The organism is Brevibacillus sp. JB24b (assembly GCF_051713385.1).
GTDB classification, from domain to species: domain Bacteria; phylum Bacillota; class Bacilli; order Brevibacillales; family Brevibacillaceae; genus Brevibacillus_B; species Brevibacillus_B laterosporus.
This window is the reverse complement of sequence record NZ_JBNVQV010000001.1, coordinates 3,357,645-3,472,987: the sequence shown is the minus strand read 5'-3', so window position 1 is coordinate 3,472,987 and position 115,343 is coordinate 3,357,645. Positions and strand designations below refer to the sequence as shown.

The window sequence follows — 115,343 nt, the reverse complement described above, 5'->3', positions numbered from 1 at the left end:
CTTTATCCTCTTTCTTTTTATCTTCTACATCATGTATTCCATTTGCCGCATGAGTAATATAGGAAAACGCTGGAGAAGTGGCTGTTAAAGCCAACAGCATCGTAGTTGTACTCAGGACTTTCAGCATTTTATTTCTGTGTTGCATCTAAATTCCTCCTTACAGGTAGTAAATCCTAGAAGATAGTAGGGTCTAAATAGACAGCGAAAAATAGATCATCGTCTGTCCGTGTACTCGACAGTAGAAGAAAAACAACCCTCTTTTTTAGTACATCTAATATGTGATTACTATGTAAAAGAGGGCTGTTTTTGACATCTATGGTATAGAGAGAGGTTAATTTATCAACTACATGTTCATTTCATTGTACATACGTTGACTGACAACTTAATTTTTTTTAACTTGTTCTAATTCCCACTTTTGATTATCAGTGCCTTTATAATTACTTACCTGAATGTTGGACCCGTTTGAAGTACCTGAACCATCTACATCTAACACTTTAGTAGGATCTTTCTTGTTTTTTAATTTATAGAAACCATTACCTAGCGATTCAGGAATCCAAAAATGTTCTTCTTTCCCTTCAAACGGTGTAGCAAATACATTGGTTGAATTCTGATAAGCATTCCAAGCCATAATTTTATTGTTATCTTCTAAATTTCGAATCACATACGCTTGATGAGTGTCATTATATTCTAATTTCCATTTTTGATTACTGCCATTGTGATTTTCATACAACGTGATATTATTATCGCTTCTATTCCAATCAACGAGATTGTTATTTTTTAATGCTGTTTTTATTTGATAGGTACCATCCTCAATTACTCTGCTGGGTTCTAACACACCATTTTTATTAAAATAATACTTTTTCCCATCTATAGTTTGCCATCCTGTTTGCATTTCACCAAATCTATAGTAATACTTTTCTCCATCTATTGTTTCCCAATCAGATACTTCAACATCAACTGTAGGTTCATCCTTCTTCGGTGAAATTAGTATATTCATGCGAGCATGTAATTGGACGTCATAGATATTTTCTATTTCCATGTCTTTTAATTGTTTTTCAATATTTGCAGCTGTTTCTTCATCAAACACCAATTTAAAATTATCTATACTCGTATTTTTGTAAGATAGTGTTCCGTTCTTGTCTTCAAATTCAAAAGCTAATTTGAGCGCTTCTCCTAATGTAACATCTGGTTTCGTTTGTTCGATCATGTCATCAGGATCAACGGCAGCTATTCGTCTTTCTATTTCTGAATCGTCTGGTGTTTTTAAGATCAATCGAGCAGTTGTTTCCTCAATTTGAGGGATGATATGACTCCACTGCTTATCTTTATCTACCTCAACTAATTTTGTTTTAGGATCGATTACACCTACATAACCGGAAACTTGGTCTGTTTCCAATCGCATTTGTTTTGTCTGCTCCAGAATATCAAGTTGATCCTTGTTGATTGTGATGGGACTAGACCCAAAATCGTCTTTTGTTTGTAGGGAAATGGCTGCTTGATCTTTACTTGGATAAAAACGGTCTGGTAACACTACATTTGCTAACTGGTTTTCTTTTGCTTTTATCGTTGCAATGGTATCGTTTTTACCTAGTACGAGAGAAGTAGTAGGTGCTACTTCATAGATAGGGGCCGTACCATTATTAACATATCGGATATTCGCGTTGAAATAGGCAGCTTCTCCTGCATTTAAGCCTATGCTCTTGGACCAGTTCCTTCCCAAACTCTCAGAACTCGAATGATCGATGGTTACTGTCTGTGAATTGCTATCGCTAAAATTAGTGGATACACTTCCACCAAAGTCAAGTAAGGAAATCTTAAGTTCAGCTCCAACAGATACTTCTGTTGAATGAGTATTGCTTGTGGAGGTACTTCCACTGATTGTGTTACTTGCATTTCCACCATTTTCCATAGTTTCATTTCTATTTTTCGAAATAATGAATTTATCCATATGGACCTGTAAATTAGGATACGCAGCAAGTAACGGATGTCTCACTTTTACCTTCTTATCAATGATTCCTGATACTTTCGCGAAATCGCTATATGGATCAGAAGCTGTGCTCCATTTAGAAGGTGAGGATGTATATTTTGTTAACGGTTCTCCAAATTTCGTTACTTTTTTTCCATGGACTTTTTCAATCCACGGCATTAGAATAAGCTTTTTATTCTTGACATCCAAGGTATATCCTTCGATTTCTAATGAATCAGGGATGCCGTCACCATCAGTATCTTCAACTCCGTCATCAGAAGTTGCTGAAATACTTCTTTTTTTTCTACTGGATTCATTCTCGGGTTGATTTTTTATATCAGGTAGAAGTAAATTTCCCTCTGGAATGATTTCTTCCTTTCCTGCAGGAGTTATCCATTTTAGCTGTAAGCCAAATTCGTTAGCTGTAGGGGATTCTGGCTTATAGGTTATTTTTACTTTATATAGCTTCCCTTTTTCTAGGTAGATTTTTTGCGTAGAGGAGGATTGATCGATGACTTGTTGATCATCTATCCATAATATGGTGTGGTCATTATCTGACGTGGAGAAAGTGTATTCACCTGATTTTCCTGCTTTTACAAATCCTGTCCACATAGCAGATTGAAATTGTTTTAATTCATCAGGTAACATATCATCGATTTGATCGTTATCAACGGATAGATCACCAGACTCTGAATTCGAAATCAGAGCGGTTTCTTTTAACTCCTTATCAGTAAAGTAGTAGCCTAATAAGCCTTTAAAGTTAGCGTCTTGGTCGTTGATTACTTCTTTCTCGCTTGAAGCCGCATGTGATAGTTCTGGATAGGTGACGAATTGACCGAGGAGTGCGGTTGCTAGTAAACACGTATACATTTTAGGTAATTTCATGTTGTTTCCTCTCTTTTCTATAGAATATTTGATTCATATTTTTTCAAGACCAAGTATACATTCGCATGGTTGAAGCCTTTGAAATGATACCTAGCCAAGTGCACAAAACGTTTATAATTCAAATAAACCTCCCTTAAGTAATAACAAAATGTCACGTTGGGATATTTTGTTATAATTTTTATAAAAACATTTTATCATTTGGTTTTCTTTGAATTGAATAGCGAAAAGCATCTTTGTCAAAGTTACTTTTCGCTGTTAAAAAATTACGAGAGATAGATAATTTTGAAAATTATTTCCTGAATGTGGGGAATGTAAGGAGTTAGTGCGTCCATCAAGGCATGGTGAACTGAAGGTTATTACGAAGACAAGAGCGTTTACTGAATCTGAAAGGAATAAGAAAAAGCCCCTTCATGTAAAAAGGGGACTGATAACTGATATCCGAATCCTGTAGGGGATGTAGTGTAGTGAAAATTAATCTGTAATATAAATAGAGAAAATCAACGAATTCTTCATAACGATCACCGCTAGACAAGGCTACTCCAACTATGAATTGAAATGATGAGCTAATAGGAAACATGTCGAAATTGGTAGATGGCTGGGACCAGTGGACATGCACCTGAAAATAAATAGATAAGTAGAGTCCCAGCTCTTACTGGCACTTTTCTTTTCCCTTATATGCATATTTAGTTTGGAATGGAGGGACCCACTATATTTATAAAAATAGCTATTTATAACTTATCGTTAAATGAAGTACGACCTGTTCATCCTGTAGGTTTGCGTAAATATGTTTTTCACTCGCTGTAAATTGAATCGAATCATATTTGTTAAGAGTATAGGAAGATTCTCCAATCGTTAATTGAACTTCTCCTGACATTACGGTAGCAATCTCAATCGTTCCAGGATGATGGGATTCAGGCTCATATTTACAATGGGGTTGTAGGAAACCACGATACATCTCAATTCCTCCCCTTGTATCACTAAACAAAGGTTCAAGAATCCATTCCTGACCCTCTTCCGAAATTTGTGGCCCTTGTCCGGCACGTAAAATATTAATTTCATTTTCCGGTTTTAAAAGTGTCATCAATGGTACGGAAAGGCCATTCGAAATTTTCCACAGCATCCCTAGCGTTGGATTCGTTTCGCCACGTTCAATGTTTCCAAGTGTAAGTTTGCTGACTCCTGTCTTTGCCGCCAACTCCTCTAAGCTTAATTTCTGCTCCTTTCTGAGCTCTCGAAGTGTTGTTCCTACAAATTGAATCAGTTTCTTTGTTTCATTTTGAGTAGAACTCATCTTTTATTACACCCTTTTAATATTTAGTTTACTTTTTTCTCGTTTTTATATATTATACTATATCGTGCTGAGAGGGGATTTATCATAATTAGTAATTTATAAACGTTTTTTGGTTGAATCAGTATAATATAATATACTTTACAATTAATATCATTAAGTATAGTATATTATTTTGTGAGAGTCAAAAAAGAGGTGAATAAATATGAGAGCAGTATTAGTTGGGATATTATCCTCCTTGTTTTTTTCGGCTACATTTATCATAAATCGGGCCATGAACCTTGGAGGTACTAGTTGGGCTTGGACGGCATCTTTACGGTTTATTTTAGCCCTTCCATTTCTTTTTCTTATCGTATTGTTTAGGAAAAACCTTGGAAATTTGATTCGTGAAATGGCGAAACATCCATTCCAATGGCTATTATGGGGAACAGCTGGTGGTGTAGGATTTTATTCATTATTAAGTTTCGCAGCTATTTATGGTCCATCTTGGTTAACATCAGGTACGTGGCAAGTCACGATTTTAGCGGGTGCATTACTTTCACCGTTATTCTTTGTAACGCTTCAAACAGATATGGGATTGACGAGAGTACGGCAATCGATTCCTTTTAAAAGCTTACGTTTCTCTGTCATCATTTTAATTGGTGTGATCTTCATGCAGGTGAATCAAGCAGGGCATATAAGTGCTCAAGCATTTTTGTTAGGTTTTATACCAGTTGTAATTGGTGCCTTTTTATATCCTTTGGGTAACCGCAAAATGATGGAGTTGTGTCAAGGGAGAATCGATACCTTCCAGCGTACATTAGGTATGGCTATTAGTAGTTTGCCGGTTGCGATCATATTAGGTATTTATGGGACGGCTACGGTAGGGTTACCGACTGGATCACAATTTGTTCAAGCGTTATTGCTAGCTTTATTCTCTGGGGTGATTGCAAGTATTCTTTTCTTCTTAGCAACGGATATGGCTAAAAATAATATGGGCTTGCTTGCAGCAGTTGAATCAACACAATCGGGAGCGATGATTTTTACCGTTCTTGGTGAAGTAATCTTGTTAAATGGATCATTCCCGAGGGGTCTATCATTACTTGGAATGATTGTCGTAATAATCGGAATGATTCTAACCAGTTTAGCAAATGGTAAACAAAAAAAACTAGTAAAGAAAAAAGCTTCGTAGGGAGAAGAAGCCATTCGAATAAAGTGATAGGCTCAATTCCGATAGTAATCAGCCTTAAACGATTTAGGTGCTCCTATCTACTTCTAAAGGTATGAACCCTCTGTCTATTTTTACAAGACAGAGGGTTTAATGTTTATAACAATATGGTTATAAGACTTTGAATGCATTCATTACCATATAGGAATAATCATTAATCAGGTTGAAAGTTTCCTTTAAGACAAAAAGTTGCATTAGGTTAAAAAAATATTTACAAATGAAACTAGGTGGTCGTATTATATACATATACACACGCGATCGGTGTACTTTTTTTTACATATATTTTTTCCTTAAGGAAACATAATTTCCTTAATGCAATTTGGTAGGAGGAAGAAACATGAATGCTCGAGTCGAAGAAGCAAAAGACAATAGCGGCTGGTTACAGAGAAGTTCCAATGTAAGCTTAGAAGAAGTTAATAATTCCGTTCGCATTCCTAGTAAAGCAGGGTTCTGGCGCAAATTTTTGGCTTTTGCTGGTCCTGGTTCGTTGGTAGCGGTTGGCTATGTAGATCCAGGAAACTGGGCAACGTCGATTGCCGGTGGAGCACGGTTTGGTTACACATTGCTGTCTGTTATTTTAATTTCCAACTTAATCGCCATCTTACTACAATCTTTGGCAGCTAAGCTGGGGATCGTCACTGGTCGGGATTTAGCGCAAGCTACGCGTGATTCGGTAGGTAAAAAAACGGCTTTTGTTCTTTGGATTTTAACGGAACTTGCCATTATCGCAACCGATTTGGCAGAGGTAATTGGCTCCGCGATTGCTCTAAATTTGTTGTTTGGTATCCCGCTTTTAGTGGGGATTGTCATTACGACTCTGGATGTTTTGCTGTTATTAATGCTACAGAAAAAGGGTTTCAGGATTATTGAATCGATCATAATTGTGTTAATGACAACGATCTTTGGTGTATTCGCCTTTGAATTGATCGTTTCAAAGCCGGAAGTATCAGCATTATTCTACGGTTATATTCCAAAGGTTGAAATTGTTACCAATCCAGAAATGCTGTTTGTTTCACTTGGGATTTTAGGAGCAACCGTGATGCCACATAATTTGTATTTACATTCGTCCATCGTTCAAACACGACAATATAAACGGAACCGAGAAGGACGCAAAGAGGCACTTAAGTTTTCGATGCTCGATTCAACCGTTTCCCTTTCCGTTGCTTTCCTAATTAATTCCGCCATTCTAATTCTCGGGGCGGCAGCTTTTCACGGAACTGGACTGGACGTATCTGAAATTGAAGGGGCCTATGAGCTCTTGAGTCCAACTGTTGGCGTTGGTATTGCGAGTACATTATTTGCGGTTGCATTGCTCGCTTCCGGTCAAAATTCAACAATAACAGGAACCATAACTGGACAAATTGTTATGGAAGGTTTTATCCAGTTACGCATTTCACCTTGGCTACGCCGTATCATTACACGACTAATTGCTGTCGTCCCTGCGTTTATCGTAACCTGGATAGCTGGTTCAAGAGGAGCAGGCGATTTACTATTATGGAGTCAAGTCGTACTAAGCTTGCAACTTCCATTTGCAGTTATTCCTCTCGTGTTGTTTACAAGCGATAAAAGAAAAATGGGCGAGTTTGTGAATCGTACGTGGGTAAAATGGTTAGCTTGGCTGTCTACTGGCGTTATATTAGCTTTAAATGTATTCTTGGTTGCATATATTATCATTACTGGCCACGAATTAGGATGATAAATAAGACATCAATGCTCTAAACGAAAGCTGTTAATACCTGAATGAAATAAGTGATTTTGTATGTTAGAGACCTTCATTTTTGGAGGTCTTTTTTTATACGTAGCTCAACCAAAGCATAAATGTGACTATGCTCTGAGCTGGTGAACTAACAAGCTATGCTCATAACAAATTCCTGAGGTCTATCATGTTAGATCATCCCCGAAATTTGGACGGTCTGGAATTGACAGTGGATGGATAAAAAAACCACTAAGTGGATGGTTACACCAAAATTAGTAAATGATAGCATTTGTGTTGCAAGAACGATTCAAACTAATTTGAAAAGGTAATAAACAAAAAACAAGAGGAGGAATTACGATGAAGAAATATCCTAAATTTTGTGCAGCGGCAGTTCAAGCAGCGCCCGTATATTTAGATTTAGATGCAACGGTTGAGAAATCTTGCAAATTAATTGATGAAGCTGCTTCTAATGGTGCGAAGCTAGTTGCATTTCCAGAAGCATTTCTTCCAGGCTACCCTTGGTTTGCGTTTATTGGACATCCAGAATATACGAGAAAATTCTATCATGAGCTATATAAAAATGCAGTTGAAATCCCAAGCTTGGCGATTCAAAAGATAAGTGAAGCAGCTAGAAGAAATCAAACGTACGTTTGTATTTCTTGCAGTGAAAAGGATGGGGGTTCTTTATATCTAGCACAATTATGGTTTAATCCGAACGGAGATTTAATTGGAAAACATAGAAAGATGAGGGCATCGGTTGCTGAAAGGTTGATCTGGGGCGATGGAAGTGGAAGCTTAATGCCTGTCTTTGAAACAGAGATTGGGAATTTGGGTGGACTGATGTGCTGGGAGCATCAAGTACCATTAGATCTTCTTGCAATGAATTCACAGAATGAACAAGTTCACGTAGCTTCTTGGCCTGGATATTTTGATGATGAAATTTCAAGTAGATATTATGCGATCTCCACCCAAACCTTTGTATTGATGACTTCATCCATTTATTCTGAAGAGATGAAAGATATGATTTGCTTAACTCCAGAACAAAGAGAGTATTTTGATACGTTTAAGAGCGGGCATACTTGCATTTATGGACCAGATGGAGAGCCAATTAGTGAAATGATACCAGCAGAAACTGAAGGAATTGCCTATGCAGAGATCGATATCGAAAAAATTATAGATTTTAAATACTATATTGATCCAGCAGGGCACTACTCTAACCAAAGCCTAAGTATGAATTTTAATCAAAATCCTACCCCTGTTGTGAGAAAGTTTGGAGAGAGAAAAAACGAGATGATTTCCTATGAAGAAATCAATTTATTGGTAGGTAGTGAGCGGTAGACTCTGAAAATAGGCTATACTTGGGTACAGGAGTAGCAGAGTAGTCAATTTATATTGTCAGCTTTGTTGATAGGCACCCATTAGATATTGGAATAGTGATTTGAAGCTGAATAAGCAATGATAAGAAAGCGGCTCCTACTTGAGCCGCTTTTTCCTTTTTCATACATGATGTATTCGTTTTTTCGTTCTTTGTTATAGCCTTTAAATTAAAATAATATGCTGGAAATTCGATTTAAGAAAAATTTTATTTTCACCCTACTTTTTATTTAAACAGTTTTCTCTATCCTACATAGACAAGATTGAGGAGGAAGCTGAAAATGAAGAGATGGTTTCTATTACTTTTTATACTTTTGCTACTGGGCTATACAACTCCGAAATATACCAAAGCAATCGAGCCCAAAAAGAGATTTCTGAAGAAAATAACCTAACAATAAAAATCTCTAGAGATCAAGTTCACCAAGGTAATCTATTATTAGTCAATAAGGAAATCCCCGTTCATGAAGAAGGTGTAAAATCTGATGTGGTCAATCTCTCAGAACATAAGGAACTGGTAAAAGGATATAAATTATTTAACGAAAATATTTATTTATCAAAGAGTGTGGCCCAACTATTTATGGATCTGGTAAGTGACGCCAAAAAGGATAACGTCCGAAATTTTATTATTAATAGTGGTTTTCGAAACAGTGATGAACAGAATAAGCTTTATGAAAAATTAGGCTCTGACTTATGCATTGCCCGATGGATATAGTTTTTTTAATAAACCCTGCATCTATGGCAATACCAATGATAGCAGATAGTGTACTTTTCGTTGCAGATGCCACATAATGCGTATCACCAAAACCATTAAAATATCTTTCATAAGCAATATATCCTTTTTTTCACAACAACTATACTATTTACATTGTAGTAATCGGATTTTAGAATAAGTTTACCCTAGAAGCTTTTTGGATTCTATTTTCAAAGTTGCTGGGTCTGCATCTTGCCATGATTATGTCTCCTTTTATAACAATAATTACTTCATTCTCAAATTATCATATTATAAAAAAACGTCAAAATTTTTAAAATTAACATCTGAATTCTTTTAATGTTTTATTCCATTAAATGGTCCTTTAGTGGAGTAACACGAATGGAGTTTTACAACGTCTAAAGCAAAAAAGAAAAATTCTGTTTATATCAAAACAGGATTTTAATCAAACTTTATTACAACTTATCAATCTTTTTTATAAATTATCAAACTTCGTTTTAAATCCACAAATATCAGGTTGATAATGCTCCATTTGAATACATATACCACAATCACGCTTCCTTTCCAGAGTAATAGTATTAGCATGTCTAAATTTTATAGATTTATTGCAATAGTTCTAAAGTTTTGCATCAGAACTATAAAAAGCACGTCACTCCTTCTCATTAATAAAAAATAGTGACGTGTTTTTTACTTTATCAATTTAAGTATTTTTAAACGCATACTCATCAATATAACTGTATAAATAGTTATTTAGCTTATAACCAAAAATAGAACATAAGTTTCATTATTTTTTGTTATAGGGGGAGATAATTTTTTTTATGTAATTCAAATCTTTTTGGATTGTTTTACTTGAAATTTGAATTATAGGTATTTGGACATTTGCAATTTGGTAATTTGTAATAATGAAATCGTATTCACAACTGAAATTAGGTCGTATTTGAAGATTTAAAGTGTCTCCTAATTCACTATTCAATTTATAATAGATAAAATTCTTCAAAGATGCTGGTCCAGACAACAATAATAAACATTTTTTTGTATAACTCGAATGGAGAATAAATAAAATATTATATATTAAATAGTATATCTCATCATCCGTCAATCTATTTTCATTTGATTGTTTATCCCAAGAGGATATAAGAGGATATATTATATTATACCCCTCTAAAAACTCTTGATGTACAGTTTCAAATTCACTCCAAAAGTCTCCTAGTGAAAAATTATGTTCTTTACAAGTATAAATTAAATATAATCTAAAATATATTTCATATTTTAAGCTTTCTTTTATTTTAAAACTTATATTTATTTCATCTGAAATTATATTAAATAAAGAAAGAATCTTTTCGTAAATTTTTTTCTTTGTTTTATTATAATAATTGGTAATATTAATTTTTTCTTCGATATTCCCATCCGAAATTAAAAAAAAAGTGTTTTTAAAAAAATTCAATTCACCTTCAGATAAATTGATATCGAAATAACATTTTAATTCCGATATAATTGATTCTATACATTTAATCTTATTAGTAGAGAATGTGTGTTTGAAGTTAAGATTTTCAGGGATAACATTCTTATTTATAATTCTATTTATAGACACATTAATAATTATTGTTAATAAATTATAGTCTATTTCAACATCATAAACTCTAGTAATATATTCAATTTTTTGTAGTAAATCGGGATTTAAAGTGAAAGTTTTTTTGTACTTTTGTATATTGTAAAAAAACATTATATAGAAATGTCGTATTTTTAATTCTGGTCCAACTAATTGAAGAGGTCTAAAATTAAAATCCAGCCCAAATTGATTAAGTATTTCTTGGAAGCCTTTTAAAAATTTCTTTAATGTTAATTTGTCTACATATAGTAATTGGGACCACTTTTCTAAAGAATAATATTTATGATTAAATATCTCAACTATTATCTTATAAAGCTCACTACTTAATAAGTAAGGTGCTACAATCTTAGAAAAATCATCTGATAATTCTCTTTCCAAAAGGTACCCTTTAGATTGAACACTTTTTAGGTCCCAATTTTCAGGGAGGGTTAGTTTTAATTGAGAGATATCATTTATAATAGTTCTACTTGTACATTGTAAATTTTGTGATAATATTTTTGAAGACATTATTTCATTGCCATCAATTAAGGCTTGTAAAATATGGAGTTTTCGTATTGTTGATTTATCTTGTATTAAGTGAGTAATAAATTTGTCCATTGTATTTCTCCTCCTAAATCATCAAGTACTTACCACTTGAATTACGCTTAATAATAGCATTTAGAATATGTTCTGTTAGCTTCCAGCCCGACTTTAGTTCTTTTGTTTCTATTATCTATTATAGAAATATTCACATTGATATGATTTGTTGTACAGGATTGAACTTTGTTTTCTTTTGACTTGAATCGTAGAATCTCATTTTGTTTCTTGAATAGGCGTGAAAACTCAAACATTATATTTTAATCCTTTTATTTTTTCTTTATAAGTATGCTTCTAAATAGCTAGGGAACGACTACAATCAATTTTTAGAAATTAAGACTCGATTTTATTGAATTCAATAGATGTGAAAATTAGACGACTTAATGAAATAAAAATGTTAGTGCTTCGTAAATTTGCATGTAAGACGCGTTCTAAAAGTCCTAAGTGAACATCTAAAGCTCTTGAGATCTCGATTGGAAATTTTGGTAAATTCAATTCGAAACTCCGAACATCAATTTTTCTACTTAATTGTTGCAATACGCGTTACTAGCTTTGCCACCATGTCCTGGGTCGATAAAAATTTTGATTATTCCTATCCTCCTTAAATTTAATAAATAATTTTTTAGACAAATAGAAGATCACTTAAATATTTTATAAAAAAGCATACACATTTTCACCGATCGGTGAAAATGTGTATGCTTTTTTACGAAAAATTACAGATATACTTCGTTTATAAACGAAAGGAGGAAATATTCATGATAAAATCCTGAAAATGAAAAAAAGCAGGGGATATCTGATTTAAGTATTTTTAAATGCTTATAGTCTGGAACTAGGTCAAGTATAAAACCTGGTCATAAAAAACTCAAAGGGGGTGGAAGTGGAACAAACAAATAATGTATAAATTTTTCGAATATTAAAAATGTAATTAAAGAGAATTATTGTTAATTCGTTCAAAAATATTAAATATGGATTAGATATTCTTAAATTTAATAGTTGTAAACAATTCATTAATTTTTAAGGTGTAATTGTATGTTATTTTCTGGTTTTTTTCTATAGAAAATAATTTTATAAATGAAAAGAATGGAGGAACGCTTGTTTATGGTATCTAAAAAGTTACAATTAATTACAAAAACTTTAGTGTTTAGTACAGTTTTATCTATACCGTTATTGAACAATAGTGAGATAAAAGCGGAACAATTAAATATGAATTCTCAAATTAAATATCCTAACTTCCAAAATATAAATATCGCTGATAAGCCAGTAGATTTTAAAGAGGATAAAGAAAAAGCACGAGAATGGGGAAAAGAAAAGGAAAAAGAGTGGAAACTAACTGCTACTGAAAAAGGAAAAATAAATGATTTTTTAGATGATAAAGATGGATTAAAAACAAAATATAAAGAAATTAATTTTTCTAAGAACTTTGAATATGAAACAGAGTTAAAAGAGCTTGAAAAAATTAATACCATGCTAGATAAAGCAAATCTAACAAATTCAATTGTCACGTATAAAAATGTTGAGCCTACAACAATAGGATTCAATCAATCTTTGATTGAAGGGAATCAAATTAATGCCGAAGCTCAACAAAAGTTCAAGGAACAATTTTTAGGACAGGATATTAAATTTGATAGTTATTTGGATATGCGCTTAACTGAACAAAATGTTTCCAGTAAAGAAAGGGTTATTTTAAAAGTTACAGTACCTAGTGGGAAAGGTTCTACTCCCACAAAAGCAGGTGTTGTTTTAAATAATAATGAATACAAGATGTTGATTGATAATGGATATGTACTACATGTAGAAAACATAACGAAAGTTGTAAAAAAAGGACAGGAATGTTTACAAGTTGAAGGAACGTTAAAAAAGAGCTTGGACTTTAAAAATGATAGTGACGGTAAGGGAGATTCCTGGGGAAAGAAAAATTACAAGGAATGGTCTGATACTTTAACAACTGATCAAAGAAAAGACTTAAATGATTATGGTGCGCGAGGTTATACCGAAATAAATAAATATTTACGTGAAGGTGGTACCGGAAATACAGAGTTGGAGGAAAAAATTAAAAATATTTCTGACGCACTAGAAAAGAATCCTATCCCTGAAAACATTACTGTTTATAGATATTGCGGAATGGCGGAATTTGGTTATCCGATTAAACCTGAGGCTCCTTCCGTACAAGATTTTGAAGAGAGATTTTTGGATACTATTAAGGAAGAAAAAGGATATATGAGTACGAGCTTATCCAGTGATGCGACTTCTTTTGGTGCAAGAAAAATTATATTAAGATTGCAAGTACCAAAAGGAAGTTCAGGAGCATATGTAGCTGGTTTAGATGGATTTAAACCCGCAGAGAAGGAGATTCTCATTGATAAGGGAAGCAAGTATCGTATTGATAAAGTAACAGAAGTGGTTGTGAAAGGTACTAGAAAACTTGTGGTCGATGCTACATTATTAACAAAATAAGGAGATGACATACATGAAAAAAAAGTTAGTTAGTGTTGTAACCTGTGCGTTATTAGCCCCAATGTTTTTGAATGGAAATGTAAATCCTGTTTATGCAGACAATCAAACAAATCAGCTTTCTACAGCGCAGGAAAACCAAGAAAAAGAGGTAGATCGAAAAGGATTACTAGGCTATTATTTTAAAGGAAAAGAGTTTAATCATCTTACTTTGTTCGCACCAACACGTGATAATACCCTTATTTATGATCAACAAACAGTAGATTCCTTATTGGATAAAAAACAACAAGAATATCAATCTATTCGATGGATTGGTTTGATTCAAAGTAAAGAAACGGGTGATTTCACATTTAACTTATCAGATGATAAAAATGCAATTATAGAAATAGATGGAAAAACCATTTCGCATAAAGGACAGAACAAACAAGTTGTTCACTTAGAAAAAGGAAAGTTAGTCCCGATAAAAATTGAGTATCAATCAGATCAAATAGTAAATAGGGATAGTAAAATCTTTAAAGAGTTTAAATTATTCAAAGTAGATAGTCAGCAACAATCTCACCAAGTTCAACTAGATGAATTAAGAAACCCTGAGTTTAATAAAAAAGAAACACAACAATTCTTAGAAAAAGCATCAAAAACAAATCTTTTTACACAGAACATGAAAAGAGATGATGATGCTACGGATACAGATGGAGATTCTATTCCTGACCTATGGGAAGAAAATGGGTATACCATCCAAAATAAAGTAGCTGTTAAGTGGGATGATTCATTCGCCGCTAAAGGGTATACAAAATTTGTTTCTAATCCATTTGATAGTCATACAGTTGGAGATCCCTATACTGATTATGAAAAAGCAGCAAGAGATTTAGACTTGGCCAATGCAAAAGAAACATTTAACCCATTAGTAGCTGCTTTTCCAAGTGTGAATGTGAATTTGGAAAAAGTAATATTATCCCCAAATGAGGATTTATCTAACAGTGTAGAATCTCATTCGTCTACAAATTGGTCTTATACCAATACAGAAGGAGCTTCTATCGAAGCTGGGAGTGGTCCATTGGGTATTTCTTATGGAGTGAGTGCTAATTATCAACACTCTGAAACAGTTGCAAAAGAATGGGGAACATCTACAGGAAATACTTCGCAATTTAATACAGCTTCAGCAGGGTATCTCAATGCCAATGTTCGATACAATAATGTGGGAACAGGTGCGATTTATGAGGTGAAACCTACAACAGGTTTTGTGTTAGATAACGATACTGTAGCAACAATTACCGCAAAATCGAATTCGACAGCTTTAAGTATATCTCCAGGAGAAAATTATCCGAAAAAAGGACAAAATGGGATTGCAATTAATACAATGGATGATTTTAATTCCCATCCGATTACATTAAATAAACAACAATTAGATCAAATATTTAATAATAAACCTCTTATGTTAGAAACAAATCAGGCAGATGGTGTTTATAAAATAAAAGATACAAGCGGTAATATTGTGACTGGTGGAGAATGGAACGGTGTTATCCAACAAATTCAAGCAAAAACAGCCTCTATTATCGTTGATACGGGAGAAGGTGTTTCAGAAAAGCGTGTCGCAGCAAAAGATTATGATAATCCTGAGGATAAAACACCTTCTTTGTCTTTAAAAGAGGCACTTAAACTTGGATATCCAGAAGAAATTAAAGAAAAAGATGGATTGTTGTACTATAATGACAAACCAATTTACGAATCTAGTGTTATGACTTATCTAGATGAGAATACAGCAAAAGAAGTAAAAGAACAATTAAATGATATCACTGGAAAATTTAAAGATGTGAAGCAGTTATTTGATGTGAAACTTACACCTAAAATGAATTTTACTATCAAGTTAGCTACGCTATATGATGGAGCTGAAGATGGGTCATCTCCTACTGATGTAGGTATCAGTAGTCCTTTAGGGGAATGGGCATTTAAACCAGATATAAATAATGTTGAAGGGGGGAATACTGGAAAAAGACAATACCAATTAAGTAAAAATAAAGATGGTTATTACTATGGTATGTTAGCTCTATCACCAGAGGTATCAAACAAGTTGAAAAAAAATTATCAATACTATATCAGTATGTCTATAAAAGCAGATGCTGTTGTGGAACCTACAGTAACAGTTATGGATAATTTAAATTGTATAGTAGATAAAAAATTAAAATTAAGTAGTAACGGTTATCAAAGATTTGATATTTTAGTAGATAATTCTGAATCCCATCCAATAAATGTGATGTTAATCGATTTAGGTGTAAGCAGCCAAGATTATAACAATTATAGTAAGAATATATACATTGATGATATAACAATTACAGAGGTTTCAGCTATGAAAGTGAAAAATTAGTTTCTATAATTAACAGTAATCAAAAAACATTCATAAATAGTTCATGTTAATTTATAAGAAGAGGGATAAGTAAGTGATATAAAGATCAATGTGGTACATGAATTGTGTTCAAGTACAATAAACAATTATTACATTTCAGGTGTTTTGGTATTGATTATAATGCCAAAACACCTTTTTATGAAAATAGATTTTTCTTTAAGGCTCTTTTTACACATCCGTTAACTTAAGAATGAATTTGCAATTTTGATAAAGGTTTGTAATATCTTATTTTATGGACATACCTTTGTATGAACATTTTTTCCTTATATAGTATTCACAAAATATTTCCTTGCAAAGAGGGAAACAATATCAGTTGTGTGTGACATGATTCTTACGAAAGAAACTAATTAATACAATTACTAAACTTTTAGCAAATTTTATTATTCGAGTTTATTACATAATTATGAGTAAAATAAGGATATCAAATGAATTGTTAGATATTCCTGTTGTTTACACCTTAATCTAATTTCAAAAGAAATACTATTGTTCTAAACAGTTAGGTTTAAAATAAGAGGATCAACATGTGAATAGGAAGTATAAAGTGAACAATGTGAAACTTTATAGAAGATGTAAGGGTTGCTCTAATAATCAATATTAATTAAGAGTATCCTTAAGCATCTAAGGAATTATTTTGTTCAAACGTTACTTGAAATAGTAACGAAAAACATATGCAAGGAGATGTTAATGTGACACTCATTACATTACAAATATTGGTTATAGCTATTTTTGCTGGGATAGTAGGCTCGATTCTTGGGCTTGGTGGCGGAATTATTATTACACCAGCACTGACACTTCTTTTTGGTGTAGATATTAATCATGCAATTGGGGCGAGTATTATTTCTGTTATCGCAACTTCAAGTGGCTCTGCAATAGCCTATTGAAATCTTCGGATATATATCCCCTCGAAGAAAATACACACTTGCGCTCGCAGCAGTTACTCCCATCATAAAGTTACTCGTTGCACTTGACACTTTTAAAGGAAGTTTCATAAATACATCCATCGCCATTACCTTAAAACTCCCACTTCCAATGCCTAACAGTCCCGAAATTACACCTGCTCCATACATAACACTAAACCCACCATATACATTATCGACATGATAAGAGATGTTTTTTCCCAAAGCTTTATCATAATATTGACCATGAAGCTTTAACTTTGTAGCTAGCGGATGTTTAGGAACACTTACTGGTTTCTTGTTTCACTTTCTTTAACATGGCTATTGCAGAGTAAAGCAAAAGTAAGCCAAAAATAATATATAAATAATCAGGCGCAATAATGCCTCCAATAAAAGCTCCTGGCGGTGTTTTAGAAATACATTTCCAAATGGGAATCGCAGGAGTATGGATTTCATGATCTGTTCGTAAAAGCCATCTTTTTTGTCCTACAAATTTAGAAGTTTGCTACAGTACAAATAACTACAGATGCTGGTATCCTTAGTGTACAGGATACCAGCATCTGTATGCTCAAACAGTGCTTAACATACAAAATCTGCATTTCGATGGTAGTTCTACGTGTATAAATAAACACATCTTTGGAAAAGAAAGGGATGAAGTACGATGTAGGAGGCAGAAATGAAGAAGTCGTTGTTATTGGTGTCGATCCTTACAGTAGTATTGGTTGCAATTGTTGGAATCATGAAAGTAACCAATAGAATTGATCAAAAAGGTGTCTTTCAAGGTGAAGCAGTTACAAAAAGCCTCTCGGGAATCTCTCAAAAACAAGGTCTTAATTGGGAGTCTGTCAAGAGAGTTTTTAACAAGGGGTCAATTCAAAACGATGTTTTTAAAGTAACGTTTCCACGTTCCGATTTACAGGTAAAAGTAGGAAGTGTTCAAATTGATCCAAACCTTGCTTTAACATCTTATTTGGCATTTAAACAAGTTGATAACCATGCTATGATGATGGGCGATCTTGTTCTCCTTGAAAAAGAAGTCAAGCCTGTCGAGACAAAGTTAGCTGAGCTTGGAATTGAAGTTACTGCTTTACACAACCATATCATCGAAGAAAATCCAAAAATCATGTATTTACATGTTGCTGGCCACGGTGATCCAGTTATTCTGGCTGAAAAGATGAAGGATGTTCTTACCGTAACAGGCACTCCACTAACCGCTACACCTCCTGAGAAATCTCCGTCAACTTTTAACTGGTCTAAAGTTGAGGACATTATAGGGTGGAAAGGTGAACAAAGAGGCAAGGTGTTTCAATTCTCGATACCAAGACCAGAAGAAATTACGGAAAAAGGTGTAGGTATTCTACCTGCTATGGGTATCGGGATGCCCATTAACTTTCAAGTGATTGGTGACAAAGCTGCAGCAACTGGCGATTTCGTTTTGTTTTCAAACGAGGTGAATCCGGTTATCCGTGAATTAACGAAAAATGGGATTACCGTAACAGCTATACATAATCACATGTTGGATGAATCTCCTCGATTATTCTTCCTGCATTTCTGGGCAGTGGATGACCCCGAACAGTTAGCTTATGGTCTACGTGCGGCACTAAATCAAACCACGGTAGGAATACAAATAAAGTAGCCATAACGGGAATAGCCGGTTTCCTTACCGAATAGGATACCGGCATTTTTTCGGTCAAACAGGGCTTAACGTACAAAATCCGCATTTTGTTGGCGGATGGAGGAGGAATGTTTAAAACTCCAAAACTATTAAGTTTGTTTTGTTTACCTTACCAAATAATAAACTTGGAAAATCACTCGATAGGAAAATGAGCTATAGAACAGTAGGTGTTTTTGAATTTGTCTATAAGACTGGAGTTACTAAATGAATAGTTAGAAAAGTATTCTTTGAATATTGATTTTTTCTTCCTAAAAATACCACATTTTTATGTGTGACAATATTTTTAATAACTTTTGAAAAAGCCTGTTAAATAGGACTTTATTAATTGTCAATATATTGTTATTCAATATAAATTTAAGATTTTTGTAAAAAAAAAGAAAAAAGTTCTTGATAATATTTCTTAATGTAACTATAATGATTACAACAGGAGGTGAACAATTTAGAAGAAAGTGTTTAAAAGCAATTTTAATAATTTTCATAGTTTTTACATTTTAACAAAAACCTAAGGGAGGAATTATGATGTTTAAAAAAATTCTTTTAGCTGGTGTATTGGGAGTTGCAGGATTGACAGGAGCAAGCTTCACAGGTTTAGAAGCAACAAAAGTAAGTGCGGCGAGTGTCCAGGATCAAGATGTTTTTAAATATTATTCTTTAAGCTCTTATGAAGTTACTCCAAAAGAATCCTTCTATCTGAAAAAAGGTGAGGAGCTTAGCGTTACAGTAACGAATTCAGGCTATCCGATCACTTACACAGTCTATGATGCCGATAATAAGGTCATAGGTACATATGATACGTACGCAAAATATGGCCGTATCTTTAAAGCTACAAAAGATGGAAATATCTCTGTTCAATTTCAAGCAGGTGTAAATTCTTCCTTTACAAAAAAAATGAGCTTTACGGCTAAATTTTCTCTTTATAAATTTGCTGAATAAGATCTACACTTTGTAGATACCATATTTATTCAGAAGCTAGTGAGCGAATAAAAGTCGCCTGGTAGTGGTAAACAGGTCCTTCTCAACAGAAGGACCTGTTTATGTTTATGTAAGAAACGAGTTCAGTGCAGTTGGCGGCTGTAACAACTCTCTTTTCCTTGTCTAAGACTCAGCCTAACATATGGATTGCTATTTCATTACGTAAGAAAAATTTTCCCCCTATTCCTTGAGGATTCGGCAACACGAACAGCTTCCTGTACTTCAAATAGATCGTAATGAGCGTAAGGCATCATGAGCGCCAGTTTTTGTTCCATAAGTAATGCTAGTAATAAAGAAAAAGTGTCCTGCCAAGCTTGTACAGATACCTGCTGATTCCAATGTCGTAGATGAAACAATTTAATATTTACCTTTGATCTACGCGAAATTTCTCCCCAATGAACAGGCACCCCTGATAATAGTCCAATCGTTACTAAAGTACCATTTGGACGAACACAAAAAGCTAGGTCTGAGCCAGCTACCCCCCCTACAGAATCAATAGCAGCAGTTGCTCCACGTCCATTTGTCAATTCCATAACAGTATGATGCAATACGGTGTCAGAGGTATTAATTACAGAGGAGGCACCGAGTTGAAGAAGTTCTTCTGTATATGTATTGCTTCTTGTGACAGCAATCAGCCGAAAACCAAGAATGGTAGATAATTGGCAAAAGATACGTCCAATAGAAGAACCACAAGCATTGACGAGAAGGATATCGTCATCTTTTAATCGTAATATTTCTGTGCAAATAACCCATGCTGTTATGGGATTGATATATAGCTGGGCAGCGATGTAATCTTCCATGGAAGTAGGTATGGAGATTGCTAATTCGGCTGGTGCTGTAATATAATCCTGCCAGGTACCTTCACCTCTTAAAGGAAGAACACGTTTGCCAAGCAGCTCTTGAGGAACAAAAGGACCTACTTCCTCAACAATTCCAACCCCTTCATACCCGGGAATGGTAGGCAATGAAATACGATGAGAGTATGCACCTCTAATGGGGATTAAGTCAGATGGATTTATGGGACGAGCGACCATACGAACAAGAATTTCTCCATTCATAGGAGGCTGAATTTGTTTATCTTCAACTTGTAATACATCCTGCGGGCTACCAAATCCATGGTATCTAATACAAGTGGCTATCAAAATCTACGTCTCCTTCCTTTTTTATCTCTAGGTTATTTTATAATATCTGTAGCTATAATGAAGGTAGTGAATTTATCTTGAGCATTTTTGTATGGGTTTGTTTTTATTTCTAAGCTACTCTCTACATCGTTTGTTATTCATAGAAATGCAAAAGTCGTAGTAGAATTTCCTTTATTTATTTTGAATTTTTTGTAATAATGCAGAAACATGCTTGCAATGTCATCAATATTATGAATAATAGTATATAACTTAAAAGGATTCCTGTCTGCTAGTCGACTTTGTGTGATTAGCTTATATCTAGTCTAGAAAGCAATCTTTTTATTCGTTAATGGGAAGAGGGCGGTTTCAGTTCAATGAACCCGTTTTATTTTTGGATCAACTATAGTAGTTAGAGTAATAACTTCTATAGATAGAATGGAGAAAAAATTATGAATATAAGGGCTTTTATTCAAATGTTCATTGCGATGACGATTTTTGGATCAGTTGGTTTTTTTTCTGTGTTAACTGGTCTCCCTGCTTTAGAATTAGTTTTTATTAGATGCATTTGTGCGACAGTTTTCCTTGGTTTTATATGGGTTGTTACAGGAACGTATAAAAAAGAACAATGGGGCAAAAAAGAACTGATTAGAGTTAGCTTCTGTGGAATAGCAAACCTGTTAAATTGGATATTCTTATTTAAATCCTTTGAATTGATTTCGATTACAGTAGCGATCTCTCTCTATCATCTTGCCCCGATGATTGTCTTACTTGTAGGTAGCTTTATTTTTAGAGAAAAATTAACAACTCTATCAGTTCTAGCTATATCGGTTTGCTTTGTAGGAACGATTTTCATTATTGGAGTTCATAGCGATCTCTCAAATGCTTCGTTTCAAATGACTGGATTTTTGTACGCTATTCTAGCTGCCCTTTTTTATGCATTAACGATGATTTTAGGGAAAAGTTTGCAACAAATAAGTGTCTATGCCACCACGTTTATTCAAACTGCCCTAGGTGCTATATGCTTGCTTCCCTTTATTCATTATCATGCATTTTTAGATTTAACTACGCTGAATTGGGCATATGCAATCATTACTGGTATTATCCACACTGGTGTTGTTTACCTTCTGTTTTTCGATAGTGTACGAAAGCTATCGACCAGAACGATTTCAGGAATGGTATTTTTAGATCCAGCCGTCGCAATTTTATTAGATGTGGTCATTATTGGATTTCGACCAAGTATCATTCAAACAGTGGGTATCCTATTCATTTTTATTGGAATGCTTTATACATTAAAAAAACCAAAACAAGAAAATACGGTGAATTATACGTAACTAAAATTCACCACTACTATTGATAAGTCATTGGAACATAGGTAAAATGAGGAAAATATTTTAGAAAGGAGAGGGGGATATGAATTCTTATGAGTTGCAAGTAAAAGAATATCTACATTCAAAGAATGCTGATGCCCAGCACTTTATTTTAGGTCAATCTTGTCACACGGTTGAAGAGGCGGCAAAAGCTGTGAATGTTCCTGTTAACGAGTTGGTTAAAAATATTTGTATGGTTGATGAAGTTGGAAGATTAATTGTTGCCGTGGTAAAAGGTGAAGATAGAGCTAGTACATCACGAGTAAGTAAAGCACTCAATATTGAAAGACCTCGTTTGGCCAATGAAAAAGAAGTGTTAGAAGGAACTGGTTATCCAGCTGGTGGTGTGCCTTCTTTTGGGTTTGAGGCCATTTTTTTAGTAGATCCTAGAGTAACAGAATTGGAGTATGTATATACGGGAGGAGGCTCGCCTAATTCTCTAGTAAAAATAAAGGTAGAAGATTTATTGAGATTAAATAGAGGAAAAATTGTTCGTGTAAGAAAATAAAAGATACAATATGGTGATGAGTAAGGCTGTTTAGCATACAGCAAATTCTCTATGAAGTAAGGAGTATAGAAATGAAAATAGAGCTTGTGAAAGTATCTATGCATCAAAAGATGGTTTTACGGCATCTGTTAGAGCTATATCAATACGATTTTAGTGAATTTGATTATGCTGATGTAAATGAGCATGGCTTGTATGATTATAAATTTTTGGATCATTATTGGACAGAACCAGATCGGATTCCCTTTTTTATAAAAGTAGACGAGAGATATGCTGGATTTGTATTACTACGAAAGCTAAAGAATCAAGACATAGAGTATTACTCAATGGCAGAGTTTTTTATCATGAGAAAATATCGTATGCATGGGATCGGTAAAGAAGTGGCATTTCGCTTATTCCATCAATTCCAGGGAGAATGGGAAATTTCTGAGATCGAGCAAAATATTTCGGCACAGAAATTCTGGCGCGCATTAATTTCTGAATACACAAATAATAATTATCAAGAATTGAGAAGAGAGGATTGGGATGGTCCCATTCAAAAATTCTCGTCAATAGGTATTCAAAAAAGAGGAGGAGAATGAAAGATAATCTAGCATCTAAAATGGTGCTTATTTTATTGAAACTTATCATTCTCCTACAAACAGTCTTAGTAAGTACAGCGGATGTAAGTGGTGATTGTTGATAAGTATAGGATTTATTAAAGTCTAGTGAATAGTCACGTTACCTGAAATAGTGACAGGATTAATACCAGAGTTTTGTAGAAGAACAATCCAATGTGAATTTCGTGGCACAGTTACGGTAGATCCTTTTGGATAAATTTTTTCAGCTCCATACCGATTTGCATTCAGTAGGTACCACCCCAGCGTATCTACATGCTTGTCAAATGTAACAGTTACGGTACCACCTTTAGCTAGGAAAAAAGGTCCTGTGACCCCAGCTTCTCCATATCCTCTATCCCATTCCTTTACTGTTAATGCAAATGGAATAGAAAATTGACTGTAAGCATTACTACTCATACTTACTTGAGTTGTACTATGCTTTTCTTGAGCAGCATAACTAGTCGAGGACAGTAAGAAAACAACAGGTATTGCCAATAAAGAATAGAAGAAACGTATACCAAACAAGAAAAGGAAAACTTGTAAACAAAAATGAAACGTAGGAGAGCATTGATACGTACATATAGAAAACGGGTAAGATGCAACAAAGAGGGGGTTTAAACATGGATGTTTTATTGTGGTTGATCGTTATTCTCTTATTCGGTCTTAGTATCGCCGGCATCTTCTTGCCAGTGTTACCTGATACCGTTTTATTATGGGGCGGTTTCTTATTGTATCAGTTTGCGATTGCCGATCCGGGGGCAGGACTGCCGGTTTCCTTCTGGTGGGGAATGGGAATTTTGAGTGTGATGTTATATGGTGCTGACTTAATGACCAATATGTATTTTGTTAAAAAGTATGGCGGATCAAAGGCATCAGCAATTGGCTCAATATTAGGTATTATCATTGGTGTATTTACGTTTCCGCCATTTGGTATGATTATTCTTCCATTTGTATTTGTATTATTAATTGAAATGCTGATGCAAAAACAACCGGCTGAACGAGCTTTTAAGATAGCTATAGGAAGCCTCATTGGATTCTTCAGTAGTGCTATTGTGAAAATCTTTATTCAACTAATCATGATTATCTGGTTCTTTATTGTAGCTTTGTAAAAATTTTTTGTGGATAATCAAATCAGGTATTGAATTTTTGATCTAATGAACAAAACCGAGATTGTCAATTATTTTCTCTATGATCAACTGGAGAGAAAAGCGGCAATCTTGGTTTATTTTTTGTTCTTGAACAGGATTGGTCTTAATGGTAGAGTTTTGGTGCTCTTTTGAGAGTATGCCAACCTTACTTTTTCCGATAATGATTGTGAGTCGGAGAAAACAGATTTTCACGCGCATATCTTACAAGGGAAAAATAATCCACATGATCATGTCCATGTAACACCCGATTATGGTGAGTAATCATCTGTTCGGCAGGTAAACTGGTTGAATCTGTTGTAGAATGTCCGTCTCCAACTAGTGTTACATCAAAGCCATATATAGTAGCCGTTCTGACGGCTGTGTCAATACAGAGTTCTGTTTCAGCCCATCATGATTAGATGCTGTATCTGGTGATCTATGAATGCTCGAATGGATTTCAAAGCCCGTTCCATTCCCCTTAGCAACATCTTTATCTCTACTAAAGATGACGTAATAATCTGAATTAACTGCTTGTTGTATGACAGCATTAATCGAAAGTAATAGAAACGGTTGCTAGCTAAAAGGTTCAGAACGAAAAAACTCTTGGTGAGTATGATCTTTACCAAGAGTTTTTTCGTTCAAGCACGTTAGAAGTCAGCAAGTAAATTAAAATTCAATGTACTAGTGGAAAAGGCGGTAAACGCCAATCACTTTACCTAGAATTGTAACGCTATCTAAAATGATTGGTTCAAGCTGAGAGTTTTCTGGCTGAAGACGGAAGTGCGTTTTCTCTTTAAAGAAACGCTTAACAGTTGCTTCATCCTCTTCTGTCATCGCTACCACGATATCACCGTTATTGGCTACATTTTGTTGGCGAACAATTACGTAGTCGCCATCTAAAATGCCTGCCTCAATCATACTCTCTCCCATAACGCGCAACATGAAAACATTGTCAGACGTAACGATGTTTTCTGGCAATGGAAAATATTCTTCCACTTGTTCAATAGCTGCAATAGGCTGACCTGCCGTTACCTTACCAACCATTGGAACACGAACAATGGAGCTTTCATAATCATCCTGTATACGAGTTTCGTCCAATAGTTCAATAGCACGTGGCTTAGTAGGATCGCGGCGGATTAAGCCCTTTTTTTCAAGTCGTGCAAGATGACCGTGAACAGTGGAACTGGAAGCTAGTCCTACCGCTTCACCGATTTCTCGGACAGACGGGGGATAACCTTTATCTTTTACTTCCTTACGAATAAAATCAATGATCGCTTGTTGGCGATTGGAGAGTTTGGACATTTCGAACACCTCATTCTCTCGATCCAGATATTTTCTACATTATACCATGAGAATTTGCGTTCGACAAACATTAGTTCGATTTTGCCTACTTGACAGGAATGTTTGTTCGCATTATGATTATGCTATCGAAATGAGAACAAACGTTTGCGAGGGTGATGATAATGATGGTACAATCTAGCAATTGTCAGAATCTATACAAAGATAAAACAAGAACAACGACGAATAAGGACACGTTGGTACACTATAGAAGAGGGATAACACGCGGGCAGGCTATAGTAACGATACTGCTCATCATAATAGTATCCTTTGCAGCAGGCAGTATGATTTTTGGAAAAGAAAAAGTGGCTATTGCAGCTCCCAATACACAGCAAGAAGCTCTTGTCATTACCATTCAGCCAGGTGATACGCTGTGGAGTATTGCGGAAGCATATCAGCAGGAATCCGGGTTATCAGTTAGGGAACTAAAGGAAGAGATCATGATACGAAATCAATTAGATAGCCCAATGATTTATGCAGGAAATAATCTCGTTATTCCAGCATACCGGTAGGCTTTAAACCATAATTTATATCTCCTCTCTTTGGTCTTGTGTTATAATAAAGAGAAGTTAGTTGAGGAGGTATCACCATTGGTTACTGATGCAGAGGTAAAACGTATTAATGAATTAGCCAAGAAATCGAAGGGTGTTGGCTTAACTCCAGAAGAAAAAGCGGAGCAACAAGTTCTTCGTCAAAAATACATTGATGCTATGAAGGCTTCCTTGAAATCTAGTTTAGACTCGATCCGTTATGTAGAGGATGAGGAACCTAAGCATAAGCACTAGTCTATGTGATTTCTTTAAATAATCCACGTAGGAATAGTGCCGTTGATTAGGGTTACTTACAATTACAAGCAAATAAGAGGCGATGGAGTTCGCCCGAAGCGCCGTTAGGCTAATGACTCCTACCAGTAATATTGCTGGTAGGAGTTTGTTTGTATATGTGTCAGAAATAGATGATAGAGGAGGGAGTGCATGTCATTTTTTATTGTTGGACTATCAGGAATGATGGGGGCTGTATCTCGATATTTACTAGGAGCATGGACATCGGGCTGGTGGGGGCTTTCATTTCCTTTAGGAACGCTAGTAATTAATTTCATAGGCTGCATTGGATTAGGCATTCTCAATCAATATATCCTAACTCGAAATCAACTGCCTTCCTGGTTTACCGTAGGAGTAGGAACAGGGTTTATTGGCTCTTTTACTACCTTTTCGACTTTTAGTGTAGAGACGCTAACTCTTTGGCATCAGCATCAATATATGCTAGCGATTTGTTATGTGTTGGCCAGTCTATGGGGAGGGTTATTAATGGCATGGCTTGGTTCTTTGATAGGTACTCGATTAGCACAGAGAGGGAGCGAGACTGATGCTATTGAATAGTATAGGAGTAGCATTAGGCGGGTGTCTGGGAGCAGTGGCTCGCTATGGAATCAGTCTGCTGATAAATCGGCGTTATCAAGGAATGTTTCCATTGGCAACCTGCTGTATCAATATTCTTGGATGTTTTTTATTAGGTATAATAACAAGCTCTTCATTGGCCCCATTTTTTGTGGTAATGGCAGGAACAGGTTTTATGGGAGCTTTCACTACCTTTTCGACATATAAATGGGAAAGCTACTCTTTATTCACCAAAAAACGTTACCAGATAGGAATCATATACTTACTTATCAGTTATTCCTTGGGAATTTCATCTGCCGCACTGGGGATGTTTCTCGGAGTACATTTGTGATTTCTAAGATTGTCCTTGGATTTGTTATTTTGTTTTGATAAGATAAATATTCGTTTGATGAAAAGGAGGTTAGACATGTGACCATTCATCATCCTGCATATAAGGAAGAACAAGACCGGCTGGATAAAACGGTACATACCATTGAAAAGGAGATTGGACAGCTCCGAGAAGATCTGCGAGAGGCAACGGATGATTATGTTAAACAAGTAGTCAATTCTTCGAAAGCAAGGGATCTCTTTCATTTGGAAAGCTCCGTGAAAAAGCCCTACTTTGGTCGAGTGGATTTCATGAAGGAAGAAACGTATGAAATGGATTCCGTATACATCGGAAAACGTGGGATCGTAGAACGCGACACAATGGATAGTGTTGTAGTAGATTGGCGTGCACCTATTGCCAGTCTTTATTACAGTGGGGAGAACAAGGATGCTTTTTACCGAACACTTCAGGGAATTGTACGTGGAGAAGTAAAGCTAAAACGTAATTTTGCTATAGAAGATGCTCGGATTACAGGAATATATGATGGAGCTTTAAAAGAAAAAATTCATCGCGAGATTGGGGCGCCAGAGGATTTTCTTGAAGAAGGCTATATAGACGAATTTTTAGCTTCTAGTCTGAATCAAAATAACGATAGTCGATTAAAAGATATCGTTGCTACAATTCAAACGGAACAGAATGATATCATTCGTGCTGAAAAAGATCGGGCTATTGTAGTACAAGGAGTAGCAGGAAGCGGAAAGACTACGATTGCATTACACCGATTGTCCTATTTGATTTATAATTACCAGCATTTGATCGCTTCCAAGAAATTTATGGTATTTGCGCCAAATAAGCTGTTTTTAACATATATCTCTGATGTATTACCCGAATTAGGCGTGGAGGATGTGCAGCAAGCAACTTTCACCGAGTGGGCAGCCAAACAGGTAAAGGTGCTTTTGCCAAAAGGATGGCGAATTGTTGATCCGAGCAAACCATTGCTACTTTTCTTTGAAGACGATACAAGCAAGCAGATGGAGCAACGTAAAGCGTGGAATCGGATGTCATTTAAGGGTTCTATTCACTGTCATAATATGTTAGATCGGTATATGAATTATTTGCTACATGAACTAATAACCTATAAGGATTTGCGATTTATTTATAATAAGACAAAGCATGTGTTTGAAATGAAAAAAGCAGATATTCGCCAGTTGTTTATTGATGAATTTGCTCATTTACCATATCAACGGAGAAGAGAAGCTTTAGCTAAGCATGTGAAACAACAGATGACGCAACAATTATTTACTCATTTGAGGGAAGCAAAAATTGATCTGGATAAGCCTAGCTTATTGCGTTTTGAGAAAAAAATAGATGAATTACTTGCTTTGTATTTAGGTAAGTGGCCAAGTATAGATGTGTTTAGTGTGTATGCGCAACTATTGCAAGATTGGGAGCTGATACGCAAGCTTACCAGTGAAGAAATTCCGGATGAAGTGCTGCAAGATGTTGTGGAGACTTCAAAATCATTAATAGAGGAAGAACGTATAGAAGCAGAAGATCTTGCTCCTATTTTATATCTTCGTCATCTGCTGGAAGGAAGCGGGAAGGAAGCACCTTTTGATCATACGGTGATTGATGAAGCTCAGGATTTGAGTTATGTAGAGATTTTAGTGCTTTCTTTACACACAAAAAATGAGTCAATGACTATCGTAGGGGATTTGGCTCAAGGTATTCATGCCTACCGTGGATTAGATAGCTGGCAGCCAGTTTTACGAAATATCTTCAAAAAGAAAACAGACTTTTATACATTAGAGCAGAGCTATCGTTCGACTATTGAAATTATGAATTGGTCCAATGTTGTTCTAGAGGGCACTCACTTACCGGAAATTACAGAGGCCAAGCCAGTGTTGCGTCATGGTGAGGAACCGCTATTCTTACGGGCCAAAAGCCTAAGCAACATGCTAGAGGATATTAAAAAACGAGTCGAAAAGTTTCTAGATGTTGGTCATCAAACGGTGGCGATTGTAACCAAAACCATACATGAGAGTAAAAAAATTGCCAAGGCATTAAAAGAAAAAGGTCTTGAGCTACATCATTTGGGTGTAAAAGATAAGGAATTTCCCGGTGGAGTAACGGTTCTTCCTGCTTATCTGACGAAAGGGTTGCAATTTGATGTAGTAATTGTCCTACACGTAGATAATGAACATTACAGGAACAATGTGATGGATGCCAAGCTACTTTATGTAACAATGTCTCGTCCTGTACATCAACTTCTACTATATATTCAAGGGGAAGCTAAGGTGACACCATGGCTAGAGGCAAAAGCAAATGCTATACAAGAAATATGAAATGAAAAATAATGCAAGGTAATACTAAAAAATCATGAAAGCTTCCCAGAATGAACGATTGTTTGAGTACGATCAGTTCAGGTAAAGCAATCATGGTTTTTGCTTTGGTTGTATATGCTTATACTTTTGAAATGATCACTTGTTCTACTACTTCAATGTTTGGATTGAGTGACTGGATAATGGTGCAATTAGAAGGTATTAAGCGCAAAGCCTTTTCCAGCTTCTCCTGTACAAGGTCAGAACCTGCAATGGTATAAACCAAGCTTACCTTCGTCAAAGGATTAGGAGCATCCTCACTTTGCACGGCATCAATTTGGAGGGTTAGCGAATCGTACGAAATACGTTGTTTTTCTAAGATGCGGGTGAAGACGATTTGGCTACAGCCAGCAATTGCAGAAACTAGCAAATCAATTGGTTTAAAGCCACTCTGACGATCACTAGAGATGGTCAAATTCTCAAAGGGGAGTGTTGTTTGCAAGGTTTGATTAATCTGAGTGAATTGCATGATCCTTCCTCCTGTTTAAAAAAATAGAGCAACCACGAAGAAGAGTGTTCTTCGTGGCTGCTTTTGAATGCAAATAATATGTAGAGTTTGAGATACAAACAAATCAACCAGGGGAAAAGAAATTAGTGATCTCCTGTGTTGCCCTTGCTTGGATTGGTTACTACAAAGCCTTCCTCTGGAACATACAGATAATCTATTACGACTCCATCTAGTAAATCCTCGGAAGTTTGCAGAAGGACATCAATGTCTTTATCAGTAGATACAACGGTATCTTTCTCTGAAGGTTTGTCCAAAGTCATACCATAATGAGCGTGAGTACCATGTTTGTGCGTGATATATACGCGAAGCTTTAAATCTTTATCTGTTTCCTGAGCCATGATTTCATTGATTTTTTTTGCGGCATTGCGAGTAATTTTTGCTTTCATCATCGAAGACTCCTTACCTTGTTAGGATGTGTTCATCATAACAAAATTACCTTCTATGTGGCAAACCTCTTACGCACTTTTGCGTGAACATCTTGAATGGAATGAATCGGTGGCATGTTCCAATGAAGGAAGGTAAGAACAAAAACCAGACTCAGATATGGATATTGGGCTGCCAATAGTGTACATGGCAACCCATGCTAGCTATTCTTAATAAAATGCTCCAGGCCAATCGTACCATCCAAGCGAAGATAAATAAGCATCTGTGAATGCATCTTCTTCACGAGGAGGATAGGACAGTTCGTGCTCATCTACAAATAACAATTCACTCGGCTCTGCATGACGATGTGGATCATAATTCATGGAGAAAAGCCCCCCCTTCACAGTACATAGTCTGTCCCATTTTAAGAGGAAATACGATTTTAAAATTTTTTTAAAAAGGTATTGAATATCAAAAAGGTTCATGATATACTCAATTTTGTTGTGAAGCAAATAATGATTTGCTATTTGAAATGCCGGTGTAGCTCAATTGGTAGAGCACCTGACTTGTAATCAGGGGGTTGTGGGTTCAAGTCCTATCGCCGGCACCATTTTAATGGGGAGATAGTGAAGTGGCTAAACACGGCAGACTGTAAATCTGCTCCCTCCGGGTTCGGCGGTTCGAATCCGTCTCTCCCCACCATACTTGTTACTAGAGCACCTTGACTGTTAGTCACGGTGCTTTTTTATGTATTAGCTAGAATTCGTATTTTTATTACGAGATGAATTTGCTTCGGACAAAATTATCTTATGACATGTTGATTGTCCGTATGTTATCCTATTCATTGAGATGGATGGTATGGCAGGAGTAAACATAGTAGGGAGAAATTGTGTACGCTAGCCGAAATCTGAAATTACCAAAAAAGTAAAAAAGAAACATTTTCACTTTTTTTATTGAAGAAAAACTAAATATTGTCTTGTCGGAATTGTGTATTCTATTCCTATTTCGTCCATTTGTAGAATGTAAGAAGAACCTATTTTATGGGTATTGCGGTAAAGTAAAAGGAGAGTCCTATTTTAATAAAATATAGTGACTGGTAGTTCTTTTTCGTGCGATTAAATGGAAGCTCTGTTTGTCATACTAGAAGAGAGGAATATATGAAACTGGGGTGGTTTACGTGATTTCACAACAAGATATTATGAAGGTGCAGCAACAAATGAACCGGGAAGTAAGTAAGCTGGTCAATATTGTATTAGTAGACAGTCAACAAGTAGCTGGTGAAATTTCGGAAGCGACTGATGATGAGATTCGTTTGTCTGATGGGCGAACCTACAGGTATGAAACGATCCGTGAAATTAATGGTCTATAAAAATGAAAGCGGTAACATTTAGCTGAATCAGAGCCAAAAACATTTTATAGGAAGCCGTGATGATCTATCGCCATGTATTTCTCAAGATAGGAAAAGGGGGCTAGAACACCCCCTATAGTAGTTTATAGACCTGAAATTGGGAAGAAATATTTTAATGCATCAGGTAGAACACGTTGCCAAAAGCCCCAAACATGGTCACCGTGATCTTCGATGTAGGCGATACGTGCTTGCTTTCGATCTAAAACAGACTTCATTCGTTGGTTATAGTCTAAGAAATCGTAAATACCTGTGCTGGTTTCTACTTGTAACTCTTCCAAGCCCACAATCATCCACATGTGCATCCAGGATAGGTCAGTTGTTTTTTCTGCTTCATCAATAGAGGCATCAAAGAATGCACCTGATAAAGAGATGATTTTGTGGAATAGATGAGGGTAATCAAGGGCCAAATGGAACGAAACAGTACCACCAAGAGAGTCACCGGCTAGAATACGGCTATCAGGGTCTTGGCGGATTGGATATTTGTCCTCAATATAAGGGACAAGCTCCTCTGCGAAGAAGCGTTTGTACCCAGGGTTTCTTTCCCCAACATGTGAGTATTCACTGGTGCGTTTGCTTCGCTCATTTGAGACGCCGACAATAATCATAGGCTCCATGCCTTCTTCAAGAATAAGGCGATTAGCGATTGTAGCGATTCGACCCATCGTAAAGAACTCATTTCCATCCTGACAATAGATGACCGGGTAGGAGAGCATGTCGTTGAAGCCCGGAGGTAAATACACTTTTACTTGACGTGGTGCATCTAGGTACTTGCTGGTAAGTTCTTCTTTGATGATGGTTCGTTTTAGGATGTCTGACATCGAATGGAAACCTCCCGACAATTATTCTATTGATTTTACAAATTGTAATTAAGGACTTGCAAAAAAATGATACAGAACTTATCATTGATAATAACAGGAACAAGTAAACCCCTGTAATGACTATATTATAACACAAAAAACAGAGTCATGAACTGAAATATAACAGTTAAAATAACTTTTATATGGTTCGCATATACAGGGCTTTTTGTATCTTCAGTAAGAATGTAATTTTACTCCAAACAAAACTCCGTTAATGAGGTGAGCTAAATGACTGTATCTACTGCTGTAGAACATATCGGTCACAATGAGCCGTTGCAAATTCTGGCTCCGGATGGAACTGTTGTTAATCCTGAAATGATGCCTAAGCTTTCTGATGAAGAGCTTCGTGAGATTATGCGTCGCATGGTTTTCACTCGCGTTTGGGATCAACGTGCAATCAGTTTGCAACGTCAAGGTCGTCTTGGCTTCGTAGCTCCAGTGTCTGGACAAGAAGCTACCATGGTTGGTTCTGAATTTGCTTTGAGCAAAGAAGACTTTATCCTACCAAGCTACCGTGACCTTCCACAAATGGTATGGCATGGTGTTCCTATGTACCAAGTATTCTTGTGGTCCCGTGGTCATATCGAAGGTGGACGTTACCCTGAGGGCGTAAACGTATTGATGCCACAAATTATCATTGCAGCACAATGTACACAAGCTACTGGTGTAGCAATGGGCTTTAAGCTTCGTGGAGAAAAGAAAGTAGCAATCAACTACTTCGGTGACGGCGCTACTTCTCAAGGTGATTTCTATGAAGCAATGAACTATGCTGGTGTATACAACCTGCCAGTTATCTTCTTTAACCAAAACAATGGTTATGCAATCTCCTTGCCGTTTGCTAAGCAAACAAAATCCGAAAACATCGCTGTCAAATCTGTAGCAGCTGGTATTTCTAGTGCTCGTATTGATGGTATGGACGTTCTTGCAGTTGTAAAAGCAACACAAGTTGCAAGAGAGCGCGGTATTAACGGTGGAGGAGCTACATTGATCGAAGCTCTTACATACCGTTTCGGTCCTCACTCCATGTCTGGTGATGATCCAACTCGTTACCGTACTGGGGAAGAGCAATCCGAATGGGAACAAAAAGATCCATTAATTCGTTTCCGTAAGTTCCTAGAAGCAAAAGGACTATGGAGCGAGCAGGATGAAGAGGCAGTAATCGAAGAGGCAAAAGCCCATGTTGCTGAGCAAATCAAGAAAGCTGACGAAACAGCAAAAATGAAAGTTTCTGAGCTTATTGATGTGATGTTCGAGACTTTGCCTCCACACCTAGAAGAACAAAAAGCAGAATATCTGGCAAAGGAGTCGAAGTAAGCCATGGCAAATTTGACAATGATTCAAGCCATTACAGATGCGATGCGTATTGAATTGGCACGCGACCCTCAAGTTCTTGTATTTGGGGAAGACGTGGGTAATAATGGCGGTGTATTCCGTGCAACAGAAAATCTGCAAAAAGAGTTTGGCGAAGATCGCGTATTTGATACACCTCTAGCTGAATCTGGATTTGGTGGATTGGCAGTAGGTCTTGGTGTCAACGGATTCCGTCCAGTTGTTGAGATTCAATTCTTTGGTTTCGTTTTTGAAACAATTGATGCGATCGTAACTCAAGCTGCTCGTATGCGTTACCGTTCTGGTGGAAAATTCACTAGCCCAATCGTATTCCGCTCTCCATTTGGTGGCGGCGTAAAAACCCCTGAGTTGCATTCTGACTCACTAGAAGGTATCTTCCTTCAAACACCAGGTGTGAAAGTAGTAATCCCATCTAATCCTTACGATGCAAAAGGTCTATTGATCTCCGCGATTCGCGATAACGATCCGGTAATCTTCCTTGAGCATATGAAACTATATCGTTCCTTCCGTCAAGAAGTACCAGAAGGCGAATATACAATTCCATTGGGTAAAGCAAACATCGTTCGTGAGGGTACAGATGTAACGATCATCACTTACGGTGCAATGGTTCAAACAAGCATGAAAGCTGCGGAAGAATTAGAAAAACAAGGTAAAAGCGTTGAAGTTATCGATTTGCGCACCCTTTCTCCATTAGATATGGAAACAATCCTTGCTTCCGTACAAAAAACAAATCGTGCAATCGTTGTGCAAGAAGCACAACGCACTGCCGGTGTCGCTGCTGAAATCATCGCGCAAATCAACGAAAAAGCTATCTTACATCTAGAAGCGCCTGTTCTTCGTATCGCACCTCCAGATTCCGTGTTCCCGTTTGCACAAGCAGAAGATGCTTGGCTACCTGATGTAAAAGGTGTTATTGACGGCGTGAACCGTGTATTGGAGTTCTAAGATTCGTATAATCAATGGCGGAAAGTAAGCTTTCCGCCTTCTTTCTCGAAATCGATAGGAGGGAATTATAGTGGCACGATTTGAATTTAAACTGCCAGAAACCGGTGAAGGTATCCACGAAGGCGAAATTGCAAAATGGCATATTGCTGTAGGAGATACAATTGAAGAGGATCAAGTTATCCTAGAAGTACAAAACGATAAATCTATGGTAGAACTACCATCTCCTGTTGCAGGTAAAGTAGTTGAGATTACAGTTAGCGAAGGTACTGTTTCTATGCTAGGTGACACTCTTTGTGTCATTGAAGTAGAAGGTGCATTGCCTGAAGGTCAAGATCATGGTCATGGTGGCGAAAGTCATGCAGCGCCAGCTCAAGAAGCTCCTAAAGCTACTGAAGCACCGGCGGCGGCAACACCAGCCGCACCGGTTGCTCAAGGTGGGGCACCAATCGATCGCAAGCATGTACTTGCTACTCCTTCCGTGCGTAAATACGCTCGTGAAAAGGATATTGACTTGGCGTTTGTACCAGGTACAGGTGGTAAAGTAGGCCGAATTACCAAAGCTGATGTAGATGCATATCTTGCTGGTGGGGCACCTGCACCTGCTCAAGGAACAGCAGCACCACAGGTAGCAGCACCAACTGCTTCCCAAGCAGCAACGGCTACACCTACACAACACTATGCTCCACAAGCTTTCGAATTAGAAGAGCGTGTACCTTTGAAAGGTATCCGTAAAGCTATTTCTAAAGCAATGGTTAAATCTAAATATACAGCTCCACACGTTACTTTGTTTGACGAAGTAGACGTTACTGGTTTGGTTAACCTACGTAAAGAAGGTAAACCACTAGCTATGGAACAAGGAATTAAATTGACTTACCTTCCATTTATTGTTAAAGCAGTAGTGGCTGGTCTGAAAAAATTCCCAATCCTTAACACTTCTATGGATGATGAAACACAAGAAATCATCTTCAAGAAGTACTACAACATTGGTATTGCAACATCTACAGAGGACGGCTTGCTCGTACCTGTAGTTAAAGGCGCAGATCATAAATCCATCTTCGAAATCTCTGCTGAGATTAACGAATTAGCTGGTAAAGCTCGTGACCGTAAAGCAACTGCCGATGAAATGAAAGGTTCTACTTTCAGCATCACAAACATCGGTTCTGCTGGTGGAATGTTCTTCACTCCAGTGATCAACCATCCTGAAGTTGCTATTTTAGGTGTAGGTCGCATTGAAGAGAAACCAGTAGTGAAAAACGGTGAGATTGTTGTTGCACCAGTCTTAGCGTTGTCTCTAAGCTTTGACCACCGTCTAATCGATGGAGATCCAGCGCAACGTTTCATGAACTATATCAAAAAGCTTCTGGAGAACCCAACACTATTGGTTATGGAGGGATAACATCATGGTAGTAGGAGAATTCGTAGAAGAAATTGACGTAGTAGTCATCGGGGCAGGTCCTGGTGGTTATGTCGCAGCAATCCGCGCAGCTCAAATGGGGAAAAGCGTAGTTGTAGTAGAACGTGGTAACGTAGGTGGCGTATGCTTAAACGTGGGTTGTATCCCATCAAAAGCTCTTATCCACGCTTCTCACGTTTATGAAAATGCACAGCATGGTGCTAGCATGGGTATTACCATGGAGAATGTAAAAGTTGACTATGCTAAAGTACAAGAATGGAAAAGCGGCATCGTGAAACAATTAACTGGCGGGGTTGCTTCTTTGTTCAAAGGAAACAAAGTACGTCTAGTTTCTGGAGAAGCGTTCTTCTTGTCAGAGAATGAAGTTAGCGTTTATAACGAAAATGAATCTCATAAATTTAAGTTCAACAATGCGATTATCGCAACTGGTTCTCGTCCGTTCGAACTTCCAGCGTTTAAATGGAGCAAGCGAGTATTGTCCTCTACTGAGGTATTAAGTCTTAGCGAAATTCCAAAACGCATGGTAGTTATCGGTGGTGGATACATCGGTGTCGAGCTAGGTACGGTTCTTGCTAAATTTGGTACAGAACTTACAATCCTTGAGGGTGCTGATCATATTCTACCTGGATTTGAACAAGACATGACTCGTCTAGTTGAGCGTCGTTTGAAAAAACACAACGTGAAAATTCATACCAAAGCTCTTGCAAAAGGCGTGGAAGAATCAGAAAACGGTGTAGTCGTAAAAGCAGAAGTAAAAGGAGAAGAAATGTCCTTTGAAGCTGATTACGTACTAGTTACTGTTGGTCGTAAGCCTAACACAAATGATATCGGTCTTGAAGCGATCGGCGTGAAAATGAACGAACGAGGATTGATCGAAGTTGATAAACAAGGTCGTACAAGTGTGCCAAGCATCTATGCGATTGGTGACATTGTTCCAGGTCTTGCGCTAGCTCACAAAGCTTCTTATGAAGGTAAAGTGGCAGCTGAAGCAATTGCAGGACATGCGGCTGAAGTGGATTACAAGTGCATTCCTTCTGTTGTATTCTCCGATCCAGAAATGTCCAGCGTGGGTATCTCTGAAAAAGAAGCAAAAGAACAAGGTCTAGATGTAGTTGTGGGTCGTTTCCCTTATGCTGCTAACGGACGCGCTCTATCTGTTAATGCTGGCGAAGGATTTGCAAAAATCATTGCTGACAAAGAAACAGGAGTAGTTCTAGGTGCTCAATTTGTTGGGGAAGATGCTTCTAACATCGTATCTGAAGTAGCTTTGGCTATTGAGATGGGTGCTACATTAGAAGATATCGAACTAACTATCCATGCTCACCCAACTTTGGGCGAAGTAACATTGGAAGCTGCAGAATTGGCGCTTGGTCGTCCGATTCACGTGGTAGTAAAATAAATATCTCTATATAAAAGGTTGCTGGGTTATCCAGCAACCTTTTTTCTGTACACCTATAAGAAGGTGGTTATTCTAGCAAGCGAGTAAGGCCTAGGTAGCTTACTGCATGCTACGTATTACAGTGATTAGAGAGATCAGGTATAAATTTTGGAGCCAAAGCGTTTAAATTCCTCTGCCTTCTGAGAGAGCCCTGTTTTAATCAGAGATTCTTCAAGATTTGGTATATTTTTATCCGTCAAATTTTTATTATCAACCATTTCCTTTATTTCATGACTAATTTTCATACTGCAAAATTTTGGACCACACATCGAGCAAAAATGTGCTGTTTTAGCTGGTTCTGCGGGAAGAGCTTCATCATGATAGTCGCGTGCTCGATCGGGATCTAATGATAAATGAAATTGATCGTGCCAACGAAATTCAAAGCGGGCTTTTGACATCGCATCATCCCATGCTTGAGCAAGTGGATGACCTTTCGCTAGATCAGCTGCATGTGCTGCGATTTTATAGGCGATAACCCCTTCTTTTACATCATGCTTATTAGGCAGTCCCAAATGTTCTTTTGGTGTTACATAGCATAGCATCGCAGTACCAAACCAGCCAATCATGGCTGCGCCAATGGCAGATGTGATGTGATCGTACCCAGGTGCAATATCGGTAGTAAGTGGCCCCAAGGTATAGAAAGGAGCCTCCTGACAAATATCCTGTTGAATATCTACGTTTTCTTTAATCTTGTGCATCGGAACATGTCCTGGCCCTTCAATCATGACCTGAACGTCGTATTCCCAAGCTATTCTAGTTAGTTCACCTAAGGTTTCTAATTCCGCCATTTGGGCAGCATCATTGGCATCCGCAATGGAGCCCGGTCGTAGACCATCACCTAAAGAGAGTGAGATATCGTAAGCACTTGCAATCTCACAAATCTCACGGAAATGTGTATACAAGAAATTTTCCTGATGATAGGTAAGACACCACGAGGCCATGATAGAACCTCCGCGCGATACGATACCTGTTACTCGATCCATGGTAAGAGGGATGTAACGAAGCAAGAGTCCAGCATGTACCGTGAAGTAGTCAACACCCTGTTCTGCTTGTTCGATTAACGTATCCCGATACAATTCCCAAGATAAATTCTCGGGTTGTCCTCCGGCTTTTTCCAAAGCCTGATATAATGGTACAGTACCGACTGGAACAGGGGCATTACGTAGAATCCATTCCCGGGTAGTGTGGATATTTTTACCTGTCGAAAGATCCATAATGGTATCTGCGCCCCAGCGGATAGCCCAGACCATTTTTTCAACTTCGTCTTCTATGGAGGAGAGAACAGCAGAATTTCCAATGTTAGCATTTATTTTTACCAAAAAATGCTTTCCAATAAGCATAGGCTCTAGCTCAGGGTGATTTATATTAGCTGGTAGGATTGCACGTCCACTGGCAATTTCTTGTCGTACAATCTCAGGGTCCATTCCCTCACGTATTGCTGCAAATTCCATTTCAGGTGTAATGATCCCTTTGCGTGCGTAATGAAGCTGTGTGACGCGTCGCTCCAGGCGTGCTCGCAAGGGTTCTCGATTTTCAAATGCATGAGTAGGAAGAGGATTAGAAGCCTTTGTTTTTGTAGGGGCAGGATTTTTTTGGTCTTTATACGGCTCTGTATCCTTACGCTCTGAAATCCAAGCAGAGCGGAGCGTGGGAAGACCCTTGGTGAGATCAAGGGCTTCATACAGTGTTTCATCTGTGTAGGGTCCGCTCGTGTCATACACTTGTAAGGGAGCATTCGGAGTGACCCGTCCTTGTTGATCAACGGTAGGAGAGAGTGAAATTTCACGAAACGGAACTAGTAGATCAGACCTTGAGCCCATCACATACATTTTGCGGCTTGCAGGGAAAAAAGATGGTGTTGAAATAAAAGACATCGGTATACCTCCCAACATGGTTTGGCAACTAGCTAGGACGGTAGGAGCGACAAACAAAAAAGAGCCGTACAGCAAAGGCTGACGGCTCTTATCCATACAAAATAACATGCTGAAATAAACGAAGTAATTCGTATGGGATCGTTTCCTACGCTGGCATTATCCAGATCAGGTTTCACGGTCGGTAGCAGAGTTCTCCACCCTCTCAGCCTGGCTTAATCCAAGCTCCCGTATCCATATGTAGTTGCCCCTATACCTTATCACATGGAAAAAAGTGGGTCAATAGGAATTCAACAAGGGAAGGGGGAAAAAGTAGCAAAACCGCCAATCCAACCAATGGAAGGCGGTTTTGCTAACAGAAAACTATCCTTCGCGTGTTTTGATTTGATGGGTATGATTCTGTTGCTTTACTTTTTTCGTTCCAGGTTGTGGTTCCCCCGTTTGTTCTAAGCCACGAAATTGGTTATTATAAGTTTGATGCGGATTTTCTACTAAGAAATCGTCTTTCGCCATCCCTTATCAACTCCTTCGTGATTAGTATGGGAGGGAAATTCGTATCACATGCACAGGGAAGTGTATGTAAAGCTGTGAATTATAGTTAAACTGGAGAGGACAGATTTTCATGAAAAAAAGAACAATGCTTTTGGCAGTGATTGCTAGCTTACTACTTGTGACAGGATGTAGTGGAAATCAATCGGATACTGCACCTACAGAACAAGCCCAAGATATAAAGGTAAATCAGATAGATCTTACAGCTGAGCTTAAGCTTACAGAGCAAGCTGTTATTGGGAAAACGACACTAGCTCAGATGGAAAAAACATATGGATCTGCTGTAGAAAAAAAGACTATTAAAAGTAATTTTCGCACCAATTTAAAAGCGGAGAATGGACCAAATCCAGAAGTGGAACAAGAAATAGCTTTTATCAAGATCAATCCGGTAACAGGCGCAAAATGGAACAAGGCCTATCCCTTATATTTTACTAAAACGGCTGACCCTACATTAGTAGCTGCTCAAGTAATGTTAAAACGCGGAGATTTGATGAAAAAACTTGAGACTGAAAAGCAACTGTCCCTAGAAGATGTCAAAAAGGTTTATGGAGCACCAACACGTGACCTAGGAAGAGTTCTGGAGTATTATGATTTCAACAATAAAGCTGTTCTGCATGTCATTCTAACGGACAATAATCAAATCTCCACTATGTTAACTCATTATGGATTGTTGTATGCGGACAAGCCAGAGGATATGATTGAGAATGAAAATATTATAAAGCGTTTGAGTCAGGAAAAAGGCTCAGCTTCTAAGTAAAATCTGCCGGAAGCCTTTATAAGAGACATAACCTATAAAAGCCGTGGCGAATGGAGGGAACATCATGCCAACCTTGATTGCACCAGTATTTAATACCGTAACAGATAAGCCACTTCGTATACAGCTTAGTGAGGATTTCTTTCTGGTATCAGGCTTTGAGCCCTTGTATAAAATTTGTCATGAGCGCTTGCGTCCACAGATGAACGAGAATAGGCTTCATTTTGAAGAAAAAGTAAAACCAAACTCGCTGTTTCTCTATGCGGAGTATCCTACCTTAAAAGTAAAAGAGGATCGTCCCTTCATAGCTGAAATAGAGAATCGCTTAAACATGGCAAATGGCGAAGGGGTTTGTTCTATACCGTATCTATTAACAATGGAAGAAAATCGGTATGGGATCAATTATTTAAAACGTTCATTAGATGGACCTAAGTTTATCTATACCAATCAAATAGAAGGATTATTCAAGCGTCTAATGAATGCAGATATCTCATTTCCAACTGTACCCTATCGCAGATATTTATTAGCACTGGAAAAGAAATCGTTGGAGGATGAGTTATTAGATTTATGGATTGCTTTGGAATCTTTGTTTGTACCAGATGGAAAAAAGGGAGAAATTACGTACAAGGTGCGAACACGAATTGCTTATTACTTGGGGCAAACACCAGAAGAACGGATTAGGATTGCCAATTTTATTAAAAACTCTTACAATCATCGTTCTGAAGTGGTTCACAGTGGGAAGGATTTAGGCAATTCCATTAAAGAAGAAATACACATATTACGTCAGATTGCCAGAGCTACCCTCATTAATTTAGCTTTAGAACAAACAAAACTTCAAAAGCTGAGGGAACAACTAGATAATTTAGTGCTTACGGGTAGAACTTACAAGGAAGAGTATTCCCCTGCTTATTTTGAGCAAATTGTTTTATCCTAGAATTTTCATGAAGAAAATGGAAAAGTAGAACCCTTCCTAAATAAAAAAGCAGCTACTCTTTACTATGAGTGGCTGCTTTTTTGCAAATAAACGAATGAATAAAGACACATACATGCTATGTTAAGAAAGATGGTGTTTGTCACGAATATGCTTGATTAAACCAATTGAACCAGCTTCGACTAACTCGTACACATAATCAAATCTGCCCGTAAAATACGGGTCTTCTACTTCTGTTTCTTTATAGGCTGGAGCATAATCCATCAGTTTCGTAACATTTTTAGCATCTGGCGCAAAGGTGCGTAATTTTTCTACATTTGAATTATCCATGCATACAATATAGTCAAATTGCTGAAAATCAACGGAACGAATTTGTCTAGCAAAAATGGTATCAAAACGGACGTTATGCTTCGTTAATACCTGTTGTGTCCCTTCATGTGGAGGGTTTCCAATATGCCAGCTGCCAATCGCTGCTGAATCAATCTCAATGAATTGCTCTAGCCCAGCTTGTTGTACGTGATGACGAAAAACTGCCTCTGCCATAGGTGACCGACAAATGTTACCCAGGCAAACAAATAAAACATGAACCATATGAAAATCCTCCTTACCTTGCATCTGTACAAAACAAAACCCCGGCCATCAAGCTCGCCGAGGTTATTTGTTAACCTACTCTCATGCCTACTATTAGTATACCATCCATGCGTTTGGTAACCAACGACCGCGTGGGTCGCCATTTGCGGATTTTGTGAGAACATTACCTTTATCAACCATCATAGAAGAGGTACCGCCATCCATGGCCATTCCATTTACGGCACCGTATTCTTCTAACAGATCAGCCATATCTTTCATACTAGCCCCGATGGAGTGCTTCTGACGACCATCTATAACAATGAACAAAATAGTGCCGTCAGCAGTCTGTCCTACAGCTGTACGTGGAGCAATTCCCCAGCTAATAGGGTCTTTTCCAGCAAACAGGTTCTTCCCATTTACCATCAATTGAGGTCGGAATGACATAGCATCTCTGATATTCATTTTCAACAGCTCTTTAGAGGTATAACGACCTGTGATTAATTTGCCGTTGTAATCAATTCCAAGTACGGTGTCGCCACCAGATGGATTGTAATCCTGGAGCAGTTTGCCATCTACAATGACTAATCCAGCAGCTTGACTTCCATATCCCATAAAGTTGGGATCATAAAAACCGCTTGCATTTACTCCGCCGATTGCATTAGTGCGTTCTGAGAACTCACTAATCCATTCACCACGTGGTTTTCCACGATTCGTTTTCGTACCAATCGTTTGAATTAAATGCACCCGATTTGGATCAGAAACCTTCATAACGTATCCTTTAAAGAAATGAGCAGGATTAAAGTATTTCTCTACAGGAATAACTTCAGTCAGCTCTTTTTGAACAGGTTTTTCTTCTTGTTTTTCTTCTTTAGCAGAAGGGGTAGTTACCTCTGTAGGTGAAACGGAGTTAATCGCTTCGGGATTATTAATCTCAGCGCGAAGAGAATTAAGGGCGTCTTCTCCTACCAATGTATATTTAGCCCAACTGGAGTGTTGAGTTGTTAGCAACGTTCCAGCAAGCCACAAGCGCAAGTCGTGAGTCAAGTAAAAACCAGCGACTAGTACAACGAAGGTTACAATACTTGCTATAAATAGTTTTTTTCTTCGTTTCGCTTTTCTTTTTTTTGATCTTCGCACAGGCTGTTGATCTTTAGAACTGCGAGAACGGGTTAGCGGTGCCTCTGACATGTATCTCATTCCTATCTAGCTTAATATAATATTCTAACGTGTAAGTAGGTAGTTCCATTTATATGACGCACATGTGAATAAAAGGTTACGACTTTTTACTTCACATGAACAACACATGTAGGATAGCGTGCATTATTTCTACCAGCATGCTATATCTTAATCTGGGTAAACTATATGTGGAGGTGAGTTTTATGCGCGAATTTGATAAAGAGTTTCAGGAACAAGTAGAAGAGTACAGAAAAGATCCACCGGGTACTCATAATCAGCATAGTGAGACAGATCGCCATGATAAAATGGAAAAACATGAAACACGAGTTGATTCTAACTCCTAACCTGATACGTAAAGGCGATGACTCTTTATGAGAAATCGCCTTTTCCATACATACATAGGGCGATAGAGAAGTAAAGATTGATTTTTATACCTTGGGTTTTCTTCTTGTCAAGAACATGGTAAGCTAATCTGTACGAACTATTTGGTTGTAGGAGGATTTCTTCAGTGTCTAACGATTTTATGCAAATTACACGAGGTCCCATTGTAACATTTCTAAGGGAACGTGGCTATGAAAAGCTAACTCCTATTCAAGCACAAACCTTACCTGTTATTCTAGAGGGAAAAGATGTCATAGCTGAATCCCCTACGGGATCGGGAAAAACAATGGCATATCTGTTACCCCTTGTCCAAAATTTAGATGAAACAAAAAAAGAATTACAAGTATTAGTGTTAGCACCTACTCAAGAGCTGGTTATGCAAATTTATCGTGAGGCTACACAACTTTTAGCTTCTATAGGAATGCATGCCGCTGCGCTTATTGGTGGAGTCGATGCAAAGCGCCAATTGGAAAAGCTAAAAACTCATCCAGCTATTGTTATTGGAACGCCTGGTCGTGTCAAAGAACTATTGGAAATGCGTAAATTAAAAGTGCATACGGTGAAAAGTGTAGTAATAGATGAGGCGGATCGCATGCTCGATCGTGGGTTTGCTAATCCTGTACAGGATGTATTGCGCCGTCTAATGCGTGACACGCAACGCTTGTTTTTCTCAGCAACCTTATCTAGACAAACGCAAGCCTTGATAAAAGGCATGGCTCATGAACCGGTAGTCATTGCAACTGAGGCTCCTGATAGTAAATATGAGGTGCTACATTTTTATTTAGTAGAAGAGGGGCGTAAAAAAGCAGATGCGCTTCGTCGTCTGATTCGTTTGGTTAATGCTAAAAAAACACTTGTTTTCTTAAACACCATTGAACGAGTCGACGAAATTAAAGAAAAGCTGACTTATCATCATTTAGATTGTGAGCTACTACACCGTGATACGCCAAAGGTGGATCGAGCTAGGGCTTTGCAGCATTTCCGTGATGGCAAGCTACCTGTATTGATCGTGACAGATGTTGCTGCTCGTGGTATTGATATTTCTGACGTTGAGCTGGTTATTCACTACGATCCTGCTACAGATGCGGATACATATGTTCACCGTAGTGGAAGAACAGGACGTATGGGGAAGGCTGGGTTGGTATTTTCGATTGTGTTACCTAACCAACGATTTATCATCCAAAAATTCGCTAAACAAAAACAAATTCCTATCCAAGAAAAAGCGATGTCCTATGGGGCATTGGTTGATCCAACTGGGGAACGTAAGTCTTATTCAGGACAGAAAGCGAAACAGCGTGAATCTTCAACTGGAGATCGTACAGCAGGTAAGCGTGGTCCTTCAAGAAATCGTTCCTAAATAGCGGTTGTTTTTCTTATACAGTACATAAGCCTCCTCTATCTGTGACACATTAGTAGGGTACAAACATTCCTTGTTAACGGAAGGTGGGAAGGGCTTGTGCGTAAAAATCGATTGTATGAAGAGAAGCTATTGGTAAATGGATCGATCGGTGGCGAGGTTTTATCCAGTCAGGAGCGCCAAACATTGCAAAGAGAAGCTCAAGAATTAAAAGAGCTGATGGAAAAAGCAAAGCAACAGGAGATTGTCGAATAGGTTCCACGTTAAAAAGAGCGGCTGAAAAAGCCGCTCTTTTAGTTGATACAGTAGGTAATAGCAGGTTATTTTGGACGCTTTGATAGCAAATAAAATAAAAAGCAAAAACTGACCCCAAGAATAATGATCCAGATAATACTAGTAAAAGGTAAACTGCTCAATGTTTTCTCTCCTCCTAGATGCCTAACCTGTTCATGAAAATTGCTCCTTATCTCCAATGTAAGCAAATCATCTGTTATAATCAAGTTCTGATAGCTAGAACGTGGGAAATAGAGAGAAGGAGAAACATTTTTATGAACTTTAGTATCGACTGGCTTTCCTTTTTTGTATTAGAGCAGATTGATGACGAGGGAACGAAGCAGGTACGCATGTCTAAAATTCTCTCACATGATGAATATGAACAAAGCGAACTAAAAACGTTCCTTGATGGGGAATTTACAAAAATCGCTAAACGAAAAGTAGAAAAAAACCCCTTACATGATGCGGCCGCAACTAAATTGGGACAATTTATTTTAGAGCCTGGACACCCATTAGATTCAAACCCCAATTATGGGCTGTTTAAACGTTTGTTGCATTCGACAGCTAAGGAAGATATCAAGACGCATTCGCTAGACCTACTACAATCGTATGTCAAAACACCACAAGTACGTGGTGGTGTACTATTAATCGTCAAAGCCAAGCTAGATAAGCTCGACGATCAGTTCTTATTTCTGTTAAAATGTGATTTTGAGCAAAAAACAGCAGTGATTACGGATGAAAACAGCCTGATCTCCAATGTGGAAATGGCGATTAATGCCAAAAATATCAAATCAATCATGTATCCTTTCATGGAAGAAGAAGGTATGGTAGATATTTATCATGTGAAAATCCACCAATTCTCACATGCCCGTTATTTTGAAGAATTTCTCAAGTTTATTGAGTATCCAAGAACGATCACTGAGATTGTTTCCCAAGAAGTTATCTCGCTGGCAAAGCAGCATATTGAATACACCTATCCAGAAGATTCACCACAGCGTCAGCAGGAGGAAGAGGAAATTGAGCTAATAGCTACTAGTCCTAAACGAGAGCTTGCTGAGAAATGGGAACATGAGACAGTTATGGAAGCTATGCATATCATTACCGAGCATCAACCTGAAATTGAACTGAAATTTAAATTGGATCACTTGCAGGTAAGAGCAATGCTGTCCGATTACGGGACACAAATGCATATTGCCAAGGTGAATGGTCGTTATGTTGTTCTCTTAGAAGGAGATGTGCTGCAATTTGAAAAAGGCTTTTCTCCGGTCGAATTTTTAAAACCTAAATCTCTTCATGAACTAGTAGACGACATCGAGAGAAGAGCTAAAGAAGCGAATAGTCATCCTGGATACCAAGAAAATAATGCTGAAAGAACCTCTACTATGGAAGTAGCATCAGCAATAGCACCTTCAGATGATACACCACCCTGGTAGAGGTCACCATTTCCTAAAAGGTAATGAGAAAGCAATAGTACCTTTCAGACAAAGAGGTGAGTAGATGAGCTACAATCATGATCAAGAAAGTAAACACGATCAGAAAGGTCGTAAATCCATTCAGAAGCGGGTAAAAGAATTATTGGAGAAAGAATTACCCGAAGGCTGGAGTTGCCTACTAGATGGAGAGCAGATTAAGCTACAAGCTGTTTTAGAAGGTGAGATCCATGAGCGTTCTATCTCTCTGCAAACCTTATACAAGCAAGTGGAAGCCCAGCCTGACAATCGCCGCGAACTTTTATATCGCTACATTCAGCATATAATGGCAGCAGTAAAAGGAGCTACGGAAACGAGTAAACTAACGGGAAATGAACAACGTGTGTATCCAGTGTTGCGACATTCATCTTTTTTCGACCATCCTAGAGCTAAAACCTTAGTAACTCATCCTCATACAGCAGAAACGACGATTGCCTACGCATTAGATCGAGAGGATGGATACGTTTTACTAGATGAAAAAATGCTGCAGCAGGCGGGATGGACGCAGGAAAAGCTACATGACCTTGCTATGGATAATCTTGAGGCATCTCCCTATACCATCAAAAGTGATCAGGTAGGGGAGCATGTTCTTTATTTTCTCAATTCCCAAGATGGATATGCTGCGAGTCGTATTTTACTACCTGGCATCCTACATGAATTTGAGGGAAAAAAGACAGGGAAGTTAATAGGAACCGCTATTCCCCATCAGGATGTTATGATTATTGGTGATCTAGCAAATGATAAAGGAGCACAACTATTAGCTCAAGTAACACACCATTTCGCAAGTAAAGGTGACGTACCGATATGTCCGTTACCTTTCATCTATCAACAAGGGGAACTAGAGACCTATCTGGTCGTCAGTCCTAATCAGAAAGGATAAGAAATATGCTAACGAAAATTGAAAAAGAATTACTAGAGGAATGTATGGATGATTTATATGCTGATTATAGCGATTATAAAAAAAGCTTGAAGCCAGGGGAAGAAATGAATGCAACTTATAAGACATTTATCAGCATTACGAAAAAATTGGGATTGAGCCAGCCTAAATAAGCCAAAGTGGTAACTGCATGGATACAAGAAGCTACGATTTTATCTTAGGTAAAAGCTTCAGTCACGGGGAAAGCAATCTAGTACCAGATTGCTTTCCTTTTTTTAATAACTATAACTTGGCAACAAAATGCCAATTATTTTGTTTTGAAAAATGACGAGCTTTTGTGATGAGATTGTAGCCACTGCTTTATTTTCAAAAACGGAGCAAACCAATGAGTGCCTTGTTTAATCATATCCAATGCTGATTCATATTCGGCCTCTCCTGTCACCGGTAACAGGCTTTCCGCTACTAATTTGTCATACCAGGACACGTCACAAAACCAGTCCATCCCCCCAGCATTCTTATGTCGCACTGGTGACCACACTTGTTCCAAAGAAGGACTGTAGTATGGGGAGGAGTAAGCAGTGGTAGAGGAAGATTCGCTTACCTTTTCTTTAGTAGAAGTAAATCGATGGGGCCAATAATCAGACCTTGAGCCTGTATGCTTCACCTCTTCACAAAATCGACAGATAGCTTTCAACCGCTCAGGATCAGCAAATAGATGATGATATAAGGTTTTGCCGATCTGAATACGACTGGATAGCTTCTCAAAATGTGCTATACCTAGCACCAGCATTTTGTCATAGGTATTGCTACAGGGTATCTGATAAGGGAAGAGGACTTGTTGTAAGGAAAACATTTCGGGTAAGGTAAAGTCTAACCGTTCTAGGACATGTGCAACAAAATAGGGATGGGTAATGACTCGCTGGTGTATGTAATTTTGCTCGTTAATAATGAGTGCCCAAGTAAGGCGTCTACGTTCATCTTGCAGAGCAGTATCAAAAGGCTTCCATGCTTTTCTTTTGGTTTGAGAAACACGATTCCAAAATCGAGACCAGATCGGGATCATAAATTCAGAAACACCAAGTTCAGGTAGCCATGATGAAAAATCCTGTGTATGTGTCTGCATGGCTACATATAGTAATAGCTGTGGATAGGCATCTTGGAATATGAGCCAGTTACATCGCTCCAAAAAGATAAAAAAATCCTCTATTTCTTGTTGAGGTAATATCTTTGGCAGCCATTCCCCGCATAAATCGGTCATTTGCCAGCCACCGTTACGTGAGACCAAATGAGCTAACAGGGCCCAATCTATTTCAGGATAAGCTTTGTAAAAGGAGTGATAGGCATTCGTACGGGTAATATTAGTAACATTAGCTTCTTTTACCTGATGACGAATGCTAGTTAGGATTTCTGTTTTTGTTAAGGCAGACATGGTGGTGTGAAATATCCTTTCTTTTACAGGTACATATTAGCCTCTCCCGTTAACAAAAAGAACATGCAACGTATTTAATAGTAAAAAACAAGCTTCACTCCTGTATGGGCGGAAGCTTGTTTATTTTTCTACTTATTTTGGTAAAACCTGAAATAACATTGAAACGATACCTGCAGCAATTAGTGGGCCTACCGGAACCCCTTTAAACAGTGATACTCCAATAATCGTTCCCACTAATAAACCTGTTACAATAACAGGATTCGCTGTCATGAGGCCTGCACCCCTGCCTCCTAAGTAAGCAACAAAAATTCCTACCACGACAGCTAATAACGACTGCCAGTGCGTAAATGTACTCCAAATCATTTGCGGTGTAATTTTTCCACTAGCAAGCGGGGTCATGACGCCAATCGTTAAAATAATGATTCCAATATGCAAACCGTTTTGTTCTAAAAACGGAAAAACACGCTCTAATTGTAATAAACGTACAAACAATAAAAAGGAAACCGCAATCGCTACGGCATTATTACTACCAACAATCGCCAATCCTAGCAATAACAATAGAAGTAAACTGGTTATGTCCATGATGATTGTCTCACTTTCTGCTTACATTTATTCTTCTAGCATACCGATTGGAAAACCAACAGCTTCTGCTTCTCTGTGATGTTGAAAGGTTCCCCATGCAAAGACACCATTAAAATACTCGATGATAAAGGGCTCTTGTTGTCCATGTACCTTATAGCATTTCCCGATACGGAATTCTTGGGTACCCACGTAATAAGATTTTGCCATGAAAAATTTTTGTTCAAGAATGCCAACGCTTACCTGATCATTTTGTCTTTTTTTCTCATCAATTTGTTCACGGAGTGTTTCCATTTCTACTTGTAGTTCGGCTAAGGTAAACTGGCTGTATAAACGCATGTTCTGCCTCCTCTATGCTTGACTCCTGCTTCAATTTATCTTACTAACACTTTATTGTAACAAGAAAAAAGAAAAAACGTGAGCAAAATAGTAAAAAAAAAGCACTCATCCGTCATGGAATGGGTGCAGAGAATATGGGGGTTTTGAGAAGGAATACTCACAAATCGATTGATTCGCTCTCACCCGAATAATCGAATATGTGATGAGTACTCTGAAGAATGGTCTTCAGAATCCTACTCAAATTTGAAACGACTGATTAGAGCTTACTATAGCAAATAAAAATAAATTGAAAATAAAGGTAAAATAAAAGAAAAATAAAATCGTATGAAGCCACATGCAGATCGTATTTTCTATACAGCAAACACGTGGTTATCAATCACGACGGTAGTTGTCCGGCTAAAAATCCAACGAGAGGTAGAGATGTCTGGATTGTAAAAATACAGCGCTCCACGAGAAGGATCATCCCCAAATAAAGCATCACGTACAGCTAATTTGGTTTCTTTGTTTTTCGCAGTAGATAACCGTCCATTTTGGATAACACTAAATGCATTACGTGCAAAAATGACGCCCTTGATAGTATCGGGAAACTGCTCAGATTTTACGCGATTTAAAACAACCGCTGCTACAGCAACTTTTCCTTCATAAGGCTCACCACGACTTTCCGCATAAACTAGACGTTCCAGCATGTCTATTTCCACGGAAATAGAAGTACTTTTTTGTAACCGGGAAAAGGTTTCTTCATTAAGTAGCCCAGTTGCCGGGAGACCTTTCAAACGTTGAAAAGCGGCTACAGCTTGTCCTAATTGTTCACTTGAACGACCATCAATCTGTCCCTCATAAAGTCCCACCATTTTCAGCTTATCTTGGGCTTTCTGAATATTTTTCCGACTACCTTCTTCTGGTAGCTCTTCTACAGATTCCAAATTCGCTGGACTTTGTTGGGGAGCAAAAGCAGAGGTAGCAGGCTGTTTATCTGTTTTGCTTGCAGACACGGGTTGAATAGCAGGAGCAGCTACACCAGCTGGTGTAAAGAAAAAGGCGATCGAACTAACGCCTGCTAAAAGGCTAATGTGTAAAGCCATACGTATCAAAGGTAATGTCCTTATTGATTGCAAGAGAATGCCTCCTTTAAAGTTCGGATGGGAACAAGCCTAGTTCACCACACGTCAAATTTGGCAATTTTTTCATGTAATAGAAAAGGACGTAGAGGTAAACGCCCTTTTATTTTTTGTCCTCAATTTATGCCGTTGAGTCTTTTGTCTTCAATTATTCTAGTCATAGGGCAAAGTCTAGGACAATAGTAGGATATTGGAAACGGATGTAAGGGAAGACGCATTCAAAAACAGCATAAGGATATATCAATGAAAGAAATTTTCGTTTGTAGGAAGCAGGAACACGTAAAGAGAAAGAGGGAGGTTTTTAGTAGTGTGAGCCGATAAATCGCAATAGGACAAGTGATGGAGGTTGAAGGAGATTTTGTATAGGTATGGGCTAACGATGTAGAATACAAGGTCGAACATAATCGGAAAAAGAGGAAAATAGATAGGGCGAGAAGATAATAAATGGTTCATTCTGTCAAGAATGAACCCGAAGATTGGCTATCATACCTCTAATTCCCATGGGAAACGTATGAAATAAAATGGAAGAGATGGACTGGTCTCTGTATATTTTGGTAGTCATATATACAAAAAAGCCCTTGGGTCATGCCAAGAGGCATTTCAAGAGCTTGTGGTTTTCATACGTTTATTTTTCTGTAACGGTGATCTTTTGAATGGTGATTGTTTCGGTTGGTGTACTATTTTCACCAAATGCATTTGCTTTGACAGGTGTAACAGCAATTTTATCGATCGTATCCATACCTGCTGTTATTTTACCAAATATCGTATAGTTTGGTTGAGCCTCCAAATTCTTTACATCATCTCCAGAACCAATGAAGAACTGGCTACCATTGGTATTTGGCCCCGCATTAGCCATTGCTACAACACCTTTATCATACGAGTGACCATTTTTTAATTCATCTTCAAAGGAGTAACCAGGGCCACCTGTGCCATCTCCCTTTGGATCACCAGTCTGAATCATGAAGCTTTGGATGATGCGGTGAAATTGTATACCATCGTAAAAATGATCGTTTGCGAGGAAAACAAAGTTGTTGACGGTTTTAGGAGCGTCTTTGGCAAACAATTGGATGGTAAATGAGCCTTTGTTCGTTTCCACAACGGCTTCATAATTTTTGTTTGGATCAATCTTCATCTCAGGAGCCTTATCATATTGTTTACTAGGCTGCTTAGTAGTTTCATCCTTTTTGTCTGTAGGGGTGGTTTGACCAGAAGTAGCGTTATTTTGTTGCTGATCAGTAGCTGGAGCTGTTTTTGTCCCACACCCTGTTACGACAAGAGTGAAGCCCAATAATAGTGCGAGTGGTAGACGTTTCATGATGAACCTCCTTATTTTTTCTTTATTGTACCAGACAATCTATGCAGAGGTGAAATGAAAGGATCAGATCGTCTCCCATGCGGGGAAGTCACTCGATTCGGGGTTAAAAATCACTCATATGGATTTCTTTCCTAATCATTTATTTAAGATATCAACCACTTGAGTACTAATTCCAAGAGAAGCCAAAGCTCCCAGCAGAATCATACTGAATAGGATTAAAAGCTACTTCGTTGTACCTTGAAGAAATTTTTAATCTTAGCATTTTGTTTTTCTTTGGATTCTCGAATTAATCTGATTTCCTCACGTTGTTGACGTATTCCTTCACGTTGCTGGCCAGCAATAGAAGTTAGTTTGGTAATGTTATAAGTCATGGTCACAATGGCATCATTAAAAAGCTTCTCGCTGTGTTTAATGCTCAAGTTAATGTCTCGAATATCTTCTTTTGTCTCTACTTTGAAAGAGTTTAGTTCTCTGTGTAGGTTCTCAATTTTTACTTCTAAAACTTGATTACTGGACATAGTAGCAGTTCCTTTCAACATAGAGTAGCATAGATTGACTAACCCCCTTTCCAACGAATAGGAATGGTTTTATTAGGTTTTGAGTCTAAAATTTGAAGATCACCTTTCTTGTTTTAAATAATAAAAAAATTATTTAATCTAATATTTTTTATTGTTATTTACAAAAAAATACAATAAAGTTAGGGTTAAGTTAAGATTAATAAAGGATGTAATGTTATTATTTATAAATTATGGAAGGGGATTGACATGGTTGACAGTCTAACTTTCACAACATTGGGGGAACTGATAAAAGAAAAAAGGTTATCTTTAGCAATGAGCCTATCAGATTTAGGAAGAGGGACTGGGATTAGTAAAGGGGTTATTTCCAAAATAGAAAGTGGTGAGACTAAGCGCCCAGAGCTACGAACTTTAAAACCAATCGCAGATGTTTTAGAAATTACTTATGAAGAAATTATTGATCTTTATGTTGATATGCAATTACGTGATGATGTCTTAGAGGGGTTTTTAGCAGAAGCTATTGAAATTGCAAATATTTCATTACTCACAAAAGTAGCTAAAAAATTCCTTGAGAACCCAAAGAAAGATACGTACACGTTATTAGAAGAGTTGTATAATCTAACAGCTTCTCTTAAAAACAATGAAGTGAGAATATCACTTTACAATACCATTATTAAGTACGCTAGATCGCATGGGGAGTCGCAATACATAGCCAAAGGGTTATATCAAAAGTATATGATCGAGAGAGAAGAGCTTAAACATTTAGAGGAATCGTTCAAAGTTGGGGAAGAGGTTCTGCATTATGTGGATTTTCTTTCCCAAGAAGAAAAAATCACTCTCTACTATAGAATGGCACTTCACGCACATAATATTAAAAAGTACGACAAATGTGTAGAGTTAGGTAAAATGGGGATACAAGAAGATGAAACAAAAAATGATCTTAAAGAAAGTGTAGCATTGGCAATGTGTAATTCTTTTGTAGAATTCGAAGACCATGCCAGTCTTCATCTACATTTAGATGAATGTGAAAAAGAGGAATACCGGTTTATTATTGAATGTATAAATTATTATCGAGCGATTATTCTTTCACAAAGAGGTGATTATGAAAAAGCCATTCCTTTGTTGCAGGAATGTTTAGAAGAGGTTAAAGGCATTAGACGCTTGTATCGATTAAACAGGCTGTTAGAAGCTCTATCTAAAGCGGGAAAAATCGAACTAATCAGAGAAATAATACAGTCTGAGGAAAACCATTTTTCATATAATCCAGTTACACCACATCAATATGCCCAGATAGGTATGTACTATAAATTTACAGGAAATTTTCTTATTGAAAATGGGCAATTCGATTTGGGTATAGAACAACTTCTTCAGAGCATATCCTATTATGCTTTGATAGGCTCCTATATGGATATTATTGAATGCTCCAAGGAGATTTTTTATTATCATGCCCTTTTCAAAAAACATACTAAATTTGAAATTGCAGGAAAGTTAAACGAATTGTATAATGAAGTTACCATGGGAGAAAAAGAGGGAATAATGATGAAGAAAATTGTAATTTCTACTATTATCTTTTCAACCTTCTTATCACTTACATTTCTTGCTTGTGATAAATTTACGGAAGCTTATCCAGAGAAGTATTCAGCTTCTAAAGTTTATAACGAAGACCCCGGACATTAATCATTTGAAATTTTTCCAGTGAACGCCACACTTTTTACAGAGTGGTGTTCTTTTTATTTATAACAAAGTGCGGATTATGTAATGATTTGTCAAATTTTGTTGAACGTTTCGATTTTTTTATTTTGCAGAAAAAACAATACGGTTGGTAAAATATTGCACAGGAGGAAGAAAAGGAGGTGTTACTTCAAATTAAATGATTTATCAACTAAAAGGAGCGCTCCCGTTAGTTTGCACACCATCGGAACGCCCCTGTCATGAATAACAAAAAATGTTATTCGGAAAAATTATACCATTCAATTGAGGGAGGAGAAAGCATTAACTTTCTGACAGAAAATGATTTATTGAAGTCCTTTGAAGACCTCCAGACAAAATTAGTGGAACTATATCGTATAGAAAGAAGGCTCATTTTTAAGTCCGACAGTGTTGCAACCTGAGTCAACAACTGGACAAAGATAAATAAAGTAAATGTCGAGACTAGAATAGGTTGTAAGGAAACCTTCTGGGTATATAAATAGCCGTTTTTCAGCTATATCTAAGCAAGCATGATCTGGAGTGTTATTTATGAAATATTAATTACAGGGATGTCCAAAAATTTAACGGATGATTAATAAGATATGGAGGTGATGTTTAAAAGTAAATTACTCTTAATAGCTCTTACCTTTTCTTTAATCTTTGGAGCTCAAAATGTATCAAAAGCAAGTAATTCTGAGGGTCATACCCATCTTGACTTAGATGTTGTGGAAGTTTCAAGTTTCAATGATAGTGTGAAACTTGTTTGGAATGGTAGCGCCAATTCTTACGAGATTTACTCCCATGGAGAGAAAATATATGCTGGTAAAGACCAAGTATATACACATGAAAAATTAGAGGCTGATACTCCAATGGAATATACTATTGTTGCATTGGATGAACAAAACCAAGTGTTAGATAAAGCTAAGATAGAAACATACACTAAAGCTAAAGCCAATAAATTAGGACTAGATTCTTCGGAAGCGCTAGATTCTTTACGAGTTACAACCATCTATAAAAATAATTATATTAAATTCGACTGGGAAGATATACCGAATATTAAGCAATATGAAGTCTATAAAGACAATGTGAAAGGAAAAACACTTGATGAGAGCGAATACAGTGAGAAAAATTTAAATAAGCTTACAGGAGGGACATATGAATTTATTGGGAAAATTGAAATTGACGATAGTCGAAAGGAGAAAATAAAAAAAGAGGCAAAACAGAGACTAAATCGGGAGCTAACTCACGAAGAAGAGCAAGAACTATTTTTTTACAATTCCTCAATAATAAAAATATTTAACCCCAATACTGATGCATTAAATAGCAATAAAACTATTACTACCAAAGATGTTGACCCTGCCCACTCCTTTTCTCTATTATATCAAACTTTTATTAAAGACCAGTTTGCCGACAATCCTTACTTTCCATACACAGATAAAGAAATTAAATATTTTGGAGGAGATGGACGAGGATTCAATCCAACGAGTTATGCTTATCGTACTCGTACTGAGTCACAATACATTTTTCCTTCAAGATCATTAAACCTTAGTAAGTCAATCGGAACTTCAAAATTCTATGATTCAAACAAATCTTTAAAAGATACTCGTGTTGCAAGTAGCTCTGGCATATATATGTCTGAACAAGAAAAAACAGAAACATCTGCAAAATTTATTGTATATCATTCTGCTGCGATTCCCTATAATTCAGCAATTTCACCATCAATTGATTACAACTATACAGCTACACTGAATAGTGAAAATGGTGGGAAGTTCACGATTTATGGATCTCATGATAAGGCTCCTCATCATGAATTTTATTATAAAATGAACGGCAGTGGACCTTATAAGACATTGTTTCAGCATGAAAATCAAGGATTCAAATATCTGTTTGGAATGTATCCAAATTGGACATTTAATATATCCAATTAATATGTTAGAAACCTTCCCTCCTAGGGGGGAAGGTTTCCAAAAGGAGAGCTGTTATATGAAAAAGTGTAATCCTTCATTTGTATTATCTTTAATAGCAATTATAGGCTTTATACTAATGATAGTAGCAGATTTATCCTTTGGTATAAGCAATGTCTACTGGTTACAGTGGGGATTACTTCTTTATTTGTTTATAATAGTTTACTTTATTTCTCTTTTGTTTACTTTTTATGAATATGTAAAGGGGGCATTTAATAAATCCTTTATTGGTGGTGTTTCACTGAATATTTTAGGATTAATTCTATACTTGATTTATACGAGTAGTTTATAATGAATGGATAAAAAGAGACTTGATGGAAGAGTTAATTATAATCTCATTAACAGGAACTATACTTGCCATTTGAGCGGATTAGCATCGCTGATAATTAATGTAGAACGGTTAGAACATGTACAATTAAGTTATTGCCCCTAAAACATAGATTTTTTCTTTCGAATTGTTATACTCTCTAATATTATAAGGAATACATATAGAAATACATCCACTAAAAAACAAATTAAGTACCAAAAGTGAAAAGCTCCCCTTCCATAAACCTTACTGATTGTTCTTCTCGTATTTATCCCATCCCGAATTGTATTATCACGATACCCTCTTAATTCTAAATCCAATGATCTCAAGCGATTATCTTATTGTAAGTAACGAAATTTCTAATCCTTTATAAGAAATTGGTTCTTATTTCAAAAAATGAATTCAGAATGGAGAGTTTGGTGATGAAAAAAGTTTCCCTTTCCTTATTGATTTCCATTCTAGCTATCACTTCATTTTCAGCTTGTTCTCCAATCAAAGCTGAAGCAACAAGTAGCAGTGTACTTGCCAAAAGAAATGATTTACTAACAAAAGAGAACATAACTTTCATAGCTTCTCTATTAGAAAAGTCTGCTCCTGTTGTGTTGAATGATGAAGTCCTAACCAGCAAAGGAGACATACCTAAATTAATTTGGTTTGATAAATTGCAATCATGGACAGGAGAATTTGTATCACTTACAAGCTCAAAACAGTTTATTGATGGCAACTCGAAAGAAGTTATCATTTCAACATTAAAAAAATACTATACCTCCTCTAAAGCAGAAGAAATCTTTGCCTTTTACTTTAAAAAGAGGGACGATGGTACTTATGAATGCATTGAGACAGAAGGTTTTTCATCAAGTCTGCAAGGTATTCTGGAAGGTCTAAAAGTAAATATCCAAAAGAAGAATGAAACAAATACAAGTGTTTTGTTCACAGGTTTTGGATATGACTCCTTTAACTTTAAAGAGATACAAAAAAGTGCAATAAAGGTACAATTCAATCTTGTCAAAAATAAGGATCATTATCTCATTGACGATATGATTGACCTAGATTAAGTTTCAACCATGACTAGTACCACAAGCCATTTTTAGTGTCTAACAACAGCCAATTGGAGGTACATATGAAAATAACAGGATTAATTATTACTTCTTTAGGGCTTATTGGACTCTCACTAGTACTAGAGATGGCAAAGTTAACTATGTATGTTGACAAAATGATTGGCAGTTTTCACCCTGACTGGACAAAATATTTGGAAATGGGTACGATATTTCCTGTAATACATAGCCAGTATCTACATCATATTGTAGATTCCTCACTGTAATCCTCGCATCTTCTTACCCTTACTGTAATACTAGCTGGAAATTTTACATCACGATATCCTCTAACCTTAATTTCTGCATTTAAAAATCCTGAATGAACTTGAATACTACAAGGAAAATCTCTAACATGTCGAACAACCATTTGGCTTGAGAAAAACTTCCTTGGTGGAATAACAATTGAGCCACTAAGTTGATTACTTTCTCGTTGTGGTTTGCCCAAAGCTAAACTGGATATTAGCTTATAGAGCCAGGAATAGTAGGCTGTCTAAACCCCATACAGAAAACAGTTTAACGCAATAAAAATTTTTACCTAGCACAATAAATCAGTTCTTTGAATATGATTGTTATATGAAAAAGTCAGTGTGTACACTGGATTTGTTTTGTACTAAAGGGTGAAACTTGCGGAATTGTAGTTTACAGTCTCACCTCACACCGATATGTATGAGCAGTTACTATGTTTGGTGGGAGGAAGAATAAATGGATTCCTTTCAAAAAAATAATATGTTATCACAAAATTCATCAAGTGATGCAAAAAAGAAACAGTCAACCGGTAATTCATTAAGTAATACAGAAAAGAAACAGTCAACCGGCAATTCATCAAGTAATGCAAAAAAGAAACAGTCAACCGGTAATTCATCAAGTGATGCAAAAAAGAAACCGTCAACCGGTAATTCATCAAGTAATGCAAAAAAGAAACCGTCAACCGGTAATTCATCAAGTGACGCAAAAAAGAAACAGTCAACCGATAATTCATCAAGTGATGCAAAAAAGAAACAGTCAACCGGTAATTCATCAAGTGATGCAAAAAAGAAACAGTCAACCGGTAATTCATCAAATGATGCAAATAAGAAACAGTCAACCGATAATTCATCAAAATCACACTGCCATAATAATAATTTAGAACTCATTGTGGCTATTCTTCTTTTAACTGGTAAGTTAAGAGTAGATGCTGTTCAATTGTTTAGACAAGCTACGATGATTGTCAGTTTAACGGGAAAGTACATTACATTAGGCGATTTGAATAATAAAAATGTAGATAACATGCTGAAAGTTCTTAACGATAATGGAAATATGACCGTAGATGAGATTATTCAGACACTTAAAAAAGAAAATGGATAATTGATGAGTTTTTTTAGAAAGGAAAAGGGTGAATTCATAATGTGTATTTTTGATGGAGAGGGTTTCTCGGAATTAATATTAATAATTATTTTAATTGCATTGCTATTATTTGGTTCCAGAGATATTATTGGTCTTTCCGCTCAACCAACAAAACCTTAGAAAAACTGAGTGAAAGCACCTATAAACATAAAGAGAATGCCAACTCCCGTTTTAATTTTCTGAACAACCGGCAATTAATGTGCAAAAATTCATTCAAGAGGCTGTGTTTTTTATCGTTGAGAGACAACCTTATTGATTTGGGCTTCGGTTGTTTCTTATCCAAGATATAAGCGAAACGCTAAAAGTAAGGTTATAATAATAACGAAAGAAGATCAAAGATGGTCCCAATATACCCAAAATGGATGATTTGACAGTGGTGAAACAGACAATATCGCCAAAAACGGTCAATTTAACATAGGTTGATACACACCGAAGTTCTTAAGGATATTGAATAAACAAAATGGTAATTTCGTTATTGAAGTAACGGGAATCTTAGTTAAATAAGAAACCAAAAGAAGGACCCAAAAACGGGTCCTTTTTCTTATTGATGAATTATCAACATTGCTGTTTAACAGATTCAAAAAATAAATTCAACCTCTTCTCTTTCTACACGTGTCTTTCAATATATTTAACGTAAGCTGAGTCAGTCTAATATTTAGAGAACAAAAAAATATTGCAATAAACCATAAAGTTTTTTGTGATATAACCGATATTAATAATAGTCACCTAAATCATGGATATTTTTTGAGCAAATGATGCTCAGATAGGGTTCTACTGTCCAAAGTTTGGTTGACTGGCAATCTTGAAACGATCCTATTTCAGAATCATGAAACACTACATATCTTGAGCAAATGGATGGTTCAAGAAGTAAAAAACACGGAGGTAAGGAATCATGAGAATCAATCACAACGTATCAGCACTAAACACACACCGTCAACTAGGTGTAAACACTGGCGCATCTGGTAAAAACTTGGAGAAATTGTCTTCTGGTCTTCGCATCAACCGTGCAGGTGATGACGCAGCTGGTCTAGCAATCTCTGAAAAAATGCGTGGACAAATCCGCGGTCTAGAAATGGCTTCAAAGAATGCTCAAGATGGTATCTCCTTGATCCAAACAGCAGAGGGTGCTTTGACTGAAACCCACAGCATCCTACAACGTATGCGGGAACTAGCTGTTCAAGCATCTTCTGACACAAACGAAGGAGTTGACCGTCAAAAGCTTCAAGCAGAGGTTGATGAATTGTCTAAAGAAATTAAACGTATTTCTACAGACACAGAGTTCAACAACCAAAAAGTATTGGATGGTTCTTTCGATAACAAAACGTTCCATATCGGTTCTAACCAAGGACAAAATATTAAATTAAGCATTAATGATATGAGCAATGAGAAGCTTGGTGTAAACGGTTTGGCTAAAGAAACAACTGCGGGTGATATCACGTTTACTAACAGAAGTGGCGACGATGATTTCAAAGTTGAATTTGTAATTGGAGCAAAAGGCTCCAGTACATCCGCTGCGGTAGATTCCAAGACTGGAAAAGTGACTGTAACATTAGCATCTACTAATGGTACAGATACAACAGCAAAACTTGATGACGTTTTAGGAGCTTTAAAAGGAGTAGGTGTTGAATCGAAACTTGCCACTGGTAAAAAGGGAAGTGATGCTGCAGCTAAATTAGCAGAAACAACTATTGCCAAAGCTGCTGCTACAGACGTTGATGACACAAGAGGTGTTAACATCTCCACTCAAAAAGCAGCAGACAAAGCGATCACAACCATCAACAACGCTCTTAGCAAAGTATCCGAAGAGCGCTCTAAACTAGGTGCAAACCAAAACCGTCTAGAGCACACCATCAACAACCTGGGAGCAACTGCTGAGAACTTGACAGCAGCAGAATCCCGTATCCGCGACGTTGATATGGCGAAAGAAATGATGGACTTCACGAAAAACAACATCTTGACTCAAGCAGCTCAAGCCATGCTTGCACAAGCTAATCAACAACCTCAAGGTGTACTTCAATTACTTCGTTAATGTAGCGATGATCATTTATGGAAAAGACCTAGCTAATCCGTTAGGTCTTTTCTTTTTGTAAAAATTGGTAAATTTAAACCAGTAAAGTGTAAGGTATTATTTTACGAGCAAGGTATTTACTTTCGAATTGCGGGTAATACGAACTTAGTAACACAGAGTCTTTTTATCTGGGAAATTTAAATCATTACCCAAATACTCTTTGAATGCTGAGTAATGAAATACTTGTAGTTATACATTTTTGTAACTGTTCTTTATGTTACAAACTTGTAACCGGCACAAGATTTTTCAGTCACAGAATAACCTTTGCGGATTTGTAATAGGTCCTACATTCATTTTCTAACTAAATCAAAGTTTACAATCAACTATACAAAAAGTTTGAATAAAAAAATATTATTATAACCCTAAAGTTTTATACGATGTATCCGATATTAATAATAGTCACCTGAATCATGGATATTTTCTATATCATGGATGCTAAGGTAGCGCTACTGCTAGCAACATTTGGGGTGGCTGAAGAAGTTGCCATTTTGAAACAACTTGATTCAAAATGATGCAACACAACAATAATCTTGAACAAATGGATGGTTCAAGAATTACAAACACGGAGGTAAGGAAACATGAGAATCAATCACAACGTATCAGCATTGAACACACACCGTCAACTAGGTGTAAACACAGGTGCATCTGGTAAAAACCTGGAGAAATTGTCTTCTGGTCTTCGCATCAACCGTGCAGGTGATGACGCAGCAGGTCTAGCGATCTCTGAAAAAATGCGTGGTCAAATCCGCGGTCTAGAAATGGCTTCTAAAAATGCACAAGATGGTATTTCCTTGATCCAAACAGCTGAGGGTGCATTGACTGAAACACACAGCATTCTACAACGTATGCGTGAACTAGCAGTTCAAGCATCTTCTGACACAAACGAAGGCGTTGACCGTCAAAAGCTTCAAGCAGAGGTTGATGAATTGTCCAAAGAAATCAATCGTATTTCTACAGACACAGAGTTCAACAACCAAAAAGTATTGGATGGTTCTTTCGAAGATAAAACATTCCATATCGGTGCTAACCAAGGACAAAGCATCAAATTGAGCATTAACAACATGAGCAACTCAGAGCTTGGTGTAACAGGCTTTCAATCGAAAGAAACAGCTGTTGCAACAGATATTCAAGTTGGAAACACTTCTGAAGATAGCTTTAAAGTAGATTTGAAAGTAAGTGCAGATAAAAACGGTCCTTTAGTAACAGAAACAACAGCAAAAATTGATAAAGATGGTAATATTGTTGTAACATTGGCTCAAAAACAAGGTGATGGTACAACAGCAGGGGCAGTTACTGCTACTAAGCAAGATGTAGTAGATGCCCTTAAGAAAATTGGTATCGAAGCTTCTGTTGACGGCGGGAAAGCAGCAGATAAACTTACTGCTGGTAGTAGTACAACTATCGCTGCAGCTACAGACAAAGATGACACTAAAGGTGTTAACATCTCCACTCAAAAAGCAGCAGACAAAGCAATCACAACTATCAATAACGCTCTTAACAAAGTATCCGAAGAGCGCTCTAAACTAGGTGCAAACCAAAACCGTCTAGAGCACACTATCAATAACTTGGGAGCAACTGCTGAGAACTTGACAGCTGCAGAATCCCGTATCCGCGACGTTGATATGGCGAAAGAAATGATGGACTTCACAAAAAATAACATTCTTACTCAAGCTGCTCAAGCCATGCTTGCACAAGCTAACCAACAGCCTCAAGGCGTACTTCAATTACTTCGTTAATCTAACGATGATAATGATAAGAAAAGACCTAACGAATCAGTTAGGTCTTTTCTTTTGTAAAAGGACTGCTCTGTAATCTACAATCAATCGTACAAAGAGTTTGAATAAAAAAATATTTTTTATCCTGTAAAGTTTTATAAAGCAAATCCGATATAAGTAAGAGTTACCTAAGTCAAATTTTCTTCAACAATAGGTGCTAAGAGTAGAGCTACTACTTGCGTATAGAGGTGACTGTATCAGTTGTCATTTTGAATAAAGCAACTTTATTTAAAATGAACAACACAAAATCATCTTGAACAAATGGATGGTTCAAGAAGTAAAAAACATGGAGGTAACAAATCATGAGAATCAATCACAACGTATCAGCACTAAACACACACCGCCAACTAGGTGTAAACACAGGCGCATCTGGTAAAAACCTAGAGAAATTGTCCTCTGGTCTTCGCATCAACCGTGCAGGTGATGACGCAGCAGGTCTAGCAATCTCTGAAAAAATGCGTGGCCAAATCCGCGGTCTAGAAATGGCTTCTAAAAATGCGCAAGATGGTATTTCCTTGATCCAAACAGCAGAGGGTGCCTTGACTGAAACACACAGCATCCTACAACGTATGCGCGAACTAGCAGTTCAAGCATCTTCTGACACAAACGAAGGCGTAGACCGTCAAAAGCTTCAAGCAGAGGTTGATGAATTGTCCAAAGAAATCAAACGTATTTCTACAGACACAGAGTTCAACAACCAAAAAGTATTGGATGGATCTTTCGAAGACAAAACATTCCATATCGGTGCTAACCAAGGACAAAACATTAAATTAAGCATCAACAACATGAGCAACACAGAGCTTGGTGTAAATGGCTATCAATCGAAAGAAACAGCTGTTGCAACAGATATTCAAGTTGGAAACACTACTGCAGATAGCTTTAAAGTAGATTTGAAAGTAAGTACAAATGTAAATGGTGCTAAGGTAAATGAAACAACAGCAAAAATTGATAAAGATGGAAATATCATTGTAACATTGAAACAAGAGAAAGGGACTGGAGCCGCAGCTGGTGCTGTCACTGGTACAAAACAAGAAGTAGTAGATGCTCTTAAGAAGATTGGTATCGAAGCTTCTGTTGACCCTGCGAATGCTGCAGACGTACTTACTGCTGCTAGTAGTACAACTATCGCTGCCGCTACAGACAAAGATGACACAAAAGGTGTTAACATCTCTACTCAAAAAGCAGCAGACAAAGCAATCACAACAATCAACAACGCTCTTAACAAAGTATCCGAAGAGCGCTCTAAACTAGGTGCAAACCAAAACCGTCTTGAGCACACAATCAACAACTTGGGAGCAACTGCTGAGAACTTGACAGCTGCTGAATCTCGTATCCGTGACGTTGATATGGCGAAAGAAATGATGGACTTCACGAAAAACAACATCTTGTCTCAAGCTGCACAAGCAATGCTTGCACAAGCTAACCAACAACCTCAAGGTGTACTTCAATTACTTCGTTAATTTAGCGAAGATAATGTATAGAAAAGACCTAGCTACTCAGTTAGGTCTTTTCTTTTTTATATCAATATGGAGGGGAGTGTAATATGTGGAGCTTGTTTATAGTACACATAATTACTTAAAATTTTAATTGTAATTTTATGTAAATCAAAGTAATATATGGTTACCTCGGAAATACAATATGTCAAGGACTATAAGTTGAAAAAAAGATTCCTTCGTATCGTGCAGTAGCAGTTTTACCCTCTGCTGTACCAGCATTTGCAGTATCATCTCCGAGTTCAATTATCCATTAAGCAAAGAAGGTAAAATTGTAACAACATGTAATATAAGTTAGTCATTTATTATAAAGAGCGATTGGTGAGAATTACTTCCATATCGCTCTTTTATAATCTGGTGAAATTGCAATCTTTTTGCAAGCTTCAAATTTAATAGATGGCAAGAGAATAAGTAGTAAAGAACTACTGCTAATGTAAGGAAAAAGGAAATTTTTTCTAAAATGAGACTTTCTTGATATAGTATAATTTTAACTTTTTTGATATATTTGGAATACAGTGAAATATTATCCAATATTTTTAGATTGTAGTATCTATTTGGATTAAGTTTACGAAAAGCGATGGAATTATTAGTAAATTTGATGTTGTTTCATTATTATTTAAAAATATCTTACTTTTTATGGTAGCTATTTCAGATTAAAAGAGAACTTCCTGTAACCCAAGCGAGTGTGGGTGATAGTGTGTGGTCCATTATGTTGGCTGGGACAGAAGATATGCTTCACCCTAAGATTGATTCCAATAGTCCTATCTATTCTCAACTAGGTTCTGATTGATGATATCGGATACGAAAAGAGGGAAAATCATGGAGAAAGAAATCAAGTGCGTGATTTGGGACTTGGACAATACGATTTGGGAGGGGATTTTATTAGAATCTCCCGATGTTCAGCTTCGTCCCGGGATTGTGGAAATTATGAAAGAATTGGATTCACGTGGGATCCTTCATTCGATTGCAAGTAAGAATCATTTTGAATTAGCATACGAAAAGCTAAAGGAGTTTGGCATTGCTGAATATTTCCTCTATCCTCAGATCAATTGGAATGCCAAATCAGCCAATATCTCTAGTATCCAGAAAGATATAAACATTGGCATGGATACCATGTTATTTATTGACGATCAACCGTTTGAGCGTGACGAAGTAAGCAGCGTTCATCCAGAGGTTACTTGCATGAGTGAGACTGAATATACGAACTTATTAGATCATCCTCGTCTCAACCCAAAGTTTATCACTGAGGATTCGAAAAGACGTCGACATATGTACCTGGAAGATATCAAGCGTAACCAGGAAGAACAAGCCTTTGTTGGCCCTCAGGAATCTTTTCTTGCATCTCTTGAAATGAAGTTTATCATCTCAGAGGCACAAGAAGAGGATTTAAAACGTGCTGAGGAACTAACGGTTCGTACCAATCAGCTGAACTCAACAGGGGTTACCTATGATTATGATGAATTGAACGCTTTTCGTACGAACGATAAGTATAAATTGTTAGTATGTGAGCTTACTGATAAATATGGATCATATGGCAAAATTGGACTAGCACTAGTAGAAATAACCGAGGAAGCATGGCATGTCAAGCTGCTTTTAATGTCCTGCCGGGTGATGTCTAGAGGCGTTGGTACAGTTCTGCTTAGCTATATTATGCAAGAGGCCAAAGAGGAAGGGAAATTTTTACTTGCTGACTTCCGAAAGACAGACCGAAACCGGATGATGTATGCGACTTATCGCTTCGCCAACTTCAAAGAAATTTCATCTGGTGATAATGGGCATGTTGTATTTCAAAATGATTTGTCTATGATTCAGCCGTTTCCGCCTTATATCTTTGTAAAAGTAAATCATGCTATTGAAAAGAGATAATAAAACGGATGAAGAGGAGATAGACGGTATGAATATAAGTGCGCAACAAGCTGATATTTTCGTTGAAGTAGAGAAATTTGCTGAAGAAGAGATTCGTCCATACGCGAAAGAATTTGAGTTAAACGAAGAGCTACCTTCTGGGCTGATTAAGAAAATGGGGGAGAAAGGATATCTCACTGCCAGTATTCCTAAAGAGTACGGAGGGTTGGGGCTTGATCCAGTGCAATTTGGATTGTTTATAGAGCAAATAGGAAAATCATGCAATTCCGTCCGAGAATTGATCACGGTGCATAACTCACTTGTCGGAGAAACGATTGTACGATGGGGGACGAAAGAGCAAAAAGAAAAATGGCTCCCGTTGATGACAAAAGGTAAAAAGATTGCTGCGTTTGCACTCAGTGAGCCGAATGTTGGGACAGATGCTAGAAGTGTAGAGACATGCTATCGAAAAGAGGGGAATCAGTACATTATTACAGGGATAAAAAAATGGATTTCCTTCGCCGATATTGCAGATTTATTTCTCGTCTTCGCGTCACATGAAGAGGAAGGTCAAGTCACTGCTTTTTTGGTAGAGCGTGAATCGGAAGGGATACAATCAACTCGCATGACCGGATTACTGGCAAGTAAGGCGTCGCATATCGCTGAAGTTGAGTTTAGAGATGTTGTCGTTCCAGCAGAAAATGTACTTGGACCTCTTGGTGGAGGTTTTAGCTACATCGCCTCATATGGATTAGATCACGGACGCTATACTATCGCTTGGGGAGGTGTCGCAATTGCCCAAGCCTCACTGGAAGCAATGATCTTCTATTCCCGTAGGAGAACACAATTTGGGAAAAAGCTGTGTGAGTTTGACCTCATGCAGGGGATGATTGCGGATGCGACCACAAAAATTCATGCAGCTCGTGCCTTATGTCTTCATGCCGGAAAAATGCGATTGAACAAAGATCCTGATTCGATTATGGAAACTGCCATGGCGAAATATTTTTCTTCTAAGATGGTAATGGAGGTAACTATGGATGCGGTGCAAGCTCATGGTGGAAACGGTTTTTCCAACCAATATCCTGTAGAGCGCTACTTCCGCGAAGCCAAGCTTCTGGAAATTATTGAAGGTACATCACAGGTTATGCAGCTCATGATTGCCCAACATTCGATCAGTAAAAATTATGAAAAACGATAACCCTTGTCTTGTTTATTTAGATGGGGAAGCAGGAATAGATATCACCATTTTTATTTTGAAAATAATAACGATACAGAATTGAGGGATGCGTGATGACGACACGGGATAAAGTACGCCACTTTATAGAAAGTAACCTCGTAATTTTTGATGATCATGTTGAATTTAGTGATGAAGATAATATTTTTGAGCTTGGCTTTGTCAACTCGCTATTTGCCATGAAGATGCTGACATTCGTTGAGGAGGAATTCGTCATCACCATAGACAATGATGAACTTGATCTCATCAATTTTAGCTCTGTAAGCAATATCGTACGATTAATTGAGAAAAAAGTAGAAACAAAAGTGTAGGGGTGCCTTCCAATGATTCATGCTAAAACACCAACTGATAAGGGAGAAAAAATATGTCGAACATAATCTTTATGTTTCCAGGAGTGGGCTCCCATTATTTTGGAATGGGCAAAACACTTTATGACAACTTTTCGGTGGCGAAGCTTGCCTTTGAAGAAGCGAGTGACGCTGTAAAAATGGATCTAGCTAAGCTATGTTTTTCTCCTGACTACAGGGATGAGCTGCAAAAATTACAAAATTCACAGCTAGCTCTTGTATGTGTGGGGGTGACGACGTATCGAGTTTTTATGGAAGAAATCGGTCTTTTACCGGCTTTTTCGATGGGATATAGCCTTGGGGAGTATTCGGCGCTTGTTTGTGCAGGTGCCATTGAGTTTAAGGATGCTCTACAAATGGTACAGGAACGTGGTGATGTGGTTAGTGACGTAGCCAATGGAATCTCAGGTACAATGGCTTGGGTAACGAACATTGATTCACGAACCGTTGAGCAAATTTGTGTGGAAGTTTCACAAACAGGGGATGAAGTATATGTCTCCGCTTACGACACACCTCTAAAAACTTCTATTTCAGGCACAAACACCGCGATTCGTAAAGTAGGAGAGAAGGTTGTCGAAGCCGGTGGAATTGCCATTCCAATAAAAATGTCAGGCCCATTTCATAGTCCACTGATGATTGAAGCTGCAAACAAGTTCAAAGAAATTTTGATCAAGTATAACTACCAGCAGCCGCAATATCCCGTCCTATCTAATTACTCCGCACATCCATTTACAGATCACGCAAGTATTATCGAAAACTTATCCTTACAACTGGTTTCCCCCATTCGTTGGCAAGAATCACTATACTATGGCCTATCACGAGGAACCGACATGGCAATCGAGCTTGGGCCAAAAACAGTGCTGAAGTATTTGCTGGAGAACAACACCAAGGAATGTCCCGTATATTCATTTGACAAAGCAGAAGATTTACAAGCAATAAAGAACTCCTTCTTCTTCACGGAAGAAGAGTATATGCCTCTTATTGCCAAGTGCTTAGCAACAGTAGTAAGTACGAAAAATTATAACAAGCACAATAATGGATATGAAGAATCAGTTGTGCAAACGTTTGAACAGGTACAAAACATGTACGAACAGTTGGTGGAAACAAAGACACTGGCGCAAAAAGAGCATGCGTTAGCCGCAATTCATATGCTTCAAAGTGCTCTAGTAGCAAAGAACCTGCCTGAGAGGAAACATGCCGATCAAATAAAAAAAGTACTGGGTCATAAAAGATTTTCGAGCTAACGGATGATCACTTTGTTTACACAAAAAGGAGAATGATAGCATGTTTCAAAATGTAGGAATCATCGGAGCAGGAACCATGGGGATTGGTATGGTTGTCGATCTTGCTCTTCACGGAATTCGATCTGTGCTAGTAGATGTATCGGAGGAAACGTTGGAGAAAGCAAAAAAGGAGATATTACATACGGTTCGCTTTGCGCCACTGGTAAAGAAAGACGTAACGAGATTGACGCCAGAGCAAGTGATTGAGCTTGTCTCCTTTACGACTGCTTTAGAGGATGTTAGCCAGTGCGATTTCATTGTGGAAAATGTAACAGAGAACTGGCAGATCAAACATGCTGTTTATATGGAATTAGATCGTATCTGCAAACCAAATGTATGCTTTGCGGTTAACACCTCGTGCATCTCCATTACCAAGGTTGGCGGTGTGACAAAACGCCCGGACAAGGTAATTGGTATGCACTTTATGAACCCCGTTTTTATGAAGCGCTCCATTGAGGTAATCAAAGGGCATTTTACTTCACAAGAGACCATCGATCAAGCAGAAGCGTTTCTCTCCCAGTTGGATAAAGATGCGATCATCGTTAATGACTTACCTGGATTTGTATCCAATCGTATTTCGCACTTATTTATGAATGAGGCAGCATTTGTGGTACAGGATCAAGTAGCGACACCTAAGCAGGTAGACGAGATATTTAAAAAGTGCTTCGGTCATACGATGGGTCCACTTGAAACAGCAGACCTGATCGGCTTGGACACGGTTCTCGATTCTTTGGGAGTGTTGTATGACAGCTACCAAGATCCAAAATTCCGGGCGGCTCCCCTTCTTCGCAAAATGGTGGATGCAGGAATGGTAGGTAGAAAAAACGGGAAAGGTTTTTACGATTATTCGAAATAGTAAATTGTACAAAAAGAGAGGAATGAATCTTAAATGACTACGCTGACGACCGAAAAAATGATTAGCGATTATATCATGGATCATGTAAACGTTGATGAGCTGGACTATGATTTTCTGATTTTTGAGGAAGGATTAGTCAATTCTTTATTCGCAATTCAACTCATGACATTCCTCGAAAAAACGTTCAATATCAAAATCACAATGGATGACCTAGATATTGAGAACTATCGTTGTGTTAACGCTATTTCTAGATTTGTGAAGAGCAAACAGGGCGAGGTGTAAGCATGCTTAATCTGTTAACTGCAAAACAAAAAGCTCATTATGATCAATTTCTTGCATTCGCCGAAGAACATGTAGAGCCATACGCAAATCAGTGGGACCTCGACGAAAGAATTCCACAGGATATCATCGATAAGTCTGCAAAGGCAGGCTTCCTTGGAGGAGCACTCCCTGCAACATACAAGGGTCAGGAGTGGGATTTTGTTACTTATGGATTGCTGAACGAAGCTATTGGTCGCTTCAGCGTCTCTCTGAGCGGATTGTTTAATGTACACACAATGGTAGCTCAAACATTGCTGAAATGGGGAACTGAGGAGCAGAAAAAACATTGGCTAACAGATATTTCTACGGGAAGAAAAATCGCGGCACTTGCGTTGACCGAACCAGGGGCAGGCAGTGATTTGCAAATGATGGAGACCAGCTATACGGAGCAGGGCGAGTATTTTCTCTTAAACGGTAAAAAGCAATGGATTACCTTTGGTGCAGTTGCAGATGTCTTACTTGTCTTTGGGAAGCTAGGGGACAAACCTGTCGCTTTCCTCGTTGAAAAAGACACACCAGGGTTAACGATCACACCGATTGTAGGAATGCTTGGGTTTAAAGCGTCACATTTGGCGATCTTAGAATTCGATAACTGCGTGATTCCCAAGGAAAATATGATGGGTAAACCCGGTTTTGCGCTATCTTATCTTGCCCCTTACGCACTTGAATTCGGTCGTATTAGTATTGCTTTTGCTTCGTTAGGATTGTTGCGGGGCTGCTTAGAAATATGCGGTTCTCATGTGATGGAACGAAAAGCGTTTCATGCTCGCTTAATCGATCACGGAATGATTTCACATTTTATGGCCGACATGGGCGTTGATTATGAAGCAACAGCTCATCTCTGCATCTCAGCGTGCAGGGCTAAGGATGAGCACTCCCCGGAAGCAACTGAAAAAATCATGATTGCCAAATACTTCGCATCCCGTGCTGGAGCTAGACACTCTTCTAATGCAGTCCAGATTATGGGAGCGATGGGGTGCAACGAGAACTTTTCGGTTTCTAGATTTTACCGAGATTCAAAGACCATGGAAATTGTGGAAGGCAGTAATCAGATTCATCAAATTATACTTGGTTCAAGCTTTGCCAAAAAAGCGAGAAGAACGCTGGCTAGCGTGAGAACAGAAGGGTAGAGTCGATATGAGCAAATCGAACCTATTTGTTTCAGAAGCCGATAGACAGCAAATTTTGTTCATGCAAAACAATCACACAAAAGTAGAATATCCCAAAAACAAAATGATTTATCAATTATTTGAAGAACAGGTGGCTGTTGCACCAGATGCGATTGCTGCTATTTATAAGGATCAAACGATTACGTATCAAGAGCTGAATAAAAAAGCAAACCAATTGGCAAGACATATTCGCTCTTATGGTGTAGGCCCTGACCAGATTGTGGCAATCATGCTAGAGCGTTCACTTGAAATGATTATAGGTATCCTAGCCATTATCAAGGCAGGTGGCGCATACTTGCCCATTACTCCGTCCAATCCAGAGAAGCGAATCCGCTATATGCTGGAGGACAGCGGTTGTAGGCTGATGTTGACCAAAAGAGAAGTCATGCACTCGTATGATATTCCCACCATGTTCCTTGATGATGAAAATTATTACACAGGGGACCCTGATAATTTGTCATTCATCAATGAACCGAATGATCTCGCCTATGTCATTTATACATCGGGTTCGACGGGAAAACCAAAAGGCGTAATGATTGAGCACCATTCTCTAGTGAATCGCCTACACTGGATGCAGCATGCCTATCCTCTTGATGCGAATGATGTGATTATGCAAAAAACGCCTTTTGGGTTCGATGTTTCCGTATGGGAAATGTTTTGGTGGTCTATGGTCGGCGCAAAAGTATGCTTCCTGCTACCTAACTTCGAACGTTTCCCACAAGCGATCGTTGAGACTGCGGAGAAGAATCAGATTACGGTGATGCACTTCGTACCGTCTATGATGAACGCTTTTCTCAATTATCTTCAGGATGCAGGAGAAGAAGAAATTCGTCGATTGCGCTGCTTGAAACAAGTTTTTGTCAGCGGAGAAGCATTAACGCCTATCCACGTGAAAAAATTTAATCAAATTTTGCATGAAACCATTGGGACCAAATTGACGAACTTGTACGGCCCGACAGAAGCAACAATCGATGTAACCTACTACGATTGCCCACCGAGTGAGGAAATCAAGAGGGTTCCAATAGGAAAACCGATACAAAACACAAACATGTATATTATCGAAGAAGATCAATTGCAACTATCTGGAGAGTCAGGGGAGCTATGCATTGGAGGAGTGGGGCTAGCTCGCGGCTATCTCAATAATCCTACCTTGACAGCGGAAAAATTTGTTGAAAATCCTTTTATCCCGGGAGAAAAGATGTACAAGACCGGAGATTTGGCTCGTCTTCTACCCGACGGAAACATTGAATATCTGGGAAGACTGGACCATCAGGTGAAAATCCGAGGACTACGAATCGAACTGGGAGAGATTGAAGCGACAATAACCGATTTCGAAGCGATTGACCAGTGCATCGTAACAGTCAATGAACAATCAGAAACGATCGTTCATCTTGTAGCCTATGTTGTTCCTAAAAAAGAGTTTTCGGTATCCGACTTAAAAAGATTCGTTAAAGAACGCTTACCTGAATATATGGTTCCTAGTATTTACATGACGCTTGATTTACTGCCGTTAACGTCTAACGGCAAGATTGATCGCAAATCTTTGCCTGATCCGCAAAGCTAGGAAACGATTCTCTAATAAAGGCAGGTTATGAAATGGCACATTCAGAAAAAATAGACAGAAATAATGTTGAAGATATCATGGGGCTGTCTCCCGTTCAAGAAGGAATGTTATTTCACTTTTTAAAAGAGCCTGAGTTGGAGCAATATCATGAACAACTGTCGCTGACGATTTCAGGAAAGCTGGATTTAGCGGTTTTTAAACAAGCTTGGAATGATGTCATTCAAGCAAACGAGATGCTACGAGTTCTATATCGATGGAGAGAAGTTAATCAGCCTGTTCAAGTTATCTTAAAAGAACATCAGATTGTAGTTGATTACTACGATTTTTCTGATTTGCCTTCTGCTGAGCAAACGAAGCAGATTAACCTACAAAAGAAAGCAGATCTTCGTAGACCCTTCACTCTTTTGGAGGTACCATTCCGGATTGAGCTTTATGAATTAGCTGCTGAACATCATCAAATGGTAATCAGCAATCATCACATCTTGTATGACGGATGGAGTAACGGCCTTATCTTGCAGGAGTTTTTTCAAGCATATCACAGCTTGGAGATAGAACAGCCTTCTTTCTTTCCACCCAAGGCTAAGTACAAGGAGTACATTGCGTGGTTGCAAAATCAAGATCAAGGAAAACAGAATGCTTTTTGGAAAGAGTATTTGGAAGGCTTTGATACTCAGACCCCGCTTTCGATTAAAAAACATAATGCTGTCAAGAGAGGAGATGTCGTTAAGCACAAGATCACGTTGGAGCCTTTCGTGGCATCCCAAATCGAAGCGTTTTGCAGAAAACACCAAGTCACGGTAGCATCACTGTTCTACGCGGCATGGGGACTTCTACTCAATCGGTACAACAATACGGATGATGTAATTTTTGGTACCACGGTTTCAGGTCGTTCAGGAAATATAGAGGGTCTCGAACAAGTCGTTGGGCTATTTATTAATACGCTTCCGCTCCGTATGAAAACAGATACTGAAACAGACTTACTTACGTATATCAAACGAGTCAACCAAGACATACAAAATAGGACCCAATTTGAAAGTACATCGCTGGTCAATATAAAACAGGCGAGTTTACTCGATAAAAAAGAAGAGCTTTTCGATACGCTGATGGTTATTGAAAACTATCCGTTAGACAAACAACTGTTTCAGGAGAACCAAGGGCTACGTGTTACTTCCTACGAGATTCACGAGATAACCAATTATGATTTGACAGTTGCAGTGGAATTGTTTGAAAAAACCAATCTGGTTTTCACCTATGAGCAGGCTTTGTTTGACCGGGATGTAGTAGAACGACTGGCCCAGCATTATTCAAGAATGCTTACCCAGCTCATACAAAATCCAACAAGATATCTTGGGGAGCTGGAGCTTCTCTCTGAAAAGGAGCTTGGGGAGCTGAAAGCATGGAATCAAACCAATGCTTGGTATGCTTACGAACAACCGATCTATCAATTATTTAGCGAACAAGCCAAGCGTACCCCCGAGAAGATTGCTGTCATTTGTGGAGAAGCGAGCCTCACTTATCGTCAACTGGATGAACGCACGAATCAATTAGCGCACACGCTTCGCCAACATGGGGTTGGAGCGGATACAATTGTAGGAATCTGCACCGAGCGTTCTGTGGAAATGATTGTCGGGTTATTGGCTATTTGGAAAGCAGGCGGAGCGTATTTGCCCATTGATCCTACCATTCCTATGGAACGTCTATGCTACATTCTGGAGGATAGTGGTACTAAGCTGGTTGTCACGCAACAGCAATTTATGAATAGATTCTCTAAGGAATGCAATACACTTAATCTGGATGACAACGAACTATATCACTCTGATCGAGGCTGCTTGAATCATAGTAGTGGGCCAAAAAATCTAGCCTATGTGATCTATACGTCCGGCTCTACTGGAAAACCAAAAGGGGTATGCATCGAGCACCACTCCGTCGTAAATCGGTTGAACTGGATGCAAAAGGCCTATCCGATCAGCGGCAAAGATGTGATTCTACAGAAAACACCATATATGTTTGATGTATCTGTTTGGGAGCTGTTCTGGTGGTCTATTCAAGGGGCGACGGTTTCTTTCCTCGCACCTGGACAAGAAGGGAATCCCGAATCCATTATAGAGACAATTTGTCGTGATAAAGTAACGACTATGCATTTTGTTCCTTCTATGCTACACGTCTTTTTGGAGTTTGCCGAAGCCTTTGAAAAAACGGATAAGCTGAACAGCTTACAAAGAGTCTTTGCGAGTGGAGAAGCACTGGGCGTTCATCTGGTGAAACGATTTAATCAGCAGCTATATGACCGATTTAAAACAGAGTTAATCAATCTGTATGGACCGACCGAGGCGTGCGTAGATGTATCATATTTCAATTGCTCACCATGGATGGATTATGAAAAGGTGCCTATCGGCAAACCAATTGATAATATTTCGTTCTTTATATTAGATCGTAACCTAATGTTACAGCCAGTAGGTGTTCCAGGTCAGCTGTGCATTGCGGGAGTGGGTCTCGCTCGTGGGTATGCTAACAACCATGCATTGACCAGTGAGAAATTCATTGATCATCCTTTTGCCCCAGAACAGAAATTATATCTGACAGGTGACCTTGCCAGATGGCTATCAGATGGCAACGTCGAATATCTGGGACGGGTCGACTATCAGGTTAAAGTACGAGGATTCCGTATTGAGCTGGGAGAAATAGAGCATCAACTCCTTGATTTTCCTGGCATAAAAGAAGCTGTTGTAGTAGTAAAACAAGATAAAAATCAAGACGATTATCTTGCTGCCTACGTCGTATGCCAAGAGGAATTACATGTGGCAGAGGCAAAGCAATTTCTATTAAAACGTCTTCCAGATTACATGGTTCCAACTACTTTTATTTGCCTGGATGAAATGCCCCTAACCACTAATGGCAAGCTTGATCGCAAAGCATTGCCTGCTCCAGAGCTTACCCAATCTACTCAGAAAACAACTTATGTGAAACCACAAACAGAATTAGAAAGAACGATCGCTGCTATTTATAAGGAAGTACTAGAAGTCGATAGTGTTGGTTTATACGATAATTTCTTTGACATAGGTGGTAATTCACTGAAGCTAATTCGTATTTACAGCCGACTCAATAAGGTCTTGGAAAAAGAACTGACGGTAGCGACACTCTTTCAATATCCGACGATAGCTTCGCTCACTCAATATTTGGCTCAAGCAGAAAAAGGAGCAGAACCGGACAAAAGAAAGCCTTCACGCCGTTCAAAGCAAGAATCTCCACAGAAAGCGAACGACAGTATTAGTCGGGATGTGGCTGTCATTGGGATGGCAGGGCGGTTCCCAGGAGCAAGGAATGTTGATGAATTTTGGGATAATATAAAAAATGGAATTGAAAGTATTCGTTTTTTTACGGACGAAGAGCTACTTGAAGCAGGAAATGACGCAGAACTGATCAAGAGATCAAACTACGTAAAGGCAAAGGGATATCTTGATGATTTTGAATGTTTCGATGCAGCTTTATTTGAATATATGCCAAAGGAAGCAGAATGGATGGATCCCCAATTGCGCCTGCTTCATGAGTGTGCGTGGGAAGCATTAGAGCAGGCAGGTTACTTAACTGATGAAGGCTCTGATCGTATTGGTACGTTTGTAGGCGCCTCCTCTAATTTTCATTGGCTCCACCAGGTGGCACTCCAAAACCAAAACTCATTGGAAGAGTTCTCTGCGATGCTACTTAACGAGAAGGACTTCTTCAGCACTCGTCTGGCCTACAAGCTTAACCTGAAAGGCCCAAGTGTGACAGTGCAAACCGCTTGCTCGACATCTTTGGTAGCAATTCAGATGGCTTATCAGGAGCTGATCCAAGGGAACTGTGAGATTGCAATAGCTGGTGGTGTTGGGATTACCTATCCACCCAAAACGGGATATTTATACGAGGATGGTATGATTCACTCTCCAGATGGTCACTGCCGTGCGTTTGACAAGGATGCCAATGGAACGATTGGCGGGAACGGTATCGGGATTGTCGTGTTGAAGAGGCTCCATGATGCATTGGTAGACGGTGACACCATTCATGCTGTCATAAAAGGCGGAGCAGTCAATAATGATGGGATCGACAAGGTAGGATTTACAGCTCCGGGGGTCATGGGACAGGCGGAAGTCATCCATGAGGCACAAAGACAGGCAGGAGTTGAACCGGAGAGCATCAGTTACGTTGAGGCACACGGGACCGGAACTGCACTGGGTGATCCAATCGAATTTGAAGCATTACGACTCGCTTTTCACACAAATCAAAAACGATACTGCGCAATCGGTTCAGTAAAAACCAACATTGGACATCTCGATGCTGCTGCTGGTGTGGCTGGATTTATTAAAACCGTGCTTTCTCTTCAACATGAATTGCTTCCCCCGAGTCTACACTTCCAAGAAGTAAATCCAAAGATCGATTTTGCAAGCAGTCCATTTTTTGTTAATAATCAGCTCATGGCTTGGTCAAGAGGAAAAAAACCGCGACGAGCAGGGGTCAGCTCATTTGGTATGGGAGGGACCAATGCTCATGTAATCCTTGAAGAAGCACCAATGGCTGTCAATTCCCCTGAGAAGCGCGAATGGAAACTGCTAATGCTTTCAGCTAAAACAGAAACAGCCTTGAAAAAAGCGGCAGAAAATTTACAAAGATATCTAACTGCCCAGCCTGAAGTAAACCTCTCGGATGTCGCCTATACATTACAGGTTGGGAGGAAAACATTTCCCTATCGGAAAGTGATTGTGGCTAAAAATGTGCAAGAGGCAACCGTGTTGCTGGGTCTTCCAGATACGGATAAGGTGATGACCAAACAGATTATCAAACCTAATCGTCCCATTACATTCATGTTTCCTGGACAGGGTTCACAGTACATCAATATGGGCCTTGAATTATATCAAGGGGAAGAATGTTTCCGCACTACCGTGGATACGTGCTCTGAATTACTTACGCCTATAATTGGGTACGATGTACGGGAAATCATCTATCCGATAGAGCACAAAAAGGAATGGGCGTCTGAAATGCTGTTGCAGACGGAAGTGACACAGGTTGTTCTCTTTACGATAGAGTATGCTTTGGCACAAACCTTAATGGAGTGGGGGATACAGCCTCAGGCAATGATTGGTCACAGTGTTGGTGAATATGTTGCAGCTTGCATTGCAGGTGTATTTTCTCTAAAAGATGCAGTAAGACTAGTAGCATTGCGAGGCAAACTGATGCAGTCAATGCCAACAGGGACGATGCTCAGTGTGCGACTCCCCGAATCGGCTCTTCTTTCGCTACTCCCTACAGATGTGTCATTAGCCGCCGTTAATAGCTCAGCGCTGTGTGTAGTTTCAGGAACTCATGAAGCGATTGAGAAATGTAAGGCTCTGTTAACAGAAAAAGGGGTAGAGCACAGCCAGTTGCATACCTCTCATGCGTTCCATTCAGCGATGATGGAGGGAATATTGACTGAATTCGAATCGGTGGTGCGCACAATTGAACTTCGCGAGCCACAACTTCCCTTTCTATCTAACGTAACAGGCACTTGGATTTCCATAGAAGATGCTACTGACCCTATGTATTGGGTAAAACATGTACGCGGAACGGTTCAGTTTGCTGCTGGAGTCAAGGAACTGCTGAATAGCGAACAATCTGCTTTTATTGAAGTAGGACCAGGTCGCGTGCTCAGTACGTTTGTTCTTCGACACACCGACAAAAGAACGGATCACTTTGTTACTAACTTGCTACCACATCCACAGGAACAAACGACGGAAGATTTGTTTTTTTATCGAAAAATCGCTCAGTTATGGCTAGAGGGTGTAAAGATAGATTGGCATGCATTCTATGAAAAGGAACAGCGGAGAAGAATTCCGCTTCCATCCTATCCGTTTGAGCGGAAACGCTTTTGGTCGTGGACCCAATCTACTCCACCCCCTAGTAAAGCTCAGAATCTGTTACAAGAAACGGCGAGTGCTAAAAAAACAAATATAGCAGATTGGTTCTATGAACCTTCATGGGAAAGAGATAATTTGTCTAGTGCTCACGAAGACCGTCTTGAAATGCAGTCTGTGCTGATTTTTGCTGACGACACTTTATTAAGCAAATGTTTACTAGAGAAGCTTCAACAGACCAACTCGAATATTGCTGTTGTTTATAAAGGTTCTACGTATCGAAAGGTAAATGATCGTAGCTTTGTAATCCATCCGTGTGAGACAAGCCATTATGACGAATTACTTCGTGAGATGAGAGAGCTGGGATTTACACCAACTAAGGTATTGCACCTGTGGAGTGTGAATGAGGAAGAGCATTATGGGCTTGATATAAAACGTGTAGAACAAGCGATCGACTCCGGATTTTACAGTCTTGTTTCTTTTGTACAGGCACTTGGAAGACAGATGATTACTGACCCCCTTGATATACTCGTCGTTACAAACAACACGCAAGAGGTAACAGGAGAGGAAGAGTTACAGCCTGAAAAGGCGACAGTGCTTGGATTTGTAAAAATTGCACCTTTAGAGTACGCCAATCTGAAATGCCGCAATATTGATATTCTGTCTACCTCCAATCCTCGTAAGCAAGAAAAAATAGTTCAGCAACTGCTAGTGGAGCTTGAGAACATATCTGAGGATAAAGTTGTCGCCTATCGTAACAACTATCGATGGATACAAATCATGAAAAAATCATCTAGGGAAACTCTTACGACAACCCCAAGGCTTAAACAGTATGGCGTTTATCTGATAACGGGTGGCTTGGGTGGCATAGGTTTTGCTATAGCAAAGGATTTTGCCAAGAGCTATCAGGCAAAGCTAATTCTGATTGGACGTTCGGAGTTTCCGTCACGAATGGCATGGGATGATTGGTTGAACAATCATCCAGAAGATAACAGCATCAGTCAAAAAATTAGAGAAATTCTCCTGTTGGAAAGCTATGGAGCAGAAGTAATGGTTTCCAGAGCGGATGTATCTAATCAGATTCAGATGGCAGAGGTTATTCAGGATGCGAATGAGCGTTTCGGTGGAATAAACGGTGTGATTCATGCTGCTGGAATTGCCGACTACGCAGGGTTAATTCAAAATCGTACGCGTGAAACGGTGGAGACAATTCTTGCTCCAAAGATACACGGAACACTCACGCTTGATTATTTGTTAAGTGAACAAAAGCTCGATTTTTTCGTGCTTTGCTCATCCATAGGCAACGTTTCCTATCACCGTAAAATCGGACAAGTCGCCTATAACGTGGCGAATGAATTCCTTGATGCCTATGCCTTTTATAAAATGGCACGGGATGGCGTTCATACTGTGTCAATCAACTGGCCTGATTGGCAAGAGGTAGGAATGTCTATTGAATCAGCCAAATACTGGGCAAAAGCACTCAATACAAATGTAGAGACTATTCTCCAAGACGGGTTACATCAATCTGAGGGAGTGGAGGTTCTCAAGCGTGCCTTGCACAATTCTTCACCACAGGTGGTGGTTTCGGCTGAGGATTTGATTAAAAAAATCGCTGAGGGATCAGCCCATTTCCAAGCTGTCTTGGAACAGGGTCAGTTTTCACGTGAACGAAGTCAGCGCCCAGAACTTTCTACCAACTATGTTGCTCCAAAGGGTGAAATCGAAGGAAAGCTTGCGAATATTTGGCAAAAAATGTTCGGTATTGAGCGAGTAGGTATACATGATAACTTCTTTGATCTAGGAGCAAGCTCGCTTGACTTGATTCAGGTAAATAGAAAGGTAAAAGAGATGCTCAACCTTGATATTTCGGTTGTGACAATGTATGAATACCCGACAATTGCCTCGCTTGCAGCTTATTTGAGTCAGGAGATGTCAGTGGATAAACAGGAAATGCGGGAGCAAACAAAATCGGATGAGTTGAACAAGTCTAAACAACTCATGAAGAGCACAATCTTGAAAATGGGGCGGTCCACAAAATGACGAAAAAAGAAGAACAAACTCATCGTACTGGCTTGGAAATCGCTGTCATTGGAATCGCAGGTAAATTTCCAGGAGCTGATAACCTAGAACAGTATTGGAAAAATCTGAAAAATAGTGTAGAGACCATTTCTGTTTTTACTGATGAAGAATTGCGCCAGGTGGGAATTGATCCCGTTCTCCTGCAAAAACCAAACTATGTAAAAGCAAAAGGTTACATTGAAGGCATTGAAGAGTTTGATCCTGGTTTCTTTGGCTATTCTCCACGGGAAGCGGAGATTATGGACCCGCAGATTCGTCTCCTTCAGGAATGTAGCTGGCAAGCATTGGAGGATGCTGGCTATGATCCAAAATCCTATGAAGGGTTGATCGGATTATATGTTGGAGCTGCCTCCAACTACGAGTGGGTAGCACAATCTCCGCTTATGAAAAATGATGGCGGAGCCGCATTACATGAAGCAGGGACTCTTTGCTACAAAGATGCGATTAGTACCCTTACTTCTTATAAACTAGGATTAAAAGGACCAAGCTTTACGATGTACACGGCTTGCTCTACCTCTCTGTTGAGCATCCACTTAGCTTGTCGTGCTCTTCTTACTGGGGAATGTACCATTGCTTTAGCAGGGGGAGTACGTGTTTCCTATCCTAACAAAAAAGGCTATCTCTACGAGCCGGGGCTTACTTCGTCGCCAGATGGGCATGTTCGAGCATTCGACGCTGATGCAAAAGGAGCAGTCTTTAGCGATGGAGTTGGGATGGTTGTTCTGAAAAGACTTGAGGATGCAATTGCTGACAATGACAATATAGCGGCTGTAATAAAAGGAACTGCCGCAAACAATGATGGTGCACGTAAAGTAGGATATACGGCGCCAAGTGTAGAGGGACAGGCAGAGGTCATCATGGCTGCTCAGCATCTTGCGGAGGTAGAGTCGGAAAGTATCAGTTATATCGAAACTCACGGTACGGCCACTAATCTGGGGGATACCATTGAATTTGAAGCTCTTAAACGAGCCTTTCCAACCGAACAAAAAAGCTTCTGCGGAATTGGTTCAGTTAAATCCAATATTGGGCATCTGGACACAGCGGCAGGAGTAGCTGGTTTCTTAAAAACAGTCCTAGCTTTAAAGCATAAGCAACTTCCACCAACGCTTCATTTTAATCGTCCTAATCCTAGGATTAATCTTGTAAACAGTCCTTTCTATGTTGTTAAGGATCTACAGACTTGGGAGCACGAAGGTTATCCACTGCGTGCCGGTGTTAGTGCTTTTGGGTATGGAGGAACCAATGTTCATGTGATTTTGGAAGAAGCACCGACCACCGAAAGCGAACCTAGTCAAAGCAATCAGTATATTTTTCCGCTGTCTGCGCGTTCATTGACTGCATTGGATAACGCTACAAATCAATTGGTGGAGTATCTTTGCAATCAACAAAAAGCAGAGGTAGCTGATGTCGCATACACGTTGCAGATTGGACGCCGAGAATTTCCGTATCGTAGAGCCATTGTGGCAACCAATAGTGAAGAAGCCATTGCACAGCTTTTAGCAAGCAAAGGGAATGCTGCATTGGCTAAGGATCATCAATGTGAAGTGATTTTTTTGTTTCACAGACATGGTTTTTCAGATGGGAACCTTTTGTTGGAGCTGTATTCATCAGAGCCAATGTTCAAAAATGCCTTAGATCGCTGTTTCAATCAGGTACAGTTCATTACAGGCTATGACTTGCGAAACGTATTGTATCCACAATATACGCTTGATGATATTGCACGCGTTTTGAAACAGCCAGAAATTTCAGAGCTGCTTTCATTCGTCTTGCAATACGGACTTGCTTCCTTATTTATCGCTCGGGGAGTGAAGCCTACGGGGATGAGCGGGTTTGGCATAGGAGAATACGTGAGTGCAGTAGTAGGGGAAGTCATGACTCTGGAGGAAGCGTTGTCCCTGGTAATTGCTCGTGGAAAGGTTCTTTATTCTCAAACAGCGACCGTAGAGGACTTCCAGCAATTAACTCAAACGATCTCCCTACAATCTCCAAGGCTACCTTTTATCTCGAGCGTGACAGGTACTTGGATTACCAATCAACAAGCATCTGATTTTGGCTACTGGGTACAGCACCTTTATGAGCAAGTAGAAGAGGCTGTAGGTTTAGAAGAGGTTGCAAAAACTGCCGATGTGTTATTCCTGCAATTGTTCGCTTCGGATGAGCAACGCACTTGCTTGGCAAAATGTATCGATGACAAAGTAGAACGAATCGTCACTGTCATGAATCAGGAGGAAGAGAACAGCGCGGTTTCTCAGTTCTTACAATCGCTTGGTACACTTTGGACACTTGGAAAAACACCGGAGTGGAAGAGTTTTTATGACAAAGAAAAAAGACGCCGTGTATCTCTTCCAACCTATCCCTTTGAAAAACAACGCTACTGGCCTGATTCTCCTACTCCTCAAACTGTCCTGCAAAAAACAGAAAAAATACAAAAGAACAAAAACATTGCGGAGTGGTTTTATCTACCTACATGGGAATCAGCACCTTTTTCTATGCAACAGGAGAAGAAAGAAATGAAAAAGTACCTGATTTTTGTTGATGAGGAGAATGTCGGAAGCAAGCTAGCTAACCGTTTGAGTAAAGCGGGACATCAGGTATCAACAGTTGGTAGTGGGACAGCTTTCAGCCAAAAATCAGAAGGGGAATATGTCATACAAGCGAGTGAGGAAAACGATTATAAACAGTTGTTCCAAGAACTACGCACTAATGACAACCTCCCCCATGAGATCATCCATATGTGGAATGTCAATAAGGATGATATAGGCATTACTTCTATGGAGCTTGGCTATTACTCACTTATTCACCTAGTAAAGGCGATTTCTGAACAAAATATGATCGACCCACTCCAAATCTCTGTTATAACAAATCACATGCAAAAAGTGGGAGATACTGATCGTGTTCAACCTGAAAAGGCGATGTTGCTTGCTCCCGTCAAAGTAATACCTCAGGAGTTTCAAAATATCAGGTGCCGTAGCATTGATATCGCGGGGACGGATGAGCAAAGCTTGAGTGAGGTCATTGAACCATTGTTTATGGAATTGACCAGCAAGGTTGTAGACACAGTTATTGCTTATCGCAATCACGAGCGATATGTTCGTACCTTTGATCAGGTTCCCGTTGAACAATTAGAAGCCACACTTTCTGTAAGCAATGAGGAAACAGTACCGCAATTACGTAAAAAAGGCGTCTATTTGATTACAGGCGGGCTTGGTGGTATCGGAACCAAGGTGGCAGAATATCTAGCAAAAACAGTTCAAGCTAAACTGATACTCCTAGGACGTTCCCAATTGCCACAGCGTGCAGAGTGGGAAACATGGCTTGCAAACCATGAAGAAAACGACAACATGAGCATAAAAATTAGGCACATTCAACTGATGGAGGAGTATGGGGCGGAAGTACTCATTATCCGTGCTAATGTTGCGGATGAAAATCAGATGCGTGATGTCATTGCTCAAGCGGAGGAGAAATTCGGATCGATTCATGGTGTTATCCATGCCGCAGGAATTTTGCGAGTGAAATCAGCTCAATGTATGATGGAAAAAATTACAAAAGAGGAATGTGAGGAGCAGTTCCAGCCGAAATTATATGGAACATTGACGCTGGAAAAAGTTCTACGCGATAAGCCGCTTGATTTCTGCCTGCTTGTGTCATCCTTATCACCAATCCTTGGGGGACTAGGATTCGTAGCGTATGCGGCAGCTAATCTTTATCTGGATGCTTTTGCCGAAAAGCAAAGTGTCCTATATCCAAACCGTTGGATCAGTGTGAACTGGGGCGATTGGCAATACACTGGCAAAGAGTACAATAAAACCTTCGTAAGTGAAAGCATCGAAATCCTAGAGATGACTCCTAAAGAAGGCATCAAAACGTTTCAATGCGTGTTAGGCCTGGGAGGAATTCATCAGGTTATTATCTCTTCCGGAAATCTATACAGTCGCATTAACCAATGGATTAAGCTGGAAGCTCTTCAGGAAGAAAGGGCAAGTGAGAGTGTAAAGGGTAAAGCCTCCAAACAGCAGAAACGTAGCCAATACATGAAAAATAGAACGAGAATAACTGAGATAGAGCAATTGATTTCTGAAATTTGGATGGATTTCTATCGAGTCGATAGCGTTAATCCAGCAGAAAATTTCTTTCAATTGGGAGCTACCTCATTAGATATCATTCAAATTCACAATAAGATCGTAAAAAGCCTGGAGAAACATATCCCCATAGAAGTCATGTTTGAATTTCCAACCATTCACTTACTGGCGAAGCATTTGAGCGGTGGCGAAGCAGCGGAGGCAGTGGAGGAAATTTTGACAGGCAGTAAAAATAGAACACGAAAAATGAGTGGCGATATCGCTGTAATCGGAATGGCAGGACGTTTCCCGGGCGCAAAGGATATTGATACATTCTGGGAGAATTTGAGAAACGGAGTGGAGTCTGTTGTCTTTTTCACAGATGAAGAGCTTAAAGAAGCCGGAGTAGATCCTGCTCAATACAGCCTGCCGAATTATGTAAAGGCTAAAGGCTATCTGGAAGGAACGGAGTATTTTGATTCCGCCTTCTTCGATTACACGCCAAAAGACGCAATGGTAATGGACCCTCAGCTTCGTGTTTTCCATGAGTGTACGTGGGCAGCACTTGAACACGCGGGCTATAACATTGATTCCTATAAGGGCTTAGTCGGAGTCTTTGCAGGAGCGTCTCCAAATTTGTACTGGCAGGTAATGGCTACGTTGGCAGAAGCGAATGAACCGTCGGGACAATTCCTCGCCTCGCTTTTAAACGATAAAGATTCTTTAAGTACGCAAATCTCCTATAAATTGAATTTAAAAGGACCAAGCTCTAATATATTTACGGGCTGCTCTACCTCGCTTGTATCGATTATTACAGCTTGCCAAGCTCTATTAAACGGACAATGTGATATGGCAATAGCGGGAGGAATTACGCTTACACAACCGGATAAGGCTGGTTACATCTATGAAGAAGGAATGCTGTTCGCAGTAGATGGACATTGCCGAAGCTTTGATGAAAAGGCGAGCGGAATGCTGTTTGGCGATGGGGCAGGCGTTGTTGTTCTTAAATCGCTAGAGGATGCAATCACTGATGGAGATTTCATCCATGCTGTTATCAAAGGATCGGCCATTAACAATGATGGTAATCGTAAGGTTGGATATACGGCACCGAGCGTGGAGGGCCAAGTGGATGTAATCCGTGCCGCCCACTCCAGTGCAAATGTCGATCCTGAAAGCATTACTTATATCGAGACCCACGGAACGGCGACCAAATTAGGTGACACAATTGAGATTAGTGCGTTAAAGCAAGCATTCAACTCAGAAAAACGCCAATATTGTGCGATTGGCTCAGTGAAATCAAATGTAGGTCACCTCAATGCGGCATCAGGCGTGGCGGGTTTTATCAAAGTTGTCATGGCTATGCAAAATCGTCAAATTCCAGCTAGCCTACATTTTAAAACACCGAATAAACAAATTGATTTCGATAATAGTCCGTTTTTCGTTAACACACAATTGCGAGAATGGGAATCCGAGTCAGATCCACTACGCGCAGGAGTTAGTTCGTTTGGTATCGGTGGCACGAACGCGCATATTGTTCTTGAAGAAGCATCGCCTCGATCTATTTCTAACGGTTCCCTACGTGACTGGAAAATGCTTGTTCTTTCCGCTAAAACGGTATCGTCATTAGATCGGATGACCCAGAATCTAGGGAATTATTTACGTAAACATCCTGATGTAAATCTGGCTGATGTCTCCTATACGCTACAGCTTGGTAGAAAATCATTTACGTATAGACGAACTCTCCTCTGCCAAAGTGTTGAAGAAGCAAGTGAACTGCTACTGTCCACAGATACAAATAAAATAGACACCATTAAGGCAAAAGGGGAAAATCGCCCTGTCGTATTCATGTTCTCTGGTCAAGGCTCTCAGTATGTCAACATGGGACGAGATCTGTACGAGCAGGAGCCTCAGTTCCGGGCCGAAGTGGACAAATGCTTTACTATTCTTGAACCAATGCTAGGCTTTGACCTAAGAAATGTTTTATTTCCGGAAGCTGACGACGATGAGGCTGGCACAAAGATTAACAAAAACGAGTTTGGACAACCGATACTCTTTACTTTTGAATATGCGCTTGCCCAGTTACTAATGCAATGGGGAATACAACCTTCCGCTGTCATAGGCTATAGCTTTGGTGAGTATGTGGCGGCAACTATCGCAGGAGTATTTTCCCTACACAACGTCTTAAAACTGATTGTAGAACGCGGACGACTAATGAATAAAGTGTCTGGAGCGATGCTTAGTGTGCCTCTAAGTGCTAGAGAAACAAGTGAAAGAATTGCTACGTTTATAACAAAGCATAGAGATACCGACAGTAGCGCGATATCCTTAGCGATTGATAATGGTCCATCTAGCATTGTGTCAGGATCAGAAAATGCCATCAAGGAATTTGAACTAGAGTTACGGGCTAACCGATTGTTATGCATGCGAGTGCCAAGTGAACATGCAGCCCACTCCATCGTTCTCGACCCAATCCTTGAAGAATTTGAGCAGGTTATCCGGACTATTCCGCTACAAGAGCCAGACATTCCACTTGTTTCAAATGTAACTGGCACTTGGATCACAGCTGAACAAGTACAAGACCCGATGTATTGGGTCACCCATATGCGTGAAACCGTCCGTTTTGCGGATGGAATTGAAACACTCAAACAGGATAAGGATAGCGTTTTTGTCGAGATTGGTCCAAGTAGAGACGTAAGCGTACTGCTCAACCGTTTCTTCGAAGATGAGCCGGAACGAGTACTGCATACAATCAAACATCCCAAACAAAAAATCTCTGATGTTTACTTCTTATTAACGAGGCTTGCTCGCTTGTGGGGATTGGGAGCATACGTAGATTGGACCAACTTCTACGGGGATGAACAACGTCAGCGTATCCCTTTACCAACCTATTCCTTTGATCCTATTAGTTACAAGATACAAGCGAATCCATTTGAATTAAGTCAGAGATTGACTAAAAAAACGACGCAGCTTCATAAAAAGGAAAATATTAGCGAATGGTTCTATACACCGCAATGGTCTTCAGTCCCACTTCGGAAAGAGAAGAGTAACGAATTGCTAGCAGAGCAAAGGTGGCTTGTTTTTGCTGATGAAGGTGGACTAGGTACGAGGGTGGCAACAGGTCTAGAAGCTGTGGTTAAATCAGTTGTGGTTGCTAAGGCAGGCGAAACCTTCGAGAAATTGGCGGAAAACTGCTATCAGTTAAATGTAAGAGAAAAGAGCCACTATTTGAAGCTTGTAAGCGAACTGAGTAAGGAGGATAAGCTCCCAACGCGCATTGCCCACTTTTTAGGAGTTACATCAATGGAGAAAAATGCTACATTGAGTTTATCAGATTTCCAAGAGCGTGGTTTCTACAGCTTGTTCCATTTCGTTACATCACTTGTTGGCAAGCAAACAAATGAGCAGATGGATATCAAGATAATAAGCAACAATGTTCATGAAATACTAGGTGATGAGACGTTGATTCCGGAGAAGGCTACCGTACTTGCCACAGCGATAGTTGCTCCACAGGAGTATTCGTATTTGAATTGCTCTCATGTTGACATCGTTCTTCCGATCATGGGAAGTAAGCAAGAGAACAAACTTGTCGAACAACTAATTGCTGAGTGCTACTCCCCTTCTACCGATAAATTTGTTGCTTATCGAGGGAAGAATCGGTGGGTACAAGGCTATGTATCGCAAACTATCGACAACGTAGATGATAACCCGTCCCCACTTCGCCCAAAAGGGGTTTACTTGATCACAGGAGGTTTAGGTGGTATCGGCTTGATCCTAGCGGAATACCTGGTTAAGACGGTACAAGCGAAAGTAATCCTTACAGGGCGCTCAGGCTTACCTGCTCGTGAAGAATGGACAAAGTGGATAGGAACTCATGGTGAAAAAGACCCGATCAGTCAAAAAATCCGTAAAATGCAAGACCTGGAGCAGATGGGTGGAGAAGTTCTGATATTTGCTTGTGATGTCGCAGATAAAGATCAAATGCAAGCTGTTATTGAACAAGCAGAGCAAATCCATGGTCCGATTAATGGGGTTATTCACGCCGCGGGTGTTTTGGGAGGTAATACGTTCAATCTAATGAAGGAGCTCCTGATAACGGACTGCGAAGAACAATTTAAGTCCAAAATGTACGGATTACGTGTACTTTCGGAAGTTCTTAGAGACAAACAGCTAGATTTCTGCTTATTAATGTCTTCGATTGCTTCTGTGTTGGGGGGGCTTGGTTTCACTGCATATTCCGCCGCTAACTTGTATATGGACTACTTTGTTCAAAAATATAACAGGGACGCGCTTGTACCTTGGATAAGCGTGAATTGGAGCGACTGGAAATACTGGGATGAGACTGAAAAGGACACTACTGTTGGAGGAAGCATCTGGGAACTATCGATGCTACCAGAAGAAGGAGTTCAAGTTTTTCAACGTATTTTGGCCTCTGGAGAAACTTGGATTGCCAACTCACCGGGGGATTTACAGGTTCGAATCAATCAGTGGGTTCATCTACAATCGCTACGTCATGAAGAGGAAGATGACAACGAGGTAGCATTGCATGCCAGACCGGTTTTATTGAGCTCATATGTAGAACCCCGCACGAAATTAGAAAAAGAGCTGGTTGAGATTTGGCAGAAAATTTTCCGTGTAAATCAAATAGGCATTGAAGACGATTTCTTTGAACTTGGTGGTGATTCTCTTAAAGGTATCACCCTTGTTTCTCGAATCCATAAGGAGCTACATGTAGAGATACCTGTGGCACAGCTGTTCGATACACCGACCATTGAGACGCTTTGCTCGTATATTCATAACGCTGAGAGAAGCGGGTACTTCTCGATTGAGGCAGCGGCACCAAAAGAAGCGTATGTCCTATCCTCAGCTCAGAAACGCTTCTATGTTTTACACCGGCTTCATCCAGCTAGCACAGCGTACAACGATACGGCTGCCGTATTGCTGGAAGGTGAGCTTGATGGCAAGAGATTAGAGCAAGCTTTTATGAAATTGATTCAGCGTCATGAAGTGTTCCGTACGTCCATCCAAATGATTGATGATGAGCCAAAACAATGTATCCATGATAAAGTAGATTTTGAATTGACCTATATAGAAGCGGAAGAAACGGAAGCTCCGCAGCTTGTACACGATTTTATCAGAGCATTTGATTTGGATGTTGCACCATTTCTGCGTATTGGGCTCGTGAAGCTACATGAGACGAAGCATATTCTGATAGTCGATATTCACCACATCATCACGGACGGTGTTTCTTTTGACATCTTCGTAAGGGATCTAATGAAGCTATACTCTGGCGAAGAACTACCACAGCTGCGTATCCAATACAAAGACTACGCAGAGTGGCAAAACAGTGAGAGAGAGCAGGAAGTGGTCAAGAAGCAGAAGGAGTACTGGATGAAACGGTTTGAAGATCAAATTCCTCTACTTGACCTACCCACAGACTATTCGAGACCAAAAGTTTCAAATTTTCTGGGAGATACGCTGTCATTTGAGATCAATTCAGAATTGACCGACAAAATAAGGAAGCTTGTGAGCCAAGAAGAGTCCACTCTATACATTGTACTAGTAGCAATCTACAATGCTCTATTATATAAATACACGGGACAGGAGGATATAGTAGTCGGCTCCCCAATTGCTGGTAGGCCGCATGCTGATTTGCAGAACATCATGGGAGTGTTCGTCAACATGCTACCGATGCGCAACCAGCCAAAAGGAGAGAGCACATTTAAAGCATTTTTGGCAGAAGTGAAAGAAAACTCGTTGCAAGCCTTTGAAAATCAGAAGTATCAATATGAAGATTTGGTCCTTAGTCTCGGACTACAAGGTAATATTTCTCGCAATCCATTGTTTGATGTTATGTTTGTCCTACAAAACATGGATACGGAGAAACTTGAGTTTAATGGTCTTCATGTATCCCCGTTCGAGTTTGGTCACCAACGAGCCCAAGTAGACCTGCTACTTCGTGCGGTCGAGGCTCAGGATAAGTTGGAGATGACTATCGAATATTCTACTGAGCTATTTAGACGGGAGACTATGGAGAAGTTTGTCCAACGCTATATCGAGCTTCTTGAGCAAGTTACTGCGGATGTTCAAATAAGGCTTCAGGATATCTCAGTTTCACATGATTTCAAGGAACTCGTTTTGCAAATCGATCAAGGTGATTTCAATTTTTAAAATAATCGATAAAAACAAGGAATATCCAGGACAAGCTTGGGGGATGGTGCTTCTTGCACCATCCGGCTATGTCCGACCAGTGAAGAAGGGAAGCAGGAGGGGAACTGATTATGGAATTTTGTTGGGCATTACCGGTTGTCCCGACGGATCAATATCAGGAACTATATCGGGCGTATACGGATCAAGCCTTACGTGCTGAAAAAAATAATTTTGATGGTGTACTTGTTTCTAGCACTCCAACCTCAGTTGATCCCTTTATTGCATCAACTAAGATTGGATTAGAAACCACCAGCATTCGCATATTGCTTGCCCAAAATACCAATCATTGTTTGCCGACTTACACTGCTAAAGCGTTGAATACTCTCAATCAGATGATTAACCATCGAGCGGATGTTAATGTGATTACAGGTAGTTCCAGCATTGCTCTTTCCCGTGAAGCCCATGTTGATCCACATACGACCAGATATCAACGCACGAAAGAGTTTATGGAGATCATTCAGTTACTTCGAAAAGGAACTTCTAGTTACAAAGGGGAGTTTTTTCACATTAGTAACTGTGACATTTATCCAAAGGAGAATGTAGAGAAAAGGGGACGCTATTTCGTTGCGGGTAGCTCTGAGGAAGCGATGAAAATAGCAGCGCATTATGGAGATGCGTATATTCTGTATGCGTGCGAGTTCGAGTTGATCAATAAACACTACAATAAAGTTAAACAGATGGCGTTAGAAAAGGGAAGGAGCATTTCTTGCGGCGTTTTGGTCGATATTATCGCAAGACAAACAAGCGAAGAAGCGTGGCATGCGGCAAATGAACTATTAGAAAATACGTCACCAATCACAAAGCGTATGACACGTGCCTTTTTAAAAACATCCGATTCTGTAGGACTTGGACGTTACAAAGACCTGACTGCCGAAAATAACTACATGGTAGGAGAGAATCTTTGGGGCGGGCTTAGCCAAGTAAACCCATCAAACTCAATATCAATTGTAGGTAGTTATGAAGAGGTCATTGAAACACTAAAAAAATATCATGATGCTGGCGCCGAATTTTTCCTCTTGACTAGTTTATTACATGATAATGAAATCGAGCGTATCGGACAGAATATTCTCCCTCAACTAAAGAAAACAAGAGTATCAATAAAATAACAGGATGATAACCAATGAAATACCTGTGGTACACTTTCTTAGGAGGGCAATTGGTTATGTTAAAATCATCAACAGATAATCCCTATGTGCTTATAAATATAGAACCAGTAAAAAATATCGAAAATAATTGCATTGAAGATGTAATTGCTTCCCTTGCACGTTGGCTTCAGCGTAATCACGAGTGTATGTTTGCAGAAACGTGGAATTTTTCTTTTGAATCTAGTAGAAAACAAACGGACAGAATAGGAGATCAACTAATCATTCCCTCGAATAACTTTTTAGCTCTTCTCGAACAGTATCATGGTATACGAGGAACAGTCTATCAAACACAGATGGAAGAGGAGGTGTATAAGATCATTCAAACCGAGCTGACTTTAGGTTTTCCTGTTGTGGCTACGATGAATTCTTTTTGGGTTCCTTGGGATAAAAACTATCAGAAGGAACACACTGTCCATTCATTTATGATTGTAGGAATAAACTCTGAAACGCACGACCTTTATTGCACAGATCCTTATTTTATGAAAAAGGAGATGCGGTTGTCGCACGCAAATTTTATCAAGGGCTATAAACATGTAACGACTTTCTCGCTTGTGCAAGATGAGCAGATCGAACCTAAACAATTCATCCGAGAGTTGGCTAATAGACTTTCCTCTGAATTGCAGTCTGGAAAGGCGTTTGCAGACATGCAAAGATTCGCAGACGTTTTGCTGAAAGATTTTGATTTGCAAAAAGAGACAGAAGGATATGACAAAAACTTTGATGACATCCCGCTGATAAACAACTTGGCAGATATCGCAAATGGTCGTCTTAAATATGCGCATCTCTTAGCTTTTATCGCTTCACATGATTATCCAAGTTTAGTGCCCTTTGTGGAAGAGATAAAAAGGATAGGGAATAATTGGAATGTTATTCGAGGTATTGTTATCAAGATGCATCTTACAAAAAGATGTAATGATAGTACGTTGCATAAAATTTCTAAAAAAATCAGAGAGGCATCGCAGGATGAAAGGTGCTTCTCGGTACAATTACTTGAAGAATGTAATCGTCTCTGTTAGAAAAGAGAGCATAACCTAGAGAGTATGAATACGAGATGAAAAACCCACAAAAGAAAGGAAACATCAGGCATGATCTATGAGCTTTCTGTACAGGAATACGATAGAATTAAGGATATTTTTCGCGAACAAACCAATCACCCCATCATTTTGGGAATCATGAATGGGAATAATCAAGGAAAAGTATATGTAGATGATCCAAAACAACCAAAAACAGCCTTGATATGGGCAAAATTTGAAATCTTTTTACTTGTTGGAGACAAAGAGAACGAATCTTTTAACAAAAATCTCGAATCTTTCATCCGCGAGAGGATTGCACCAGAGAGTTTGCAGATTGGTGACATCGCTTTTCAGTTGGAATTTCCCCACTCGAATACGGGTGAAGGGACAGTAGTTGATAGACTGAAAAACTATCTGCCAAAAGCTTACGGACGTTGCGCCTTCACTTTTAATGAAGAGAAGTATCGAGAGCTTTTGCAATGGCATGATCGGATTCCTTTCGGCTACTCTGTCGAAAAAATTACTCCTGAATTAATCGATCGGGATAAAGAGGGAGTTATTCGAGAAGAGCTGGATAATTTTTGGGTCTCCCCTGAGGTTTTTTTCGAGAAAGGTATCGGCTATTGCACGATGCAAGGGGATAAGGCAGTTAGCAGTTGTCTTTCTGTTTATGCAAGTGAAGGCGATATTGAGATCGGCATTAACACCTACGATTTAAAACATCGTAACAAGGGATTAGCTACACTGGCTGCTCGAGCTGTGTTGGACGAGTGCCTTCAGCGAGGGGTTACTCCCCATTGGAAGACAGAACATTTCCGCTATGCGTCGATAAAGCTAGCGAATAAATTAGGCTTTGAAAATCGCCGAGATTATAAGGCGTATTATTTCTTCTATCGAGAACTAGATAATCTTGTAGGCAGTGCTTATTATCATTTAAAAGAGTTTGGGGATGTCCTTACAGCTACAGACTATGTAAAAAGGGCAGAAGAACTTGGTGAACTAGAAGACTGGCATTGCTTTCTCATTGCTTGTGGCTTTGCTGTGATAGGAGAAACTACTATTGCACTTTCCTACCTAGAACAAGCCGTGGACAAGGGCTGGAGAGATACAAGCGATGTGCGATTTGAAAATGATTTGAAAAATTTGCAAGGGTTAAAAGAATGGGAGATTCTTACTAAAAAGCTGTTTTCGACTGAAGCGGAATAAATGTTACATGTAATGTAAAAAAGTGATTTGATTGCATAATGATCAGTATCGATTTGGATAAGAAGAACGGCCATAATCGTCAACGCAATCTTCAACTTCATGGACATAACAAATGTGGCATGCTAAGCAGGAGAAGGAGAACTTCTTTTTAGGGGAGATGCAATCAATGGGTAGGATAAACGTTTCAGAAGATCGAATGATCGTTGCGAATCAGAAGGCAAAGGAAAGAGATTATTGGCAGATGAAGCTGGCGGGAGAGGTAACGGAGTGCCACTTTCCCTACGACCAAAAAAATCAAGAGAGCCCTAGTGAACAAAGAGATGATGTAAAAAATGTTGTCGATGGCCCGTCCTTTAGCCAACTGATAAAGCTGTCCAACGGCTCCGATATACGCTTGCACATGATTCTGACGTCCGTTTTGAACGTGCTTTTATACAAATATACGGGGCATTCTGATATCGTCGTGGTATCTCCAGTCTTAAAACAGGACACAGAAGCTAATTTTATCAATACTGTCCTTGTTCTTCGCAACCAATTAAGAGAAGAAATGACATGTAAAGAGTTACTCTTATTGACTAGAGAAATGCTGAATGAAGCGACCGAGAATCAAAATTATCCGCTTTTATCTTTATATGAGCAGATTATGGGTCATTCTAGGTCTGATCATTCATCTCTCTTTCATGTTGGAATTCTATTAGAGAACATTCATGATCATAGCTACCTTGTTTCAAATCAACCTGAAGTCCTATTCTCATTCCTAAAAACAAATGACAGCCTAGAGCTGAAGATTACATTTTCGACCGCCCGATACCACAGAGCTAGCGTGGAAAGAATAGCTGCCCATTACAAAGGACTACTGCAAAATATCTTAGATAATCTTGATACGCCTTTATCGGTAATTGACATGCTATCAATGAATGAGAAGCTTCAAATCCGTGATTTTAACGATACACAGATTGAATTTCCCGCAGAGAAGAATTTATATGAGCTGTTTACATTGCAAGCTGAAAAAACGCCAGATGTAATTGCTGTAGCGGATGACAATCGCCAGTTAACCTATGCTGAGCTGAAAGAAAGGGCTACCCAAGCGGCTTACCTGTTAAAGAAAAAAGGTATTCAACCAGAAAAAATCGTAGGTGTTATGTTAAAGCGCAATATAGACATCGTAGTTTCGATTCTAGCCATTTTGCAAGTGGGTGGTGCCTACTTACCAATCAATCCGTCTCTACCAAAAAATCGCATTCAATCTATGCTGGATGACACGAATAGCCCACTTCTAATCACCAATGAAGAGGTTGTCACTGACAGTTCGTTAATGGTAGACCTTCCAGACTTGGAAGTGCTGAGTGTGACAGAGCTTCTTTCATATAAAACGAGTGAAACGGAAGAGTTTTGCAGGGCGAATCCGTCTCAACTTGCTTATGTAATCTTTACATCTGGTTCAACAGGTAAGCCGAAAGGTACGATGATCGAGCAACGTAGCGTAGTTAATCTTATTTGGGGGCTTAATCGGGAATTATATACCACTTATCCATCCCCGTTGCGAGTAGCCATGGTGTCACCGCTTGAATTTGATGCATCGATACAAAACATGTTTGGTTCTCTGTTAAATGGTCATAGCCTATTGATCGTACCAGAGGATGCACGAGTTGAGGGAGAGAAATTGGTTGCTTTCTATCGTAAGCACCAAATAGAACTCTCAGATGGTACACCGACTCATCTACGGATTTTGGGGGATTACCTAAACAAAGAAGAAACGGCAGATTTAGCTCTCAAGCACTTACTTATTGCAGGCGAAGCGCTAACGGCAAAGGTCGTAGCGAATTTTGTACGACATTTCTCACACAAACCCAAAATACTCAATGCCTATGGTCCGACGGAAACTTGCGTAGACTCCACATCCTACCATGTAATCTTGGAAGAGATTGATAGCGTGAGCAATATTTCCATAGGGCGACCACTAGCTAATCAACAGGTATTTATTGTGAATGAGAATAATCAGCTTCAGCCAATTGGAATTCCTGGAGAGCTGTGCATTGCGGGTGAAGGATTAGCAAGAGGTTATTTGAATCGTCCTGAGTTAACTGAAATGAAGTTTACGCAAAATCCGTTTATTGATTTATTTCCTCAATCTAGTCAACGTATGTACAGAACAGGAGATTTGGCCAGATGGCTTCCCGATGGAAATATAGAATACCTAGGTCGCTTTGACGAGCAAGTAAAAATACGCGGTATGCGCATCGAAATGGGCGAAATCGAAAGCAGGCTGCTCACATTTTCAGGCATGAAAGAAGCAGTTGTGATTGGTTTGGATAGCAAAGCGTCGCAAGAAACCTATTTGTGTGCTTATGTCGTGGCAGATCATCCGGTAGTTGCTAGAGAAGTACGCGCGTTTCTTTCGAAAGATCTACCTATCTACATGGTACCTACCTACATAATCCAAGTGGATACGCTACCCATTACCTCAAATGGAAAGCTAAATAGGAAAATGCTTCCTCATCCTGAGGATGTATTTGAACAAATGTCAAAGGTACAATATGTCGCTGCGCGTAACGAAACGGAAGCGACACTTGTGGAAATCTGGCAGAATATCCTTTCAACAGACCAGATTGGTGTACACGAGAATTTTTTTGAACTAGGTGGTCATTCGTTAAATACGACTACACTTGTTTCACGGATTATGAAGACCTTCCATGTGGAGGTTCCGTTACAGGTTATTTTCCAACACCCGACGATTGAGGAACTTGCAATCTATATTGATCAGGGAGATAAAAAGCAGTATGAAGCAATTGATCTTGTAGAAAAACGAGATTACTATCCCGTTTCCTCTGCACAACAGCGACTTTTTGTCATGAATAAATTTGAAGGAGTAGGAACTAGCTACAATATTCCAGGAGCACTTATCGTTGAAGGTGAGCTTGATCGAAAACGATTCGAACAAGCGATTTGGGGATTGGTACAACGTCATGAAAGCCTGCGAACTTCGTTTGTTTTCCTAGATGGAGTGCCAGTGCAAAAAGTGCAGGATCATGCTACGATTGACGTCTGGTTTCAGGAAACAACGGAGGAGCAAATCGAATCGATCATTGACGAGTTCATTCGCCCCTTTGATTTACGCGAAGCCCCTTTACTTCGGGTCGGGTTAGTAAAGCTCAACGAATACCGCCATTTGCTACTTTTTGATATGCACCATGTTATTTCCGATGGAGTTTCAATGATAATCTTGCAGCAAGATTTTATCAAGCTTTACGCCCAAGAGGAGCTTTCTCCCATGTCCATCCAATATAAGGATTACGCGGCATGGCAACGCAAGCGCATGGAAAGTGATGAGATGGGGAATCAGGAAGCCTTCTGGTTAAAGACTTTTGAAGGCGAAATTCCGATTCTGCAACTGCCTACTGATTTCCCTAGATTAGCAAAACAAAGCTTCGATGGTAACCGTGTTATTCAACGTATTCCCGATTCACTCGTGAAGCAGTTGAGTGATTTGACCGAATCAACAGGGACTACCTTGTATATCGTTTTACTAGCCGCCTATAATGTTCTCCTTCACAAATATACAAAACAAACAGAGATCATTGTTGGTTCGCCTATTGCTGGACGTGTCCACGCAGATACGGAACAAATGGTTGGAATGTTTGTCAATACATTGGCAATGAAAAACAGCCTACACCAAGATAAACCGTTTAGTCTTTTCCTACAGGAAGTAAAAGAAAATGCCCTGCAAGCCTATGAGAATCAAGAGTATCCATTTGAAGAACTAATTAATAAGCTTCAGTTGGAACGTGATAACAGCCGTAATCCTTTATTTGATACGATGCTAATTATGCAGAATATTCCTTCTTACCATACTCAAGCTAACACACTTACCTTTACACCCTTTGACTATAAACACAAAACATCTAAATTTGACATTACATTTGAGTTTTTTCAAGAAAAGGATGGGCTTTTGCTCCACGTAGAATACGTGACGAAATTGTTTAAGCAGGAGACCATTGAGAGAATGGTTAATCACTTTTTGGCGATCATAGCCCAAATCCTTCGCAATCCAAGTATCAACCTTTCTGAAATAGAGCTCCTAACCCAAGCAGAGAAAGACAAGATTCTTTATCAATTCAACAATACTAGAGAAGATTATCCTAAAGATAAACAGGTGCATCAATTATTCGAAGAGCAAGCGAAACGCAATCCTAAGCAGACTGCTCTCATCTTTGAAAATCAAACATACACGTATGAGTTTGTGAACGAACGAGCGAACCAATTAGCGAGAAAATTACGTGGCTTAGGGATTGGAAGAGAAGAAGTGGTTGGTTTACGTTTTGACCGTTCGGTAGAAATGATTCTAGGAATTCTGGCAGTGATGAAAGCAGGTGCTGCTTATGTAGCAATCGATCCTGACTATCCAGCGGAGCATGCACACTATATTCTTGCGGATAGCAATGCACAGGTTTTAGTAACGGAAACAAAACATATCGATACCATTTCTTTTATGGGACCTATTCTTGATCTTAACAACGAAGCTCTTTATGAGGGAGACACAGCAAATCTTGAGACGATATCTACAGCGGACAGCCTCGCCTATATCCTTTACACATCTGGTTCTACTGGAAGACCAAAGGGAGTCATGATCGAGCATGGCAGCATCGTTAACTATCTATTTGCCATGCAGAAGGATTATCCAATGGCAGTAGACGATGCTTATCTCTTAAAGACGCCGTATACCTTTGACGTATCAGTGCTCGAACTATTTGGCTGGTTCATCTCTGGAGGTTCACTGGTGATTCTTGAACCGGGTGGACACCGAAATCCTAAGAGTATCCTGCGTGTTCTTGAGTCTCATAATGTAGCACTTGTCAACTTTGTTCCCTCCATGTTTAAAGTATTCCTCAACTCGATTCACGAAGAGTCAATAACGGCTCTTACTAAGTTGAAATACGTACTGGTAGCCGGTGAGGCAATTTCGCACGACGTCGTAGAGCAATTCTACTCCCTTACAAAGAATGTTACGCTTGATAATCTCTATGGCCCTACAGAGGCAACAGTCATCGCTACCCGCTTTCCTCTAAGAAAAGCAGGAGAGTATAGTACATTGCCAATCGGCAAACCGATTCAAAACGTGCAGGTTTATGTGATGAATGAGTCTACTCAATTGGAGCCAATCGGGATCGTGGGAGAATTGTTTATTGCTGGGGCAGGCGTGGCGAGAGGATATTTGAATAAGCCTGAATTGAATGAAGAAAAGTTCGTATCTAACCCGTTTGCAGCTAGTGAAAAGATGTACCGGACAGGGGATTTAGCAAGATGGCTACCTGACGGAAATATCGAATTTTTAGGTCGAATTGATCATCAGGTGAAAATCCGCGGATACCGTATTGAATTGGAAGAAATCGAAACAAGACTTCGCTCCTATGAAGGGATAGCTGACGCTGTCGTACTAGATAAAGATGATTCACTTGGAAATAAACAGCTAGTGGCATACATCATTACCGCAAATCCAATCGATATGAACGAGATAAAGGAACATCTGAGAAAACAGCTCCCGAGTTTTATGATTCCAGCTCATTTCATGACACTGGATAAGCTTCCCTTAACGACCAGTGGAAAAGTAAATCGAGGTGGACTTCAGGATGAAGCTCTACTTTTCACTCCAAGGAACCGAGAAGGAGAAGAACCCAAGACCGTATTAGAAATGAAGCTCATGGAAATTTGGAAACGTGTCCTGAAAGTTGAACAAGTAGGGACAAACGAGGATTTCTTTGAGCATGGGGGAAACTCATTACTTGCTGTTACTCTCGACTTAGAGATGGAGAAAGAGGAATTAATCTCCGATGATCTGGTTGTCTATGAACACCGAACGATCCAAGCATTAGCAGCCTTTATAGAACAAAAAGAACCAACTAATAGCGAAGCCGAGGCGCCTATGAAAAAATAAAACCTGGGGGCACAAACGATTATTACCTGTTTGTGTCCCTTATCTTTTGTAAGATGCTCGCAAGCTAATACGTCTTTCTCTGTTTAGCCGATAACATGGAACCAGCAAGAGTGTTCCAGCTATAATCAACCCAAACTCCTACGTTGTTCATTTAATATTTTTTTAGTTTACTAGTTGACAACGTAAAAAAAATAGGGTATTCTTCATTTATCTTAAATTTAAGATATCAAAAAATGAGACATATTGAAATGTATTTTGTAAAAGGTAAGAAATAAAAAGAAAGGAGAAAACAAAATGCTGAACAAACAGGGAAAGCAAATGGACCTGATAACAGATTCAAATAAAAATCAAGAGCAATCCCTTCATTTGTTCGTTGTGTTATCCCGTGCATTTAACTGGACGTCTGCTCACGTTCAGAAAGATATTCGACAATATGGATTAAATCCTACTGAATTTGGTGTTCTAGAATTGTTATTTCATAAAGGCAGACAGCCTCTTCAGCAAATTGGTGACAAGATTTTAATCTCTAGTGGAAATATTACTTATGTGGTGGATAAGCTAGAAAAAAAGGGTTATTTGCTTCGTAAGCCCTGTCCGAATGATCGACGAGTTATCTATGCGGAATTAACACAAGAAGGGGAGCAATTTCTCCAAGAGATTTTTCCGAAACATCAAGAAAAGCTAACAGAAGCACTTAGTGGGCTTTCTCCTGAAGAAAAAGAGATTACCATTACTTTGTTGAAAAAGCTGGGCAAGTCAGCCCAAATGAATTTTGCAGATAAGTAGTAGCAAAACAGATGTGATAATAAAAAGAAGCATATTATCCATCTTTCTCATATATCTTTAATTGAAGATACTCAAAATAAAACATATTCCTAAGGAGGAAAAGAAAATGGATGCAGGACTTTTACTTATTCGATTAGTTGTGGGGCTTTTATTTATTGGTCATGGTACACAGAAATTATTTGGATGGTTTGGTGGGCATGGCTTAAAGGGAACAGCAGGGTGGTTAGAATCTATCGGTGTGAAACCCGGCTTGTTGATGGCATTTATGGCAGGCGCCAGTGAGATTGTTGGAGGATTGCTCTTTGCGTCTGGTGTGTTTACTTGGATAGGGGGAGCACTAATCGCTGTAACTATGCTGATCGCTATTTTTACTGTACATGGAAAAAATGGATTGTGGATTACGCAAAACGGTATGGAATACAATCTAGTATTGCTTGCGGTGGCTATCGGGGTTGCATTGATTGGACCAGGTGCATATGCTTTATTCGCGTAAGATATGACCTGTAAAAAGTGAGTAGTATCCAGATTCACTTGCTCTATTGTATGATAATGTTGTACATGAAGACAATGCCAAGAGATATAGGTCAGAATAAGGCCTAATCAGGCAAGAATCAAACAGATTCAAGCAAAATAAAATCAAGTAGGCACAAAAAAGACAGGGGAGCGAGTAAGTGTAGTGAAAACACTGTTCTTTCCTCCCCTGTAACCATTACGATACATACAATGAGAAGAGGAAATTACATGAGCGATTTTACAAACCTAGTGAAAAGTCGGCGTTCCGCAAATAATTTCATTGATGGGGTAGAAATTACCCAATCTGATCTTGAAGAGATCTTTACTTTAGTTAAATATGCTCCTTCTGCTTTTAATCTTCAACATACACACTACCTAGTCGTAACTGATCCCGTCTTGAAAGAAAAGATTTATGAATCTTGCAAGCAGTATAAAGTACATACATCTTCAGCAGTCATTTTGGTGTTGGGGAATCGTTACGCTTATCAAGGAGTGGAAAAAATAAATGAAGGAATGCACCATCTCGGAATTTTGAGTAAACAAGAGCTAGATCGTACAATTGAGACAGTTACAGGGGTATATGAGGGCAATGGCGAGTCATTTATGAAGGAAGATGCAATTCGCAATGCGAGTCTTTCTGCCATGTTGTTCATGCTATCGGCAAAAGATAAAGGCTGGGATACGTGCCCGATGATTGGGTTTGATCCAAATGCTATTAAAGAAATTTTAGAAATTCCTGATGGATATGAAACAGTAATGATGTTTACTATTGGAAAAGAAAAGATATCAAGTCAACGTCCACGTGGTTATCGTAAGCCGAATGGGGAGTTTGTAAGCTACAACGGTATGTAAGTTAAAACATTGCTAAAGCTGTTCAATCGGACATGCTTTGGCAATGTTTTTTTAGGAACTTAATTTGATATAGCATAAACTTGGAATAACGAATATAATTTGTTCTAGGTAAACTTTTTGTCCTAATTTCAAATTAATGGCATAAAGTGAATATTTCCATAAGGAAAAACTACATATCGGAATGGGTGTATTTGTTTCATAGCAAATACTTAAAAGGGAAGCCGGTGTGAATCCGGCACGGTCCCGCCGCTGTAAGGGGAGTCTTATGCAAAAAAGTCACTGGATAATATCTGGGAAGACGCATGGAGATGATGAACCTAAGTCAGAAGACCTGCCCATTCTAAAAATACTGTTAGACCTACGGGGAAATAGGGAGGTGTTAGAATGCTAGAAGACCAAATTGTTCTTAAACAATAGGCATTTCTGACCTTTTTAATCTGGTTGGCAATGTTTTTTTTGTGTTTTAACATTTTTGGAATAATTTAATTTATAGATAAAAGGTGAGGAAATATGTTTTTGGAACGATCTACATTTATCACTACTTTTATTGGACTACTCGCGATTCTAACAATCATGATCGCTGGTTGCAGTAATACAACAAAAGATCAAGTAAATATATCAAATCAAGATCATTCAAAAGCTCTTACGTTTTCCTGGTCCGGAGATATTGGCGATTTAAATCCGCATACGTATTTTCCGAATCAATGGTTCTCACAAGCTATGGTATATGAATCTCTTGTTTACTACGGTGAAGGTGGAGAACTTAAGCCCTGGTTGGCCCAAAGCTGGGATGTATCAAAAGATGGAAAAGAATATGTGTTTCACCTAAGGAAAGATGTTACATTTTCTGATGGCTCACCATTTAATGCTACAATCGTCAAGAAGAATTTTGATACCGTTTTAGCTAATGCCCCACAACATGAATGGATGGAATTAATAAACCAAATGAAAAGCACAGAAGTAGTTGACGAATTTACGTTTAAACTGAATTTGAAAAAACCATATTACCCAACTCTTCAAGAGCTTACGTACATCAGACCCTTACGATTTGTAGGAGAAGCTGCCTTTCCTGACAGTCAAAACACATTTAAAGACGGACTCAAGGCTCCGATTGGCACAGGGCCGTGGGTGCTAAGCGAATATACGAAAAATGAAAAGGCTATCTTTACAAGAAACGAAAAGTATTGGGGAGCTAAACCGAAAGTCGACAAGGTGATTGTTAAAGTCATTCCTGACGGTGAGTCTAGAGTATTAGCTTTTGAGAAAAAGGAAATCGATCTTATTTTTGGTAATGGGGTCATTAGCCAAGATTCGTTCCGATTTCTGAAGGACTCAGGAAAATATGAAACCAAATTATCAGAACCCACAGCTACAAGAGCGCTACTGTTTAATACGAACAGAGAAGCGCTCAAAGACCGCAAATTACGGTTAGCTATCCAGCATGCTTTTAATAAGCAGGCTGTGATTGATCATATCTTTTACGGGACGGAAAGAAAAGCTGACACTTTGTTTGCACCTACCATTCCTTACACAAAAATTGATGTGAAACCGTATGAACACGATGAAGAAAAAGCGAAACAGTTATTGGATGAAGCGGGATGGAAACAAGCAAATGGAAAACCATTTCGGGAGAAGGATGGAGAAACATTACAACTGGAATTGATGTTTATTAGTTCAGACAACATTCAGAAGGCAATAGCGGAATATGTTCAAGGTGAGTTTAGCAAATTGGGGATCGATATTAAGTTGACTAGTAAGGAAGAAGAGAATTTTTGGGCTACAGCGAGTGAAGGCAGTTTTGATTTATTATTTACGGCTAGCTGGGGTGTCCCGTTTGATCCGCATTCCTATTTATCCGCTATAACTACACCTTCCGAAGGTGGAAGTCCGGATTACAAAGCTCTATTAGGGCTACCAGGGAAGAAAGAATTAGATGGAAAAATCAAGGAAGTATTAGTGAGTACAGACGAAGCACACAGAATGAAGCTATATAAAGATATTTTAACTACATTGCACGAACAGGCTGCTTACTTACCAATTTCTTATCAGTCTAATATAGCGGTTTATCATAAAAATATGAGCGGTGTTAATTTCTTGCCTCAAGAATACGAGGTGCCTTTCACTACCATTGATAGTAAGTGAAGTGGGGATATGTAAAAACGACTGAAGGAGAACTAAATGGGTTGGTTTATTGTTAAACGTCTCACAAGTTTACTGCCAATATTATTTGGAATTTCTCTGATCACTTTTATTCTGCTCCACTTAACCCCTGGGGACCCAGCCGTAGCTTACTTGAGGGCGTCACATATTCCTCCAACAGATGAGGCAGTGGCATCCATCCGAGCAGAGCTAGGGCTGGACAAGCCCCTGTATATCCAGTATGTAAATTGGTTAGAAAAAGTGGTTCAATTGGATTTAGGGATATCTTATGTGTCGAAGAAATCGATATGGGATGAAATCGTGCTCCATTTCTTCCCAACAATACAACTAGCATTTGCATCATGCATCCTAATTATTGTTATTAGTTTACCTATAGGAATGATTTCTGCTCTTTATAAGGGGAAAATGATTGATCAGGTTAGCAGAATAATGGCCTTTGTTAGTGTCTCGATGCCTGCTTTCTGGCTTGGATTCCTATTCATCTATTTTTTATCGGTTAAGTTAGATTTATTTCCTGTATTAGGGAGGGGAACTTTTGCTCATCTAGTGCTTCCTTCCTTGACACTGGCTTTTCCTTATATCGGTACGTATATGCGATTGCTTCGCGCTAGTACGTTAGAAAACTTGAATGAGCCATTTGTAGTGTATGCGAGAGCGAGAGGGCTGAGCGAAAGAGTAATCATTAGCAGACATGTCTTTAAAAAGTCCTTATTACCCGTGTTAACTGGACTAGGCATGAGCCTTGGAAGCATGTTAAGCGGAGCCGTTATTGTTGAAACCGTCTTTGCTTGGCCGGGTATGGGCTCTTTATTTGTTACTTCTATTTTACAGCGTGATTATCCGATGATTCAGAGCTGTTTATTGTTTATGGGTGTGATCTTTGTAGTCTGCAATCTCCTTGTGGATATTGCATATGCTTTCCTGGATCCCCGGATAAAATGGGAAGGAGAGCAATAAGCATGTTGAAAAATCTAAAGCAAAAGCTGCTGTCACAAAAGCTCATGATCATTTGCAGCATCATTATCTTCCTCATGATATTATTGGCTCTTTTTGCGCCTTTTTGGTCTCCTAATGATCCGAATCTGGTTGATATCACTCATAAACTGCAAGGCCCTTCCGCTACATTTCCGTTAGGGACCGATCATTTAGGGAGATGTATATGGTCTCGATTAATCTATGGGACACGAACCTCACTGGGAACAGCTTTCATTATCATGGGATTAACCATGACAATCAGTATTCCGATCGGTATTTATGCAGGCTTCAGAGGTGGTTGGGTTGATTATTTGTTCATGCGGATTTGTGATATTCTCATGGCATTTCCAAGCTTGCTTCTGTCCTTAGCTTTGATTGGAATCTTGGGACCAGGTCTTGGGAATCTGATTTTAGCGATGGTGCTTGTCCAATGGGTTTTTTATGCTCGCATTATTCGGGGAATGGTACTTAGCGTTAAGGAGCAACACTTTATTTTAGCAGCTAAGGTATGTGGAACACCAAAGCTGGTCATTGTGCTAAAACATATCTTACCTACGATTATATCTCAGATAGTTGTATTAGCTTTTATGGACATCGGAGGAATTGTTTTAGCTATTTCTGGACTTTCATTTCTAGGTCTTGGCATACAGCCGCCAGAGGCAGAATGGGGAATGATGATCAACGACAGTAAACCATTTTTTAGAAATAACCCATCCTTGATGTTGTACCCAGGTATGATGATCTTACTTGTCGTGATCGCTTTCAACTTGTTCGGAGAAGCCCTGAGGGATGCCTTAGACCTAAGAAGAAAATAGAAAGGAGGATGGAAGATGGGACAGCACCCCATTCTAACTGTTAACAATTTGAATATAGTTGTATCAACACCGCATGGGGTGACTCAGACTGTCAATGAGGTAAGCTTTGAAATAGAGGCTGGGAAAGTGTTTGGGCTTGTCGGAGAGAGCGGATCAGGCAAAACGATGACGTGCATGTCTTTAATAAATCTTTTACCCGATAAGGCAAAGGTGGTAGAAGGGAGCATCACGTTTAGAAATAAGGATATGTTAACTTGTTCAGTAGAAGACATAGGAAAAGTACGAGGTAGTGAGATCGCTTTTATTATGCAAAATCCTATGACCGCCTTTAATCCTGTGCGGACAATTGGTCGGCATTTTATTGAAACACTGAGAACTCATTTGCCTATCACGAAGCGGGAAGCGCAGAAAATGGCTGTAGAGCATTTGGAAAAAATGGATTTGCCAAATCCAGAGAGTATATTGAAGCAATATCCATTTCAGCTAAGTGGCGGTATGCTCCAGCGTGTGATGATTGCGATCACGATGTCCTTACATCCATCTATCCTTATTGCGGACGAGCCCACGACAGCTCTCGATACGACTAATCAACTCCAAATTTTGAAACAGTTGGATAGGATAAGAAAAGAATACGAAACCGGTATTTTATTAGTATCACACGATCTAGGGGTAATTGCTCAGTTGGCTGACGAAGTGGCTGTCATGTATGGTGGGTATATAGTTGAGAAGGCACCAGTATGGAAGTTATTCAATCATCCGATGCACCCATATACTCGTGTTTTGTTACAAGCCAGACTTGGATTAACGAGAAGGAGGGCAAAGAGTGCAAAACGTGTTAGCGTTTCTCCTCCCACTCCACCGAATAGAGACAATATATGCCCATTTTTAGATCGATGCGAGGATGCAGATCACATTTGTGCAACTAGCAAGCTTGAATGGAAGGAATATGAAAAAGATCATCTAGTACGATGTGTAAAATTACGATAAAGTTGGGTGAAAGAAGAGTGAGTCTGCTTGAGTTGAAAGACATAAAGAAAACATACTTGCTTGGTAACTCCGTTTGGAGGAAGCGTAAAACGGTTGAAGCTGTAAAAGGTGTTTCTCTAACGCTGGAAGAAGGGGTATGTCTAGGGCTTGTTGGCGAAAGCGGGGCAGGAAAGAGTACTCTAGGCAAAATTATTCTGGGGCTTGAAAAGCCTGATCAGGGAGAGGTCTGGTTTCAGGGAAAGGACCTTTATCGTTTAAGAGAAAAAGAATTAAAGGAGGTACGGAGAAATCTGCAGGTTGTCTTTCAGGATTGTTATAGCGCTGTAAACCCACGATTAACGATAAGAGAGATTATCGCTGAACCGTTACGAAATTATGAAAGGCTTACGGCTACTGAAGAGATACAGAAAATACAGGGCCTTTTGGAGACCGTTGGATTATCTCCGGAAGATATGTATAAATACCCTCACCAGTTCAGTGGAGGGCAATTACAGAGAATAAATATCGCTAGAGCTATTGCATTAAGACCGAAGCTAATTATACTTGATGAGGCCGTAAGCGCTTTAGACGCTCTTGTACAAGTACAAATCTTACATCTTTTAGCAGAACTAAAAGAAGAGTTTCAACTTTCCTATCTCTTTATCTCTCATGATTTACAGGCGATAAATTACATAGCGGACTGTATAGGGGTGATGTATAAGGGTGAGATTGTTGAATGGTTAGATGATATGGAACAGCTTGAAAGCTTACAACATCCTGTTTCTAAAAAAATAATGTCTTCCGTGTTATATCCTGATCCGGGATTATCTGGGGTGTAAAACATAGGTGTGTGACAGGGAGGGATAGAGTTTTTTGAGCGAGCAAGAAATTTAATCTATCTAAGAGAGTTTCAGGTTAGGTAAAAAATAATATGTATGATATTTATTTTTGACAAGCACCTTTTTGAAAGGGGTTTTCATAGTGTAAATATCGTCCTTTTGAACAAATAAGGTCGAAACTCTCTTTCGAATTACTTTTTGGTGTTTCTGTAACCATACATTCTTTAACTCTTATTTTGTTATTTTGTACCAATTTTGGGTAATTATTGTTTTTTGTGGATGATAGTCTAATAGTGAAATGTTTGGATATACCGATGTGAAAGATATTTTAAATATTCTGATTTGTTTTGAATTCAAGATAATAGGGAAAAGGAACGAGGTCTTTTTGTTCGGCAATATTAAAATGCCACCATTCGAAGTAAATAAAATACTAGCTTTTTTTACTAGTGTTTGGTCACAAAGAGGATTAGGCGAAAAGCTTTTCAAGAACGTAATGTTTCGTTATACTGTCTTAGAGTTTGTAAGAAGGACGTGATCAAGATGAGTCAAGCAGATATACAATACCTTGCTTTAGTGGAAGATATTTTAGAAAACGGATATTATGACAACAATCGCACAGGAATCCCCACAAAGAAACTGTTTGGTCAGCTACTAAGCTATGATTTACAGAAAGAATTTCCGATTTTGACAACCAAATTCGTTGCGTTTAAAACAGCTGTCAAAGAATTGCTATGGATTTACAAGCACCAAAGTAATGATGTGAGGCTGTTGCAAGAGATGGGTGTACGTGTATGGGATGAATGGGCTAAAGAGGACGGAACGATCGGTAAAGCATACGGTTATCAAATTGCTAAACACAAGCAGATAGACAAGCTAATCGATGGCCTCAAAAACGATCCCCAAGGCCGCCGACATATTATTAGTTTATGGGACATGAATGATTTAGAAGAAATGGCCTTGCAGCCATGTGCCTTTCAAACCATGTGGGATGTTACGGACGGTTATTTAAACTGTACTCTTGTACAGCGTAGCGGTGATATGGGCTTAGGAATTCCGTTTAATACTACTCAGTATGCTGTGCTTATTCATATGATTGCGCAAGTCACAGGTCTAAAGCCAGGAAAATTCCAGCATTATATTAATAATGCACATATCTACGAAAATCATTTCGAAGGCTTGCGTACCCAATTAACTAGAGAAGCTTATCCTGCTCCTAGCTTTTGGATTAACCCGGAGATCACCGATTTTTATGATTTTACACCAGATGATGTGAAATTAATCGATTATAAGCATCAGCCAAAAATTGCCATGGAGGTGGCTGTTTAGTGCTATCAAGCATTTTTGCTATGGGGCAGAACCGTGTTATTGGTCGAGATAACCAGCTACCATGGCGATTACCAGAGGATCTAAAGTATTTTCGCCGTATCACAACTGGTCATGCTATCATCATGGGGCGAAAAACGTATGAATCTATTGGGAAGCCTCTACCTAATCGACGAAATATCGTGCTGACGACGCAAGCAAACTATGAGGCGGATGGCTGTGAAATCGCTCATTCGATTGAAGAAGTTCTTGCGATGATAGATAGTAAAGAAGAAGCGTTTATTATTGGTGGGGCAAAAATTTATGAGTTGCTTTTTCCCTACACTAGTAAAATGTATATTACTCAGATTCAGCAGGAGTTCAAGGGAGATGCCTTTTTTCCTACGTTTGATGAATCTGAATGGAAACAAGTTGAAGTGACACCTGGTGTACAAAACGAAGAGAATCCATATCAGTATGAGTTCCAAATATATGTTCGGAGTGTAACGGATTGTCAATAGTCTGAGGACGAACCTCTAGTAATTTTAACTGCCAAACATCTTTGCTCCCTGTATTTTACTGGGAACAAGGATGTTTTTTTCTGTGTGTTTCTTTTTTTTTGCTTATGTATAAGAAAAAATGCATATTTTACACTTTTTTTGTTTATGCCTGTGACCTTTTTCGGATATGATGCGTCAATTGGAGTAGAAACAAACAGTGTGGAGGAAGAGGGATGGTAATGGCCGTAAAGCAGGACGGTAAGGAAAATCCGTCTGTTGCGATAGAGACTGATTACTATGAAGCGAGAGATTTCCCAGAGCTATATGATGAATATTTTGATCGAGTTAATCGTTATTTACGATGTCGTGTACATAGTTCGTGGGATGCAGATGACTTGACAACCAGCGTATTTTTAAAAGCTCTGGAGAAATTTGATCAATATAGCCGTAAAAGCCCATTTGCATCTTGGATTTTTCGTATCGCTCATAATACGTTTATTGATTTTGTTCGTAAGATACGTGAATACCCGACGGAAGCAGAAGAATTATTGTTTATTGAAGCAGATGATGAGTATCAACCGGAATTGCGTGTTTTATCTAAAGAAGAAATGACTTTATTACGGACAAGGTTAAATATGTTATCACAGGATCAGCGTGATGTTTTGACGCTTCGTTTCTTTGCTGATCTAAAAATTTCACAGGTTGCAGAAGTGTTAGCTAAAAGTGAATCGTCCGTTAAGATGATCTCTCACCGCGGAATAAAAGTCTTGCAGAGTTTGTATGAGGAAGGTGATCGCCATGAAGGATGATCTACGTAGTGCATCAGATCAAACAAATGAACATGAACAGACCGTGGTTGAACTCTTGTCACATTTAAGTGATATGCGTAAGGCGGTTCCTGTTAACTATCGATTAAAAGAAGATTTGAAACGTAAATTAATGGAGCAAATGCAAGGGCAAAAACAACCGCATCTTACGATAGTCCGTCAGGAAGAAATAAAGCTCAATGATCAAAAGAGGATCAATCGAAAAAGAGGCTGGTATATGCTAGGGGGGGTAGGAACAGTTGCTTTGGCTGCTTTTTTGTACGTAAACGTGGCTCAGGCAGATGTTGATCTTGCCATTTCGAAGTCACCAATCAGCATTCCTAAGCTGTCTACTGATTCGGCAGTGCTATCCTCAGATTTACAGGTTGCCTATTTGCAAGCCGATAATAAGTTGCACATTATAAGTGGATATGACATTGAAATAGATACTCCTATTGAACTTCCTCAACAAATTGGTACGTATGACTCCATTGCATGGAATTCTACAAGTACGAAACTGGCACTGACAGAAAACAGTCAGGATAAAGGGAAATTGTGGGTTTTACAACTTAATCAGAGTAAAGAAAAGAGTTACGCACCGAGACTATTATTGGAGCAGGAGAACCGTCCAGTAATTGACCCTGCATTTGATCCTAAAGATGAATTTTTAGCTTATACAGTATATAAGCAAGATAAACCTGAGGTTTGGGTGACCAATCTGCGTACCTTTGGAAAAGAGAAGGTAGCAAACGGTTCAAAGGCAGCTTGGTCTCACAATGGTCGTTATCTCTCTTTTGAACAAAATGGAGAGGTTTGTATTTATGATCGACAGACAGGGGAAATCAAGGAAAAAGTGAGAGGAAGCTCACCGTCATGGTTTTCAGCTAAGCAACTTACGATTCTTTCACCAGATGGCGTTATGTTGATGGGTACGATGGATGAAACTATCAAAAACTGGAAAAAAGTAAAACTTCCAGCTGGTATTCAGAAAGAATCGGTAAAGAGGGCTGAATGGACTAGTGATGGAAAGCATCTCTTAATAGTCAACTCTGATCAACAAGGGTTTATGTTTACGCCGCTTGATTTACAAAAATAGGAGGAAAACATATGTGGAAATGGCTGGTAGCGATTACACTCGCTTTCATGGGATTTCAACTTCCTGTTGCGTATGCGGCGGACAGAATTGAAATGAAAACGAAGATTCCATTTGCTGATATAACGAGTCAGGATAATTTGATTCGCGTCCATGCAGATATTACGAATAACGGTGATGCAGTCACAGGTGAGCTACGGTTTTCGATTGAGGAGCTTAATTCAAAGAAAATGGTACTTCCTTACGTAAAAGAGATTACTGTCCAAAAAGGGGAAACAAAACATGTTTTCTTCGATCTACCAAGTGAAGAGATTATAAATAATAGCCGTACATTACAACTGGAGTTTTATCAAGGCAATCAATTGCTTGCTAAGGTGACACCAAACTATCAAGGTAGAGAAAAGCAGTCGGATCAAGTAACGGTTGTTGTCCTTGATCAACACGAAAACAGTATGCAATTCTTAAACCAAGTAAGACAAGAGGGTGCTGGAGACAGTAATAAAGAAGCTGAGTATGCAAATGGGGCTAACTGGAAGAGTATGCTGGTTAGTAATGTGATTCCGGAAGAGTTGCCCACTGAAGCTCATGTACTAAGTAATATCAATATGCTAGTAATTGGAGATATTTCAGCAAATAGCTTACCTTCGGATCAGATAAACAAAATAAAAGAGTGGGTATATGCTGGAGGGAACCTTTTGGTTTCCGCTGCTACTCCTCCAGAAATATTAGACTCTTTTAAAGAGTGGATGCCAGCTTTGACCAGGCAGCCAGGAACCACAAAAGATCTGTCTACCTTCACCGAAATAAGTAAAAAATCAGCTTTGCCTGTTCAACAAATAACAGTGTATAACAAGTCATTACCATTGTTTTCGACCCAAAAAGTGGGTTTAGGCAAGTTGTTTTTTGCTAACTATGATGTCAATGCACAGCCATTGGCTTCATGGGATTTCAACCGTCAGCTTTGGAGTAAACTAGTATCTCAATATGAACTAAATAGCCAAGTGAGTTTTCCTTATCTGAATCGAAATCCTAACTATTATAATTTGGCAAATCATATTCCAGGGATTCATGTACCGTCTGCTTCGGTGTTATTTTTCATTTGGATCGGATATGTACTATTAATTGGACCTATCCTGTATGTGCTGTTAAAACGTAGGGACCGTCGAGACTGGGCATGGGGAATTATCCCTGTTTCAGCCCTAGTAGTTAGTGTTGGAGCACTTTCTTTTGGTAAAAATTTAATAGCTCCAAGTGATAAGCTGTATACTGTAAACCAAATTATCTCGATTAAACCTGATTTAGCGATAATAAAATCGGATGCAACTGTTTTGAAGCGTTCTGGGGGAGCAGTTACCTTGGATACTAAAGATGGGTTAATTGTTCCGGGAAATCTTTTACAATACACGGAAAAAAACAAAAACAAATATGCCTATACCATTAGACAAAACGATCGTGGGCAATTTCAAACAACGATAAATCAAATCCCATATATGACTCAAAAGTCAATTAATGGGGGAGGTTTGGTTAAAGATGTTGGCCAAATACAAGCTGATTTGATTTTTGAACAAGATCATATCAAGGGAACGATAACGAACAAGAGTATTTTTGATTACCAAGAGTTGTATCTAACAATGGGGAATCGGAGAATGGAGCTGGGCTCTCTTGCTAAAGGGGAGACTAAGCAGATAAATGAAGAGATTAAACCATTTTATAAACAAGATTTCTCTTTAGAAGACATGGCCTATCCTACTCAAAATGAGCGGCAAAAAGCCATGCTGTACGACAATTCACTGCAAGCAGTGGGCAGTGTCAACGGAATGAATTTGGTAGGTGTAAGCAATAGCCCATATCAGGTCTTTACTGCATCTGAACAAGGCTTTGTACAAGATTACCTTACCTTTGTTCAACAACCAATCCTGTTAAAAGATGCTCAAACCAATCGCATTACGTATCCATATGGAACATTAGGGGTTCAGATTCTTAGTACGGAAGGTAATGTAAGTCGAGAGGATCATGATGAAGTTACTATGTATAATGGAAAAGTAACGTATGGATTACAAGTACCATCCAATGTGGAATTAACGAACGTGATGGCTCCACTAGATAATTTCGCTTATCAATATGTGAAGAAAGCAGTGTATCATGCAGCTTCTCGTGAGTGGAAAGTCCTTGATAGTAATAGCGCATTACAGTTAAAAGACAAC

At 38.9% G+C, this 115,343-nt stretch carries 87 protein-coding genes, 2 tRNA genes, 3 pseudogenes and 3 riboswitches (2 of these 95 cut by a window edge); of the genes and pseudogenes, 69 read left to right on the top strand and 23 right to left on the bottom strand.

From position 1 onward, the window contains the following. From ACQV1I_RS16165 to ACQV1I_RS16155, 3 genes are all read right to left on the bottom strand, one after another. Positions 1-145, bottom strand: the beginning of a protein-coding gene (locus ACQV1I_RS16165; RefSeq protein ID WP_116333282.1) for an ADP-ribosyltransferase. It extends 1,748 nt beyond the left edge of the window; only the first 145 of its 1,893 coding nucleotides appear in the window; its start codon is at positions 143-145; the stop codon falls past the left edge of the window. A gap of 237 nt (positions 146-382) precedes the next feature. After that, on the bottom strand, positions 383-2,851 hold the full coding sequence (locus ACQV1I_RS16160) for a binary toxin-like calcium binding domain-containing protein (protein ID WP_438769527.1): 2,469 nt from the start codon (positions 2,849-2,851) through the stop codon (positions 383-385). 724 nt (positions 2,852-3,575) lie between these two features. Continuing rightward, positions 3,576-4,142 carry a helix-turn-helix domain-containing protein gene (locus ACQV1I_RS16155; RefSeq protein ID WP_094702886.1) on the bottom strand — a complete coding sequence of 189 codons (567 nt, stop codon included), beginning with the start codon at positions 4,140-4,142 and terminating at the stop codon, positions 3,576-3,578. A gap of 202 nt (positions 4,143-4,344) precedes the next feature. Between ACQV1I_RS16155 and ACQV1I_RS16150 the strand changes: the two genes are divergently transcribed. The 4 genes from ACQV1I_RS16150 (at position 4,345) to ACQV1I_RS16135 (ending at position 9,128) form a co-directional block, all read left to right on the top strand. Next, on the top strand, positions 4,345-5,310 hold the full coding sequence (locus ACQV1I_RS16150; RefSeq protein WP_116334140.1) for a DMT family transporter: 966 nt from the start codon (positions 4,345-4,347) through the stop codon (positions 5,308-5,310). Positions 5,311-5,683: 373 nt separating this feature from the next. Continuing rightward, entirely contained in the window at positions 5,684-7,042 is a 1,359-nt protein-coding gene (locus ACQV1I_RS16145) for an Nramp family divalent metal transporter (RefSeq protein ID WP_116334139.1), read from the top strand. A 357-nt stretch (positions 7,043-7,399) separates the two neighbouring features. Next, positions 7,400-8,380, top strand: coding sequence for a carbon-nitrogen hydrolase family protein (locus tag ACQV1I_RS16140; protein WP_094702800.1), 981 nt, complete (start codon positions 7,400-7,402; stop codon positions 8,378-8,380). Positions 8,381-8,705: 325 nt separating this feature from the next. Continuing rightward, positions 8,706-9,128 carry a D-alanyl-D-alanine carboxypeptidase family protein gene (locus ACQV1I_RS16135; RefSeq protein ID WP_236645793.1) on the top strand — a complete coding sequence of 141 codons (423 nt, stop codon included), beginning with the start codon at positions 8,706-8,708 and terminating at the stop codon, positions 9,126-9,128. A gap of 781 nt (positions 9,129-9,909) precedes the next feature. On the opposite strand, the gene ACQV1I_RS16130 is transcribed toward ACQV1I_RS16135, so the two are convergent. Further along, the gene (locus ACQV1I_RS16130) at positions 9,910-11,331 is read right to left on the bottom strand and encodes a helix-turn-helix domain-containing protein (RefSeq protein ID WP_116334138.1); all 1,422 of its coding nucleotides are present in this window, start codon (positions 11,329-11,331) and stop codon (positions 9,910-9,912) included. Between the two features lie 1,077 nt (positions 11,332-12,408). Here ACQV1I_RS16130 and ACQV1I_RS16125 point away from each other — a divergent pair. The 3 genes and pseudogenes from ACQV1I_RS16125 to ACQV1I_RS16115 all read left to right on the top strand — a co-directional run. Further along, complete coding sequence (locus tag ACQV1I_RS16125) at positions 12,409-13,764, top strand: ADP-ribosyltransferase (RefSeq protein ID WP_116334137.1); 1,356 nt, start codon at positions 12,409-12,411, stop codon at positions 13,762-13,764. A gap of 13 nt (positions 13,765-13,777) precedes the next feature. After that, on the top strand, positions 13,778-16,123 hold the full coding sequence (locus tag ACQV1I_RS16120) for a binary toxin-like calcium binding domain-containing protein (RefSeq protein ID WP_116334136.1): 2,346 nt from the start codon (positions 13,778-13,780) through the stop codon (positions 16,121-16,123). Between the two features lie 707 nt (positions 16,124-16,830). Then, positions 16,831-17,040, top strand: a pseudogene (locus tag ACQV1I_RS16115) (TSUP family transporter); the annotation flags it as partial. On the opposite strand, the pseudogene ACQV1I_RS16110 reads toward ACQV1I_RS16115, so the two are convergent. Next, a pseudogene (locus ACQV1I_RS16110) lies at positions 17,041-17,458 on the bottom strand (sulfite exporter TauE/SafE family protein); the annotation flags it as partial. Between the two features lie 276 nt (positions 17,459-17,734). Between ACQV1I_RS16110 and ACQV1I_RS16105 the strand changes: the two are divergent. Together ACQV1I_RS16105 and ACQV1I_RS16100 are read left to right on the top strand one after the other, a co-directional pair. After that, positions 17,735-18,694: a DUF1259 domain-containing protein gene (locus ACQV1I_RS16105; RefSeq protein ID WP_116334135.1), complete on the top strand. Its 960-nt coding sequence runs from the start codon at positions 17,735-17,737 to the stop codon at positions 18,692-18,694. A 555-nt stretch (positions 18,695-19,249) separates the two neighbouring features. Beyond that, positions 19,250-19,666: a hypothetical protein gene (locus tag ACQV1I_RS16100; protein WP_094702283.1), complete on the top strand. Its 417-nt coding sequence runs from the start codon at positions 19,250-19,252 to the stop codon at positions 19,664-19,666. Positions 19,667-19,863: 197 nt separating this feature from the next. Here ACQV1I_RS16100 and ACQV1I_RS16095 read toward each other — a convergent pair whose 3' ends face one another. Beyond that, positions 19,864-20,847 (bottom strand): zinc-dependent alcohol dehydrogenase family protein, encoded by a 984-nt coding sequence (locus ACQV1I_RS16095; RefSeq protein ID WP_116334134.1) that lies wholly within the window; start codon positions 20,845-20,847, stop codon positions 19,864-19,866. Between the two features lie 428 nt (positions 20,848-21,275). Here ACQV1I_RS16095 and ACQV1I_RS16090 point away from each other — a divergent pair, with 428 nt between their 5' ends. The 3 genes from ACQV1I_RS16090 to ACQV1I_RS16080 all read left to right on the top strand — a co-directional run bounded on the left by ACQV1I_RS16090 (position 21,276) and on the right by ACQV1I_RS16080 (position 23,279). Next, on the top strand, positions 21,276-22,157 hold the full coding sequence (locus tag ACQV1I_RS16090) for a DMT family transporter (protein ID WP_116334133.1): 882 nt from the start codon (positions 21,276-21,278) through the stop codon (positions 22,155-22,157). A 79-nt stretch (positions 22,158-22,236) separates the two neighbouring features. Beyond that, on the top strand, positions 22,237-22,701 hold the full coding sequence (locus ACQV1I_RS16085; RefSeq protein WP_094702289.1) for an aminoacyl-tRNA deacylase: 465 nt from the start codon (positions 22,237-22,239) through the stop codon (positions 22,699-22,701). Between the two features lie 71 nt (positions 22,702-22,772). Then, positions 22,773-23,279: a GNAT family N-acetyltransferase gene (locus ACQV1I_RS16080; protein ID WP_116334132.1), complete on the top strand. Its 507-nt coding sequence runs from the start codon at positions 22,773-22,775 to the stop codon at positions 23,277-23,279. 123 nt (positions 23,280-23,402) lie between these two features. Here ACQV1I_RS16080 and ACQV1I_RS16075 read toward each other — a convergent pair whose 3' ends face one another. Next, entirely contained in the window at positions 23,403-23,822 is a 420-nt protein-coding gene (locus ACQV1I_RS16075; RefSeq protein WP_236645792.1) for a hypothetical protein, read from the bottom strand. Positions 23,823-23,917: 95 nt separating this feature from the next. Between ACQV1I_RS16075 and ACQV1I_RS16070 the strand changes: the two genes are divergently transcribed. After that, the gene (locus ACQV1I_RS16070; protein WP_018670425.1) at positions 23,918-24,406 is read left to right on the top strand and encodes a DUF456 domain-containing protein; all 489 of its coding nucleotides are present in this window, start codon (positions 23,918-23,920) and stop codon (positions 24,404-24,406) included. A 184-nt stretch (positions 24,407-24,590) separates the two neighbouring features. Here the strand turns inward: ACQV1I_RS16070 and ACQV1I_RS16065 are convergent. Beyond that, positions 24,591-24,988 (bottom strand): annotated as a pseudogene (locus ACQV1I_RS16065) (isochorismatase family protein); the annotation flags it as partial. A gap of 117 nt (positions 24,989-25,105) precedes the next feature. Continuing rightward, on the bottom strand, positions 25,106-25,726 hold the full coding sequence (gene lexA / locus ACQV1I_RS16060; protein ID WP_094702293.1) for a transcriptional repressor LexA: 621 nt from the start codon (positions 25,724-25,726) through the stop codon (positions 25,106-25,108). Between the two features lie 161 nt (positions 25,727-25,887). Here lexA and ACQV1I_RS16055 point away from each other — a divergent pair, with 161 nt between their 5' ends. The 5 genes from ACQV1I_RS16055 to ACQV1I_RS16035 all read left to right on the top strand — a co-directional run bounded on the left by ACQV1I_RS16055 (position 25,888) and on the right by ACQV1I_RS16035 (position 29,811). Further along, positions 25,888-26,274: a LysM peptidoglycan-binding domain-containing protein gene (locus tag ACQV1I_RS16055; protein WP_104033594.1), complete on the top strand. Its 387-nt coding sequence runs from the start codon at positions 25,888-25,890 to the stop codon at positions 26,272-26,274. A 78-nt stretch (positions 26,275-26,352) separates the two neighbouring features. After that, positions 26,353-26,547 (top strand): DUF896 domain-containing protein, encoded by a 195-nt coding sequence (locus ACQV1I_RS16050; RefSeq protein ID WP_018670428.1) that lies wholly within the window; start codon positions 26,353-26,355, stop codon positions 26,545-26,547. A 69-nt stretch (positions 26,548-26,616) separates the two neighbouring features. Beyond that, positions 26,617-26,676: riboswitch (Fluoride riboswitch) on the top strand. Between the two features lie 60 nt (positions 26,677-26,736). Further along, the gene (crcB, locus tag ACQV1I_RS16045; RefSeq protein ID WP_116334131.1) at positions 26,737-27,141 is read left to right on the top strand and encodes a fluoride efflux transporter CrcB; all 405 of its coding nucleotides are present in this window, start codon (positions 26,737-26,739) and stop codon (positions 27,139-27,141) included. Continuing rightward, positions 27,128-27,490: a fluoride efflux transporter CrcB gene (crcB, locus tag ACQV1I_RS16040; protein ID WP_094702299.1), complete on the top strand. Its 363-nt coding sequence runs from the start codon at positions 27,128-27,130 to the stop codon at positions 27,488-27,490. The genes crcB (ACQV1I_RS16045) and crcB (ACQV1I_RS16040) overlap by 14 nt, the downstream gene beginning before the upstream one ends. A gap of 77 nt (positions 27,491-27,567) precedes the next feature. Continuing rightward, complete coding sequence (locus ACQV1I_RS16035; RefSeq protein ID WP_116334130.1) at positions 27,568-29,811, top strand: HelD family protein; 2,244 nt, start codon at positions 27,568-27,570, stop codon at positions 29,809-29,811. Positions 29,812-29,929: 118 nt separating this feature from the next. Here ACQV1I_RS16035 and ACQV1I_RS16030 read toward each other — a convergent pair whose 3' ends face one another. From ACQV1I_RS16030 to ACQV1I_RS16020, 3 genes are all read right to left on the bottom strand, one after another. After that, positions 29,930-30,316, bottom strand: a complete 387-nt coding sequence (locus tag ACQV1I_RS16030) for an OsmC family protein (RefSeq protein WP_116334129.1) — start codon at positions 30,314-30,316, stop codon at positions 29,930-29,932. 122 nt (positions 30,317-30,438) lie between these two features. Then, on the bottom strand, positions 30,439-30,741 hold the full coding sequence (locus ACQV1I_RS16025) for a HesB/IscA family protein (RefSeq protein ID WP_018670432.1): 303 nt from the start codon (positions 30,739-30,741) through the stop codon (positions 30,439-30,441). 207 nt (positions 30,742-30,948) lie between these two features. Next, on the bottom strand, positions 30,949-31,101 hold the full coding sequence (locus ACQV1I_RS16020; RefSeq protein WP_018670433.1) for a hypothetical protein: 153 nt from the start codon (positions 31,099-31,101) through the stop codon (positions 30,949-30,951). 151 nt (positions 31,102-31,252) lie between these two features. Between ACQV1I_RS16020 and ACQV1I_RS16015 the strand changes: the two genes are divergently transcribed. The 3 genes from ACQV1I_RS16015 (at position 31,253) to ACQV1I_RS16005 (ending at position 32,087) form a co-directional block, all read left to right on the top strand. Then, positions 31,253-31,328: transfer RNA gene (locus tag ACQV1I_RS16015), tRNA-Thr, on the top strand. A 7-nt stretch (positions 31,329-31,335) separates the two neighbouring features. Further along, a tRNA-Tyr gene (locus tag ACQV1I_RS16010) sits at positions 31,336-31,420 on the top strand. A gap of 475 nt (positions 31,421-31,895) precedes the next feature. Then, positions 31,896-32,087, top strand: coding sequence for a hypothetical protein (locus ACQV1I_RS16005; protein WP_018670435.1), 192 nt, complete (start codon positions 31,896-31,898; stop codon positions 32,085-32,087). Positions 32,088-32,209: 122 nt separating this feature from the next. On the opposite strand, the gene ACQV1I_RS16000 is transcribed toward ACQV1I_RS16005, so the two are convergent. Beyond that, positions 32,210-32,944, bottom strand: a complete 735-nt coding sequence (locus ACQV1I_RS16000) for an alpha/beta hydrolase (RefSeq protein ID WP_094702305.1) — start codon at positions 32,942-32,944, stop codon at positions 32,210-32,212. 267 nt (positions 32,945-33,211) lie between these two features. On the opposite strand from ACQV1I_RS16000, the gene pdhA reads away from it, so the two are divergent. From pdhA to lpdA, 4 genes are all read left to right on the top strand, one after another. Next, entirely contained in the window at positions 33,212-34,297 is a 1,086-nt protein-coding gene (gene pdhA / locus ACQV1I_RS15995) for a pyruvate dehydrogenase (acetyl-transferring) E1 component subunit alpha (RefSeq protein ID WP_003335907.1), read from the top strand. 3 nt (positions 34,298-34,300) lie between these two features. Next, positions 34,301-35,278, top strand: a complete 978-nt coding sequence (locus ACQV1I_RS15990) for an alpha-ketoacid dehydrogenase subunit beta (RefSeq protein ID WP_094702307.1) — start codon at positions 34,301-34,303, stop codon at positions 35,276-35,278. 70 nt (positions 35,279-35,348) lie between these two features. After that, positions 35,349-36,674 carry a dihydrolipoamide acetyltransferase family protein gene (locus ACQV1I_RS15985; RefSeq protein ID WP_116334128.1) on the top strand — a complete coding sequence of 442 codons (1,326 nt, stop codon included), beginning with the start codon at positions 35,349-35,351 and terminating at the stop codon, positions 36,672-36,674. 4 nt (positions 36,675-36,678) lie between these two features. Further along, the gene (lpdA, locus tag ACQV1I_RS15980) at positions 36,679-38,091 is read left to right on the top strand and encodes a dihydrolipoyl dehydrogenase (protein ID WP_094702311.1); all 1,413 of its coding nucleotides are present in this window, start codon (positions 36,679-36,681) and stop codon (positions 38,089-38,091) included. A gap of 134 nt (positions 38,092-38,225) precedes the next feature. Here the strand turns inward: lpdA and thiC are convergent, their stop codons facing one another. Together thiC and ACQV1I_RS15970 are read right to left on the bottom strand one after the other, a co-directional pair. After that, on the bottom strand, positions 38,226-40,004 hold the full coding sequence (gene thiC, locus ACQV1I_RS15975; protein WP_116334127.1) for a phosphomethylpyrimidine synthase ThiC: 1,779 nt from the start codon (positions 40,002-40,004) through the stop codon (positions 38,226-38,228). Positions 40,005-40,126: 122 nt separating this feature from the next. Then, a riboswitch (TPP riboswitch) is annotated at positions 40,127-40,243 on the bottom strand. Between the two features lie 121 nt (positions 40,244-40,364). Beyond that, a complete protein-coding gene (locus tag ACQV1I_RS15970) occupies positions 40,365-40,514 on the bottom strand; it encodes a hypothetical protein (RefSeq protein ID WP_018670442.1) in 150 nt (49 codons plus the stop codon). A gap of 109 nt (positions 40,515-40,623) precedes the next feature. On the opposite strand from ACQV1I_RS15970, the gene ACQV1I_RS15965 reads away from it, so the two are divergent. Then, positions 40,624-41,307 carry a hypothetical protein gene (locus ACQV1I_RS15965; RefSeq protein WP_094702315.1) on the top strand — a complete coding sequence of 228 codons (684 nt, stop codon included), beginning with the start codon at positions 40,624-40,626 and terminating at the stop codon, positions 41,305-41,307. Between the two features lie 64 nt (positions 41,308-41,371). Continuing rightward, on the top strand, positions 41,372-42,238 hold the full coding sequence (locus ACQV1I_RS15960; protein ID WP_104033603.1) for a HEPN domain-containing protein: 867 nt from the start codon (positions 41,372-41,374) through the stop codon (positions 42,236-42,238). A gap of 120 nt (positions 42,239-42,358) precedes the next feature. Here ACQV1I_RS15960 and ACQV1I_RS15955 read toward each other — a convergent pair whose 3' ends face one another. Beyond that, positions 42,359-42,826, bottom strand: coding sequence for a low molecular weight protein-tyrosine-phosphatase (locus tag ACQV1I_RS15955; protein WP_094702319.1), 468 nt, complete (start codon positions 42,824-42,826; stop codon positions 42,359-42,361). 93 nt (positions 42,827-42,919) lie between these two features. Further along, positions 42,920-43,993: a phosphodiester glycosidase family protein gene (locus ACQV1I_RS15950; RefSeq protein WP_094702321.1), complete on the bottom strand. Its 1,074-nt coding sequence runs from the start codon at positions 43,991-43,993 to the stop codon at positions 42,920-42,922. Positions 43,994-44,184: 191 nt separating this feature from the next. Here ACQV1I_RS15950 and ACQV1I_RS15945 point away from each other — a divergent pair, with 191 nt between their 5' ends. The 6 genes from ACQV1I_RS15945 to ACQV1I_RS15920 all read left to right on the top strand — a co-directional run bounded on the left by ACQV1I_RS15945 (position 44,185) and on the right by ACQV1I_RS15920 (position 48,511). Beyond that, positions 44,185-44,325 carry a hypothetical protein gene (locus ACQV1I_RS15945; protein WP_018670447.1) on the top strand — a complete coding sequence of 47 codons (141 nt, stop codon included), beginning with the start codon at positions 44,185-44,187 and terminating at the stop codon, positions 44,323-44,325. A 164-nt stretch (positions 44,326-44,489) separates the two neighbouring features. Continuing rightward, positions 44,490-45,719, top strand: a complete 1,230-nt coding sequence (locus ACQV1I_RS15940; protein WP_116334126.1) for a DEAD/DEAH box helicase — start codon at positions 44,490-44,492, stop codon at positions 45,717-45,719. Positions 45,720-45,818: 99 nt separating this feature from the next. Further along, complete coding sequence (locus ACQV1I_RS15935) at positions 45,819-45,974, top strand: hypothetical protein (protein ID WP_018670449.1); 156 nt, start codon at positions 45,819-45,821, stop codon at positions 45,972-45,974. 293 nt (positions 45,975-46,267) lie between these two features. Continuing rightward, positions 46,268-47,425 carry a DUF3900 domain-containing protein gene (locus ACQV1I_RS15930; RefSeq protein WP_116334125.1) on the top strand — a complete coding sequence of 386 codons (1,158 nt, stop codon included), beginning with the start codon at positions 46,268-46,270 and terminating at the stop codon, positions 47,423-47,425. A gap of 64 nt (positions 47,426-47,489) precedes the next feature. Continuing rightward, positions 47,490-48,341 (top strand): DUF1444 family protein, encoded by an 852-nt coding sequence (locus ACQV1I_RS15925; protein WP_094702327.1) that lies wholly within the window; start codon positions 47,490-47,492, stop codon positions 48,339-48,341. Positions 48,342-48,346: 5 nt separating this feature from the next. Beyond that, a complete protein-coding gene (locus tag ACQV1I_RS15920) occupies positions 48,347-48,511 on the top strand; it encodes a hypothetical protein (RefSeq protein WP_018670452.1) in 165 nt (54 codons plus the stop codon). Between the two features lie 134 nt (positions 48,512-48,645). On the opposite strand, the gene ACQV1I_RS15915 is transcribed toward ACQV1I_RS15920, so the two are convergent. From ACQV1I_RS15915 to ACQV1I_RS15890, 6 genes are all read right to left on the bottom strand, one after another. Continuing rightward, the gene (locus ACQV1I_RS15915) at positions 48,646-49,767 is read right to left on the bottom strand and encodes a DUF2515 family protein (RefSeq protein ID WP_116334124.1); all 1,122 of its coding nucleotides are present in this window, start codon (positions 49,765-49,767) and stop codon (positions 48,646-48,648) included. A 132-nt stretch (positions 49,768-49,899) separates the two neighbouring features. Then, positions 49,900-50,349: a DUF441 domain-containing protein gene (locus ACQV1I_RS15910; RefSeq protein ID WP_018670454.1), complete on the bottom strand. Its 450-nt coding sequence runs from the start codon at positions 50,347-50,349 to the stop codon at positions 49,900-49,902. A gap of 27 nt (positions 50,350-50,376) precedes the next feature. Further along, positions 50,377-50,685, bottom strand: a complete 309-nt coding sequence (locus tag ACQV1I_RS15905; RefSeq protein WP_116334123.1) for a DUF1811 family protein — start codon at positions 50,683-50,685, stop codon at positions 50,377-50,379. 350 nt (positions 50,686-51,035) lie between these two features. Beyond that, positions 51,036-51,800: a cell wall hydrolase gene (locus ACQV1I_RS15900; protein WP_116334122.1), complete on the bottom strand. Its 765-nt coding sequence runs from the start codon at positions 51,798-51,800 to the stop codon at positions 51,036-51,038. A 628-nt stretch (positions 51,801-52,428) separates the two neighbouring features. Then, complete coding sequence (locus ACQV1I_RS15895) at positions 52,429-53,118, bottom strand: peptidylprolyl isomerase (protein ID WP_116334121.1); 690 nt, start codon at positions 53,116-53,118, stop codon at positions 52,429-52,431. 215 nt (positions 53,119-53,333) lie between these two features. Next, the gene (locus tag ACQV1I_RS15890; protein ID WP_236645790.1) at positions 53,334-53,636 is read right to left on the bottom strand and encodes a hypothetical protein; all 303 of its coding nucleotides are present in this window, start codon (positions 53,634-53,636) and stop codon (positions 53,334-53,336) included. Between the two features lie 246 nt (positions 53,637-53,882). Between ACQV1I_RS15890 and ACQV1I_RS15885 the strand changes: the two genes are divergently transcribed. From ACQV1I_RS15885 to ACQV1I_RS15710, 36 genes are all read left to right on the top strand, one after another. Then, positions 53,883-55,310, top strand: coding sequence for a helix-turn-helix domain-containing protein (locus tag ACQV1I_RS15885; RefSeq protein WP_116334120.1), 1,428 nt, complete (start codon positions 53,883-53,885; stop codon positions 55,308-55,310). A gap of 623 nt (positions 55,311-55,933) precedes the next feature. Next, positions 55,934-57,250 carry a DUF3238 domain-containing protein gene (locus tag ACQV1I_RS15880; protein ID WP_161555086.1) on the top strand — a complete coding sequence of 439 codons (1,317 nt, stop codon included), beginning with the start codon at positions 55,934-55,936 and terminating at the stop codon, positions 57,248-57,250. A 55-nt stretch (positions 57,251-57,305) separates the two neighbouring features. Next, positions 57,306-57,578 (top strand): hypothetical protein, encoded by a 273-nt coding sequence (locus tag ACQV1I_RS15875; RefSeq protein WP_018670463.1) that lies wholly within the window; start codon positions 57,306-57,308, stop codon positions 57,576-57,578. A gap of 437 nt (positions 57,579-58,015) precedes the next feature. Beyond that, positions 58,016-58,648 carry a hypothetical protein gene (locus ACQV1I_RS15870; protein ID WP_116334118.1) on the top strand — a complete coding sequence of 211 codons (633 nt, stop codon included), beginning with the start codon at positions 58,016-58,018 and terminating at the stop codon, positions 58,646-58,648. 65 nt (positions 58,649-58,713) lie between these two features. After that, the gene (locus ACQV1I_RS15865) at positions 58,714-58,914 is read left to right on the top strand and encodes a hypothetical protein (protein ID WP_018670465.1); all 201 of its coding nucleotides are present in this window, start codon (positions 58,714-58,716) and stop codon (positions 58,912-58,914) included. 475 nt (positions 58,915-59,389) lie between these two features. Beyond that, complete coding sequence (locus ACQV1I_RS15860; RefSeq protein ID WP_116334117.1) at positions 59,390-60,031, top strand: hypothetical protein; 642 nt, start codon at positions 59,390-59,392, stop codon at positions 60,029-60,031. Positions 60,032-60,962: 931 nt separating this feature from the next. After that, a complete protein-coding gene (locus ACQV1I_RS15855; RefSeq protein WP_116334116.1) occupies positions 60,963-62,099 on the top strand; it encodes a flagellin in 1,137 nt (378 codons plus the stop codon). 617 nt (positions 62,100-62,716) lie between these two features. Beyond that, on the top strand, positions 62,717-63,874 hold the full coding sequence (locus tag ACQV1I_RS15850; RefSeq protein ID WP_116334115.1) for a flagellin: 1,158 nt from the start codon (positions 62,717-62,719) through the stop codon (positions 63,872-63,874). A 341-nt stretch (positions 63,875-64,215) separates the two neighbouring features. After that, positions 64,216-65,373 (top strand): flagellin, encoded by a 1,158-nt coding sequence (locus ACQV1I_RS15845; protein WP_116334113.1) that lies wholly within the window; start codon positions 64,216-64,218, stop codon positions 65,371-65,373. Positions 65,374-66,225: 852 nt separating this feature from the next. Beyond that, positions 66,226-67,272, top strand: coding sequence for an HAD-IIIC family phosphatase (locus ACQV1I_RS15840; RefSeq protein WP_116334112.1), 1,047 nt, complete (start codon positions 66,226-66,228; stop codon positions 67,270-67,272). Between the two features lie 28 nt (positions 67,273-67,300). Beyond that, positions 67,301-68,449 carry an acyl-CoA dehydrogenase family protein gene (locus ACQV1I_RS15835; protein ID WP_116334111.1) on the top strand — a complete coding sequence of 383 codons (1,149 nt, stop codon included), beginning with the start codon at positions 67,301-67,303 and terminating at the stop codon, positions 68,447-68,449. A 92-nt stretch (positions 68,450-68,541) separates the two neighbouring features. Beyond that, positions 68,542-68,796: a phosphopantetheine-binding protein gene (locus ACQV1I_RS15830; RefSeq protein WP_018670472.1), complete on the top strand. Its 255-nt coding sequence runs from the start codon at positions 68,542-68,544 to the stop codon at positions 68,794-68,796. Between the two features lie 53 nt (positions 68,797-68,849). Further along, positions 68,850-70,076 (top strand): ACP S-malonyltransferase, encoded by a 1,227-nt coding sequence (locus ACQV1I_RS15825; protein WP_116334110.1) that lies wholly within the window; start codon positions 68,850-68,852, stop codon positions 70,074-70,076. 40 nt (positions 70,077-70,116) lie between these two features. Beyond that, entirely contained in the window at positions 70,117-70,971 is an 855-nt protein-coding gene (locus tag ACQV1I_RS15820) for a 3-hydroxyacyl-CoA dehydrogenase family protein (RefSeq protein WP_018670474.1), read from the top strand. 33 nt (positions 70,972-71,004) lie between these two features. Then, entirely contained in the window at positions 71,005-71,253 is a 249-nt protein-coding gene (locus tag ACQV1I_RS15815; RefSeq protein ID WP_094699619.1) for an acyl carrier protein, read from the top strand. A 2-nt stretch (positions 71,254-71,255) separates the two neighbouring features. Further along, complete coding sequence (locus ACQV1I_RS15810) at positions 71,256-72,422, top strand: acyl-CoA dehydrogenase family protein (RefSeq protein WP_116334109.1); 1,167 nt, start codon at positions 71,256-71,258, stop codon at positions 72,420-72,422. 7 nt (positions 72,423-72,429) lie between these two features. Continuing rightward, positions 72,430-74,025: a non-ribosomal peptide synthetase gene (locus ACQV1I_RS15805; RefSeq protein WP_116334108.1), complete on the top strand. Its 1,596-nt coding sequence runs from the start codon at positions 72,430-72,432 to the stop codon at positions 74,023-74,025. Positions 74,026-74,057: 32 nt separating this feature from the next. Further along, on the top strand, positions 74,058-81,932 hold the full coding sequence (locus tag ACQV1I_RS15800; RefSeq protein ID WP_116334107.1) for a non-ribosomal peptide synthetase/type I polyketide synthase: 7,875 nt from the start codon (positions 74,058-74,060) through the stop codon (positions 81,930-81,932). After that, positions 81,929-92,197 (top strand): type I polyketide synthase, encoded by a 10,269-nt coding sequence (locus ACQV1I_RS15795; RefSeq protein ID WP_116334106.1) that lies wholly within the window; start codon positions 81,929-81,931, stop codon positions 92,195-92,197. The genes ACQV1I_RS15800 and ACQV1I_RS15795 overlap by 4 nt, the downstream gene beginning before the upstream one ends. 110 nt (positions 92,198-92,307) lie before the next feature. Further along, positions 92,308-93,342 carry an LLM class flavin-dependent oxidoreductase gene (locus ACQV1I_RS15790; protein ID WP_116334105.1) on the top strand — a complete coding sequence of 345 codons (1,035 nt, stop codon included), beginning with the start codon at positions 92,308-92,310 and terminating at the stop codon, positions 93,340-93,342. A gap of 56 nt (positions 93,343-93,398) precedes the next feature. Continuing rightward, positions 93,399-94,397 (top strand): C39 family peptidase, encoded by a 999-nt coding sequence (locus ACQV1I_RS15785; protein WP_236645794.1) that lies wholly within the window; start codon positions 93,399-93,401, stop codon positions 94,395-94,397. Positions 94,398-94,466: 69 nt separating this feature from the next. After that, positions 94,467-95,600, top strand: coding sequence for a GNAT family N-acetyltransferase (locus ACQV1I_RS15780; RefSeq protein ID WP_116334103.1), 1,134 nt, complete (start codon positions 94,467-94,469; stop codon positions 95,598-95,600). A gap of 166 nt (positions 95,601-95,766) precedes the next feature. Further along, the gene (locus ACQV1I_RS15775; protein ID WP_161555084.1) at positions 95,767-101,532 is read left to right on the top strand and encodes a non-ribosomal peptide synthetase; all 5,766 of its coding nucleotides are present in this window, start codon (positions 95,767-95,769) and stop codon (positions 101,530-101,532) included. A 294-nt stretch (positions 101,533-101,826) separates the two neighbouring features. Continuing rightward, positions 101,827-102,318 (top strand): MarR family winged helix-turn-helix transcriptional regulator, encoded by a 492-nt coding sequence (locus tag ACQV1I_RS15770; protein WP_116334101.1) that lies wholly within the window; start codon positions 101,827-101,829, stop codon positions 102,316-102,318. 106 nt (positions 102,319-102,424) lie between these two features. Then, on the top strand, positions 102,425-102,811 hold the full coding sequence (locus ACQV1I_RS15765; protein WP_116334100.1) for a DoxX family protein: 387 nt from the start codon (positions 102,425-102,427) through the stop codon (positions 102,809-102,811). Positions 102,812-103,059: 248 nt separating this feature from the next. After that, the gene (locus tag ACQV1I_RS15760) at positions 103,060-103,683 is read left to right on the top strand and encodes a nitroreductase family protein (RefSeq protein ID WP_116334099.1); all 624 of its coding nucleotides are present in this window, start codon (positions 103,060-103,062) and stop codon (positions 103,681-103,683) included. A 166-nt stretch (positions 103,684-103,849) separates the two neighbouring features. Then, a riboswitch (cobalamin riboswitch) is annotated at positions 103,850-104,036 on the top strand. Positions 104,037-104,193: 157 nt separating this feature from the next. After that, positions 104,194-105,825, top strand: coding sequence for a nickel ABC transporter substrate-binding protein (nikA, locus tag ACQV1I_RS15755; RefSeq protein WP_116334098.1), 1,632 nt, complete (start codon positions 104,194-104,196; stop codon positions 105,823-105,825). Between the two features lie 36 nt (positions 105,826-105,861). Next, the gene (nikB, locus tag ACQV1I_RS15750) at positions 105,862-106,800 is read left to right on the top strand and encodes a nickel ABC transporter permease (RefSeq protein WP_116334097.1); all 939 of its coding nucleotides are present in this window, start codon (positions 105,862-105,864) and stop codon (positions 106,798-106,800) included. A 2-nt stretch (positions 106,801-106,802) separates the two neighbouring features. Then, entirely contained in the window at positions 106,803-107,633 is an 831-nt protein-coding gene (gene nikC / locus ACQV1I_RS15745) for a nickel ABC transporter permease subunit NikC (RefSeq protein WP_094699629.1), read from the top strand. Between the two features lie 15 nt (positions 107,634-107,648). Continuing rightward, positions 107,649-108,620: an ABC transporter ATP-binding protein gene (locus ACQV1I_RS15740; protein WP_116334096.1), complete on the top strand. Its 972-nt coding sequence runs from the start codon at positions 107,649-107,651 to the stop codon at positions 108,618-108,620. Positions 108,621-108,637: 17 nt separating this feature from the next. Further along, positions 108,638-109,438, top strand: coding sequence for a nickel import ATP-binding protein NikE (nikE, locus tag ACQV1I_RS15735; RefSeq protein ID WP_116334147.1), 801 nt, complete (start codon positions 108,638-108,640; stop codon positions 109,436-109,438). 540 nt (positions 109,439-109,978) lie between these two features. Then, complete coding sequence (locus ACQV1I_RS15730) at positions 109,979-110,764, top strand: thymidylate synthase (RefSeq protein ID WP_094699632.1); 786 nt, start codon at positions 109,979-109,981, stop codon at positions 110,762-110,764. Beyond that, on the top strand, positions 110,764-111,261 hold the full coding sequence (locus ACQV1I_RS15725; protein ID WP_094699633.1) for a dihydrofolate reductase: 498 nt from the start codon (positions 110,764-110,766) through the stop codon (positions 111,259-111,261). Before ACQV1I_RS15730 ends, ACQV1I_RS15725 begins: the two co-directional genes overlap by 1 nt. 212 nt (positions 111,262-111,473) lie before the next feature. Continuing rightward, the gene (locus tag ACQV1I_RS15720) at positions 111,474-112,049 is read left to right on the top strand and encodes an RNA polymerase sigma factor (RefSeq protein ID WP_116334094.1); all 576 of its coding nucleotides are present in this window, start codon (positions 111,474-111,476) and stop codon (positions 112,047-112,049) included. Beyond that, complete coding sequence (locus ACQV1I_RS15715) at positions 112,039-113,142, top strand: TolB family protein (RefSeq protein ID WP_094699635.1); 1,104 nt, start codon at positions 112,039-112,041, stop codon at positions 113,140-113,142. Before ACQV1I_RS15720 ends, ACQV1I_RS15715 begins: the two co-directional genes overlap by 11 nt. An 11-nt stretch (positions 113,143-113,153) precedes the next feature. Next, positions 113,154-115,343 carry the 5' portion of a hypothetical protein gene (locus tag ACQV1I_RS15710; protein WP_116334093.1) on the top strand. The gene runs 117 nt beyond the window's last position, so the window shows 2,190 of its 2,307 coding nt (coding positions 1-2,190); it begins with the start codon at positions 113,154-113,156; the stop codon falls past the right edge of the window.

Coding starts and splice junctions, on each gene's coding strand:
- ACQV1I_RS16160 (WP_438769527.1), bottom strand. CDS start 2,851: ATGAAATTACCTAAAATGTATACGTGTTTACTAGCAACCGCACTCCTC.
- ACQV1I_RS16155 (WP_094702886.1), bottom strand. CDS start 4,142: ATGAGTTCTACTCAAAATGAAACAAAGAAACTGATTCAATTTGTAGGA.
- ACQV1I_RS16150 (WP_116334140.1), top strand. CDS start 4,345: ATGAGAGCAGTATTAGTTGGGATATTATCCTCCTTGTTTTTTTCGGCT.
- ACQV1I_RS16145 (WP_116334139.1), top strand. CDS start 5,684: ATGAATGCTCGAGTCGAAGAAGCAAAAGACAATAGCGGCTGGTTACAG.
- ACQV1I_RS16140 (WP_094702800.1), top strand. CDS start 7,400: ATGAAGAAATATCCTAAATTTTGTGCAGCGGCAGTTCAAGCAGCGCCC.
- ACQV1I_RS16135 (WP_236645793.1), top strand. CDS start 8,706: ATGGTTTCTATTACTTTTTATACTTTTGCTACTGGGCTATACAACTCC.
- ACQV1I_RS16130 (WP_116334138.1), bottom strand. CDS start 11,331: ATGGACAAATTTATTACTCACTTAATACAAGATAAATCAACAATACGA.
- ACQV1I_RS16125 (WP_116334137.1), top strand. CDS start 12,409: ATGGTATCTAAAAAGTTACAATTAATTACAAAAACTTTAGTGTTTAGT.
- ACQV1I_RS16120 (WP_116334136.1), top strand. CDS start 13,778: ATGAAAAAAAAGTTAGTTAGTGTTGTAACCTGTGCGTTATTAGCCCCA.
- ACQV1I_RS16105 (WP_116334135.1), top strand. CDS start 17,735: ATGAAGAAGTCGTTGTTATTGGTGTCGATCCTTACAGTAGTATTGGTT.
- ACQV1I_RS16100 (WP_094702283.1), top strand. CDS start 19,250: ATGATGTTTAAAAAAATTCTTTTAGCTGGTGTATTGGGAGTTGCAGGA.
- ACQV1I_RS16090 (WP_116334133.1), top strand. CDS start 21,276: ATGAATATAAGGGCTTTTATTCAAATGTTCATTGCGATGACGATTTTT.
- ACQV1I_RS16085 (WP_094702289.1), top strand. CDS start 22,237: ATGAATTCTTATGAGTTGCAAGTAAAAGAATATCTACATTCAAAGAAT.
- ACQV1I_RS16080 (WP_116334132.1), top strand. CDS start 22,773: ATGAAAATAGAGCTTGTGAAAGTATCTATGCATCAAAAGATGGTTTTA.
- ACQV1I_RS16070 (WP_018670425.1), top strand. CDS start 23,918: ATGGATGTTTTATTGTGGTTGATCGTTATTCTCTTATTCGGTCTTAGT.
- lexA (WP_094702293.1), bottom strand. CDS start 25,726: ATGTCCAAACTCTCCAATCGCCAACAAGCGATCATTGATTTTATTCGT.
- ACQV1I_RS16055 (WP_104033594.1), top strand. CDS start 25,888: ATGATGGTACAATCTAGCAATTGTCAGAATCTATACAAAGATAAAACA.
- crcB (WP_116334131.1), top strand. CDS start 26,737: ATGTCATTTTTTATTGTTGGACTATCAGGAATGATGGGGGCTGTATCT.
- crcB (WP_094702299.1), top strand. CDS start 27,128: ATGCTATTGAATAGTATAGGAGTAGCATTAGGCGGGTGTCTGGGAGCA.
- ACQV1I_RS16030 (WP_116334129.1), bottom strand. CDS start 30,316: ATGCAATTCACTCAGATTAATCAAACCTTGCAAACAACACTCCCCTTT.
- ACQV1I_RS16025 (WP_018670432.1), bottom strand. CDS start 30,741: ATGAAAGCAAAAATTACTCGCAATGCCGCAAAAAAAATCAATGAAATC.
- ACQV1I_RS16020 (WP_018670433.1), bottom strand. CDS start 31,101: ATGAATTATGATCCACATCGTCATGCAGAGCCGAGTGAATTGTTATTT.
- ACQV1I_RS16000 (WP_094702305.1), bottom strand. CDS start 32,944: ATGTCAGACATCCTAAAACGAACCATCATCAAAGAAGAACTTACCAGC.
- pdhA (WP_003335907.1), top strand. CDS start 33,212: ATGACTGTATCTACTGCTGTAGAACATATCGGTCACAATGAGCCGTTG.
- ACQV1I_RS15990 (WP_094702307.1), top strand. CDS start 34,301: ATGGCAAATTTGACAATGATTCAAGCCATTACAGATGCGATGCGTATT.
- lpdA (WP_094702311.1), top strand. CDS start 36,679: ATGGTAGTAGGAGAATTCGTAGAAGAAATTGACGTAGTAGTCATCGGG.
- thiC (WP_116334127.1), bottom strand. CDS start 40,004: ATGTCTTTTATTTCAACACCATCTTTTTTCCCTGCAAGCCGCAAAATG.
- ACQV1I_RS15970 (WP_018670442.1), bottom strand. CDS start 40,514: ATGGCGAAAGACGATTTCTTAGTAGAAAATCCGCATCAAACTTATAAT.
- ACQV1I_RS15965 (WP_094702315.1), top strand. CDS start 40,624: ATGAAAAAAAGAACAATGCTTTTGGCAGTGATTGCTAGCTTACTACTT.
- ACQV1I_RS15960 (WP_104033603.1), top strand. CDS start 41,372: ATGCCAACCTTGATTGCACCAGTATTTAATACCGTAACAGATAAGCCA.
- ACQV1I_RS15955 (WP_094702319.1), bottom strand. CDS start 42,826: ATGGTTCATGTTTTATTTGTTTGCCTGGGTAACATTTGTCGGTCACCT.
- ACQV1I_RS15950 (WP_094702321.1), bottom strand. CDS start 43,993: ATGTCAGAGGCACCGCTAACCCGTTCTCGCAGTTCTAAAGATCAACAG.
- ACQV1I_RS15945 (WP_018670447.1), top strand. CDS start 44,185: ATGCGCGAATTTGATAAAGAGTTTCAGGAACAAGTAGAAGAGTACAGA.
- ACQV1I_RS15930 (WP_116334125.1), top strand. CDS start 46,268: ATGAACTTTAGTATCGACTGGCTTTCCTTTTTTGTATTAGAGCAGATT.
- ACQV1I_RS15925 (WP_094702327.1), top strand. CDS start 47,490: ATGAGCTACAATCATGATCAAGAAAGTAAACACGATCAGAAAGGTCGT.
- ACQV1I_RS15920 (WP_018670452.1), top strand. CDS start 48,347: ATGCTAACGAAAATTGAAAAAGAATTACTAGAGGAATGTATGGATGAT.
- ACQV1I_RS15915 (WP_116334124.1), bottom strand. CDS start 49,767: ATGTCTGCCTTAACAAAAACAGAAATCCTAACTAGCATTCGTCATCAG.
- ACQV1I_RS15910 (WP_018670454.1), bottom strand. CDS start 50,349: ATGGACATAACCAGTTTACTTCTATTGTTATTGCTAGGATTGGCGATT.
- ACQV1I_RS15905 (WP_116334123.1), bottom strand. CDS start 50,685: ATGCGTTTATACAGCCAGTTTACCTTAGCCGAACTACAAGTAGAAATG.
- ACQV1I_RS15895 (WP_116334121.1), bottom strand. CDS start 53,118: ATGAAACGTCTACCACTCGCACTATTATTGGGCTTCACTCTTGTCGTA.
- ACQV1I_RS15890 (WP_236645790.1), bottom strand. CDS start 53,636: ATGTCCAGTAATCAAGTTTTAGAAGTAAAAATTGAGAACCTACACAGA.
- ACQV1I_RS15885 (WP_116334120.1), top strand. CDS start 53,883: ATGGTTGACAGTCTAACTTTCACAACATTGGGGGAACTGATAAAAGAA.
- ACQV1I_RS15880 (WP_161555086.1), top strand. CDS start 55,934: ATGTTTAAAAGTAAATTACTCTTAATAGCTCTTACCTTTTCTTTAATC.
- ACQV1I_RS15875 (WP_018670463.1), top strand. CDS start 57,306: ATGAAAAAGTGTAATCCTTCATTTGTATTATCTTTAATAGCAATTATA.
- ACQV1I_RS15870 (WP_116334118.1), top strand. CDS start 58,016: ATGAAAAAAGTTTCCCTTTCCTTATTGATTTCCATTCTAGCTATCACT.
- ACQV1I_RS15865 (WP_018670465.1), top strand. CDS start 58,714: ATGAAAATAACAGGATTAATTATTACTTCTTTAGGGCTTATTGGACTC.
- ACQV1I_RS15860 (WP_116334117.1), top strand. CDS start 59,390: ATGGATTCCTTTCAAAAAAATAATATGTTATCACAAAATTCATCAAGT.
- ACQV1I_RS15855 (WP_116334116.1), top strand. CDS start 60,963: ATGAGAATCAATCACAACGTATCAGCACTAAACACACACCGTCAACTA.
- ACQV1I_RS15850 (WP_116334115.1), top strand. CDS start 62,717: ATGAGAATCAATCACAACGTATCAGCATTGAACACACACCGTCAACTA.
- ACQV1I_RS15845 (WP_116334113.1), top strand. CDS start 64,216: ATGAGAATCAATCACAACGTATCAGCACTAAACACACACCGCCAACTA.
- ACQV1I_RS15840 (WP_116334112.1), top strand. CDS start 66,226: ATGGAGAAAGAAATCAAGTGCGTGATTTGGGACTTGGACAATACGATT.
- ACQV1I_RS15835 (WP_116334111.1), top strand. CDS start 67,301: ATGAATATAAGTGCGCAACAAGCTGATATTTTCGTTGAAGTAGAGAAA.
- ACQV1I_RS15830 (WP_018670472.1), top strand. CDS start 68,542: ATGACGACACGGGATAAAGTACGCCACTTTATAGAAAGTAACCTCGTA.
- ACQV1I_RS15825 (WP_116334110.1), top strand. CDS start 68,850: ATGTCGAACATAATCTTTATGTTTCCAGGAGTGGGCTCCCATTATTTT.
- ACQV1I_RS15820 (WP_018670474.1), top strand. CDS start 70,117: ATGTTTCAAAATGTAGGAATCATCGGAGCAGGAACCATGGGGATTGGT.
- ACQV1I_RS15815 (WP_094699619.1), top strand. CDS start 71,005: ATGACTACGCTGACGACCGAAAAAATGATTAGCGATTATATCATGGAT.
- ACQV1I_RS15810 (WP_116334109.1), top strand. CDS start 71,256: ATGCTTAATCTGTTAACTGCAAAACAAAAAGCTCATTATGATCAATTT.
- ACQV1I_RS15805 (WP_116334108.1), top strand. CDS start 72,430: ATGAGCAAATCGAACCTATTTGTTTCAGAAGCCGATAGACAGCAAATT.
- ACQV1I_RS15800 (WP_116334107.1), top strand. CDS start 74,058: ATGGCACATTCAGAAAAAATAGACAGAAATAATGTTGAAGATATCATG.
- ACQV1I_RS15795 (WP_116334106.1), top strand. CDS start 81,929: ATGACGAAAAAAGAAGAACAAACTCATCGTACTGGCTTGGAAATCGCT.
- ACQV1I_RS15790 (WP_116334105.1), top strand. CDS start 92,308: ATGGAATTTTGTTGGGCATTACCGGTTGTCCCGACGGATCAATATCAG.
- ACQV1I_RS15785 (WP_236645794.1), top strand. CDS start 93,399: ATGTTAAAATCATCAACAGATAATCCCTATGTGCTTATAAATATAGAA.
- ACQV1I_RS15780 (WP_116334103.1), top strand. CDS start 94,467: ATGATCTATGAGCTTTCTGTACAGGAATACGATAGAATTAAGGATATT.
- ACQV1I_RS15775 (WP_161555084.1), top strand. CDS start 95,767: ATGGGTAGGATAAACGTTTCAGAAGATCGAATGATCGTTGCGAATCAG.
- ACQV1I_RS15770 (WP_116334101.1), top strand. CDS start 101,827: ATGCTGAACAAACAGGGAAAGCAAATGGACCTGATAACAGATTCAAAT.
- ACQV1I_RS15765 (WP_116334100.1), top strand. CDS start 102,425: ATGGATGCAGGACTTTTACTTATTCGATTAGTTGTGGGGCTTTTATTT.
- ACQV1I_RS15760 (WP_116334099.1), top strand. CDS start 103,060: ATGAGCGATTTTACAAACCTAGTGAAAAGTCGGCGTTCCGCAAATAAT.
- nikA (WP_116334098.1), top strand. CDS start 104,194: ATGTTTTTGGAACGATCTACATTTATCACTACTTTTATTGGACTACTC.
- nikB (WP_116334097.1), top strand. CDS start 105,862: ATGGGTTGGTTTATTGTTAAACGTCTCACAAGTTTACTGCCAATATTA.
- nikC (WP_094699629.1), top strand. CDS start 106,803: ATGTTGAAAAATCTAAAGCAAAAGCTGCTGTCACAAAAGCTCATGATC.
- ACQV1I_RS15740 (WP_116334096.1), top strand. CDS start 107,649: ATGGGACAGCACCCCATTCTAACTGTTAACAATTTGAATATAGTTGTA.
- ACQV1I_RS15730 (WP_094699632.1), top strand. CDS start 109,979: ATGAGTCAAGCAGATATACAATACCTTGCTTTAGTGGAAGATATTTTA.
- ACQV1I_RS15720 (WP_116334094.1), top strand. CDS start 111,474: ATGGTAATGGCCGTAAAGCAGGACGGTAAGGAAAATCCGTCTGTTGCG.
- ACQV1I_RS15715 (WP_094699635.1), top strand. CDS start 112,039: ATGAAGGATGATCTACGTAGTGCATCAGATCAAACAAATGAACATGAA.